This window comes from Achromobacter spanius (genome assembly GCF_003994415.1).
GTDB lineage: Bacteria > Pseudomonadota > Gammaproteobacteria > Burkholderiales > Burkholderiaceae_B > Achromobacter > Achromobacter spanius_C.
The window spans coordinates 3,861,451-3,976,793 of the sequence record NZ_CP034689.1; the positions used below are offsets into that span (position 1 = coordinate 3,861,451).

A 115,343-nucleotide genomic window follows, 5' to 3' on the forward strand; every position below is an offset into this window, starting at 1 on the left:
TTCTAAAGCAATCGCGAAACTGTCAGTCACTCCCAAGCGCCCTGGGCACCAAATCGACGGCAACGCCACTCGTCAGCCGACAATAGCCTCACCATTAATAGCCGGGTCAATTTTGATTGACCTCGGCGAGGAAGAGATTGAGTCCGCCACGCTGCACGTCAAATACTGGCCGAACGTCGAGGATACGAGCGTATATGGAGAAATTACGGCCATTGCATTCCGGTAGCTTCGTTTGATCGGGGTGCATATGAAATTTTTATCTTTTACGAGGCCAGCATTGATCCAAAAAAACAAATATTCGCCCAGCACCGAACCTCTCCTCGTGCCGCCACATCGTGGCTGGGTCCGAGACTTGGCTGAACCTGATAGCTGCGCTCCGACGCTCATCAGTATCGAAGAAGTGCCGGTCATTAATTCCATGAACGGTGTCTATCTAGAAGTAAATAGAAAGCCTCGAAAAATGCGAGGCCTATTACTTGCATTATCTATATTCGGCATAGCGTGGTTAATTTTCGCTATTCCATTACTAATTTCACCCGGAATGAAAATATTGAACTTGCTTGAGATCTCGGCAGTTGTCGCCGCAATGCTGTGGTGGACTATTTTCATGATACGGGTTGACACCGCGCCCCCTCGGGACGAGCCCATCCGCTTCAATCGTTTGCGCCGCAAGGCATTTGTTTATAGTTTCCGTTTCCTCTGGTGGAACCCGTTCGCTCGCTGGTACGTCACCACGAAATCCTACAACTGGGCGGACCTGCGCGCTGAAGTCTGGCGCCAACGCGGTGCTACCGCGCAAGGCGGCTTGATCATCACCTGGGGCGTATCCATAGCCGTCATCAAACCAGGCACAAACGAAGTCATCGACCGCTTTCCGCTGAGCGTGGGACAAGACGAAGGCAGCTCTTGGGACTATGTCTGCGCTTATATGCAGCACGGCCCCGAAGCCTTGCCGCCGGTCGAAAGATTCAACGATCCCAATGAAGTTCCTTCCTACAACCTTGCGCTACGCCTAGCTCCTAAAGTCCGCTGGCCAGAGCAAATGGATGCAGAGTCGCGCAGTGGGCCTGAAGACAGCCCAGTAGTTGTGCAAGCCGAGCACGAAGGACGGATCGAGAAATGAAACGCAGAAGTCCTTTGTTTGATAGGCCACATCCTGGATGGCAGGAAGATCAGCCCGGTGTCTGGCGACGACGAGGTGCTACGCCGAATGGCGGCCTGATCATCACTTGGGGCGTATCGATCGCCGTGATCAAGCCTGGCACAAACAAGGTCGTCGCGCGATGCCCCTTGAGCCGAGTCGCGTAGCGCCAGCATGGCCACCGACGTCTCCTTCAAGGCGGTCCCCTGCAACCCCCTGTGCCCTTCTTGACGTTCTCGCGCATGTCTTCGACGCTGGCGCGACGTTGCCCGCAAGGCCAACATCAAGCTGGACTAAGCCGATACCTCGCCGCCGCAATGCCGGCAAACCCGCGCGTCGCGCAAAATCCGCCCGGCGCAGTGCGGGCATTCCGTATGGGTCGGCAGCACCGGTTCACGCGCATGGGCTGACCGGTCGGCAATGGCAAACAAAAACGCGCCGGCCAAGGGCGGGCTGATCAGGCAGGCCAGTATCGTCCAGCCGATGCGCTTGCGGCCCCGGCCGGCGGCCAAGCCGCCCACCACCAGGGCCAGGACGATCCAAAGGAGAATAAGCAGAAACATATTGCGATGGTAAACCGCGATAGCCTGCCGCGACGCGCTATCCGTGGCTTTCAAGGTCAGCGATCAGACTTAGTCCCGCGCCCAAATTTTTCCCAAAACCCGCTTCTTAAGCCCGCACCAACGCCATCAACAAGAGTAATCTGCAAATTCGCCTGCAACCAAAAAGGAAGCGCATATGAATAAGATCTCTTCTACATGGCGTAGGACCACGGTGGCGGTGACGCTAGGCGTGGCGAGTGTGATGTTCGCGGGTTGCACAACAACCACCCCCGCCGACAAGGCCACGTCGGCCGAGAAGCGGCAAGAGCTGAACGCCGCCGCCAACGCCACGCTGACCAAGCTGTACGAGGGCTCGCCGCAATCCAGGCAGTTGGTGGAACGCGCGCGCGGCGTGCTGGTATTTCCGGACGTGCTTAGCGCCAGCTTCATCGTCGGCGCCCAACACGGCACCGGGGTGCTGCGGGTGAAAGGGCAAGACACGGGCTACTACAGCATCAGTGGCGGGTCGATCGGCTTTCAAGCCGGCGCCCAATCCAAAGCCATGGTGCTGTTGTTCATGACGGATGACGCCCTTGCCAAGTTCCGCGCCAGCAGCGGTTGGACCATCGGCGCCGACGCCTCCGTGGCCGTGGCCAATGTGGGTGCCAACGGCAGTATTGATTCCAATACCGCCCAGCAACCTATCGTGGGCTTTGTGCTGAACAACGGCGGCTTGATGGCCGGTGTGTCGGTGGACGGCAACAAGATATCGCCGACAACGCTGTAATCCTCTGCCCTTCGGGACCGGCTGGACGCTGCTTCACAGCATGGGCCGGTCCCCACATCCTGACCTCGGCGCGGCGCTGCCGCCCGCCTTCAGGACAACATAGGCGCCATCTCCGGGTCGCCTTTTTTCATGGCATGGCGATACGCATCGCGCGCGCCGATGCGCTGTAGGTACGTCAGAATGTTCTTATACGGCGACAAGTCGTAGGGATAGAACAGGCGCATCGTCGTCAGCGAAAACACAACAATGATGTCGGCGGCGGTCAAGACATTGCCGGCCAGGTAATCGGTCTTGCCCAACTGTTTGTCGACCATCGCCAAGGCCTGCTGGCGCCTCGCATCGGCGAATTGCACGGCGGGTTTGTCGGCGGGCACTTCGGCTCGGGCCAGCACCATGCAGCGCATCAGGCTGGGTTGCAGCGAGCCGTTGGCGAAGTGGAACCAATACAGGTAGTTGGCATAGTCCGGGCTGGTGGGCGGCACCGTCAGGCGGCCGTCGCCGTAGCGGGTCAACAGGTATTCCACGATGGCGGTGGACTCGGCCAACACCACGTCGCCGTCGGTAATGATGGGCGCCGTGCCCAGCGGGTGCAGCGCCTTGTATTCAGGCGGGGCCAGCCGTGTGACCGGATCGCGGTCATAGACCTTCAGGTTGTACGGGATGGCAAGTTCCTCGCACAGCCACACGATGCGTTCGGATTGCGATTTTCCCAGATGATGCACGGTCAGCATGAGCTTCCTTTATAGGTGCGCCGGCGTGGGTACGCCTGCGCGTCGACTTCGCCACTCTACGCCGCTTTGCCGCATCGGATAGCCCACGGTGTCCACTCGGACACCGCCCTTTACGGATAGATACATAACGCCGGTAATCAGCAATTACCAAATGCAATCCGCGTGCTAATTTAAGCGCCCGTGGCCGCCCTTGCCCGTGGCGGACGTTCTTAGCCAACCATTCATGACCATGCAAAACACGCCTGATCGCGACTTGAACACCGCTCCGCACCGCACGCAAAGCACGCGCACGCGGCTTTCCCGGATTCTTCCCCTGGCGTTCGGGCTGGCGTTGGCCGCGGCTTCGCCGATGCAGGCGGCGCAAGCTGAAACCATCCGCGCCCACGGCCCTGCGCAGCAAGCGGCCCAGCAGCAAGCAGCCCCACAACAGGCAACCCCGCAGGCGGGTTCAACGGGACTGGCCCCGGTCACCAAGACCGAAATCAAAAGCCAGACCGCCTACGAACGCCTGATGAACAACAGCGGCGTCAGCGTGCAGTGGCTGTGGTCGGCCGAACGTGGCCACCTGAATGCGAAGGACGTGAACGACGTCGTGCGCATCGATGGCACGCAGGCCAATTTTGAAGGCACGTTGAAAATCAACGGTGAAATCGTGTCGATCGACAAAGACCGCTTCACCTTTCGCGGCACGATCCTGATTCTTGACGCCCCCGACAAAGGCCGCCGTTGCGAACGCACGGGCGACTACGAGTTTCGGGCCACCGGCAAGCGCAAATACTGGCGCCTGCAGCAAATGGAAAGCTGCGACCGTCTGACGGATTACGTGGATATTTTTTATTGATTGGGGATGTGGGCCACACGTTAGGATGCTGCATTGAGATCCGCGCAGGCACCGCATCCCCCACTAGGAGACCCCCACATGATCAACGACCTAGACAAAAAACACCTTACCCGCTGCATCGAGCTGGCCAAGCGCGCGTTGGAGCTGGGCGATCAGCCCTTTGGCTCCGTGCTGGTGTCCGCCAATGGCGAGGTGCTGTTCGAAGACCATAACCACGTCTCGGGCGGCGACCACACCCAGCATCCGGAATTTGAAATTGCCCGTTGGGCGGCCAACCACGTGCCGGCAGCCGAGCGCGCGTCGTGCACCGTCTACACCTCGGGTGAGCACTGCGCGATGTGTTCGGCGGCGCATGGCTGGGTGGGGCTGGGGCGCATTGTGTATGCGGCGTCTTCGAAGCAGTATGCGCAGTGGATGCGGGAATGGGGCGTGGCGCCGTCTCGCGTAAAAACGTTGGCGATTCAAGACGTTATCGATGGGGTGACGGTTGATGGCCCCGTGCCGGAGTTTGCGGAGCAGATCAAGCTGCTGCATGAAGAGAACGTGCGGCGCCGGGCGTAGCTTCTGCCGTAGGTTTTATCCCGACACAGAATCGCTATCCGAACCACGACAGGATTTCCCGGCATGCCCTCGAACAGCATTAAATGGATTGTCAGCATCGTCTTCGGACTGATCATCGGCAGGGTCGGCTATGGCGTGCTGCTGCCGGTTTTCATGGCATTGAGCCCGGGCGAGCAAGGCGCCGCCTTGGCGGATTCCAACACGATGATCGTGGCCGGTCTGGTCGTCTGGCTTGTCGTCACCGTCATCGCCAGCGTCATGCTGGCGCGCATTCCCAACCTGCGCCGCTTGATCGGTTGGGGTTGCGTCGTGCTGGGCGTGGCCTTGGTGCTGACCATTCCCGCCACCTTGCTGACCATGGACGCCGGTACGCAGAACGCCTCCGCCGCGGATACGCGCGATGCCAATACTGCCCTCTTCTTCTGGGCGCTTATTTTCGGCCTGCCTTATGTTGGCGGCGGGCTGGCGCTGACGATTCTGGGCACGGTACTGGTGCGCAAGAACCCCGTCACCAAAGACCCGGTCCTTAACTAATCCCCGAATCTGCCGTTGTTAGAACATTGCGGCCCCCGCATGCGCCATGCGCAGCCGGCATGGGTTCGCCTTTCCTTGAACCCACCTGCGTAGCGCATGACCTCATCCCCCAACACCATCGACACCCATCTCGCGCGTCGCGCGGAAATTCGGCAACTGCTGCAAAGCGGCCAGTTTGATGAACTGGACGCCATCCTGGAACCCGCCGCCTTGCGGTGGCTGGACAGCAAGGGAGAGTCCTTCGGGTACCGGTGGTTGTTGGATGAAATCCGCGACCCGCAACTGTCTGCCGCCGACAACCTAGCCCGCCTGCGCGCATGGCGTGACGCGCGGCCCGCGTCGTATCACGCGCATCTTGCCTACGGCAACCAGTGGGAGATCATTGCCGGCACCATCCGCACCAGCAACACCGCCGACTACGTGGACGATGAGCAATGGGTGGGCGCGATGATGGCGCGCGACCATGCCGTGGCCGCATTCCTGCAAGCCATGGCCTTGCACGAGCGGCCGGCGGTGGCCGTGCAGCGGACCATGCGGGTCTGCGCGTACCTGGGTGAACCTGAATGGCTGGCGGGCTTGGCCACCGCCGCACCGGCCACGCCCCAGGCTTCGCTCCAACTTTCACCCCAGGCGTCGCACGACGCGCTACAGGCGCACTGGCCCGCCGAGGTCTGGGAACAAGGCCTGAACCTGCTGGCCGAACACAGCGGCATGGGCCTGGCCGACCTGCCCGCCTCATTGCCACCCGGCCTGCCCGCGCGCCAGGCCAGCGACAACGACGATCCCAAGACCTATTGGCTGCGCACCGCGCTTGCCCTGCGTCCGAATGATGTGGGCGCGCTGAGCGCGTACCTGTACTTCCTGTATCCGCGTTGGGGCGGCAGCCACGCCGCAATGGACGCCTTCATCAACGGCCCCGTATGCGCAGGCCTGACCGAGGCCGAGCGCGATGAGCTGCGGTTCCATAAGGAATTCGATTACCTGGGCTACACCGCCTTTCATCCGGAACCGGATGACGACGAGCAGATCGACGTGTTCCTCCAGGCGTTCGAGCAATGGCTGACCTTGCAGCTTTCCGCCGAGCAACGCGCCGTGGCCCTGTGCCACTACGCCAACTTCGAAACCATGCGTGCGCGCCACGTTGACGACGACGGCGAGGTGCATTGGGATGCCGCACTGCTGCAACACGCCTACGCATTGCTGACGCAGGCCTGCGCAACGGCGCCCGCCGATGTCGACCTGACGGACGAGGCTTATCCCGGCACGCTGTTCACGTTGCAGGCGTGCCTGTGGTTCAAGGGCATGCCCGACACGCAGGGCTTGTTCCGCCAGATTCTGCTGCGCGGTGCGCGCTGGGGGGATGATGTGGAAGCCGTGTTGCTGGCGGCCGTGGGCAGCCAGTTTGGCCTGTTCGGCTTGCAGGCGGGTGAGCTTGATACCCAGGCGCTGCTGGAACGCGGCTTTGCGCTGGACCGCGAGGCCCGCGAGTTCAACCTGCCGCAGTTGGGCCGCAACCTGTGGGGCGACGTATCGCCCGACGCCGCGTTGTTCCTGTGGCAGGAAGGCGCCGCGCGTGGGCGCTCGGATGCGCTGATGTCGCTAAGCGAACTGTATGCGGGCAAGATCGACGCCGACTACGACGGCATCGACAAGACCGCCGCACGCGATTGGCTGACGCGCGCCGCCGAAGCCGGCCATCTGGTGGCCCGCAACAACCTGGCCTATGCCGCCATCGACGAAGGCCGCGACATTCCAACGGGCGAATACCAGACGTACCGGCTCTGGCTGGAAAACAACTGGCACGTAGCCGATCGCGGCTCCCGCATGGAAGCGATGGCCGCCCGCAACCTGAGCTGGCTGATGCTGATGCACAGCGGGTCGGATGAAGACCAGCGCACCGCCCTGGACCGTGTATTGCCCTGGCTGTGGGACCAAAGCGATGACGGCGACCGCGAAACCGCCGCGCGCAGCTACGCCATCGCGTTCATGGAAGGCCGCGGCTGCGAGCCCAATGCCTATCTGGCCAAGGTGTGGATTGCGCGCGCCTGCGCGCTGTCGCCCGACAATGAATACTTGCAGCGCTTAAGCGGCGAAATCAATGACGCCAGTGGCTGGTTTGGTGGCTGGCGCTTGCGGCGGCGCATGGAACAGGCCCGCGCACGCGTGGACGCGCGGGGTCGCGAGCTGACGTTTGGACGGGGTGAAACGGACGCCTGAGCCTTAGTTTGTTCGCTTAGCTTGCCGGCGCGCACGCCGCGTCCCATTGCAGCATCAGTTGCGTAATCGCGGCGTCGAACACGGGGTACCGCACGCCGTCCCGGGCCGCGAGCGACACGCCCAACAGAAAGCTGTTGAACAAGGTACCCAGCACTTTGGCGTCCGTCGTCGCCACAAGCTCGCCGCTGGCAATGCCGCGTTCCACGCAGCGGATGAAGCCAGAATGCGTGCGCTGGCGCGATGCCGCCAAGGGCTTGGCGACGGCGGCATGTTCAGGGGTGGGCGCACTCATGACGCCCAGCGCCACCATGCAGCCTTTGGGGTGAGTGCGCTCGCACTGCATCTTCGCCGACCGGCGCAGCGCCAGTTCTATGGCGGTTCTGGGGGGAATATTGTCATCCCACAGGCTATCGTTCACGCGTGCGTAGGTGTCCAGATAGCGTTGAACGGCTTCCGCATACAGCGCCTCTTTCGACCCGAACGCCGCATAAAAACTGGGCGCTGAAATACCCCCGCCGATCCCGGCCTTCAACTGGCTGAGCGAAGTCGATTCGTAGCCCTGCTCCCAAAACAGATGCAACGCCTGGTCGATCGCCTGCTCGCGGTCAAACGCGCGCGGCCTGCCCATTTGCGCCATTACGGTCTCCCTATTGTCGAACGCGACATCAATACTAATCGATACAAAAGTCGTTGACAACGCGAAAGCGTCCGACCTACATTTGTACTGATCGGTATATAAAGCAGCCAATCTTTGCGCTCATCCACCGCGCATGGCTCGCCGCGTATATCGATCCGGCTACCTCTACCAAAGGACTTTTGCGTGAATCACTCAACAACTTCAACCGGGCAGCCCGCGTCTGACCGCCTGCCTGTCTCCGCGCTGCTGGCGCTGGCCATGACCGGCTTTCTTTGCATCGTTACCGAAACCCTGCCCGCCGGGCTGTTGCCGCAGATCAGCGCCGGCCTGGATGTCAGCCAGGCCTTGGCCGGGCAGACGGTGACGGCTTATGCGCTGGGTTCTTTGCTGGCGGCCATTCCGCTGACGATCGCCACCCGTGGCTGGCGCCGCCGCAACGTGTTGCTGATGACGATCATCGGCTTTCTTCTCTTCAATTCCGCCACGGCGCTATCAACAAACTACGGGCTGACCTTGGTGGTGCGCTTCTTCGCGGGCATGGCGGCGGGGCTGGCCTGGAGCTTGCTGGCAGGCTACGCGCGGCGCATGGTCGCCCCCTGGCAACAAGGGCGCGCGATGGCGTTGGCAATGGTGGGCACGCCGATCGCGCTGTCTCTTGGTGTGCCGCTGGGCACGTTGCTGGGGGCCACGGTGGGATGGCGCGTGGCGTTCTGGATCATGTCAGCGTTGACGCTGGGGCTGGTCGTCTGGGTGCTGGCCAAGGTGCCTGACTACCCGGGGCAGTCCGCCCATGAACGCATGCCGCTGCACCGCGTCTTCACAACGCCGGGGGTGCGGCCCGTGCTGGCGGTCGTGGTGGCGTGGATGCTGGCGCACAACATTCTGTACACCTACATTGCCCCCTTTGTGGCCCCCGCCGGCTTGTCCGAACGGGTGGACCTGGTGCTGCTGGTCTTTGGCATGGCAGCGCTTGCCGGCATCTGGATCACGGGCAAATTGGTCGACCACCATTTGCGCCTGACGGTGCTGGCTAGCCTGACCGCTTTCGCCGCCACGGCGTTGGTCTTCGCCCTGGCGCCAGCCAACCCCGCCGTGATCTACCTGGGCGTGGCGGTCTGGGGCATCAGCTTCGGCGGGGCCGCCACCTTGTTGCAAACGGCGTTGGCCGATGCGGCCGGTAGCGGCGCAGACGTCGCGCTGTCGATGAACGTGGTGGCGTGGAATGGCGCGATCGCCGGCGCCGGCGTGGCGGGTGGCATGCTGCTTGAGGCCTGGGGCGTAGGGGCGTTTCCGTGGGCGCTGCTTGTGCTGATCGCCCTGGCGTTCGCGATGGCGTGGTCGGCGCGCGCGCATGCGTTCCGGCCCGGATTACGGACCTCGGGCATGGCGGCCGTGGGGCATTGACCCGCGCAACGCGCACATAGTTGCGTAATGCCACGGGGCCCGTGAACCCTGGACCGCCAAGCCACTTGCAGTTTGAAACGTTTCATCACCGGGCCACCCGTCCCCGTCAGGCGACAACAGTACAATTCCCGCCACTTCCCGCTACCCGTACGCAACCCGTCCGCCTTCCCCATGTCCAGCCTCATCGTCCACGGTGGCACGCCCCTGCGCGGCCGCATCATTCCTTCGGCCAACAAGAATGCCGTGCTGCCCATACTGTGCGCCACGCTCTTGACCGACCAGCCCTTGACGCTGCACGGCGTGCCGGACATTACCGATGTGCGCAAGATTCTAGACATCTTCCGCACGCTGGGCAGTGACGTGAAACTGGACGAATCCACGCGCACGCTGAACCTGCATCACCGCAACACCACGTTCGACGCCACGCAGCACCGGCTGCCCGAAGAGATGCGCTCGTCGATCATGCTGGTGCCGCCGCTGTTGGCGCGCTTCGGGATCGCGCGGCTTGAAGACAACGTCAAGGGTTGCACGCTGGGCGTGCGCGAGATTGATCCGCACGTGGATATCTTCCGCTCGTTCGGCGGCGAAGTGGAACGCGCCAGCGGGTCTTTGCTGGTGCGCAGCAGCGGCACGCTGAAAGCCACGCATCACTGGCTGGATTACGCCTCGGTCACCACCACCGAGAACTTCGTGCTGTGCGCGGCGGCGGCCGAAGGGGAATCGTCATTGACCAATGCGGCGTCCGAGCCGCACGTGCAGGAATTTTGCCGCTTTATGGCGATGATGGGCGCCGACATTGATGGCATCGGCACATCGCGCCTGACGGTGCGCGGCGGTGCGCGGCTAGGTGGCGGCGAATTCACCTTTGAAGAAGACTTCCACGAGATCACGACCTTCCTCGCGCTGGGCGCGATCACGGGCGGTGATGTGGTGGTGCGCAACCGCACGCCGGGCAACTTCCCGCTGATCGACCGCACCTTCGCCAAGTTTGGCGTCACGATCGAGCACAAGGACGGTTGGTCGCGCGCGTTGCGTTCCGGTCCGCTGAAGGTGCAGACGCCCTTCACCAGCAACGTGCTGACCAAGGTGGAAGCCGCGCCCTGGCCGTACTTTCCGGTGGACCTGCTGCCGATCTTCATTGCGCTGGGCGTGTGCGCCGAGGGCAATGCGATGTTCTGGAACAAGGTCTACGACGGCGCGCTGGGCTGGACGGGCGAGCTGACGAAGTTCGGCGCGCACGTGTTCTCGTCGGACCCGCACCGCGTGGTGACCTTCGGCGGCATGCCGCTGACGCCGGCCGTGGTGGAAAGCCCCTACATCATCCGCGTGGCGATCGCGCTGTTCATGGTGGCCAGCAGCATCAAGGGCCGCTCGGAAATCCACAACGCGACGCCGATCCGCCGTGCGCATCCGCAGTTCGTGGAAAACCTGCGCAGCCTGGGCGTGCAGGTCGAATGGACTAGCGAAGAATAAGGAAGGGCGTACCGGCGGCGGGCGTACCCGCGGCCGGCGCACCGGCGATCAGCCGGATACCCCCGCCGCGCGGTTCAAGAATTCCAGCACCGCCAGATACGACCCCTCGTTGCCCGCCGCATTCGCGGCCGGCGTGCCGCCCGCGTCCAGCAGCAAGCCCGACATCGCATGCGGTTTGCTGATCAGCGTGGCGGGCAGATAGGGGTACTGCACGTGGTGCCCCGCCCCCATGCACACGTGGTGAAACGTGGGCAGGCCATGTGCCTGACGCTGGCGCATCACCATTTCGGAATACGCGGTGCTGGGCCAGAAGCCGTCGTCGGACGCGCTGATCAGCATGATCGGGCCGGGATAGTTTTCCACCGGAATGCGCGCGCGTTCAACGGCCGCGGCATCGCGCGTGGCACTCAGGAAAGCGTGGGTTTGCCGATACGGCGGCTCGGACGCATAGGCCGCTTCCCAGTCGGCGCTTGCGTTGTCTTGCCACAGATGCGGCAAGGGTTCGCCATTCTTGGTCCAGACCTGGGCGTTACGGCCGGTGCCGGGTGACCCCGCGCTGACCACGCCGTGCATGACGGGCGACGGCACGTAGGCGGCCACCGCGCTGACCAACTCGGGATACTGCGAGGCCACCAGCAAGGAGGTCTCGCCGCCCCGGCTGATGCCCGACAAGGCCACGAAACCATCGCGCGGCGCCAGCTCGGCGTGCGCCCAACGCAACGCGTGTTCGAAGTATTCCAGCGGCATGTCGTTCAGGTACTTGGGCCGGCCGTCGTAGTTGAAGATGGCAAGCGCCAGGCACTGGAAACCGCGCGCGGCGAACAGCGCGGCGCGTGGCGCGTTGACGCCGCCCGACGAGCCGTTCATGTAGATCACCAGCGGATGCGGGCCGGGTCCGGCGGGCGTATAGAGCTCGCCCGACACGGTCATGCCGCCGACCTGCTCACGCACCGCGCGATGCGTGACGCCCTCCTCCAAAAATTCCTGCACCAGCCGCGCCGACGCGCTGCGCACCCCGTCCGTGGCCTCGATCTGAATCACCAAGGGTTCGGTGCGGTCGGGCGGGAACACCACGCGGCTCATGTCCTCGCACACCATGGACCACACGATGCCCATGGCCGAAGGTTCGGCGTAGCTGCCTGACACGGGGCAGTCGCGGCCCAGGTCCAGGCTGCCGTCGTGCCCGGCCACGAACACGGCTTGCGAGCGCCACGGCGCACCGCACATCTGCATGCTGGCGGTGACGGTAATGAAGGCGTAGGCAGGAAAGCCGTCGATGCGAATGTCGCGAGCGACATCGATCAGGGCGAATTCCGGGGTGACGCTAATGCGGGCTAGGTCGGTCACGGGGTGTCCTCAGGCTTTCAGATCGGTCTTGGGCACGCCGTTGGCCTTGATGACCTGGGCCCACATGGCGGATTCGTCGGCGATGACTTTGTCCAGGTCCGCCGACGAGGTGAATTCCACGGCCACGCCCTGCTCGGCGAATTGCTGGATCAGGCCGGGGTCGCGCGTGCCTACGCGCACGGCGTTCTCCAGCACCTGCGCAACGTTCGCCGGCATGGCGGCTGGGCCGGAAATCATCATGCGCGTGTACAGCTCAAAGTCGTCGACACCGGCCTCTTTCATGGTGGGCACGTCGGGCAGGCTGGTCAGGCGCTTGTCGGCGGTGACGGCCAGCGCCACCAGCTTGCCCGACTTGATGTTGGGCAAGGCCGACGTGGGAAAGTCGAAGCTGCTTTGCACGGTGCCGGCCATCAGGTCCAGCAGCGCGGGGCCGCTGCCCTTGTAGGGCACGTCCTGGAATTGCGTGCCGGTCTTGGACTGGAAGTGCAGCAGCGCCAGATGGTTGATGATGCCGCGCCCCGCATGCGCGCAGGTGATGTCGCCGGGCTTTTTCTTGGCCAGCGCAATGAATTCCTGCACGTTTTTCACGCCCAGGTCGGGGTGCACGATCAACAGCATGGGCGACTTGCCCATGGAACCCAGTTGCTTGAAATCAGACGGTTGGTAAGGCAGGTTGTTGTACAGCAAGGGATTCAGAATCATTCCGTTGGTGCCGGCAAAGCCCAATGTGTAGCCGTCGGGTTCGGCCCGCGCCACTGCCACGGTAGCGATGATGGCTTGTCCGCCCGGCCGGTTTTCCACCACAACGTTGTGCTTGAGCGTCTTGCCCATGCGTTCGGCCAAGGCACGGGCGGCGATGTCGGTCAGGCCGCCCGGGGCAAAGCCCACCAGCAGGCGCACCGGCCGCGTCGGAAACGTGTTCTGCGCCCAGGCTGGGCGCGAGGTCAGCGCGGTCAGCGCAGTCACCGCACTAAGGGAAGTCAGGGACGCGGGCAGCGCGGCAAGCGCGGCCAAGGCATGGCGGCGGGACAATCTCATGGGGTTCTCCGGCAAGGCGCACAGGCCGCGCGCCGAACGGCGGCGGTCACCGTGCCGGTATTCTGTATTCAATCTTGTGCCGCCACCATTTAGGGAAATCCCGAAAGCACGCGAAAAAAATGCCGGCATCGCTGCCGGCATTTGCTTTCCTAGGTTTCTTGCGGGGTGCGCTACTTGAAGTCCGCCCCCGGATCACCACCGCCATAGGTGCTGGTGCCGTAGGACGTATCCACCTCGATCTTCACCTTGCTGGCGTCAACCTTGGCTTCGTCGCTCTTGTAGTGCATGACCAGGCCCGGGAACGCCAGCACCGCCGCCACCATGGTCAGCTGGATGATGATGAACGGGATGGAGCCGCGGTAGATCTGGCCCGTGGTAACGGGTTCGATCATCTTGCCCGTGACCTTGTCCTTGTATCGGTCCTTGGGCGCGACCGATCTTAAGTAGAACAGCGCAAACCCGAATGGCGGATGCATGAACGAAGTCTGCATGTTTACCGCCAGCAGCACGCCGAACCAGATCAGGTCGATGCCCAGCTTGTCGGCCACCGGACCCAGCAACGGCACGATGATGAAGGCCAGTTCAAAGAAGTCCAGGAAGAAGGCCAGCACGAAGGTCAGCACGCTGACGGCAATCAGGAAGCCCATTTCACCGCCGGGCAGGCTGACCAGCAGGTGTTCCACCCACAGGTCGCCGTTGACGCCACGGAAGGTCAGGCCGAACACCGTGGAGCCCACCAGGATGAACACCACGAAGGTGGACAGCTTGGTGGTGGTGTCCATGGCCTGCTTCATCAGCTTCAGCGTCAGCCGGCCGCGGATCATGGCCATGAGGATGGCGCCCACGGCACCCATGGCGCCGCCTTCGGTGGGCGTCGCCACGCCGATGAAGATCGTGCCCAGCACCAGGAAGATCAGGAACAGCGGCGGGATCATCACGAAGGTGACGCGTTCGGCCAGGGCCGACAGCATGCCGATCTTGAAGACCTTGTTGACGCCCGCAATGATGAAGGCGGTCAGGCCCCAGATCAGCAGCGACAGCACGATCTGCTCGTCCACCGGCGCCGTATCGGCTTCGATGTACTGCCCGACGAAGTACGCGGACAGCGCCGAGATCACCATCAGCACCAGCAGCGAACGCCCGCCGCGCGTGCCGTTGGCTTCTTGGAAAGAACGTGCCTCTTCCGGCAGCGCGGGTGCCGAGTCGGGCTTCAGGTACGACTTGATGATGACGAACGCCACATAGGTGCCCGCCAGCAGGAAGCCGGGCACGATGGCGCCACGGTACATGTCGCCGATGGAACGGCCCAACTGGTCGGCCAGGATGATCAGCACCAGCGACGGCGGGATGATCTGCGACAGCGTGCCGGACGCGGCGATGATGCCGCTGGCCAGCCTGCGGTCGTAGCCGTAGCGCAGCATGATGGGCAGGGAAATCAGGCCCATGGAAATCACCGAGGCCGACACCACGCCCGTGGTGGCCGCCAGCATGGCGCCCACGAAAACGACGGCAATCGCCAGGCCGCCGCGCACGGTGCCGAACAATTGGCCGATGGTTTCCAGCAGGTCCTCGGCCATGCCTGATCTTTCAAGCACCAGCCCCATCAAGGTAAAGAATGGCACCGCCAACAAGGTGTCGTTGGAGATGATGCCGAAGATGCGTTGCGGCAGCGCCTGGAACAGCGCGGCGTTCAAGAGGCCCAGTTCAATGCCGATCAGTGCGAAAAGTATGCCGTTGGCCGCCAGCGCGAAGGCCACGGGAAAGCCCATCAGCAGGAACACCACCAAGGTGGCGAACATGATGGGGGCCATGTTTGCAGTCAAGAATTCCATGGTCAGCGTCCGTCCTGTCCGTTCTGGCCGCGGGCGCCGTCTGGCTTGTTCCCGCCTTGCGCCGCCAGGGCGCGTTCTTCGCGCAGGCGCGCCTCTTCGGCGATTTCCAGCGCCAGGGCTTCTTCAGCGGAAATTTCGGAGGGTCGCGCGCCGGGGTCGGGGCACTTGCCCATCAGGAAACCCACGCACTTGATCAGGTGCGACAAGCCGGCCAGCACCAGCAAGGCGAAGCCGACCGGAATCAGCAGCTTGACGGGCCAGCGCACCAGGCCACCGGTATTGGACGACTGCTCGTTGGTCAGGAACGAATCCATGAACACGGGCCACGACAGGTAGGTGATGAGCAGGCAGGCGGGCATCAGGAAAAAGATGACGCCGAAAATGTCGATGTAGATCTGCTTGCGTCGCGACAGGCGGGACGACAGCACGTCCACACGCACGTGTTCGTTGCGCAGCAGCGTATAGCCGGCCGCCAAAAGGAAGATGGCGCCGAACAGGTACCACTGCAATTCCAGCCAGCCGTTGGAGCTGACCTCGAAGACCTTGCGCACAATGGCGTTGCCAGCGCTGACCACGACGACGACCAGCGTCAGCCACGTCACGCACCGGCCAACCACCGTGTTGATCGCATCGATCAAACGGGATAGGGCTAATAGGGCATTCATGTTGGATATCCGGACTGGCGCGGGGCTTGGCGCGCAGTCAATGTGCAACGAGAAGAGAGGAGAAAACCAGCAGGCGCGCGCGGATGCGGCACATCCACGCGCGCCGACACAATCAGGGTCGCTTACTTGCCGCGGTTGATCGTGCCCATGTAGCTGTCATAGCTGCCTTCAGCAACACGGAACCAGGGCAGTTCGTTGTCGCGGAAGTTCTTCATGCTTTCGTAGACCTTCTTGAACGCCGGGCTCTTGGCGCTCATTTCGTCGTACAGCTTGACCGATTCCGCAAAGCACGCGTCCATGACGGGCTTGGGGAACGATTGCAGCTTGGCGCCCTGGGCAATCAGGCGGCGCAGCGCGGCGGGGTTCTCGGCGTCGTACTTGGCGATCATGTCGTTGGTCGCCGCGGCCGATGCCTGCGCCAGGATGGCCTGGTAGTGCTTGGGCAGCTTGTTGTAGGCGTCCTGGTTGACGTAGAGCGACACTTGCAGCGTGCCTTCCCACCAGCCCGGGTAGTAGTAGTGCGGGGCCACCTTGTTGAAGCCCAGCTTTTCATCATCGTAGGGGCCGATCCATTCGGCCGCGTCGATGGTGCCCTTTTCCAGTGCCGGGTAGATGTCGCCGCCAGCGATCTGCTGCGGCACCACGCCCAGGCGCGACAACACGGCGCCCGCGAAGGCGCTGACGCGGAACTTCAGGCCCTTCAGGTCGTCCACCGTCTTGATTTCCTTGCGGAACCAGCCGCCCATCTGCGTGCCGGTATAGCCGCAGGGGAAATTGACGATGTTGTAGGCCTTGAAGACGTCGCGCAGCAGCGACAGGCCGTCGCCGTGGCGCATCCAGGAATTCATCTGGCGGGTGTTCAGGCCAAACGGCACGGCGGCGTCAAAGCTCAGGACCGGGTCCTTGCCGTAGTAGTAGTACGACGCGCTGTGGCCGCATTCGATCGTGCCGTTTTGCACGCCGTCCAGCACTTGCAGCGCCGGGACGATTTCGCCCGCCGGGAACACGCGGATGGAGAACTTGCCGCCAGTGGCTTCGGACACGTACTTGGCGACGCTTTCGCCGCCGGAATAGATGGCGTCGGCGCTACGGGGGAAGCTGGACGCCAGGCGCCAGTTCAGAGTGGGGGCCTCCTGGGCGATGACGGGCGCCGCCAGGGTGGCGCCGCCTGCTGCGGCCCCCAAGGTGGCTTTCTTCAAAAATGAACGGCGTTGCATGCAAGTCTCCCAACTTGGATAAAGTTTTTTTCCGGTCCCGGGGCGAATTGGTGGAGCCCCCAAGGCGCGATCCCGTGGGTAACAAATGGTCGCGCTTCATGAATTTGGCTGCGATGCTATCGGCAAATGATGCAAGGGGCGTAGCGGGAAAACCCTTGCCGTAAGCTTCGTGAAATCTTTCGCCTTCGTATAACTGGTATGACCAGCGGCGGCCTTGATGGCGCGCACCCTCTTTCTGTACTGGTATATGGGCCGGATCAGTCCTTTGACCCTTGCCGGGCGCTGAAATAAGCCGCCTCCGCTATATAACCAAAAAATATTTAGCGTGTGGCGCCGGCTGCATCTGGATACGTGCGCGGATCGGGTCCCTGCTCGGGCCATTGCTGAGGCACCTGGCGCAATTCCGCGGTGTCATAGCCCAGTTCGCGCACCTTATCCACCAGGCGGGCGTAGTCGGCCGGGGGCAAGCTGGGCGTGCGCGCCATGATCCAGACGTAGTCGCGCTTGCTGCGGCCGATGATGGTCTGCTGGTAGTCGTCGTCCAGATACGCGATGACGTATTCCGCCTGGATGGGCCAGATGAACTGCATGCCCCAGATGGCGTTGCCCGTGTCCGGCTCCACCGTGCCCACCGGGCGCATGGTTTTCAGCTTGGCGTCGAAGCCGCCGTGGCGATAACGGAAAGTGGTCTGGATGCGGCCATCGGGCAGCAAGGCGTAGGTTTCCACGGCGTTGTACGACTGGCGCTCTGGCCAGGTGGGAATGCCGGCAATCACATACCAGTCGCCCATGAAGCGCTTGATGTCGACGTTGTTGACGGGAGGCATCGGCGGCGGGCTGCTGCAACCGGCCAACGCGACAAGCGCGGCCAGCACCGCAAGTCCGGTCAATCCGGCAACAAGTTTGGTTTTCGGCATGGCGCCCTCCTCTGAGTCTGATTGCACTATTGAGTACGGTTGAGTACGGCCTTTGTCAGCGCTCAGTCCGGCCGCACGAAGCGGTAATGCGCCACCATCCACGCTTGCCCGTCCTGATAGCCGAACAGTTCGGCGCAGGCCATCCAGAACATGCGCCAGCGGTGGAACCACAAGCCGGCAAGCGGCGCGCCATAGGCTTGTTCCAACACCTGCATGATGTCTGCCCGCTTTTTGTCCTGGTTGGCCAGCCAGTGGTTGGCGGTGCGCTCGTAATGGCGGCCGTTGACCAGCCAGCGCGCCTGGATGCGCAGGTCGCGCTGGAACCACAGCAAGGTGTCCACCGACGGCATGATGCCGCCCGTGAAGAAATGCCGGCCCAGCCAATTGTCGGCGCCCTCGGTTTCGAACGGGTAAATCAGGCTGCGGTGCGCGAACAGGTGTACGAACAGCTTGCCGCCCGGCCGCAGCCACGACCCGATCCGCGCCAGCAGGTCCTGGTAGTTGCGCATGTGCTCGAACATTTCCACCGACACGCAGCGGTCGAATGCCGATGGTGGCAATTCCAGCGTGTTGACGTCGCAGGTGATGACTTCCACGTTCAGCAGCCCCCGCGCGCGGCATTGCGCCTGGATGTGCTGCCGCTGCGACGCGGAATTCGAAACCGCCGTAATGCGCGCCGAGGGATAGCGTTCGGCCATCCACAGCGTCAGGGATCCCCAGCCGCAGCCCAGTTCCAGAATGCGCTGGCCGTCCATCAGTTCGGCGCGCAGGCCAGTCAGTTCCAGCATGGCGGCTTCGGCCTGGTCCAGCGTTTCGCGGCCCGTGGGGTAGTAGCAGCCGGAATACTTCAGTTGCCGGCCCAGGCAGAGCTTGAAGAAGTCGGCTGGCAGCTCGTAGTGCTGCGCATTGGCGTCGTCGGTATGGATGGCGACGGGGCTGGTACGCAGCTCATCAATCAATAGCTGGTAGCGCCGCGCCTGTCCGGCGGGGCCGTCCGCTTGTTCCTCACGGAGGCGCTGGGCGCACAAGCGGCGGATGCCGTGGCGCATCAACGCGTCGGGCACCAGGCCGCGTTCGGCCAGGCCCAATAAGCCGGGCGCCGGCCGGTCGGCAGCCAGGCGGGTATCACTAAGCGTTGCGGTCGTCATCATTTGCCCTTTGCATTGACATGCGTTGAGCCCGTCGATTCCCGCTTGGGAAACCAGGGGAACAGCATCGGCGTGGTGCGCTGGTATTGGCGATAGTCGTCGCCCCGGGTGCGCAGCGCCTGCGCTTCGGTGTAGGGGATGCCGCTGATCCAGCGCAGGAATATGAACATGGCAATGGGACCCAGCCATGCCAACCAGGCCAGGTTGGAGCCCACGGCCAGCGCCACATAGCTGAACCAGTGCAGCCATTCGAAGAAATAATTGGGATGCCGCGAATAGCGCCACAGGCCTTGGCGGCAGGTGCGGCCACGGTTGGCCGGGTTGTCGCGGAAAGCGTCCAACTGCCGGTCGGCAATCGTTTCACCCGCCACGGCCACCACCCACACCAGCAGGCCCAGCCACACCCACGCCGTCATGCGCGGCACGGGGTTGGAAGCGACGGCGATGAAGGGCAGCGACATGAAGACGACCAGCCCCGCTTGGGCAAGGAAGAACAGCGCAAACTTGCCCTGGTGCCCATTCCAATGCGCCCGCAAGGCGCGGTAGCGGCCGTCTTCCTCGCCATGGCGCACGCGCCGCCAGATGTGCAGCGCCAGCCGGCCCGCCCACACGCCGCCCAGCACGGCCAGCAACACGCGCGGGATGGCGGCGCCCGGGCCGGTCAGGGCCAGCAGCACGGCGGCCAGCGCCATGCCCGACGCCCACATCGCGTCCACGATGCCCGCGTTGTGATGGCGCCCCTGCCAGCGCCAGCCCACGGTCATCAGCACCACGGCCACTGCCGCCACCATCAGGATTTGCATGCCGGGCGTCATGGCATGGTCCAGCGCGCGGTCGCCGGCTTGGCCCCGGGCCGCGCCAGCAGCAGATGCGACACGCCTATGGCGCGTTCCCGAAAGCCGCCTTCGCAATAGGCCAGATAGAACTCCCACAGGCGGATAAAGCGTTCGTCAAAACCTTGTGCGCGGACGGCGTCCAGTCGCGCCATGAACCGATGCCGCCACGCTTCCAGGGTGCGCGCGTAAGACAGGCCGAAGTCTTCCAGGTGCACCAGGCTTAGGTCGCTGACGCGCGTCTTGGCTTGCAGCATGGCCTGAATGGACGGCATGAAGCTGCCGGGGAAGATATGCCGCTTGATGAAGTCCACTGCCTTCAGCGCCTGCGCGTAGCGATGGTCTTCAATGGTGATGGCCTGGATCAGCGCCATGCCGTCCGGCTTGAGCAGTTCGCCCACCTTGGCGAAGTACGCCGGCAAGTAGGCGGCGCCGATGGCCTCGATCATTTCAATCGACACCAGCTTGTCGAACTGGCCGTGTAGGTCGCGATAGTCTTGCAGCAGCACGTCCACGCGGTATTGCAGGCCGGCGCGGCGAATGCGTTCGGTGGCCAGCGCGTGCTGTTCGCGCGAGATCGTGGTGGTGGTGACGCGGCAGCCGTAGTGGCGCGCGGCGTGCAGCGCAAAGCCGCCCCACCCCGTGCCAATCTCGACCACGTGCTGGCCGGGCCGCAGGTCCAGCTTGCGGCAGATAAGGTCCAGCTTGCGGGTGGAGGCCTGCTCCAGCGTGTCGTCCTCGCCCGCCCACAGCGCCGACGAATACATCATGTCGTCGGACAGGAACAGGCGGAAGAATTCATTGCCCAGGTCGTAGTGCGCGGCAATGTTGCGCCGGCTGCCCGCGCGCGTATTGCGGCGGCAGGCATGCAGCGCGCGCATCGCCATGCCGCCCAGCCGCGCCATGCCGCGTTCCATGCCGTCGAGCAGGTCGCGGTTGCGCACCAGCAGGCGGATCAGGCCGACAAGGTCATTGCAGTGCCAGTGGCCGTCGCCATAGGATTCGCCGCCGCCCACGCTGCCATGGCGGGCGATCGCGCCGTAGAACGCCGGGTCTTGCACCCGCAGCCGCAGAGGCCGGCCGGCTGTTGCGCCCTGCTCGCCCGGTTCGACGTTGCCTGGTTCGACGTTGCCCAGTTCGACGCTGCCCATTGCGTCGTCAATCAGCAGCCGCCCGCCCTGCAAATGCCCCAGTTGGTCCAGCAAGCGCCGACGCAGCAGGCGTTCGGTCAGAGACAGGGTCTGCGCGGCCTCGGGCACGCAGGCATCGTTGAGCGCCAGGCGTTCGGAGTCGGAGGGGGATCTCATCAGTCTTCTCCCGGTTAGGCGAATTGAGCGCGCGGGTTCCGATGGGCGTCAGAATTCCCGCATGCGCGCGTGGATGCCCTATATACGTACGCCCCGGCGAATTGGATTCACCAGGGAAAACCCGTAGTCGCACGCCCGATGCGGATGCGCGGGTCGATGGCGCGACGGGGCGGTGCTACGGGGTTGTGCTACGGGGTTGTGCTACGGGGTTGTGATACTTGAACGCGCTACTTGTCCGCGCGGAGCAGCCCGTCCGACGAATCCAAGACAAAACCCGCCAAGTCGTCCAGCACAGGCGCGCGCCACCGCAGCGGACGCGCCAGTGCGCCGGCCAGCAGCGCGTGCCCCAGGCCGTCGTAACGCACCAGCGTCACGGGCACCCGCGCGGCCTGCAAGGCGGCGGCCAGCCCTTCGGTGTTGCGATGGGGGTCAACGGTGGTGTCGGCCATGCCCGCCATCAGCAAGGCGGGCGGCGCGTTGGACGTGACGTGAGCAATGGGCTGGGAATCGGGCGGCGTGCCCGGGAAATGGAACACAGGTTTCAAGCTGCTGGCCACGATGGGCAGGAAGTCATAGGGGCCTGCCATGCCGATCCAGCCGCGCAGCATCGACGGCGACGCGCCGTGGCGTTCTAGCCAGCGCGGGTCCAGCGCGACCATGGCGGCGTTGTAACCGCCCGCGCTGTGGCCGGCCACGAAGACCCGGCCGGGGTCGCCGCCGTACTCGGCCACGTGTTGCAGCGTCCAGGCGACGGCGCGGGCGCAATCGTCCAGGAAGTCCGGGTACGCCACGTCGGGGTAGAGCCGGTAGTCGGCGATCACGGCCAGGATGCCGCGAGACGCCAGCGCGTCGCCCACGAACTTGTAGTCGGCGCGCGAGCCATTGCGCCAACTGCCGCCGTAGAAGAACACGACGACGGGCGGCTGTGCCACGCCGGGCGGCGCGTAGATGTCCAGGCGCTGGCGGGGGTCGGCGCCATAGGCCACGTCCGCCACCACGCGGTTGGCGTTGTCGGGCACCGCGCCGTTCAGCACGGCCAGCGGCGAACAGGCCGTAAGCGTCAGCAGAAGCAAGGCCGCCAGCGCGGCCACCATGGCGGCGCTACGCATGGCGCGCCACGGCAAAAAAAATTGCAGAGAAGGAAAAATCGGGCACCGCCGCCTCCTGTCGCATCGTGGGTGGATACCCCCCTATACGAAGCAGACGGCGAAATGGATGCCCTTGGTGAATGCTTAAGCGTGAATGTTCAAGCCTTGGTCATCAGCTTCTTCCAGCCTTCCAGGCCCAGCTTCTTCATCGTGTCGATGTTCTTCTCATAGATTTCCGAGGCGTCTGGAAACGACTCCACCGCGCGGTCGATGCTGTCTTCCCGCAGCAGGTGCAGGATGGGGTACGGCGCACGGTTGGTGTAGTTTTCGATATCGTCGGCCTGCGTGTCCGCAAACTGGAATTGCGGGTGGAACGTGGCCACCTGCAATTCGCCCACCAGCCGCATGCGTTTAAGCAGGCGGTCGGACAGGTCTTCGAAATCGTTGAAATCCAGAAAATCGTCCAGCGCGTCGGGAATGATCAACAAGGTGGTGTCGATCTTCTCGGGGTCGGTCTCGGCCAGCAGGGCAAGCTCGTCCTGCAGGTCGGTCAGCACCCCTTCGGCGTCGGTGGCGTCGCTGACGGCAAAGCGGATCTGGTCCTTGACCTGAACCGCCTTGGCGAACGGGCAAAGATTCAGGCCGATCACGGCCTGAGTCAGCCAGTGGCGGGTTTCAGCCACCACGTTGGCATAAGCGTCGGAAGTCGAAATCATGCCGGCATGGCCGCCATGGTTTGCGCAACCGCCGCCGTCAGCTTCTTGCCATACGGCACGTGCAGGAACTCATTGGGACCGTGCGCGTTGGACTTCGGACCCAACACGCCGCACACCATGAATTGCGCCTGCGGGAAGCCCTTTTGCAGGATGCTCATCAGCGGAATCGTGCCGCCCTGGCCGATGTAGCCGCAAGGCTGGCCGTAGTATTGCTGCGACGCCGCGTCCAGCGCCTGGGTCAGCCAGGGCACGGATGCCGGCGCGTTCCAGCCGGTGGCCGCGCCTTCGTTGGCCTTGAAGATGACCTTGGCGTTATAGGGCGCATCGGCTTCCAGCAGTTCCTTGATTTCCTGCGAGGCGGCCACGGCGTCAATCAGCGGCGGCAGGCGCAGCGACAGCTTGAATGCCGTGCGCGGGCGCAGCACGTTGCCGGCGCTGGACAACGGCGGCAGGCCTTCGGCGCCGGTCACCGACAAGGTCGGGCGCCACGTGCGGTTCAGCAGTGCCTCTTCGGGTTCGGTCGTCATCGGCAGCACGAAGCCGCCTTCGGCGCCGCAGCTCCAGGGGAAACGACGCCACACTTCGTCGCCCAGAATGCGCGCGGTGGCGGTCACTTGTTCGACGCGGTCGGCGGGAATTTCGCAATGCAGGCTTTGCGGCAGCAGACGGCCGGTGGCGCTGTCTTCCAGGCGGTCCAGCAGATGGCGCAAGATGCGGAACGACGACGGCACCACGCCGCTGGAATCGCCCGAGTGCACGCCTTCGTCCAGCACCTGCACTTCCAGCGTGCCGGCCACCATGCCGCGCAGCGAGGTCGTCATCCAGAGCTGGTCGTAATTGCCGGCGCCCGAATCCAGGCACACCACCAGGGCCACGTTGCCCAGGCGGTCGCGCAGCGCATCCACATACGGCAGCAGGTCGTAGCTGCCCGATTCTTCACAGGTTTCCACAATGCCCACGCAGCGCGGACGCGGGACGCCCTGCTTGTCCAGCGCCATGATGGCGGTCAGCGAGGCGTACACGGCGTAGCCGTCGTCCGCGCCGCCACGGCCGTAGAGCTTGCCGTCTTCGTACTTGGGGGTCCAGGGGCCAAGACCGGCGCGCCAGCCCGAAAATTCCGGCTGCTTGTCCAGGTGGCCGTACAGCAGCACGGTGTCGCCGTTGTCGCTGCGGGTGGCGGGCGCGTCAAAGAAGATGACGGGCGTGCGGCCCGGCAGGCGCACCACTTCCAGCTTCAGGCCCGAGACCTTCTGCGCTTCGACCCACGCGGCGGCATCGCGCACCACGCGCTCGATGAACGCGTTCTTTTCCCAGTCGGCGTCAAACGCGGGGCTCTTGGCGGGAATGGCGATGTAATCGGTCAGCGCGGGGATGATTTCGTTGTCCCACTTGTCGTCGACAAAGGCCTGGAGGGCGTCGGGATCAAGGGTGGGCGGCAGTGCGTCGTCGGGGATACGGGCGTTCATGGCGCGGAATCCTTTAGGGGTGCGTGGGGGTGCGGAATGGGGTAATCCGGTATTTTATGCCTGCCGCCGGCAGAGCGGGTGCGTAGCGGGCTGGCGGCTGCCCGACGACACCTGCGCGCTGACGGCAACCAGCTTGTCGGCCCCCGCAGGGCGCGTGAATAATTGACAATTCCAGCCCTATCATCACGGCCCGAAGATGGGTTTCGCGCGATCGGCATTTTTCTTCTTCTGCCCGCCCGCGCGCGCTGCACCCATCCTACGATTCAATCCAGCGCGTCATGGTCGTAGGATGGGTGAAGCGCGCGAAAGTGGACAGAAGAGCCCCACCGGAAATCGCGCGTAACCCATCAAGCAGCGGTGATGAATCAGCAATTCCGGCCATGCCTTCACAGCCGATGATGGGTTTCGCGCGATCGGGATTTTCTTTCAGCTGAACGCCCGCGCGCGCTGCACTCATCCTACATCACCCCCCAATCATCACCGGCTCTGCACCCCGCCCCAAACCCGGCGCCTCCGCATCAATCACCTGCCCGCCGGCCTGCAACTTGAACACCGCCACCGCCTCGCGCAACTGCTGCGCCTGCGCCTCCAACGATGCCGCCGACGCCGCGGCCTGTTCGACCAGCGCCGCATTCTGCTGCGTCACGCTGTCCATCTGCGACACCGCCTGATTCACCTGCTGGATCCCCTGCGACTGCTCTTCCGATGCGCTGGAAATCTCGTTGATGATGTCCGTCACGCGGCGCACCGACGTCACGATTTCCTGCATCGTGGCACCCGCGGCTTCCACCTGATCTGACCCGATCGACACCTTCTGCACCGACTCGTCGATCAGCCCCTTGATCTCTTTGGCCGCCTGCCCGCTGCGTTGCGCCAGGGCGCGCACTTCGCTGGCCACCACCGCAAAGCCCTTGCCTTGCTCGCCGGCCCGCGCCGCTTCCACCGCCGCGTTCAGCGCCAGGATGTTGGTCTGGAATGCAATCCCGTCGATCACGCCCACAATATCCGCGATGCGCTTGGAGCTATCCGCAATGCCGCGCATGGTGCCCACCACATCGCCCACGGCCTTGCCGCCGCGCGTGGCCACTTCGGACGCCGCCGTCGCCAACTGCGAGGCACTGCGCGAGCTATCGGCGTTGTTCTTCACCGTGGACGACAGCTCGTCCATGCTGGCGGCGGTTTCTTCCAACGATGCCGCCTGCTGCTCGGTGCGCGATGACAGGTCGATGTTACCCGCCGCGATTTCGCGCGAACCGGTGTGGATCTCTTCCACACCCAGACGCACGGCCGACACGGTGCGGGCCAGGCTGTCCTGCATGCGCTTGACGGCGGCGTACAGCACGCCGATTTCGTTGTCACCGCGCTGCTCGATGCGATTGCTGAGATCACCGCCGGCGATACGGTCGAACAAGCGGCCCGCCTCGTGCAGCGGACGGAACACCGACCGCGCAAAGATCGCGTACAAGCTCACCACCAACACCGCCACCACCACCAGCAGACAAATCAGCAGGATGATCGCGCTGTTGATGCTGGTGGATGCATCACGCGCCACGCGCTGGCCAACGTCATCGGCGTAGTCCACGTAACTCTTGATCGCCTGCGTAAACGCAATGCCCAGCGGCGTGACTTTTTCAAGGTTCAGGCGGCTGGCATCTTGCGGCTTGCCGGCGCGTATTGCCGCCACCATCGGCGTGATCGCATCGCGCTGATAGACGTCGTAAGCGGCCAAGGCGGCGTCGAACAGCGGCTTACCTTGTGCCGACGTCTCGGGCTGCTTGCGCGCGACCTCTATCAAATCAGATGCCTTCTTCGTGTAGCCATCCAGACGCTGCATGCTGGCCATGTTGTCGATGGACTTTCCTTCCAGCAGCGCGCTTTGCGCGGCCAACAACACCAGGCGGGCGCGCAGCAGTTCGGCGCCGGCGCCATCCACGGCATTCGCGCGAACCAGGTTGGTGTCGAGCAGCAATTCGATGGACGTGCGATTGGACGTCAGTTGCTGATGCACGGCCACGCCGGTCAGCAGGAAAAGCGCGAAGAAGACCCCCAAGGCGGTGGTCAGGATTGCGCGGATACTTAAATTCTTGAACATGAAAAGGCCACTCCAGGGGGTTGCAGTACGCTCCCCCCGGTTAACGGCATCTTGCAACGAAAGGTTAAATATCTCAGTGCGTTACAAAAGTTTGACAAGGCGCTTCACGGCGCGACGTCAATCGCCTCGCAAGGCCCGCCGTTGCTGGATGTGCGTGATCCGCAGCCCCTACTCCCCCCCACCCCTGCTTGCGGCCTTGAAAAGTATGAACTACGGTCGGTCGGCAATTCAGATGCGAGCAGCCGGGGACCTTTCAGCCAGATCGGCTGAGCAATTACGGGGAGGCATCAAGATGAAGTTGCAGCAAGTATTCGACTTTCTTGCCGTCACGCAACATGGCAGCGTGCACGCAGCAGCCCGGGCCACCGGGCAGACCCAACCGGCATTAACCAAGTCCTTGCGGCGGCTGGAACGAACGCTGGGATTGCCCTTGTTTGACCGGCACGCCAAAGGCATGCGGCCCAACGACTACGGCAAGCGGTTTCTGCCCCACGCCCAACACCTGGTTCACGAAACCAAGCGCGCCCGGGACACCATGGCGCAGATGCGCGGTGAACGCCTGGGCACCGTGCAGTACGGCATCTCGGCGGCAGCATCCGTATTGCTGTCCACGTCCGCCATTCAGCGCTTCCGACAGCGCTACCCCGAAGTGGAACTCAACTGCCGCAGCGGCCTGTACCACACCTTGACCCCTCTGCTGCGCGAGGGCCAACTGGATTTCGCCATTTGTTCGCTGAACGCGGACGAAACCGACCCGCAACTCAAGGCCCGTGTGCTGTTGACCAGCCCTTTGGTGGTGGCCGCACGCCGCGACCACCCATTGCGGCAGGCGTGCAGCCTGCATGACCTACGCGATACCGTCTTCGCGGTGGCAGGGCCGCCCGGGCAGCCGGGCGCGTCGGTCTACCCCGTGTTCAGCCATGCCGGCCTGGGTACGCCGTGTGTGGACATGCATACGGATGGCTTGATCGACACGGCCGCGCTGGTGGCGAACAGCGACCGCATGGCCTTGCTGCCCACCGCCTTGATCACCACCGATCTGTGGCGCGAGCAACTGGACATCGTGCCCATTGCCGAGCCCCTGCCCAGTTATGTGATCGGCCTGATTCAACGCACGGCGCAGCCGTTGACGCCAGCGGCGGAAGAACTGTCGACCCAGTTTGAACGCGAAGCCGCCGACCTGCACACGGCTTCGCCTTGACGGACTGACTTACCGCCCGCGTGTCTGGATGATTTACTTCAGCCAGACGCGCGCGTTGCGGAAGATGCGCATCCAGGGGCTGTACGCGCCGCCCTTGTCTGCGTTGCCCCATTTCTCGGGCGCCCAAGACATCATGACGTTGCGAGTCACGCGCTCGGGGTGCGGCATCAAGACCGTGAAGCGGCCATCAGCCGTGGTGACGGAAGTCAGGCCGCCGGGGCTGCCGTTCGGGTTGAACGGGTAGGCTTCGGTGGCTAGTCCACGGTTGTCGATATAGCGCGCGGCGGCCAGCACGCGGCTGGCGTCGCCCTGCTGCGAGAAGTCGGCATAGCCTTCGCCGTGGGCCACGGCCACCGGAATACGGGCGCCTTCCATGCCGGCAAAGAAGATGGACGGCGACTTGGCCACTTCCACCATCGACAGGCGCGCTTCGTACTTTTCAGACTGGTTGCGCGTGAAGCGCGGCCAGTGCTCGGCGCCCGGAATCATCGGGGCCAAGGCGGCCATCATCTGGCAGCCGTTGCACACGCCCAGCGCGAACGTATCCGGACGCGCGAAGTACGCGGCGAACTGATCCGACAACTGGCTGTTGAAGCGGATGGTGCGCGCCCAACCTTCGCCGGCGCCCAGCACGTCGCCGTAGCTGAAACCGCCCACGGCCACCAAGCCTTGCATCTGCGCCAGGTCCACGCGACCGGACAAGAGGTCGGTCATGTGAACGTCGATGGCTTCGAAGCCCGAGGTATCGAAGGCCCAGGCCATTTCCACTTGGCTGTTGCAACCCTGCTCGCGCAGGATGGCCACGCGCGGACGCTTGCCGGTGTTGATGAAGGGCGCGGCAATGTCTTCTTGCGGGTCGAAGGACACGTTCGGGCTCATGCCGGGGTCGGTCGTGTCGTTCCAGACGTCAAGCTCGGCTTGCGCGCACGCCGGGTTGTCGCGGCGGGCCATGATGCGGTAGGACACTTCGCTCCAGGCGCGGCCCAGTTCAGCGCGCGGCTGGCCCCAGACCTTCTTGCCGTCGCGATAGAACTCGACTTCGTCGGCGCCGTTCAGGCCACCAATGACGTGCGAGTGAGCCGACAGGCCCGCGCCACGCAGCACCTGCATGACGGCGTCGCGTTGCGAGGCGGGCACCTGAATGACGGCGCCGGCTTCTTCCGAGAACAGCGCCTTCAGCGTCAGCTCTTCGCGTTGCACCTTCACTTGATCCGGGCGGATCTTGTAGTCGCCCCAATCCGCCGATTGCGGATCGAAGGTCAGCATGTCCAGGTTCACGGACACGCCGGTGCGGCCGGCAAAGGCCATTTCGGTCAGCGTGGCGAACAGGCCGCCGTCGGAGCGGTCGTGGTAAGCCAGAATAGTGCCGGCTTCGGCCAGCGTGCGGATCGTGATGAAGAACGCGCGCAGGTCTTGCGGCGCGTCGATGTCCGGCACGGTTTCGCCAATCTGGTTGTACGTCTGCGCCAGGATGGAACCACCCATGCGGTGACGGCCACGGCCCAGGTCGATCAAAATCAGCACGCTGTCGCCCGCGTCGGTGCGCAGTTGCGGGGTCAGGCTGGCGCGCACGTCGGCAACGGGCGCAAACGCCGTCACCACCAGCGACACCGGCGCCACCACCTGACGCTGCTCGCCGTCCTGTTCCCAGGACGTCTTCATGGAGAGCGAATCCTTGCCCACTGGAATGGACAGGCCGGTGGCCTGGCACAGTTCGCTGACGGCGGACACGGTGTCATACAGCGCGGCGTCCTGGCCGTCGACGCCGCAAGCGGCCATCCAGTTGGCGGACAGCTTGATGTCTTCCAGGCGCGCCACGTCGGCGGCGGCCAGGTTGGTCAGCGCTTCGGCCACGGCCATGCGGCCGGATGCCGGGGCGTCGAGCATGGCGATGGGGGTGCGTTCGCCCATCGACATGGCTTCGCCACGGAAGCCTTCGTAGTCGGCCAGCGTCACGGCGCAGTCAGCCACCGGCACTTGCCACGGGCCGACCATCTGGTCACGGCTGGACAGCCCGCCCACGGTGCGGTCGCCGATGGTGATCAGGAAGGACTTGTTGGCAACGGTGGGGTGACGCAGCACGCGGTAAGCGGCTTCGGTCAGGTCGATGCCGGCCAGGTCCAGCGGCGCGGACACGCCAGGCAGGCGGCGCACGTCGCGCGTCATGCGCGGCGGCTTGCCCAGGATGACGTCGATCGGCACGTCCACGGGACGCACTTCGGCGTCGCCTTGCGGGCGAATCGTGTCCAGGCCCGGCAGGCCTTCGCCGTCCACCACGCGCAGTTGGCGTTCTTCGGTGGCCACGCCCACCACCGCGTACGGGCAGCGTTCGCGGCGGGCGATGGCGTCAAAGCGTTCCAGGTCTTTCGGCAGAATCGACAGAACATAGCGTTCCTGCGACTCATTGCTCCAGATTTCAGCGGGCGACAGGCCCGACTCTTCCAGCGGCACGCGCTTCAAGTCGAAGATGGCGCCACGGCCGGCGTCGTTGACCAATTCCGGGAAGGCATTGGACAAGCCGCCCGCGCCCACGTCGTGAATGGCGATGATGGGGTTGTTCTCGGCCTGCTGCCAGCAGCGGTCGATGACTTCTTGCGCGCGGCGTTCGATTTCCGGGTTGCCGCGCTGGACGGAATCAAAGTCCAGTTCGGCCGAGTTGCTGCCCATGCTGATGCTGGACGCGGCGCCGCCGCCCATGCCGATACGGAAGCCCGGGCCGCCCAGTTGGATCAGCAGCGCGCCGGGAGGAATCACGTCTTTGTGGGTCAGGCCCGCGTCAATGCTTCCCAGGCCGCCCGCGATCATGATGGGCTTGTGATAGCCCCAGCGCGTGCCGCCCGCGGTCTGCTCGAACGAACGGAAGTAGCCCAGCAGGTTGGGCCGGCCGAATTCGTTGTTGAACGCCGCGCCGCCGATGGGGCCGTCGATCATGATGGACAAGGGCGAGGCGATGCGCTCGGGCAGGCCGTGGTGGTCGGCTTCCCAGGGTTGCAGCGCGTCGTCGAAACGCAGGTGCGACACGGTGAAGCCGGTCAGACCGGCCTTGGGCTTGGAGCCACGGCCGGTAGCGCCTTCGTCGCGGATTTCGCCGCCCGCGCCGGTGGACGCGCCCGGGAACGGGGCGATGGCGGTCGGGTGGTTGTGGGTTTCCACCTTCATCAAGGTGTGCACGGTGGTGTCGCGGCGGATGTACTTGGCGCCGTCGGCGCCCTCGCCCGTCACGCCAGGCACGCCGGCCTGGAAGCGCTGCGCGGGGCCGCCGGCCATGATGGCGGCGTTGTCCGAGTAAGCCACGACGGTGCCTTCCGGCTGCGCCTTGTGCGTGGCGCGGATCATGCCGAACAGCGTGTTGGGCTGCGACTGGCCGTCGATGACCCATTCGGCGTTGAAGATCTTGTGGCGGCAGTGTTCGCTATTGGCCTGCGCGAACATCATCAGTTCCACGTCGGTGGGGTCGCGGCCCAGGTCGGTAAACGACTTGGCCAGGTATTCGATTTCGTCTTCCGACAGGGCCAGGCCCAGCGACACGTTGGCCTCGGCCAGCGCCTTGAAGCCTTCGGCCTGAACGCCGACGGTGCGCATGGGCTTGCCGGCCAGCGTCTGGAACAGCGCCTGGCCGTCGAAGCTGGCGTCGACCACGGTTTCGGTCATGCGGTCGTGCAGGCAGTCGGCCGCGCGCGCCAGCATGGCGTCGTCAAACGACTTGGTGCCGAGCAGACCGCGTTCGGGGGTGATCACATAGCGCACGCCGCGTTCAATGCGGTGTACCGACGACAAGCCACAGTTGTGGGCGATGTCGGTGGCCTTGCTGGCCCAGGGGGAAATGGTGCCCAGGCGCGGAATGACCAGCAGCGACAGGCTCTTGGCCGGCGCGTCGGCCGTGCTGGGCGTGCCGTAATCCAGCAGTTGGGTCAGGTGTTGCTGCTGTTCGGCCGTCAAGGCGGCGTCGGTGCTGACGAAGTGCTCGTAGCGAGCGGAGATGTCGGCCACCGGCAGGCCGGCTTCCTTTAGTTGCGCCAACAGGCGATCGCGACGAAAGGAGGACAGGACGGAGGAACCAGGCAGATGCTGAACTAGGGACACGATGCGGGCGCCGTATAAGGATGGGAGCAAAACGGGATTTTACCTGTTTAGGGGGTTTTCCCGGAGCCGTTATTCAAGAAGCTTGCAAAGCCCTTGTTTTCCCTGGTGTTACAAAAGAATTCTGATGCGAACGCGCCAGGATGGTGCATAGCAATATTTTGCTGAAGCCCTGTTGTCATCGCGGAATTTCCAGAGTCTTCCCAACGCTACGCCGCCCCGTCTGACGCAATGCAACATGTTGTTGTCGCCCCGCACCACGGGAAAACACGAACACCCGCGCCCTGAGGGCGACGGTAGGATGCAGCGACCCAATTCATAAAGCGGGCCCCAGCGCCCAAGCCGTCGTCGCACCCATGTCCCGCCCTGAAGCCTCCGTCGAGCCCGTCGAACCGATCATCCCCGTTGAACCCGATCCCGCCGTAAAGGTGCCGCTGGCCATCGAAGAATGGCTCGCCGTGATTCTGCTGGCCACGCTGGCGCTGATCACCTTCGCCAACGTGCTGGTGCGCTATTTCACGGACCAGTCGTTCGCCTGGACCGAAGAAATCTCGGTGTTCCTGCTGATCGTGCTGACCATGGCGGGCGGCAGCGTGGCCTTTGTGCGCAACCACCATATCCGCATTGAAATCCTGGCCGACTCGGGGTCAGCGCGCCGCCAGCGCATCATGGCCTTGATTGCCAACAGCTGCGTGCTGGCGTTCTTCGTGCTGCTGACCGTGCTGTCGGTGAAGCTGGTGGCGGACGAGTACATCTACGAAGAAACGTCTCCCGCGATCGGCGTGCCGACCTGGTGGTATTCGATCTGGTTGCCGGTGATGGCAGCGGCAATCTCGTTGCGCACCTTGGGCATCATCCGCCGCCTTCTGCAAAGCGCGGGCAAGCCATGATTGTGTCGCTGCTGTTCATTGTCTTTGTCGTCCTGATGTTGATCGGGGTACCGGTGGGCGTGGCGCTGGGCATCGGCGGCACCATCGCCATCGTGCTGTCCAATCTGCACACACCCTGGTATGGCTTGTTGGCCGTGCCGCAGAACTTTTATGCGGGGCTGGCCAAGTACCCGCTGCTGGCCATCCCCATGTTCGTGCTGGTCGGCTCCATCTTTGACCGGTCGGGCGTGGCCAAGCGGCTGGTGGATTTTGCGATTGCCATCGTGGGCCGCGGCCCGGGCATGCTGCCGCTGGTGTCGATTGCGGTGGCCATGTTCCTGGGCGGTATCTCGGGTTCCGGCCCGGCCTGCGCGGCGGCGGTGGGCGCGGTGATGATCACCGCCATGTCGCGCGCGGGCTATCCGGGGTCGTTCTCGGCGTCGGTGGTGGCGGCGGGCGCGGCCACCGACATCCTGATTCCGCCGTCGGTGGCGTTCATCATCTATTCGGTGCTGGTGCCCGGCGCGTCCGTGCCCGCGCTGTTTGCCGCCGGCATGATTCCGGGCCTGCTGGCGGGCTTTGCGCTGATCATTCCGGCCGTGTGGCTATCGCGCAAATACAAGATGGGCGCGCTGGAATCCCACCTGCCGCGCCCGCCCTTCTGGGCAAGCCTGCGCGATGCTTCATGGGGCTTGGCGGCGCCGGTGTTGATTCTGGGCGGCATGCGGCTGGGCTGGTTCACGCCCACCGAGGCGGCAGTGGTGGCCGTGTTCTACGGCTTGTTCGTGGGCGGTTTCATTCACCGCACCATCAAGCTGCGCGACCTTTTCACCATCTTGCGCGAAGCGGCCGAACTGTCCGCCGTGATCATGCTGGTGGTGACGTTGGCCGGCATCTTTGCGTGGGCGTTGTCCACGCTGAGCGTGATTGACCCGATCACCAACGCCATCGTCAATTCCGGCTTGGGCGAATGGGGCGTGCTGTCGTTATTGGTTCTGCTGTTGATGACGGTGGGCATGTTCCTGGACGGCATCTCGATCTTTTTGATTTTCGTGCCGCTGCTGATGCCGATTGCCAATGCCTACGGCTGGGATCCGGTGTGGTTCGGCGTGGTGCTGACCTTGAAGGTGGCGCTGGGCCAATTCACGCCGCCGCTGGCCGTGAACCTGATGGTGTCGTGCCGCATTGCGCGCGTGCCCATGGAGTCCACGGTGCGGTGGGTAGTGTGGCTGCTGGGCTCCATGTTTTTGGTGCTGGTGGCGGTGCTGCTGTTCCCGCAACTGGCGCTGTGGCTGCCGGGGAAATTGGGTTATTGAAGTTGGGCTATTGAAGCGAAAGCAAGTCCGTAGCGATCTTGATTACAACAACAGACACACTCGCAAAGAGAGGAGACATAACATGAACTTCCGCAACCTGATCGGCGCCGCGTTGTGCGCCGCCGCCGTGGTCGGCATGACGCCCGCGCACGCGCAGAACTACAAGTCCGAATACAAGCTGTCCATCGTGGTGGGCACGACGTTCCCGTGGGGCCAGGGCGCGGAAATCTGGTCCAAGCTGGTGCGCGAGCGCACCGATGGCCGCATCAACATCAAGGTGTACCCGGGCACGTCGCTGGTGCAAGGCGACCAGACGCGCGAATTCACCGCCATCCGCCAAGGCGTGATCGACATGGCCGTGGGGTCCACCATCAATTGGTCGCCGCAGGTCAAGCAGTTGAACCTGTTTTCGCTGCCCTTCCTGATGCCCGACTACGCCGCCATCGACGCGCTGGTGCAAGGCGACGTGGGCCGCGAAATGTTCAAGCTGATCGAAAAAGCCGGCGTGGTGCCGCTGGCCTGGGGTGAAAACGGCTATCGCCAACTTAGCAATTCCAAGCGCGAAGTGAAATCGCCCGCCGACATGAAGGGCATGAAGCTGCGCGTGGTGGGCTCGCCGCTGTACATCGACACGTTCACGGCTTTGGGCGCGAACCCCACGCAGATGAGCTGGGCGGATGCGCAACCGGCGCTGGCTAGCGGTGCGGTGGATGGGCAGGAAAATCCGCTGTCGATCTACACGGGTTCCAAGTTGTATACGGTGGGCCAGAAGTATTTGACGCTGTGGAACTACGTGGCCGATCCGCTGATCTTCGTGGTGAACCGCGAGGTGTGGAACTCCTGGTCGGAAAAGGACCGCGACATCGTGCGCCAGGCCGCGCTGGATGCCGGCAAGCAGCAGATCGTGATTGCACGCAAGGGCGTCACGCCCAGCGACCCGTCGCTGCTGAAGGAAATCGAAGGCCACGGCGTGACGGTCACGTCCTTGTCGAAAGCGGAACACGAGGCGTTCGTGAAGACCACGAAGCCGGTTTACGACAAGTGGAAGAAGCAGATCGGCGAAGACCTGGTCAACATGGCCGAAAAATCCATCGCTGCGCGCAAGCAGTGAAGCGAGTTGACGCCAACGTACTGATTTAGCAGCAAGCCCCAGGGGAACGACGGCGCAAGCCGCCAAACCGAGGCAGGGACGTCAGAGCCCTCCCAACCAAACAGGCGCCAGCCAAAAGCTGGCGCCTGTTTCCTTTGCGGACTCGTAGGATGGGTGAAGCGCGGGATGCATTCCAAAAGGAATCGGATGCGGATCGCGCGTAACCCATCGGGCGGAGGTGGCTTTATGGCTGCTGCCGTTAAAAACTCCACCGCTGCTTGATGGGTTGCGCGCGTTGTAGGGCTTTGTTCTTGTTTAAGGATTCTCGCGCTTCACCCATCCTACGGGTATCCCAAGGCGATCCTACGGGTATCGCACTTCCATGATGTCCAGCTCTTCTATTCCGCCGGGGGTTCGCAGCACTACCGTGTCGCCTTCTCTTGCTTTGATCAGCGCGCGGGCGACGGGGGAAATCCAGCTGATTTTTCCGGCCAGGGGCTCGGCTTCGTCGACGCCGACGATGGTGACGGTGTGGTCTTCGCCGGCCTTGTCGCTGTACAACACCGTGGCGCCGAAGAAGACCTGGTCGCGGTTGGGCTGCAAGGCGGGGTCGACCACTTCGGCGATGTCCAGGCGCTTGGTCAAAAAGCGCATGCGGCGGTCGATTTCGCGCAGGCGTTTCTTGCCGTAGAGATAGTCGCCGTTTTCGGAACGGTCGCCGTTGGAGGCTGCCCACGACACCACCTGCACTACCGACGGGCGCTCTACGTTCATCAGGTGCGTCAGTTCGGCGCGCAGGCGTTCGTAGCCTTCGGGGGTCATGTAGTTCTTGGTGCCCGCGGGCAAGGCTTGGGCTTGCGGCAGGTCGTCGTCGTCCTCGTTGTCGGACTCTTTAACAAAGGCTTTGTTCATAGCGGCTGCGCCGCAGTGGCGCGATCCCAATATCAATGGCTTGCAGGGTGGGCGGCGTTGATGGCCGCCCGCGTCAAACTTGCAGAGGCAGCGACGTTGGCCGCCCGCGTCAAACTTGCAGAGGCAGCGACGTTGGCCACCCGCGTCAAGCTTGCAGGGTGGCCAACGTCGCCCGCGTCAGAACCAGTCGTGCCAGACCGGCTTCAGGTCGGACGGCAGCGACGGTAGGCGGCCCAGGTCGATGCGGCTTTCCTTGGGGCTGTGGAAGTCAGACCCGCGCGACGCCAGGAAGCCATAGCGGCGCGCCACCTCGGCATACTGGCGGGCTTCTTCCACGGTGTGGCTGCCGGTGGTGACTTCGATGCCCTCGCCGCCCAACTGCAAAAATTCGTCGAACAGCGCGGCGAATTGCAGCGGCGTGTATTTATAGCGGCCCGGGTGCGCGATGACCGCGCGGCCGCCCGCGCCACGGATCCAGCCCACTGCTTCGGCCAGCGTGGCCCATTGCATGGGCACGTGGCCGGGGCGGTCGTCGCCCAAATGTTTGGTGAATACGGTTTGCACGTCGGGGCAATAACCCGCCTCGACAAGATAACGCGCAAAGTGGGTGCGGCTGATCAATTCAGGGTTGCCGGCAAAGGGCAGCGCGCCTTCGTAGGCGCCAGGCATGCCCATGTCCGCAAGACGATCACCGATGCGCTTGGCGCGTTCGGCGCGGCCCGATCGGGTCTTGCGCAAGCCCGCGACCAAGTCAGCGTTCCCCGGATCAAATTGCAGGCCCACGATGTGTACCGTCAGGCCCGCCCACGTGACCGAGATTTCAACGCCGGTGGAAAACCGCATGCCCAGGTCTTGCGCCGCGCTGGCAGCTTCGGCCAGGCCGCCCACTTCGTCGTGATCCGTCAATGCCCAGACGTCGACGCCGTTGGCGTGCGCGCGCTGCGCCACGTCGCGAGGCGCCAGCGCGCCGTCGGAGACGGTGGAATGGCAGTGCAGATCAATGTTCAGGGTGGGCGATTTCATCGGGCTATTGTAGAGAAGCCCCGGCACCCTGAATAGCGCCGGGGCGTCCCCCTAATCGCAGCGCGGACGCTCAGGCCAGAAGAAACGCCGCCACCGGCTCCACCTGGCTGTCCGCGATCAAGGTCGGCGCATGCCCCACTCCCGGGACTTCCAGCGCTTGGGCGCGCGGGTTGCGTTTCAGCATCTCGTCCACGGTGGCCGGCGTCAGCAGGTCGGACTTCTCACCGCGCACGATCAGGATGGGGCACGGCACGGCGTCGTAGGACCGCCACAGAATCTCTTCACCCGCCGCCAATTCTTCCGGCGTTTGCGCGGCCAGCGCCTGGGCCAGCGCCAAGTCGTAGTGCTTGACCCATTTGCCGCCGAATTCCGGGTACAGGTATTGGGCCAGATCTTTCCATTGCGCGTCGGTGTGCGGTCCGAAAGTCTCGGAATTCGCGCGCATGGTGGCCACCGCTTCCTCGAACGAGGCAAACTCGCCCGGCTGGCCCACGTATTGGCCGATGCGCGACAAGGCGCCGGTTTCCAGGCGCGGCCCCACATCGTTCAGCACCAGCTTGCTCAGCCGGATGCCATGGTCGGGGAGCAGCATGCCCGCATGCGGGCGCATGGCCTGCATGGCGGTGGCGAACACCGCGGCGCCGGACAGCGCCATGGCGATCAAGCCGCCCATCGACGTGCCCACCCAGGCCAGCGTGGCGGGCTGCAAGCGCGCAATCAGCGTCACCATGTCGGACACGTACTGCGGCACCGTGTAGAACGCGGGGTTGACCAGCCAGTCAGAGCGGCCTCGGCCCACCACGTCGGGGCACACCACGCGGTAGCGGCCGGCCAGCCGGCGCGCCAGCACGTCGAAATCGCGCCCGCTTCGGGTCAGCCCGTGTACGCACAGCAGCACTTGATCGTTGGCCGGGTCGCCCCATTCCCAGTAGGCCATGCGATGCAAGCCGGCCGGGCTGGCGCAGGTGACGAATTCCAAGCGGGGTTGCAGGCTGGCGTCCAAACTAATCACTCCACGTATCGGCGGGCGCCGCAACGGCGGCCCACCAGGGCGCACTAGTGTAATCGCGTCAGCCGGACATTCGCATGACGGCGACGGCGCGGCCGGGTGCAATTCAGACGCCGCGCCCCGTGCTGGACACTGCGCCCGCGCCTCGCTACGATCACCCCATTCTCATCGGCGCCCCCTTGTCGCGGCGGTACGGAATTGCCGTTAGCTATCAGGCCGATCCAATCATTAAATTGGAATCGGCCGCCGGTTGGGGCGAGAGTTATGAGCTTCAGGCATTGCCAGATCAGTCATCCCAAAATTGATATGGAGTCCGTATGCAGCAAAGCAGTCCTGTCTCTCCGCTAACCGCTGACCACTCGTCGCCCGACGTCAGCCCCCCTCCCCCCGAACCACCGAAAGTGCTGCAGGACGTGCTGTCCCGGGCCGACGTGCAGATCAACGGCACGCGCCCCTGGGACATCCAGGTACATGACAAGCACATGTACGAGCGCGTCTTCGCCAGTTGGTCGCTGGGCCTTGGCGAGTCCTATATGGACGGGGAATGGGACTGCGAACAACTGGACGAACTCTTCACCCGCCTGCTGCGCGCCGACATGGGCTCGGCCGCGTTGGGCGTGGCGCGCATCAAGCTGATTGCCGAGCACCTGCGCCACAAGCTGTTCAACCTGCAGTCCAAGCACCGCGCCTTTGAAGTGGGCGAACAGCATTACGACGCCGGCAATGACGTGTTCGAAGCCATGCTGGACAGCCGCATGATCTATTCCTGCGCGTACTGGGAAAACGCCCAGACGCTGGAAGACGCCCAACTGGCCAAGCTGGACATGATCTGCCGCAAGCTGCAGCTCAAGCCCGGCGAGACGCTGCTGGACATTGGCTGCGGCTGGGGTGGGCTGGCCAAGTTCGCCGCCGAGAACTACGGCGTGACGGTCACGGGCGTGACGGTGTCCAAGGAACAGTTGGCGCTGGCGCAGGAACGGGTCAAGGGCTTGCCGGTGCAACTGCTGCTGCAAGACTATCGCGACCTGCAAGGCAGCTTCGACAAGGTCGTATCGGTGGGCATGTTTGAACACGTCGGCCCCAAGAACTACGACACCTACTTCAACAACGTGCAACGCCTGATGGCGCCGGACGGCATCTTCCTCTTGCACACGATCGGCATCGCGGCCACCAGCCAAAGCACCGACCCGTGGATTGACCGCTACGTGTTCCCCAACGGCAAGCTGCCGTCCGCGCGCGAAATCGCCACGGCCGTGGAACACCGCTTCATCATCGAAGACTGGCACAACTTCGGCACCGACTACGACCGCACGCTGATGGCCTGGTGGGACCGCTTTGAGCGCGCCTGGCCGGCCTTGCAGTCACGCTACGGCACGCGCTTTTACCGCATGTGGAAATACTATCTGATGTGTTGCGCGGGCTTTTTCCGGTCACGCGAAGGCCAGCTCTGGCAAGTGATCCTGACGCACCCGCAGCGCCCGGACGTATACCGCTCGCTGCGCTGATCGCACGCATTCACACCCATTCAAATCACGCGGCGCGTCCAAGAGACATCAAGGACGCGCCCGGCGCGGGCTTTCCTACGCGTCTGCCCGCGATTCTGCTCGCGCGTCTTCCAGGATCATGTCTGCCGCGCGCTCCGCGATCATGATGGTGGGCGAATTGGTGTTGCCTGATGTGATCAGCGGCATCACCGAGGCGTCCGCAATGCGCAGCCCTTCCAGCCCGAACACCCTAAGCCTCGCGTCCACCACCGCGCCGCTGTCCGCGTTCTTGCCCATGGCGCAGGTGCCCACCGGATGGAAGATGGTGGTGCCGATCTTGCCGGCCGCCTCGCGCAATTGCTCATCCGTCTGATAATCCGGACCGGGCAACCATTCCTCGGGCTGATAACGCTGCAAGGCGGGCGCGGCGGCAATGCGCCGCACCAGCCGGATGGAATCCGCCGCCACCTGGATGTCGGCTTCCGTGCTCAGGTAATTGGCCGCGATGACGGGCGCCGCGCCATCGGGCGTGCCCGCCGCCCCTTGCGCATGCACGCTGCCGCGCGAGGTAGGCCGCAGGTTGCATACGCTAGCCGTGAAGGCGTCGAAGGCATGCAGCGGTTCGCCAAACGCCCCCAGCGATAAAGGCTGCACATGGAATTCCACATTGGCGCGCGTCTGGCCGGGGTCCGACTTGGCAAACGCGCCCAACTGCGACGGCGCCATGCTCATCGGCCCGCGTCGGCGCAGCAGGTATTCCAGCCCGATGCCGGCCTTACCCAGCCACGACCCGGCGATGCGATTCAGCGTCTTCACGCCATTGACCTTCAGGATGACGCGCAATTGCAGATGGTCTTGCAGGTTTTCGCCCACGCCAGGCAAGGCGTGGCGCAAACCAATGCCGCTTTCACGCAGGCGCGCGGGTTCGCCGACACCCGACAATTCAAGCAGATGCGGGGTGTTGACGGCGCCCGCCGCCATGACGACTTCACGGCGAGCGCGCACGGTAATCGTCCGCGGCGTGCCCCGCTCTTTGCCCTTGCCTTCCAGCCGCACTTGCACGCCCACGCAACGCTTGCCCTCGAACACCAGTTGCTCGGCCTGCGCACCCGTCATCACATGCAGATTGGGCCGCTTCATCACCGGCCGCAAGAATGCCTTGGCCGTGTTCCAGCGCCACCCGCTACGCTGGTTCACTTCAAAATAGCCGCTGCCGAAATTGTCGCCCCGGTTGAAGTCCTGAATCCGGGGGATGCCCTCCTGTTCGGCCGCGGCGGCAAAGGCTTCCAGGATGTCCCAGCGCAGCCGTTGCGCCTCGACCCGCCATTCCCCGCCCGCGCCATGGAATTCGTCGGCGCCACGGTGATAGTCTTCGCTGCGCTTGAAGACCGGCAGCACCTGGTCCCAGCCCCAGCCTGGGTCGCCGGACAGCGCGGCCCAGTCCTCGTAGTCTTCACGCTGGCCGCGCATGTAGATCATGCCGTTGATCGACGAGCATCCGCCCAGCACCCGGCCGCGCGGATAAATCAAGGAACGCCCGCCCAGCCCGGCTTCCTTGACCGTGCGGTACATCCAGTCGGTGCGGGGGTTGCCGATGCAATACAGGTAGCCCACGGGGATGTGGATCCAGTGGTAGTTGTCGCGGCCCCCGGCTTCCAGCAGCAGCACTTTGGTGTTGGGGTCCTGGCTGAGGCGGTTGGCCAGCACGCAGCCGGCCGAGCCCGCGCCCACGATGACGAAATCGTATGTCTCCATCAACCGTATGTCTCCATAAGCACTTGTTATCTGCTTTTTATTGGTTTGCGGGGCATGACTTGCTGTGCATCGCCAGCCGTGCCCCCGCGTCTGCCATGACTCTGGCGCAGCCGCCCCCAACTGTCCAATGAAAAGTTGAAATTCGGTTTATAAGCATCTTTAATAATGCTCACCCCCATTTCGGGACGGACAGCGCCATGGACTTGAAGCACATCCGCACCTTTGCCGCCGTGGCGCGGGAAGGCAACCTGACGCGCGCGGCGGAACACCTGCATGTGACCCAGCCCGCGCTAAGCCTGCAATTGAAAAACTTTCAGGAATCGCTGGACCTGACGCTCTTCGCGCGCACGGCGCAGGGGCTGGCGCCCAATGCGGATGGACGCGCGCTGCTGCCGTCCGCGCTGCGCATTCTGGACGCCATGGAAGATTTCCAACGCGCCATTGGCGCGCTGCGCGACACGGTGCAAGGCGAACTGCGCATCGGCACCATCCTGGACCCGGAGTTCCTGCGCCTGGGCGCCACGCTGCAATACCTGGTGGAGCACTATCCGAAAATCCGACCCACGCTGCGCCATGGCATGTCAGGGTCCGTCGGCCGGCAGGTGCGGGCGGGTGATTTGGACGTGGGTTTCTATTTGGGGCCGGCAGGCGCAACGGGCGGCGCCCCCTTGCTGGAAGTCTTGCCGCTGGCGTCGTTTACCTATTACGTGGTGGCGCCCAAGGGCTGGAGCGCACAGGTGGCCGGCCGAGGCTGGCAAGAGATTGCCGCCCTGCCCTGGATCTGGACCCCGCCGGATTCCGTGCACCACCGCTTGCTGGCGGCCAAGTTCGACGCGCTGGGCATCGCGCCCAACGCGGTGGCGGAAGTGGATCAGGAAGCGTCCATGCTGGACCTGGTGCGATCCGGCGTGGGGCTATCCTTGGTGCGCGATTCGATTGCGCTGCGTGAATCGCAGGCCAATGGCTTGTTGCTGCTGCCCGGCCTGGCCATCCCGGCCGAGCTGTCTTTCATTACCCAGGCCGCCCGCCAAGGCGACCCCTTGGTGGGGGCCGCCTTCGCCGCCGTCAGGGCGGCGTTCGGCTAAGGACGGTTACGCGATTACTGCGCCTTGATGCCCGCGCGCTTGGCGATCTCTGCAAAGCGCGGTGTTTCTTCCTCGATGACCCTGGCCACGCTTGCGGCGTCCATCGGCGTGGGGTCGAACCCACTGGCGCGCAACTGCTTTTGCGTCTCGGGGTCCTTCAAGGCCTTGGTCAGGGCGGCGTTCAGCGTGGCGACCACATCGGCCGGCACCCGCTTGGGCGCAAACACCGCAATCCAGGTGTCCATGCTGACGCTGGGGTAACCGGCTTCGGCCACCGTCGGCACGTCAGGCAGGAAGGCCGAGCGCTGCGGCGTGGTCACGGCAATGGCCTTGATCTTGCCCGACTTGATCTGCGGCATTGCCGACACCACCGTGTCGAACAGAATGGGAATCTGCCCGCCGATCAGGTCGGTCATGGCGGGGCCACTGCCCTTGTACGGGATGTGCGTCATGTGCGTGCCGGCCGCCGCCTGGAACATTTCGCCCGCAAAGTGCGACACCGTGCCGATGCCGAACGAGCCATAGGAAAACTTGTCGCCTTCCTTGCGCGCGGCGGCCACCAGCCCCTTCAAGTCTGAATACGGGGTTTGCTCGTTGGCCACGATGATCAGCGCCGCGCGGCCCACCATGCCCACGGGCTGGAAGTCTTGCGTCGGGCTATAGGGCAGCTTGGCGTACACGGCCGGGTTCACCGTGAAGGTGGTGCCCGAACTGAGCAGCAGCGTGTAGCCGTCGGGCGCCGCCTTGGCCACGGTCTGTGCGCCCAGGATGGTGCCCGCGCCGGCCTTGTTTTCGACGATGATGGATTGCTTGAGCTCTTCGCCCAGGCGCTTGGCGATGATGCGGCCCAGCACGTCGCCCGCGCCCCCTGGCGGATACGGCACGACCAATTGAATAGGCCGTTGCGGGTAGTCGGCAGCCTGTGCCGCCCCCGCGCCAGCCGCCAGGGTGATGGCGGCGCACGCCGCGACGAACTTCCTGCGTTGCATGAACATGGTTGTCCCCTTGTTGTTCGATGAGTCTTAGGCAGAAGTCACTACACACACATATCAATCAGCGCGTTTCAATTTGCGCAGGCCTATCTTTCAACGCAGCCTGGCGGGCGTCATCAAGGACGGCGCCACGCCCTGATCGATCAGTTCCAACGGCAGGGCTTGGCCAGTAACCAGCGCCGCCGCCAAGGTCGACACCCCGGCCGCCGACTGAATGCCATAACCGCCCTGCGCGGCCAGCCAGAAAAAGCCGGGCTGGGCATTGTCAAAACCCACCACCATGTCGCCGTCGGGCACAAAGGACCGCAGCCCGGCCCACACATGCGAGGGCCGCCGAATCGTCAGCGTGGTGGCTGTTTCGATGTGATAGATGCCCGTGGCCACGTCCAGTTCTTCCGCCACCACATCGTGCGGGGCCACCGGGTCCGCATTGGCGGGTGAACCCAGCAACTGGCCCGCGTCGGGCTTGAAATAGAAAGACTCGTCGATGCCGACCACGGCCGGCCAGGTGCTGCAATCAAGGCCTTCCGGCGCGGCAAACGTGAAGGCGCTGCGCCGGCAAGGCTGCAAGCCCACGGGCGCCACACCGCAACGTTCGGCCACGTCGTCGGCCCAAGCGCCCGCGGCGTTGACCACGACGCCCGCCTGCCATTGCGTGCCGTCTTTCAGCCGCAGCGTCCAGGGCCCGCCGGATTGTTCGTCCGACTGGTCACTGCCCAGCCGCTGGCCGGACTCCAGTTCGGCGTTGCAGCGCAGTACCGCGCCATGCCGGCGCGCACCGGCCAGAAAGCCTTGATGCAGCGCATGCACGTCCAGGTCGCGAGCGTCGGGTTCCAGCATGGCGCCGCCCGCCACCGCCTCGGGGCGGATGCACGGCACGCGCGACAGGGCTTGCGCCGCGTCCAGCAACTGCACATTGCCCGCCAGCGCCTGGGCGCCTTCGTAGCTTGCCATCAGCGCGTCGCGCTGGTCTGCCGTGGCGATATACATGCAGCCGCGCTCATGCAGCAGCGGGTGCTCGGTGAAGCCCTCGGGCGGCTGCTCATAAAAGGCGCGGCTGGCGCGAGTCAGCGCCTGGATCTGAGGCGTACCATAGGTTTCCATGAACATGGCGGCCGAGCGGCCGGTCGCGTGATAGCCGGGCTGCGCTTCGCGCTCCAGCAGCAGTACGCGCAGAGGCGGCTGTGTTTCAGCCGTCAAGCGATAAGCCAGAGAGGCCCCGGCAATGCCTGCCCCCACGATGACCACGTCAAACTGCTGCAAGCTCATGGCGATTCCATAATTCTCGGATTTGAGAATTCTCGAATATGACAGAATATCCGTCAACGAAAAAAAGGCAGGCGGCATGACGCCAGCCCTTGCCGCTAGGGGAAAGCACCGATATGCCCATCATCCGTCCGCCCTCGCCCGCCACCAACATCCTGGCCGACCGCACCAGTCTGGGCATTCGCTTGCGCGCGCTGCGCCGAGCCCGCTCCATGACGTTGAAAGAACTGTCGGCGCTGACCGGCGTGGCGCTGTCCACCTTGTCGAAGATGGAACTGGGCCAGGTGTCCATCAGCTATGCCAAGTTCGCCGCCGTGGCGCGCGCGCTGGAGGTGGACATCGCCAAACTGTTCGGGCCGGTGACGGCGCAGGATGACAGCGGCCCCGCCCCCACGGCCTTGCGCTGCACCCTGGCCGAATCGCCGGGCTACCTGACGGGCACCTACGACTACAAGCTCTTGGCTGGCCAGTATCCGCAGCGCAGCATGACGCCCATGTATGGCCGCATCCTGGCCCGCGAGGAGTCGGAGTTCGAAGACTATATGCGCCACGCCGGCCAGGAATTTTTGGTGGTACTGGAAGGCGAACTTGAAATCCGCTTTGAAAACGGTCAATCGCTGGTGCTGGCCAAGCACGAGACGGCTTACTTCGACAGCGGCGTGGGGCATATCTACCTGTCGCGCAGCGCCAAGCCGGCCGAAGTCATGGTGGTGATGACGGGCGGCCAATAGCAGCGGGCACGCGGCTTGCTGGCGGCGGGGCGTCACCGTACCCGATCAGCCTGCCATGACCGCATCCAAGCCCGATGTGCGCAAAGGCCAATACACCGGCCCGCTTGCGCGCGACACCTTCAGGCAGCGCTTCATGCGCCGCTTTTACGACCCCGCCTTCCAGGCGCAACAGGAAGCGCTGAACCGCCTGGAAGCCATCGCCTGGGACGCTTACCAAGGCGGGCGCAAAGCGCCCATCACCGTGAAGGCTGGCGCGGCGTATGCCGACCCGGATTACGACCTGTCGGTGGAATGGAAAGAAGCACACGACCGCCTGGCGCAAGCCGCCGAGACGCAGCGCCGCGCCGACACCCCCTCGCGCGTGCTGGTGGTGGCGGGCGCGTCGCGCAACGATGGCACCTGCCCGGGCGAGATATCCAAAACCTGGCGCCTGGCGCGGATTGTCCGCGAGGAACTGGAAAGCGCCCAGGTGCAAACCGACCTGCTGGACCTGAGCCGGCTGACGTCTGAATACCAATTCCAGATCCACCCCTGTAAAGGCTGCGTATCCACCGCCATGCCGCTGTGCCATTGGCCATGCAGTTGCTATCCCAACCATTCCCTGGGTCAGGACAACGACGCCATGAACGACATCTACGAACAATGGGTGGCGGCGCATGGGGTGATATTGCTGGCGCCCACCTATTGGTATCAATCGCCCAGCCCGTTAAAGCTGATGATCGACCGCCTGGTGTGCGCCGATGGCGGCAACCCCGATCCCACCACCACGTCCGGCAAGGACGCGGCCAAGGCCAAGCGTATTGAACTGGACGGCTGGCCCTATCCCAAGCATCTGGCGGGGCGGGCTTACGGCTTGGTCGTGCATGGCGACGTGGCCGGCATTGAAGGTCAGCGGCGCGCCTTGAGCGACTGGCTGGACTGGATGGGCCTGATCGACGCCGGGGCGATGTCGCGGCTGGACCGCTATATCGGCTATTACCAGCCCTACGCCACCAGCCACGCCGACCTGGATCAGGATCAGGCCGTGCAGGAAGAAGTGCGCAACGTGGCGCGCGCGATGGCGCAGTGCCTGCCGCGCCTGCGCGCAGGGGAACTGGCGGCCCCTGATAAAGGGCTGCGCGAGCCTCGGCCCAAGTAGGCGTCACGTTGCTTATCCGGCGAGGCGAAAGAGACGGCCAAAGACCCATCGCGCCCCCCAAAAGCTATTCCGAAACCTGGCAACTGGTGGTCAACACCGGCACCACCATCATCACGTTCCTGATGGCGTTCCTGATCCAGCAAAACCAGAACAAGGACAGCCGCGCGTCACTGAATCACCCCTGCCCCGCCATGTTGCGCTGCGCCAAATCAGTGCGGCGCGCACAACGGCTTGCACCGCTTTGAAGCACTCAGCGCCAGCCACCCGCATCGCCGGGCTGGCTTGATCAGCGCCTGGATTCCGCGCTTGCCCGCGCTTTCCCCTATGACGCCCCGCGCGTAACTCTGCCCCACGGCTCCCTTACGAAAACCTGGCATGGTCTTTGCTTAAGTTGTTCATGCAGGCCGCAAGGCCCGCAGCACAATTCAAGCAGTACCGGCAAAGGCGCCCCGACCGAAAGGTCCAGGGCGCTTTTTGTCTTTTGAAACCCAAACCACAAGCCTGGGGATATTCATGAAAGCAGCGGCCACTCCCGATTCCTTGCAGACCTTGGTCGTCATCGGCAACGGCATGGTGGGCCACCATTGCGTCGAACAACTGATCGCCCAAGGCGCGCTTGAGCGCTATCGCATCCACGTCTATGGCGAGGAAACGCGCCGCGCCTACGACCGCGTCCACCTGTCCGAATACCTGAATGGCCGCGACGCCGAATCCATGTCGATGAGCGATGCCGCCTTCTATGAACGCGACGGGCTCACGCTGCATCTGGGCGAGCCGGTGCTGGACATCGACCGCCACGCGCAAGCAGTCATTACCGCCAATGGCCGCGTCGGTTACGACAAGCTGGTGCTGGCCACCGGCTCCTACCCCTTCGTGCCGCCCATCGCTGGCGCCGAGGGCACGTCGCGCCTGGTGTATCGCAGCATCGACGACCTGGACCTGATCCGCGAAGCCGCCCAAGGCGCGCGCCGGGGCGTGGTGGTGGGCGGCGGCCTGCTGGGCCTGGAAGCCGCCAACGCCTTGAAGTCGCTGAACCTGGAAGCGCATGTGGTGGAGTTCGCGCCGCGCCTGATGCCGGTGCAGTTGGACGAGGAAGGCGGCGCGGCCTTGAAGGCGCGCATTGAAGCGCTGGGCGTGGGCGTGCATCTGTCGCGCGCCACGCAGGACATCAAGCCCGGCACACAGTATCGCTACCGCATGCGCTTTGCCGAAGGCGCGCCGCTGGAAACCGACCTGATTGTGTTTTCCGCCGGTATCCGCCCGCAAGTGGCGTTGGCGCGCAAGGCCGGGCTGACGCTGGCCGAACGCGGCGGCGTGGCCATTGACGACCACTGCCGCACCAGCGACGAACACATCTACGCCATCGGCGAATGCGCCGCCTGGAACGGCAGCGTGTTCGGCCTGGTGGCACCCGGCTACCAGATGGCGCGCATCGCCGCGGCCGAACTGTGCGGCGCATCGGAACACACGTTCACCGGCGCCGACATGTCCACCAAGCTCAAGCTGCTGGGCGTCGACGTGGGCTCGATTGGCGACGCGCATGGCACAACGCCCGGCGCGCGCAGCTACCGCTTTATCGACGAAGCCGGCGCCAGCTACCGCCGTCTGGTGGTGTCGGCCGACGGCAAGCGCGTGCTGGGTGCGGTGCTGGTGGGCGACAACCGCTACTACGACACGCTGCTGCAATACGCGCAGAACGGCATCGCGCCGCCCGCCGATCCGGCAAGCCTGATCCTGCCCGCCAGCAGCGCCGCGCCCGCGCTGGGCGTGGACGCGCTGCCCGCCACCGCCACCATCTGCTCCTGTCACAACGTCAGCAAGGGAGCCGTCAGCGCCGCCATCGACGGCGGTTGCACGGACCTGGCCGGCGTCAAAAGCTGCACCAAGGCGGCCTCGGGCTGCGGCGGTTGCGCCGCACTGCTCAAGCAGGTGGTGGAACACGAACTGTCCAGCCGAGGCGTGGCCGTGGACAAGAGCCTGTGCGAACACTTCGCCTATACGCGCCAGGAACTCTACGCCATCGTGCGCGTGGGCGGCATTGAAACGTTCGAGGAACTCTTGGCCAGCCATGGCAAGGGCCACGTCGGCTGCGACATCTGCAAGCCCGCCGTCGGTTCCATCCTGGCCTCGTGCTGGAACCGCCCCATCCAGGAACCGCGCCTGGTGCCGCTGCAAGACACCAACGACACCTTCATGGCCAACATGCAGAAGAACGGCACCTATTCGGTGGTGCCGCGCATTCCGGCCGGCGAAATCACGCCCGACGGCCTGATCGCCATCGGCGCCGTCGCCAAGAAATACAAGCTGTACACGAAGATCACGGGCGGCCAGCGCATCGACCTGTTCGGCGCGCAACTGCATGAACTGCCGGACATCTGGAGCGAGCTGATCGCCGCCGGCTTTGAAACCGGGCACGCCTACGGCAAGTCGACCCGCACCGTGAAGTCTTGCGTGGGCAGCACCTGGTGCCGCTATGGCGTGCAGGACAGCGTGCGCATGGCGCTGGACATCGAACACCGCTACAAGGGCCTGCGTTCGCCGCACAAGCTGAAGTTTGCCGTGTCGGGCTGCACCCGTGAATGCGCCGAGGCGCAAAGCAAGGACATCGGCGTCATCGCCACCGAGAACGGCTGGAACCTGTACGTGTGCGGCAACGGCGGCATGCGCCCGCGCCACGCCGAACTGTTCGCCACTGATCTGGACGACGCCACGCTGATCCGCATCATCGACCGCGTGCTGATGTTCTACATCCGCACCGCCGACAAGCTGCAACGCACCTCGGTGTGGCGCGAGTCGCTGGAAGGCGGGCTGGACTATCTGAAAGACGTGGTGCTGAACGACAGCCTGGGCCTGGCCGCCGAACTGGAAGCGCAGATGCAACTGGTGGTGGACCGCTATGAATGCGAATGGGCCAACACCGTCAGCAGCCCGGAAAAGCTCAAGCGCTTCCGCACCTTCGTCAACGAGCGCGGCGGCGACCCGGACATTCAATTCGTGGAAGAACGCGGCCAGCCCCGGCCCGCGCGAACCGCCGAGCTTGATCGCAAGCCCGCGCGCGTCATTCCCATTGCCGAGGAGATCGTCTGATGAATGCTTCAGCCCTTGCCGCCGCTTCCGCTACCCCCACGCCAGCCTGGCGCGCCGTCTGCACCCGCGACGACCTGGTGGCCGACTCCGGCGTGGTCGTCTTGCTGGACGGGCAGCAGATTGCCTTGTTCTACGTGCCCGCAGCCGATGGCAACCCGCTCTACGCCATTGAAAACCGCGACCCGAAATCCGGCGCCAACGTCATCGGGCGCGGCCTGGTCGGTCACCTGGGCGGCAGCCTGGTGGTGGCCTCGCCGCTCTACAAGCAGCACTTCCGTCTGGCGGATGGAAGTTGCGTGCAGTACCCCGAACAGCAGTTGCGCACCTGGCAGGCCCGGTTCAACGGCGACACCATTGAAATCGCCTGACCGCGCGTTTCCCTTTTCACAATCATCAACACGATAGGTAACTTATGTCCTACCTGGTCCCTTCCGAATTCGTCACCAAGATGGTGGACGCCGGCGAATCCAAAATCTACATGGCCACGCGCGACGTGCTGATCCGCGCCTTCATGGCGGGCGCCATTCTGGCGATCGCCGCCGTGTTCGCCGTGACGGTCACCGTGCAGACCGGCTCGCCCATCCTGGGCGCGGCGCTGTTCCCCGTGGGCTTTTGCATCCTGTACCTGATGGGCTTCGATCTGTTGACGGGCGTGTTCGTGCTGACGCCGCTGGCGCTGTTCGACAAGCGGCCCGGCGTAACCTTCAAGGGCATTCTCAAGCACTGGGGCTTTGTCTTTGTCGGCAATTTCCTGGGTGCGCTGACGGTGGCGGTGCTGATGTCGATTGTGTTCACCTACGGCTTTTCCGTACCGCCCAACAAGGTCGGCGAAGTCATTTCGCACATCGGTGAAAACCGCACGCTGGGCTACAAGGAATACGGCGCGGGCGGCATGCTCACCATCTTCATCCGAGGCGTGTTGTGCAACTGGATGGTGTCGCTGGGCGTGGTCGGCGCCATGATTTCCACGTCGGTCAGCGGCAAGGTGATTGCCATGTGGATGCCCGTGATGCTGTTCTTCGCAATGGGCTTCGAGCATTCCATCGTCAACATGTTCCTGTTCCCGTCGGCGATGATCATGGGCGGCAATTTTTCCATCATGGACTACATGATCTGGAACGAGATCCCCGTGGTGCTGGGCAACCTGATCGGTGGCCTCTCGCTGACCGGGCTGACCTTGTACACGACACACATGAAGACCGCGCCCAAGCGCCGCTTCAACTGATCACGCGCCAGGACGCCAACCGTGATGGACCGCCGCGAGCCCGAGCCCGGGTTTAAGCCCGGGTTTGAGCCCACCGCCGCCTCTTTGCAGGTGACGGTGGGCCAGCACACCGAAGCCGGCAGAAAGCCCGTCAACCAGGACTTCCACGGCCTGTGCGTGCCGGGCGAACCCTTGCTGGGCACCAAGGGCGTTGCCATCGCGCTGGCCGACGGCATCAGCAGCAGCCAGGTCAGCCACATTGCCAGCGAGACCGCCGTGGCGAGCTTCCTGGAAGACTATTACTGCACGCCCGAAACCTGGTCGGTGAAAAAGTCCGCGCACAAGGTGCTAAGCGCGGCCAATAGCTGGCTGCATGCGCAAACGCGCCAGCGCCATCACCCCGACCAACCGCGCGACGCCGACCGGGGCTACGTCTGCACCATGACCGTGATGGTGCTGAAGGCCACCACCGCGCACATCCTGCATATTGGCGACGCCCGCATCTACCGGCTACGCGCGGGCACGATGGAGCAATTGACCGACGACCATCGCGTCTGGATCTCGCAAGACAAAAGCTATCTGGGGCGCGCGCTGGGCCTGGCGCCCCACCTTGAAATCGACTATCACACGCAGCCGCTGGAAGCGGGCGACGTCTTTCTGCTGGCCACCGACGGCGTGTATGAACACATCAATACGGGCGATGTGGCAGCCGCCATCGCCGCGCATCCCAACACGCTGGACGCGGCGGCGCGCAGCCTGGCCCGGCTGGCGTTCGAACGCGGCAGCGACGACAACCTGACCGTGCAGATCGTCCGCGTGGATGCGCTGCCCGCGCGCCGCGCCGATGAAATCGCGCGCTACAGCCTGAACCTGCCCTGCCCGCCGTTGCTGGCGGCCGGCATGGAATTCGAAGGCTTTCGCATTCAGGACGAGTTGCAGGCCAGCCACCGCAGCCACGTCTACCTGGCAGAGGACATCGACAGCGGCGATAAGGTCGTCATCAAGATCCCGTCGCTGGACCTGCGCCACGACCCGGCCTATCTGGAACGGCTGCTGACCGAGGAATGGATTGCGCGCCGTATCGACAGCCGCCACGTGGTGCGCGCCTGGCCGATGCCGCGCACGCGGCGTTATCTCTATACGGTCAGCGAATACCTGCCGGGCCGCACACTGACGCGCTGGATGGCCGAGCATCCGCGCCCCACGCTGGACCAGGCGGTGACGCTGATTGAACAGATTGCACGCGGCCTACAAGCGTTTCACCGGCTGGAGATCGTGCATCAGGATCTGCGGCCCGACAACATCTTGATCGGCGACGATGGCGTGGCCCGCATCATCGACCTGGGTTCGACGCAAGCGGCCGGCTTGTGGGACGGCGCCAGCCAAGACGACGATGCGCCGGCCATGCTGGGCACCGCCCAATACGCCGCGCCCGAGTACTTCCTGGGCGAAGCCGGCACGCCGCGATCTGACCTGTATTCCCTGGCCGCGATGCTGTACCAGATGCTGTCCGGCCGCCTGCCCTACGGCGCGGACGTAGCGCGCGCCCGCAGCCGCGCCGCGCAGATGCGGCTGAACTATGTGTCGGTGCTGGACCGTGAGCGCGAACTGCCGGCATGGATCGACGGCGTGCTTAGCCGCGCCTTGCACCCCGACCCGGCCCAGCGCACGGCCGAATTATCGGAATTCACGCATGCGCTGCGCCATCCGCCCGAGGCCGCGCGCCGGGGCGAACGCCTGCCGCTGCTGGAACGCAACCCCTTGGCATTCTGGAAAGGCCTGAGCCTGATCCTGTTTGCCATCGTCATCTTTCTTTTGCTCGATCGCTGAATTCTGGAGCACACCATGTTCGGAAGCACCGCCCTGTCCCCCTCCGTCTGGCTGATTGGCGCCGGCCCCGGCGACCCCGAGTTGCTCACCCTGAAAGCCGTACGCGTGCTGGGCCAGGCCGACGTCGTGCTGGTGGACGACCTGGTCAACCCGCAGGTGCTGGACTACTGCCCGCAGGCGCGGCTGGTGTACGTGGGCAAGCGCGGCGGCTGCCGTTCTACCCCGCAGGAATTCATTCAGCGGCTGATGCTGCGCTACGCCCGCCAAGGCCTGCGGGTGGCGCGCTTGAAGGGCGGCGACCCCTGCATTTTCGGGCGCGGCGGCGAAGAAGCCCAATGGTTGAGCGACCACGGCGTGGCCTGTGAAATCATCAACGGCATCACCGCCGGGCTGGCTGCCGCCACCGCCTGCGGCATCCCCCTGACCCAACGCGGCATGGCCCAGGGCGTTACACTGATCACCGCCCATTCCCAGGACGGCGCCACGCCGGATTGGACGGGGCTGGCAAAGAGCGGCACGACGCTGGTGGTCTACATGGGGGTGGCCAAATTGCAGGACATGAGCAGCCAATTGCTGAACGCCGGCATGGCCCCCGACATGCCCGTGGCGATGATCGAACGCGCTTCGCTGGCGGATCAGCGCGAATGCCGCTCGACGCTTGCCAGCATGGCCCAGGACGCCGCCGCCTTCCAGTTGCGCAGCCCCGCCGTGCTGGTCATTGGCCAAGTGGCGGCGTGCCAGGTGCTGGAAGTGGCGGGCGCGGTTGGTTTGGCCTACCCTGCCTACCCCGCCGAGGCCGCCGACCTTGCCACCCCCACGGTCCCCTTCGTCCAGCCCCGCTTTCCCCTGCCGTCCGCCGAACCGCTGCTGCGCCGCAGCGCCTGATCACAACCCCACCTTATGGTCGAACGCCACATCCCGCCGCCCCTGCGCTTTCTGCTTGCCGCGCGGCGCAGCGAACTCCACGGCCTGGAAAGCCTGGCCGTCACCTGCGAACTGACCGTGCACATCAGCGCGCTGGTGCACGCCCTGCAAAAGGAACGCGGGTATTCGAATTTGACGCTGTGCAATGCTCCGGACAGCCAGCAGGAAACGCTGGCGGCGCTGGTGCAAGACGCCACCCGCGTGGAAACCGACGTACGCGGGTTCCTGGACGCCATTGCCGCCAAGACCCCGCACGGCAGCGACAAGGCGCGCTTGCTCAACTGCATTGCCTTTGCGCTATTCCGTCTGGACGAATTGCCGGGCCTGCGCCGCCAGGTGCGCGACCACGCCGTGCCCGCCGACGACGCCGACGCGCGCTTCACGCAAATCATCAGCAGCCTGCTGGCCGTGGTGTTCGAAGCCGCTGATTCCGCGCTGGACCCCGGCGTCACTCGCATCCTGGTCGCCCTGCTGAACTTCATGCAGGGTAAGGAACTCAGCGGCCAGGAACGCGCGGCGGGCGTCATCGGTTTTACGGCCGGCTTCTTCACCGACGCGCAAAAGGCGCGCATGCTGGGCCTGGCCGCCCACCAGGCCCGCAGCTTCGACATCTATGCGCAATACGCGCAAGACGCCGCGCTGCAATGTTGGGAACGCATCCAGCAACAAGGCCAGCCGGTTGAGCGCATGCGCGACATGGCGCAACGCACCTCTGCCGAGCAGCGCGTGGACGGCGCCCTGGCTGAGCTGTGGTTCGACCTGTACACGGCGCGCATCGACGCCATGCGCGAAGTGGAAAGCCTGTTGGCCCAGGCGCTGGCGCAGCAATGCGAACGCCGCATTGCCGAAACCCGCCAGGAACTCGACGACCGCCAACTGCTGTTGGCGCGCTATGCCGACCACGCCAGCGGCCGTGCGCCCAGCATGGTGTTCAGCGTGCAAAGCCGCATCGTGGACACGCCACCCGCGGACGGCGTGGGCAGCGTGCTGGAACGCTCGGTGCTGGAAATGATGCGCGAACAGACCTTGCGCATGCAGCGCACCGACGACGCCTTGAACACGGTGCGCGGCGCGCTGGAAGAAAGAAAGCGCATCGACCGCGCCAAGCGGCTGCTGATCAGCCAGTACGGGCTGACCGAGCAGGCCGCGCATGAACGCCTGCAACGCGCCGCCATGGACGGCGGCTTGTCGCTGGCGGACGTGGCAAGGCAGGTGATCGGGCAATTGGGCGGGAACTGAAAGCCAGGGCGACAAAATTCATGGCTGACGGGTCCAGCGCGACGGAATCCAGCGCTACCGAATCCAGCACTACCGAAACACCCGCTGCGTCCAGCTCACCAGCACCCCCATCACGGCCAACACGGCCAACGCACGGAAGTGGTCCAGGTTGGCCAGCAGCACCGATTGCTGATCTAGGATCTGCGCAATCCGCGCCATCGCCATCCGCTGCGCCTGGGCGGGATCGGCCACCGCCGCGTACACGTTGCTGAGCTGCGCCTTGGCCGCTTCAAAATTGGCATTGCCCTCGGCAATGCTCTCCTTCAACACGTTGTAGTGCTTGGTGGTCAGCCACTGCTGGCTGACCGTGGCTGCCATGATGCCCAGCGCCTGCCCCACCTGCGCCAGCATGTTCTTGACCTGCTGTGCGTGCGCGAACACCGCCGCGTCATGGGTCAGCCCCGAAAAGGTATTCATGGCCGTGGCCGGCATGATGATCATGATGAACACGCCATAGCAGGCCAGCGCGGGCAAGACGTCGGTCCAGGGGTCTGCCGTGGGCGTCAGCCCGGACATCAACACGCCGAACGTCGCCAGCGCCACAAAGCCCGCCACGAAGAACTTGCGCGGCGACGGCCAGCGCGCAATCAACTGCGCCATCACCACAAAGGTCAGCACCCCCGCCCCCAGGCCCATCGAGAAAAACATGCCGGTGTTGGACCACGACAGCCCCAGCGCGCGTTGCAGCATCTGGGGCACCAGATAGCCGTTGGCGCCCAGCATCACATAACTGAACATGAAGAGCGCCAGGCCGCTTAGATAACGCACTTCTTTCATGCCGCCCAGCTTGAGCAGCGGCGCGCCGGTGTGCGTTTCGGATCGAACGAAATAGGCCAGCGCGGCGACCCCTGCCACGGCGAACAGCACCAGTTGATGGCGGTCACTGAAGAAGTCGTAATAGGACCGCTGCAAGGCATGCAGCAGCAGGAAACTGCCCAGGCCCAATGCCGCGATGGGCGCCAGCCGCGCCTGCCCGGCAACGGTAGCCTGCCCTTGCCTGCCCGGCATGGAGAGCGCCACCGGCACCATGGCCAACACCGACAACCCCGCCACCAGCCAGAACATCAGCGGCCAGCCATCGTGATCCACCGCCGCCGAAGCCAGCAAGGGCCCCAGCGCCGTGCCGGTACACAGCCCCGTGGCCAAGGCCTTGATGCCATGAAAGCGCCCCGGGCCGGGCGGAATCAAGTTCACCGTCAGCCGCGACGACGTCAGCATCGCCGCGCAGCCAATCGCCATCAGCACCCGGCCCGCCAGGAAACCGCCCTGGCCCACGGACAACGCGCACACCACCGCCCCCATCGCCGCCGCGCCCAGGGAAGCCAGCAGATAGCGGCGCTGGCCCAGGTGATGCACCAGCCAAGCTTGCAAGGCAATCATCACCACCGCCACGCAGGCGTAGATGACGGCAATGGCGGTGTATTCCTCGGGGCTGGCGCCGATCTCGCCCATGATGGGCGTGGCGGCAAAGGTGACCATGCCGTTCTGCAGAAAGTCGATGAAGGTGAGCGCGCCGATGGTCGCCAGCAGAGCCGGCGGCGGGGATGTTGCAGGGGAAGCAGCAGCAGCTTGCATGGCTGTGATCCATATTTATGCCCAGGCTGTATATGCCTAGGCAGGTAAATGCTTATAAAAAAACGGCGCCGAAAAACGGCTCCGTCTGCTCAGTTCGTCTCAGTCGGTTTTCTGTCCGTGTTGCGCATTGACCAGCAAGCGCGACAACAACAGGTGCAAGGTCTGCGCATCGTCTTCCGAAAACCCCGCCAGCAGGCGGCGCATCACCACGTCCGTCGCCGCGAAGGCTTGCGGCAAGGCGGCGTGGCCCAATTCGGTGAGTTCAATCAAATGGCTGCGGCGGTCAGCTTCGTTTTCAACGCGTCGGATGAAGCCCTTTGCCACGATGCGGTCCAGCAGCCGGGTCATCGCGCCCGAGTCATACGCCAGCACCCGGCAGAAGTCGCTGGGCGTGCGGCCCCAGCCCCGGGCCAGGCAGTTCAACACCACGTACTGCGGCGTGGTCAGCTCGAACGGCGCCAGCTCGCGCTCCAGCGCATCGTGGATGCCGTTGCGCACGGACGTGACCATGAAGCCGAGTTCACCGGTGTAGAACTTGTCCAGCACGGAAGGGGTAGCAGCAGCCATGGTGTCTCGTTATGGGGTGGCGCGAGGATGGCGATGGCATCAGGCAACATGCCCTGTGGATCGCGGTTCGGTGATTTTATCTGCCTAGGCAGTTAAATAGCAAGCGCTGCATGTTGGACAAAGGCATCAAGGCAAATTCTCTCGGAAGATCACCTGGCTACGCGCCAGTTCCACCCCGTTCATCGCGCTGCGCTTGTCACGCAGATTGCTGAAAATGCGCACGCAGCTCATAAGCGCTTCCATCGGGCTTTGCGTGATGACGGCGTCCATGGTGCCGTCGATCAGCAGCGAGCGCGTGTCCGGCGTCAGCCCATGGCCGATGAACACCACGCGATGCTGCAAGCCGGCTTCCTTCAAGGCCCGCGCCACGCCGTCGGACGCCCCACCGATGTTGTAAATGCCCGCCAGGTTGGGATATTGCTCAAGCAATTGCCGCGTCTGCTCGTAGTTGCGCTGCGCATCGTCATAGCCTTCGCGCAAGTCCACCACCTGCATCGCCTGAAACTGCTCGGCGTACAACTGCAAGAAGCCGCTTTCGCGTTCCTCGTGTGCGCGGTAATGGCGCGAGCCGGCAATCAAGGCCACATGGGCCGCGCGCGGGCCGATAAAGCGCGCGATCAGGTAGCCCGCCGTGCGGCCGGCGGCGCGGTTGTCCAGCCCCACATAGGCCGTGCGCGCGCTGTTGGCCAGGTCTGAAATCAAGGTCACCGTGGGCACGCCCTGCTGCGCCAGCGTGTTGACTGCTTCGCGCACCACGGGGTGTTCCAGCGCCATGAACGCAATGCCGTCGGCACGCTTGCCGTGCTTGGCCAAGGCCTGGGCCAGCGCGTCGGGGTTGAAGCTTTCCACGTATTCAATCTGGCACTTGGCGTTCAGCGGCGCAAAGTGTTCGTGCGCATAGCTGACGGTATCGCCCAGCATGCGCAGATAGCGGTTGCTGCCGCGCGGCAGCAGGAACACCAGCCGCATCGGCTCGGCGGGGACGGCGGCGGCCAGCTCCTGTTCGGGCAGATAGTCCAGTTCAATGGCGGCCTTGAAGACCTTCTGCGCGGTGTTGGCGCGTACGCCGGGGCGGCGGTTCAACACGCGGTCGGCCGTGGCGGTGGACACGCCGGCGCGCGCCGCCACATCGGCCAATCTTGCAAGCTTGCGGTCGGGGGTGGCTTTATTCACATCAAAAACCATCATGAAACAAGTTTGACGATGATAGCGGCAATTCACTATTGTCCAGTCTGCCGCATGGGTTTGGCGCTGTTGTGGCACATCAAAAAACATCATAAAGACATTTTGGAGACAACCATGAAGCTGCTCACACGCCGTAGTGCCTTGCGTCGCCTTTGCGCGGTGCCCGCCGTTGCCCTGGCCGGCGGATTCCCGCTGATTGCCCGCGCGGCCGACTACACGCTCAAGTACGGCAACAACCTGCCGGTGACGCATCCGCTGAACATCCGCGCGCAAGAAGCCGCCGAACGCATCCTTAAGGAAAGCAACGGCCGCGTCGACATCAAGATTTTCCCGAACAACCAATTGGGCGGCGACACCGACATGCTGGCGCAAGTGCGCTCGGGCGGTATCGACTTCTTCACCCCGTCGGCACTGGTTATCGCCACGCTGGTGCCGGTGGCCGCCATCAATGCCGTCGGCTTCGCGTTCAAGGACTACAGCCAGGTCTGGGGCGCCATGGACGGTGCACTGGGCGCACACGTGCGCGCCGCCATCGCGCAGCGCAAGCTCTACGCCTTTGAAAAAATGTGGGACAACGGCTTTCGCCAAACCACCAGCAGCAAGGCGCCCGTGTCGACCGCCGCCGACATGGACGGCTTGAAGATTCGCGTGCCGGTCAGCTCGTTGCCCATCTCCATGTTCAAGGGCCTGGGCGCCGCGCCGGCCAGCTTGCAGTTCAGCGAGGTGTATTCGTCCTTGCAGACCAAGGTGGTGGACGCGCAGGAAAACCCGCTGCCCATCATTCAAGTCGCCAAGCTGTACGAAGTGCAGAAGTATTGCTCGCTGACCAACCACATCTGGGACGGCTACTGGTTCATCGCCAACGGCCGCATGTGGGAAGGCCTGCCGCAAGACCTGAAGACCATCGTGGCGCGCGGCATCAACGAAGCCGGCCTGGCCCAGCGCGAAGACATCAAGAAGTTGAACGCGTCGGTGCAATCGGACCTGGAATCCAAGGGCCTGCAATTCAACCAGCCGGCGCCGGACACCTTCCGCCAGGCACTGCGCACGGCGGGCTTCTACAAGGAATGGCAGGGCCGCTTCGGCAACGAAGCCTGGTCGCTGCTGGAACAAAGCGTCGGCAAGCTGGCCTGAGGTCGCGTCATGTCTTCCCTGTCCGCTTCCCACGCCGCCGCCCCGGTGCTGCCGGCCAACCCCTTGCGGCGCGCCGCCAACGCGCTGGACAGCGTGCTGGGCGGCGTGGTCGAACACGTTGCGGCCGCGATCGTACTGGTCGAGATCTGCGTGCTGTTCGCGGGGGTGGTCGCGCGTTACGTCTTCCATAGCCCGCTGGTCTGGTCCGACGAACTGGCCTCCATCCTGTTCCTGTGGCTGTCGATGCTGGGCGCCGTAGTCGCCTTGCGGCGTGGCGAGCACATGCGGATGACGGCCCTGGTCAACAACGTGAGCCCCGCGCGGCGCGCGCAGTTGGAAACGGCTGCGCTGGCCGCGTCGCTGGCGTTTCTGGTGCTGATCCTGGCGCCCGCCATCGAATACGCGCACGAAGAACACTTCATCACCACGCCCGCGCTGGAACTCAGCAATGCGTGGCGCGCCGCCGCCATTCCCGTGGGCATGGCGCTGATGGCGGTGGTGGCCTTGCTGCGCCTGTTGCGCACCACGCCGGTACGCCAGGTGTTGGTGGCCTTGGTGGGCGTGGCGGCGGTGGTCGCCCTGTTCTGGTTGGCCCAACCCCTGTTCCAGGGCCTGGGCAAGCTGAACCTGGTGATCTTCTTCGTGGGCATCGTGGCGGCCACCGTGTTTTCGGGCGTGCCGATTGCGTTTTCGTTCGCGCTGGCCACCTTTTCGTATCTGGCGCTGACCACCAACACGCCCATGGAAGTGATGGTGGGCCGCTTGGACGAAGGCATGTCGCACCTGATGCTGCTGGCCGTGCCGCTGTTCATCTTCCTGGGTTCCCTGATTGAGATGACCGGCATGGCGCGCGCCATGATCCAGTTTCTGGCCAGCCTTTTGGGCCACGTGCGCGGCGGCTTGTCGTACGTGCTGATCGGCGCCATGTATCTGGTGTCCGGCATCTCGGGTTCGAAGATCGCCGACATGGCCGCCATTGCGCCCGTGCTGTTCCCGGAAATGCGCAAGCGCGGCGCCAAGCCCGGCGATCTGGTGGCGCTGCTGTCGGCCACCGGCGCGCAGACGGAAACCATTCCGCCGTCCATCGTGCTGATCACCATCGGTTCGGTCACTGGCGTGTCGATCGCCGCGCTGTTCACGGGCGGCCTGCTGCCCGCCGTGGTGCTGGGCCTGGCCCTGTGCTCGGTGGTGTGGTGGCGCTATCGCAAGGAAGACCTGAGCCTGGTGCAACGCTTCAGCCTCAAAGAGATCGGCCGCTTCTTCGTGATTGCGCTGCCCGCCGTGGCCCTGCCCTTTGTGATCCGCGCCGCGGTGGTCGAAGGCGTGGCGACCGCTACCGAGGTGTCCACTATCGGCATCGTGTATTCGGCGGTGATCGGCATCCTGATCTATCGCCGCTTTGACTGGGCGCGCCTGCGCCCCATGCTGATCGAGACCGCATCGCTGTCCGGCGCCATCATGCTGATCGTGGGCTGCGCCACGGCCATGGCCTGGGCGCTGACGCAGTCCGGCTTCTCGGGCGACCTGGCGCAGTTGATGGCCGACATGCCCGGCGGCAGCTACGGTTTCCTGGCGGTGTCCATCGTGGCCTTCATCATCCTGGGCAGCGTGCTGGAGGGCATTCCCGCCATCGTGCTGTTCGGCCCGCTGCTGTTCCCGATCGCGGTGCAGGCCGGCGTGCACGAAGTGCATTACGCCATGGTCGTCATCTTCGCCATGGGCATCGGCCTGTTCGCGCCGCCCTTCGGCGTGGGCTACTACGGCGCCTGCGCCATCAGCCGCGTCGATCCCAACGAGGGCATCGGCCCCATCTGGGGTTATGTCGCGGCGCTGCTGATCGGGCTGATCGTCGTGGCCGCCTTCCCCTGGTTCTCCATCGGCTTCCTGTGACCTGACGCGGCCCGCGCGTGAATCCGCGCCGGGCCGCCTCCCCTTCCGTCTCCCTCTTTATAAAGATCCATCATGAGTCGTTTTCTGGGCGAAATCCGCCAACTCGGTTATGTGGTGCACGACATCGAAGCCGCCATGGAGTACTGGAGCACCACGCTGGGCGTGGGCCCCTGGTACTACAACCCGCGCGTGCCGATCGTCAACTACCAGTACGACGGTGAAAGCCACCAGCCGCACAACTCGGTTGCGCTGGCCAACTCCGGCTTCGTGCAAGTTGAACTGATCCAGACGCGCAACGACGTGCCGTCCATGTACCGCGACTTCCTGCAAGCCGGCCGCACCGGCCTGCAACACGTGGCCTACTGGACCGAAAGCTACGACGCCGACCTGGAACGCCTGCTGGCCCAGGGCTTCAAGCCCAAGATGAGCGGCGAAGTCGGCGAAAAAGGCCGCTTCATTTATTTCGACACCGAATACCACCCGGGCACCGTCATCGAACTGTCGGAAGTGGCCGGCCCCAAGGGCCGCCTGTTCGACCTGATTCGAGAAAGCGCCAACGGCTGGGACGGCAAGGATCCGGTCCGCCCGTTTCCGGACTTGTCCCGTCTTTGAAGCCTGCTGACGTCGGTTGAGGCTTGCGGAAGCCTGGTGATGCCTGCGGGTGCCAGTTGATGCCTCTGTCGCTTGCTTATCCCTGCTGACGCCTGCTGCCCCTTGCTGACCCAACCTTGCCGCCCGCCGCCCCCTTTGAATTCCCAAGCTTATGAATTCCCAGTCCTTTAGCGCGACCTATCTGATCGAAACCCCGATGGACCCCGCGCGGGTCGCCGAAGTGATGGCGGGCGAGCAGTCCTGCGGCACCTTCACCCGCGTGCAAGGCGAAACCGATGAGCTGCGCGCCCGTGCCCGTGCCCGCATCGAAGCCATCGACCTGCTGGACACCACCGACACACCCAGCCTGCCCAACGCCTGGCTGGCGCGCCAACCGGGCGGCATGCCGGGCAAATACCAGCGCGCCCGCGTGCGCATCGCCTTTCCCGTGGCCAACGTGGGCGCCAACCTGCCCACGCTGGCGGCTACCGTCGGCGGCAACCTGTACGACCTGGGCGAAGTCACCGGCCTGCGCCTGGAAAGCATGGAGCTGCCCGCCAACTACCGCGCGCAGTTCGACATGCCGCAAGTGGGCATCGCCGGTACGCGGCAACTGACGGGCGTGGCAACGGGCCCGCTGGTGGGCACCATCATCAAACCCAACGTGGGCCTGTCGCCCGAGCAGACCGCGCATCTGGTCGCCCAACTGTGCGCGGCGGGCGTGGACTTCATCAAGGACGACGAAGTCTGCGCCAACCCGGCGCACGCGCCCCTGGCGCAACGCGTCGCCGCCGTCATGGCGGTGGTGCGCGCCCACCGCGAACGTACCGGCCGCCAGGTGATGGTGGCCTTCAACATCAGCGACGAAACCGACGCCATGCGCCGCCACGCCGACCTGATCGAACGCGAAGGCGGCACCTGCGTCATGGCCAGCCTGAACTGGTGCGGTTTTTCAGCCATCCAGACCCTGCGCCGCAGCACGCCATTGGCCTTGCACGGGCACCGCAACGGCTTCGGCGCCTTGTCGCGCGCGCCTTTGCTGGGGATTGGTTTTCAGGCGTATCAAACCCTGTGGCGGCTGGCCGGCGTGGACCATATGCATGTGCATGGCCTGCAAGGCAAGTTCGCGCAGGAAGACAGCGAAGTCGTGGAATCCGCGCGCGACTGCCTGGCGTCGCTCACGCCCGGCATCGACGACCCGGTCATGCCCGCGTTCTCGTCCGGCCAATGGGCCGGCACCGTGCCCGCCACGTGGGCGGCGGTGCGTACCGACGATCTGATGTTCATGTCGGGTGGCGGCATTTTGGCGCATCCGGATGGGCCGGCTGCTGGTGTACAGAGCATTCGGCAAGCATGGCAGGCGGTGCGGGATGGGCAGGCGTTGGAGGACTTTGCGGGGAATGCGCCGGAGTTGCAGCGGGCGCTGGAGTTCTTTGGCGGGCGGGCATGACTGCGGGTGTCGGGAGCGCTGGCGGTGGGGTTGGCAGCGGCAAAGATATGGACGGCTCGGGCAGTGCCAATGATGCGAGCAGCGTAGACGCCGCAGGCAGCGCGGCTGAAGCGGGCAACGCGGGGCACGCAAGCAGCGCAGACTCCGCAGGCAAGATAGCCGCACCCCGCGTTTGCTGGTACGGCGACGATTTCACCGGCGCCACCGACACGCTGGCCGAAGTCGCGCGCGCCGGCTTGCGCGGCTTGCTGTTCCTGGGCGTGCCCACGCCCGAGCAACTGCGCCGCGCCGGCCCGCTTGACGCCATCGGCATCGCGGGCGCCGCGCGCGCCATGTCCCCCGCCGATATGGAAACGGAACTACGCGCCGTCGGTCATTTCATGGCCGGCACCGGCGCGCGCGTGCTGCACTACAAATGCTGCTCCACCTTCGACAGCGCCCCGCATGTCGGCAGCATCGGCGTCGCCATCCGCGAACTGCGCCGCTACATGCCTAACCCGCTGGTGCCGATTGTGGGCGGGCAACCCAGCATCGGACGCTATTGCAGCTTTGCGCAATTGTTCGCGCGAGCCGGGGCTGCCCCCGAGGTCTATCGCATTGATCGGCATCCGGTGATGAGCCGGCATCCGGTCACACCGATGCATGAAGCTGACCTGCGGCTGCATCTGGCGGTACAGGGGCTGGATGGGATTCGGTCGGTGCCGCATATTGCGTATCCGCGTATGAGGAGTGCCGACGATGCCGCTGAAGTGGATGGCTGGATCGACGGGATAATCAGCGCCAGTGACGGCCCGGTGCTGTTCGACCTGACCGACGATGACCAACTGGCCGTGATCGGCAGATTGATCTGGCGCGCGGCGGAGAGTTCGCCGTTGTTGGCGGTTGGCCCAAGCAGCGTGCAACAGGCGCTGGCGCGCGCGGCGGTGTTCGAGCGCGGGGGGGAGGTGGCGGGGCGTGATGGCAAGGGTGCCGGGCGTGATGCCGCTGTTTCCGCAAGCAGTAGCGCGACTCCCCTGCCCGCCGCCACCGGCCCCGTGCTGGTCATGGCCGGCAGCCTGTCGCCCGTCACCGCGCGGCAGATTGCCGCGAGCACGCGCTACACACATCAGCCGCTGCAAGTGCAAGCGCTGCTGGAATCCCCCGCCTACGTGGCCGATCAAGTCCAGCTGGCAGCCCACGTCTTGGCGCAAGGCCACAACGTGCTGGTACATACCGACCGCCCCGAACAAGCGGTGACCAGCGATCAGGCCGCCTCCACCGCCCGCGCCACCGCGCAACTTGCCGCCGCCATCATCACCGCCAGCGCGCAGGCGGGAGCCCGGCTTGCACGAGTCGGCATCGCGGGCGGCGACACATCAAGCCAGGCCACGCTGGCCCTTGGCTTGTGGGGCTTGGCGTTTCGATGTGTGTTGGCGCCCGGCGTGACTGTCAGCGTTGCTCGCAGCGACAACCCGGTGGTTGATGGCGTGGAATTGATGCTTAAGGGTGGGCAGATGGGCGGGGATGATTTGTTCGATCGATTGGTGGCGGGCGGGGGGTAGAACATGCGGTAATCCCCCCATTTATAGCGATTGTGGATTCAGACGGACTAATTTGGGGTTAGGGTCATGAGCCGGAAATCTCGGGACTGTCAGAAATTTTGTGTTCTAGGCGTTGTTCTGACGTTGCATCATTTACTCGCTGGCCCACTGGGCGTTGGTACGGATGCGGGTAAATCGCTCCTCGTAGAGGATGGCGAACTGGTGCATCGCGTCGGTCCAATGGTGTGTGGCCGTGCCCCATTTGACGGTAATGTTTCGCAGCGCCAACCAGAGCAGCTTAATCGCCGCGTCGTCGGTAGGGAAGTGGCCGCGCGTTTTGATGATCTTGCGTAGCTGCGCATTCACGCTCTCTATCGCGTTCGTCGTGTAGATCACACGTCGGATCGCGGGTGGAAACACGAAGAAGGGGATGACCTGTTCCCAGGCGTCTTTCCAGGCTTTGACGATCATTGGGTACTTCAAGCCCCAAGCGCCTTTGGCAAACTCATCAAGGGCCTGTTGCGCGGCCTGGGCGTTAACGGCAGCGTAGATCGGGCGCAGCGCCGTGGCGATCGCGCGGCGATCCTTCCAGCCGGCGTAGGCCAGGCTATTGCGGATCAGATGCACGATGCACGTTTGTAGCGTGGTGGCTGGGAACACGACCTCTAGCGCCTGGGGCATCCCTTTCAGACCATCGGTCACTGCGATCAGGATGTCCTGCACCCCTCGGGTCTTGAGGTCGTTGAACACCCGCATCCAGAACTTCGCGCCCTCGGTGGTCTCGACCCACAGGCCCAGAATCTCACGCGTGCCATCGGGCAGCACACCCAAGGCCAGATAAACCGCCTTGTTCTGCACCAAGCCTTCGTCGCGGATCTTGACCCGCAACGCGTCGAAGAACACCACGGGGAACATGGGTTCCAGAGGGCGGTTCTGCCACGCCTGCACTTCATCCATGACCTCATCGGTCACCGAGCTGATGAACTCCGGCGACACGTCAGTGCCATATTGCTCGTCCAGGAACGCTCGGATCTCGCGCACGCTCATGCCACGGGCGTACATCGCGATGATCTTGTCATCAAAACCGGTAAACCGACGTGCGTGCTTGGGAATCAGGATTGGGGCAAAACTGCCATCCCGATCCCGCGGGATATCCAGCTTGAGCGGGCCGTCGTCGGTCAGCACGGTCTTGCTGCTCTTGCCGTTGCGCTGGTTGGTGGTGTCTTCCGGGCGCTCGCCGCCTGCGGGATAGCCCAGGTGTCGGCCCAGTTCAGCGCCCAGAGCACGCTCGATCAGCGCCTTCTTCAGCAACATGAACGTGTCCTGGACCGCCTCGGCTGTCATCGGCCCCGTTACAAGTTCATCGAGCAACTGCTCGGCACTGGCCGGTAGCGCAGACGTGCTGGACTGCCTCGTGGACTTCGGGTTGCGTGCCATGGTCGGTCTCCTTGAAAACCATCATAGGCCTGCACACAAAAATCCTGACAGTCCCGAAATCTCTACTTCTGATCAGGACTAATTCGGGGTTAGGGTCAGCCCAGCCTGACGCGCTCAATTAATCAGTCGACCATCTCAAATTCAAAAAAACTCCTTTTAAATTAAGCAATTTGGCCAAAATTTTCCCTCTAACTTCTACGCCCCTCTGATGAACGAGTCGACACACAATACGCCCGGCTGTCTGCAGGATCCATCCAGTGCCTATTCGAGTCTCTCCGCGAAAAAAAACAGTGGGCAACCAATACCCTTCTAGCTCGTGCGGAAGAGAATTTCGAGAGAACTCACACTCCGCGACAACAAGTTCTGATTTATTTTTGACTAAAACATCAGTCAACAGGGTATCTCGATGGATGCGATCAACCCGCAACGAAACTGGGGTCGGCCCACACACAGAAAATGCAAAACGTGCCGGCTCTTCAGGTAGGATTTTCCCACCTACGTTCACCAACTCAACAACAACTCCAGAGTTGACACCTATGTACTCCCCTGGCCGAAAATCTTCGGCGCCACCAGGAATAGCTATTCCAGGAAGAATGGCCTCTCCTTTTACTTTTATGGGCCTACGATCCAGTTCCATCAATAAAAAAGCCATTATTTTCCTGTCAGACTGACCTGCTCGGATTTTTCACACCACCGGGATTTGGAATTTAGCTTCGGTTAGTAATCCTGATACAGCGACCTGGGCGGCCTGCTGCGGTGTCAAATAGCCCAGACTGGAATGCGGCCTGACAGTGTTGTAATGCTCGCGCCAGTCTTCGATCACGATGCGTGCCTCGGTCCGGTTCCGGAACCATTCCATATTCAAGCACGCGTCGCGCAGCTTACCGTTAAAACTCTCGGTCGTGCCGTTCTGCCAGGGCTTGCCCGGGTCGATCAGCGCCGTCTCAATGCCTTGATCTGCAATCCATTGCAGCAAAGCGGGCGAGACGAACTCCGGGCCATTGTCCGAACGCAGATATCGGGGAGCTCCGCGGTCACTGATGACGCGGGTCTATATCTCGATCACTCTGCGCGAGCGGATTGACCCGGCCACATCAATAGCCAGGCATTCCCGCGTGTACTCATCGACCAGCGTCAGGCATTTGATCTGCTGACCGTCGGCGCACGCGTCAAAGACAAAATCATAGCGTAAGCACCCCTGTCAAGTAGACATCGGTTGATAGACGATCGGAGCAAGGGTTAGCCGGGGCATGAATTGCACCGGCGGGAGGCCACCCAGCGATTCATGCGGGCGGTACTGGTTGTAATCGACCAGCCATTGATCGGTAATCGTCTGGACCTGCTCAAGGTTGGCGAACAGGTGCGCGTCGAGCACCTCGGTTCGATAAGTTCGATTGAAGCGCTCAATGAAAGCGTTCTGATTTGGCTTGCCCGGCTGGATATAGCGGATCGCGATGCCCTTTGCGCTAGCCCATTGGGTGAACGCCTCTGAGATCATCTCCGGACCGTTATCCAGGCGTATTGCGTCAGGCGGCCCATAGCAGTCGATCAAACGGCTCAATACCCGAATGAGGCGTGCAGACGGGATGGACACGCCTACCTCGATGGCCAAGCACTCCCGGTTCGCCTCGTCGATCACGTTCAGAGTGCGAAACCGCCGGCCGCAGTAGAGAGCGTCATGCATGAAGTCGAGCGCCCAACAACGATTAGGCTCTGTGGCCAGATCCAGCGGCTGTCGCGGTCGGTCGGGAAGCCGCTTTTTGCAGCGCCGAGGCAAATTCAGACCCATGTCGCAGTACACCCGATGAACGCGCTTTTTGTTCCAGCCGCGACCGTCGAGGCGCAGCCGGGTGAAACACTTCCAGAATCCCCAACGCCCATGCCGGGTCACAATGGCATTGAGAGCATCAATGACTGGGGAATCCCGCTCAGATGCCGGCATTGGCTTCTTGTAGTACGCCGCCCGCGATAGGCCGGCAATCTGACAAGCGCGCGTGATTGAGAGCTTGGCTTGCACCAGCTGTCCCACCACTTCGCGCCTGGCCGACGGCGTCAGGATTTTCGATTCAAGACATCCTTGATCGCTGCATTCTCCAGCGCCAAGTCGGCAAACATGCGTTTGAGCTTGGCGTTTTCAGCTTCCAGTTCGCGCAGCCTCTGCAACTCGGAAACTTGAACGCCGGAGAACTTGCTCTTCCAAAGGTAATACGTGGCGTTGCTGATGCCGTGTTTGCGGCACAGCTCGGCGACCGGCATGCCGGCTTCGCCTTCCTTCAGAACAGCAACGATCTGGCTCTCGGTAAATCTGCTTTTCTTCAAGGGAATCTCCAACTCAGGGAGGCTCCGAAATTCTACCGGGCGGTGTCTACCTGAAGGGGGAGCTTACGGTTCCTCCCGATACTCGGTAACTTGCTCGACAAAATCACCATAGAGTTCCCGGCAGCGGTTCGGGTCTGCCGCACACACTGCGATCATGGTTTCTTGGGTTTCGATGCTTAGCTTTCGGAACTTCTCCTGTACTTCATCGCAATTGCCAAACGCTTCGCAACTAGAGGCCTCTGCTCCAAATCGCTTCAGGTCGGACAAAGTGAGTGCGTTATTTGTCAACTCCGTCACAGCCGCGATGGTGCTAGTGGTGGTATCCACCGAAGTTGCTTCGGATATGCCGGCCACAATACTGGCGACCAAATTGCCTCGCGCTTCACGCTCCTCTGCAGATAGGTCATCCCCCGCGGCCATTCCTATCAGCTTGGCAAGGACGGAACTCGCTGCAGCCCCCAATGCACCGGCGGAGCAATTGCTGCCGCTCGCCGCCGCAGCAGCACATCCCACAATTCCATGCAGAAGGGCGCGCGCTGCCTCCGAATCGGCTCCATCACCCATGGAATCGGCGAGCTTTTTAACTTGCGATGCGCCTAGACCCTGGAAATAGTTCACTGCGGCTGCTTGCACGAAGGCACCAGCGCTGCCTGTCACATTGCCGGCCGCGCCCGCTGAAATCGCGCCCACAACGCGGCGGTAAGACCCAGACGGGCCCCACTCACTATCCAGCTTCTCCGCAGTTGCGGCGGCTTGTTCGCGCTCGGCTTGAGACAGCGTCTTGTCCTTTGCACGAGCTTTTAGAGCGTCAATTTCCTTCGCCCGATTCGTCAAAAACTGCCCCACCTGCCGCTGGGCCTCCGACGCAATCTCAAACCCCGCCTCGATCTTCTCCTTGTCAAAGATCGGCTTCAGCGCATTCAACGTATCGGTCGTGTCTCGGTTCAACGACGCGATCGTCTCCGCTGCCGTCTTGCCGGTCAGGGCCAACTGCCCCGCCTCGTCACGAATGACGATCGTGCCGCCGCTGATGCCGCTTTGTGTGGTCGAACTACTGTTGCCGCTGGCAGCCACCACCACGGGCGTGCCCATGCCGAAGCCGCTGCTGCCCGTCGATATCGACGAACCCGCGTCCTTCGATGCGCCGCCGGCTACCTGGCCGCCCTTGGTCGTGCCCAGCCCTGAGTCGCCCGCCTTGGCGCTTCCGCCGAACCCGAAGCTCCCACCAATCGACACCTGGCTACCGCTGTACTTGGCGGTGTTCTTCAGGTCCTGCGCGACCAGCGTCCCCGTCGTCAACTTGTTCAGGCCGTCAGCCACCGCGCGGTCGCTGCTGGCAATGACGCTGCCGAGCAAGGTGGTGTTGTTCTTGACGTCGATCAGGAAACCGCCGTCGCCCGCCCACAAGCCCGTCTGTTCAGTGACCGTCTTGAAGTCACTGTTCATCTTGCCGGCGCCGGCGTTGGCCCATGCGCTGCTTGAACCGTAGCAGTACGGCGGGATACACAGGCTCACGCCAAAGCCCGCGCTCTTGTTCTTGGAGTCGTACTTGCTGCTGTCTTGCAGGCTCTCAAGTAGCAGGTTGCCACCGACCGACGCGATGATCTGGTCGGCCTTGCCCGCCGCGCCCTTCAATGTCGTGTCCCCGCCCGACTGGATGGCGAGTACGTTGCCTGCCGTGATATTGCTGTTGGTCCGGCTTTCGTCGCGACCGTCCGCATTGCCGCGTCCGACCGAGGCACCCAGTTCAAGGGTGAATTCGAATCAACCTTCCCTCGACTTCCTCAATGACGTTGATATGCCCTGTCCTTGCATCCAAAAATCGACCGGCTCTGGGAATATTGGCGACTTCTGCAAAGCATTGGCATCAATGCTTCCCTTAATTACCATGCAGTCTGACTTTAAATTCTGGCTGTTGATCTTGGTGTGGCCGTAATTGCCGCTGACCGAGTTGGCGCCGTAGCACAGGGGCGGGATGCACAGGCTTACCTGCACGCCCACGCTGCGGTCGCGTGCGGCGTAGTGGCTGATGTCCTGCAGGCTTTCGCCAACAAGGTTGCCGCCCACCGTCGCCATAATCAGGTCGGCGCTGGCTTGCGCGCCGCGCAAGACCGTGTCGCCGCCGGAGTTCATGGTCAGGTTGCCGCCGGCCTGGACATGGGTGTTGTTCCACGTCGTATCCCGGCCATCGCTTTTGTTCTTGCTGCCGCCTGCCGCCTGCCGCCAAGTTGATGCTGACGCCGTTCTGGGTTCCACCGATCGAAAAGCCCACCCCGACACTGGCGTTGCTGCTCTTGCCGCCAGTCTTCTGGCTGGCGGTACTCTGCTGGGCGGCAAGCAGAATGTTGCGGCCCGCGGCCAGGGCGGAGCCGGCCACGACGATGCTGCATTGATCGGCCTTGTCCGCTGCGATGATCGTCAGGTCGCGGCCGGCCCGGCCCCTTGCAATTCTTGGTCGAGACTGCCCCCAAGCTGCCGAATCAACTGGGACTATTAATTTGAAAGTTCATTAAGAAAATCGACAATCGAGGTCATATCTGTCTTCCATTGAGATATTTCAAGACCGTCCTCATTGAACTCCGTCCTCCGAGATACGTAAGAACTTATTTTTTCAGGATCGAAAGGCTCGGACATTTCCTCAAGAAATAAGATCCTGTTCTGAATATAAGCCTGCTCACCCTCTATGAAAATTACCCAATAAAAAATGAAATTACTTGCCTCCGGGTCCCGCATAGATGTCACCAATACGGCATGATCACCTTCTCGCAAACCCCGCTTTAACGATTTCTTCCAACTACTTATATATTCATTTCTTGACCAATATTCTGTCGGCGCAAAGAAACTTTCAGTATATCCATCAATTTCTATTTCACCCTTCAACACCGGCTCATTGAATTCTGTCAACACCTCTTCGCCCAGAGCAATGCTAAAACTCATTTTTTTATCCTATTCAAGTCTCGATCGTACGTGCCGACTCTGTTTCCGCGACGATCAAATACCTTCCAACCATCTGACACATTATGACCGTCAACATCGGGCGTAATGTAGTTTTTCCCATTCCAGAATACGACTTGCCCATGCGAGTCAAACGGAGCCCTTTGCGGGGAAATTCTATTCGTATAGCCCAGTTCTTTGGCCCTTTGCTCCAACTCCTTGCTTCTGCTAAAGATCGGATCGACGACAATAGGACCATTGTTTGGAGTACTGATCGTACCTCCGCTGTCGACGTCCGCCTCCCCGCTGCCTGGCACCCCAATCGGCCCAACCGCATCACCCGGCCAAACCGGGATCTCCGAACCAAACGTCTCCTTCTCGGAAGGCAGTGGCGGCGGCGTATCCACCCTCACCACATCGCCAGGCTTACCCGGCAGCGCCGTCTCGCGCCCCACCGCGCTGCCCACGAATTCTGTCACCCAGTTTCCTACCGCGTCAGACGCAGCGGTAATACCCACCAGCGCAGCAGTTCCCACATAGATGGCGCCGTCCTTCATTTGCACGGCAACGTAGACGGTCTTGTCCAACACGTACGTGACTGCTCGCTGGCAACTCGGCGTCGTTGCACACTTAGCCGCCGCCGCGCCAACCGCAGGGATTGCGAGCTGCGCCCCGTTCTGCGATGTCTCCAGCGCTGCCGCAGTACCCGCCGTTGCCGCATCCGCTCCCGCAGCGCTCGCTATGCCAGCCACCAGACTTGTGACCAGATTGCGCCGCGCTTCGACTTGCTCGGGGGTTAGGCCCTCGGGCGAGCCCATCAGGCTGTTGAGGATGCTGCCCGCGCTCGCACCCAAGGCGCCCGAAGCGCAGGCTGCACCTTGGCCTGCGGCGCCCGCGCATCCCACGATGCCGTGCAACGCCGCGCGCGCAGCCTCCGATTGCGGATCCCTGCCTAGGCTATCGGCGATCTGCTTCACCTGGGCTGCCCCAAGACCTTGAAGGTAGTTCACCGCGGCCGACTGCACAAATGCGCTGGTCGATCCCGTCACGTTTGCGCCAGCCGCGCCCGACAACGCTAACAAGACCAAGCCGTACTTGCCACCAGCACTCCAATCCTGAGCGCGTTGCGCCTGATCCATGAGCGCGCTCATGCTTGCCGCGTCGTTGGCTCCGCCTGTCTCGATCGCGTCAGATAGCGCCTTCTCTGCCGCCTGCTTCTCCTTCGCCCGATTCGTCAAAAACTGCCCCACCTGCCGCTGGGCCTCCGACGCAATCTCAAACCCCGCCTCGATCTTCTCCTTGTCAAAAATCGGCTTCAGCGCATTCAACGTATCGGTCGTGTCCCGATTCAACGACGCGATCGTCTCCGCTGCCGTCTTGCCGGTCAGGGCCAACTGCCCCGCCTCGTCACGAATGACGATCGTGCCGCCGCTGATGCCGCTTTGTGTGGTCGAACTACTGTTGCCGCTGGCAGCCACCACCACGGGCGTGCCCATGCCGAAGCCGCTGCTGCCCGTCGATATCGACGAACCCGCGTCCTTCGATGCGCCGCCGGCTACCTGGCCGCCCTTGGTCGTGCCCAGCCCTGAGTCGCCCGCCTTGGCGCTTCCGCCGAACCCGAAGCTCCCACCAATCGACACCTGGCTACCGCTGTACTTGGCGGTGTTCTTCAGGTCCTGCGCGACCAGCGTCCCCGTCGTCAACTTGTTCAGGCCGTCAGCCACCGCGCGGTCGCTGCTGGCAATGACGCTGCCGAGCAAGGTGGTGTTGTTCTTGACGTCGATCAGGAAACCGCCGTCGCCCGCCCACAAGCCCGTCTGTTCAGTGACCGTCTTGAAGTCGCTGTTCATCTTGCCGGCGCCGGCGTTGGCCCATGCGCTGCTTGAACCGTAGCAGTACGGCGGGATACACAGGCTCACGCCAAAGCCCGCGCTCTTGTTCTTGGAGTCGTACTTGCTACTGTCTTGCAGGCTCTCAAGTAGCAGGTTGCCACCGACCGACGCGATGATCTGGTCGGCCTTGCCCGCCGCGCCCTTCAAGGTCGTGTCCCCGCCCGACTGGATGGCGAGTACGTTGCCTGCCGTGATATTGCTGTTGGTCCAGCTTTCGTCGCGACCGTTGGCCTTTCCGCGTCCAACCGAGGCGCCCAGTTCGAGGGTGAATCCGTTTTGCTGACCGCCTGTGGAATAACCGATGCCGATGCTGGCGCTACTGCTCTTGCTGTCCGTCTTCTGCTCGAACACGTTGCGCGCCGCTTGCAGCACGATGTCGCCTTCAGCCTTGAGCACCGCGTTATTACCCGCCGACAGGTTCGAGCCCGTGACGGTGATGTCCGAGTCCTTGCCGGCTCCTTGGGCGACGATGGTCAGGTCTTTGCCGGCCGCGACCGTCGAACCGAAGGCGCTGGACGAACTACGGCCGACCTACGACTCCAACCATCGGAAATATAGGCCGACCATATCGTTGCTTACGTTAGGTGCGATGATCTATGCCGAAAGAGCCTTGGCCATTATCAAAATCTCTACGCTTGAGATTCTGCAACCACCGTGGGAGGCGGCCAAAATCAACCCAACGTTCACGATGAGTAAAAGCTGAAACAGCACTGGTGCGGGGTCGCTGCTGGCCAACTCAAACTAAAGGTTCGTTATTAATTAAAAAAAAACCCTCTGGAAATAAATTCCGAAGCTCAGCACGGCTTTTAGAAAACGACGAAAACTCGTTTGCAACGTCGCTGATATTTTCTGTAACCCTCACCAAGTAACCGCCCCCTAGTTCCTCAATACGAAAACCTGCCGCGGCGACTTTAACGACGTTGACCTCTCGGGCAAATTCGTCTCCGTAGAACATACCCCACCCCACATTCGGAATGCCTGGTTTTAATGCAGCATTGAATGAACCGATTTGGAAGCTGCCATTCTTATCAGCAGGAGCCAACTCGGGACTAGTAAATAAATGCACCATACCGAGCTGAGGAGAGAAAATTTCACACCACACTTTGAAGAGTGAATACCAATCAACCTTATCGCTATAGTCAGCCTTTAAGGAAATGGTCCCAGGAACGACTTGCCCTCGATTATTTCGAGATGTGTGAACAACACTGCCAGACGATTTTATAGCCTTCTTTCTTCGCCACGCAAAGTCTTGGTAAAAATCGGACAAAACTCCATTAAGGCGCAATGAAGCTTTAGAAGCCCAAATATTTTCACACGAACTCTTTCCCAAAAAAAGCTCCGTGAACTTATCCGCATTGTGTGATACCTGTTCAGGATGCAGCCACCCTCCGCTCACGTTTAACGAATCAATGAGCTTTTCGCCAGCACCCCAATCAATGGTCTCAGATTTTGTTCGAATCGCTATTTGTATATATGATTTCATAAGCCATCAAAACTTCGTCAAGTCACCGGTAGTAGGGTTATATCTGAATACATCACCACCAGTACCTCTAACTTGGCGCAAAAGTTCTCTAGAAATATTATTTGTCCTAGGACTCACAACAAGATTCAATGGCTGACCTATTGCAGTTGCAGCTTGAATCTGTGCCCGCAACTGGTTAGACATTGAAAGGTTCTGGACATTTTTAACCTCCAAAAGCCCCCCGACGTTTGTCCCCCACAGATCAGGAATTGTTGTTACCTGCGCGCCGTTAGGTAGCTGAACAGTTACCGGATTAGTATTCTTCACCCCACCAACATGCCCTAATGCCTCTGTCACTTGGCGTTCAAATGCAACGCCACTTTGACGATTAAGGGTGATCTGAGGCACTCCGCCTACAACATCTGTCGCTTTTACACCCTTAATCGACCCAGCTACCGCGCTCGCAGCCGCCACAAGCCTTATGGCCGTCTCGGAACTTACGCCATATCTCTTCTGAAGATCAGCGGCGATTTCAGTATGGAGAACCATACTGACCGCCTCAGCGTTGTGCAAGAAGTATATGGCAACATCATTCCTAAGGCCCGCAGGAAGGTCCATGCCACTTAACTTATCCAGTTCCTCCCGATACTCGGTAACTTGCTCGACAAAATCACCATAGAGTTCCCGGCAGCGGTTCGGGTCTGCCGCACACACTGCGATCATGGTTTCTTGGGTTTCGATGCTTAGCTTTCGGAACTTCTCCTGTACTTCATCGCAATTGCCAAACGCTTCGCAACTAGAGGCTTCTGCTCCAAATCGCTTCAGGTCGGACAAAGTGAGTGCGTTATTTGTCAACTCCGTCACAGCCGCGATGGTGCTAGTGGTGGTATCCACCGAAGTTGCTTCGGATATGCTGGCCACAATACTGGCGATCAAATTGCCACGCGCTTCACGTTCTTCCGCGGACAGTTCATCGCCCGCAGCCATACCGATGAGCTTTGCAAGCACCGAGCTCGCTGCAGCCCCCAATGCACCGGAGGAACAATTTCCGCTGCTAGCCGCGGCTCCTGCACATCCCACAATTCCATGCAGAAGGGCGCGCGCTGCCTCCGAATCTGCTCCATCACCCATGGAATCGGCGAGCTTTTTAACTTGCGATGCGCCTAGACCCTGGAAATAGTTCACTGCGGCAGCTTGCACGAAGGCACCAGCGCTGCCTGTCACATTGCCGGCCGCGCCCGCTGAAATCGCGCCCACAACGCGGCGGTAAGACCCAGACGGCCCCCACTCACTATCCAGCTTCTCCGCAGCTGCGGCGGCTTGTTCGCGCTCGGCTTGAGACAGCGTCTGGTCCTTTGCACGAGCTTTTAGAGCGTCAATTTCCTTCGCCCGATTCGTCAAAAACTGCCCCATCTGCCGACTGGCTTCTGACGCAATCTCAAACCCCGCCTCGATCTTCTCCTTGTCAAAGATCGGCTTCAGCGCATTCAACGTATCGGACGTATCCCGGTTCAACGCCGCGATCGTCTCCGCCGCAGTCTTGCCGGTCAGGGCAAGTTGGCCAGCCCCATCACGAATGACTACGCTGCCGCCGCTGATCGCACTGTATGTCGTCGAATCGGCATTCCCAGACGCCGCAACGACCACGGGCATACCGGCGGACATTCCATTGCTGTTCGTCGGTAAGCTCGTGCCAGGCACCTTATCCGCACCGCCCGCCGCTTGCCCTTTCGAGTTCGTACCGACATCACCCTGCTTAGCTTCCCCTCCCCCGCTGCCTCCCCAGCTATATCCGCCGCTGAGCGCGACCTGATCAGCCTTGTAGCGCGCGGTATTCTGCAAGTCTTTGACGATAAGCGTGCCGGTGGACAGCTGATTCAGGCCGTCTGCCACAGCCTGCTCACTGCTCGATATGACGCCACCAATCAGCGTGGTGTTCTGGCCTACGCTCACCAGAAAACCGCCGTCACCCGCTTTCAGCCCCGCCTGCTGTGTAGCGGTCTGGAAATTGCTGTCCATCCTGCCTTGCGAGACATTTCCGGAGACGGAGCTTTTGCAGTAGCCGTAAATGCAAATGCTGGCTTGAATGCCGGCGCTCTGCTGCTTGGCATCGTAGGTGCTGGTGTCTTGCAGCGTCTCGATTCGAAGATTCTTGCCGACCGAGGCGATGATCTGATCTGCGCTGGCTGTCGCACCAATCAGCGAGGTGTCGCCGCCCGATTGCAATGCCAACACGTTGCCGGCAACCACATCGGTGTACGTCCAATTGATGTCTTTGCCATCTGCGCGCCCTCTGCCACCACCTGCACCGATGTTCAGCATCACGCCTATGCCTTTTTCACTGCTCGCTGAGACCCCAATGCCGACGCTACCGTTGTAGCTCTTGTTTTTCGTGTGCTGCTCAAAGGTGTTTTGCGCAGCTTGCAGCAGAATGTCGCCATCTGCTTTGATGATGGCGTTGTTCCCCGCTGACAGGCGTGAACCTGTGACGGTGACGTCAGACGCGGAGCCGGCCCCCTTAGCGACGATGGTCAGGTCTTTGCCCGCCGCCACGGTAGATCCCAAAACGGAAGACGACGCGCGATCTGTCGTGCTTTGGCTCTTGCTTACTCCAAAGTTGATACTGACACTCACGCCGCCAGCGCTCTTGGGATCGGCCGCGACAGCGTCATAGGCGTTGACCGCGGCAAGACCGGTAGTCGCCAAAGCCAGTCCTTGCATGACCTTGTTATCGGTCTTCCCTGCTGCATCCCCCATTTTTCCCGCGGTCTGCATCGCGTCGACCAAAGGCGTGTTGGCATTAATGCTCAACCCCGTCTGCTTGATCTCATGAAATTCCTTCTCTTGCGTGGTGTCCAGCGCCGCGCCGATGTTGACTTCCTTGCCGATCAGCGTGATGTCGCCTTGCCGTGCAATGACGTTGCTGCCCGTGATGTTGAGGGCGTTGCCGGCGTTGATCAGCACGTCGCCTTCGACGCTGCCCACGGTGCTCGCGCTGTGGAACACCTTCTTGCTGTCGAGCGAATCCGTCTGCTTGCTGGAGCCATAGCTGAAACCACCCATGGCCCCAAAGCCCGACTTCTTGACCATCTTGTAGTCGTAGCTGTCCTCGGCGTTCTGGCCGGCCAGGATGTTGACGTCGCGATCGGCCGACATCACCAGATCCTTCTGCGCGCCAACGTTCGAGCCCGCCACGGTCAAGTCGCGTCCAGCCATCAGCACGGCGGTGTCGCCGGTGAAGGTAGTGGACAGGGCCTGTTCCCAGTCAAGGGCCGTCTTGGTATGCGTAGTCTTCGACGACAGGAAGCCTTTGGTCTTGTAATGCGTTTCGTCGTAGGCCGAGCCGCTTTGCACTCCGGCGATCAAGTTGATGTCGCGGCCTGCGCCAACGGCCAATTGCTCGCCGGCCGTGACGTCAGCCGCGCGCGCGTTGACGTCCTGCCCCGCGATCAGCGTGACGTTGCCATCAGCGGCAATGCTTGAACCGATTTCCTTGCTGGTACTCAGGTCATGCCGATTCTTCTTGTTGCGCACGAGCGACTCGCCGTGGCTCTCCTCCCGCGTGGCCAGATTGATATCCCGGCCCGCTTGCAGACGCACGTCGTCCTTGGCGGTGACTTGCGCCGCCGTCATGGTCAGGTCGCGACCCGCCTGCATGCTGAGGTTGCCGGCATCCACGCGCGACACGCCCGAGATGTACGAACCCCAGGTCGCGCCGTTGTTTTCCGATGCCGATGTGGATGTCAGCGCGATGTCGCGGCCCGCCGACAGCGCGACGTTGTCGCCCTTGATCAGCGACACCAGGTTGGTCAGGTCCTCGCGTGCAGCCAGGTTGACGACGGCGCCCTGGATCAGGCCGCCGGCTTGGTTGACGATGTTGGCGGCCGTCATGACGGTGGCGTCGCGCGCGCCGATGGTGCCGCTGTTGTTGATGTCGCCGTCGGCCGCAAGCTTGACGTCGCGGCCAGCCATCAGGGTGCCGTCGCCCTTCAGGTCGCCTTCGCGCACCAGCAGGTACACCTGCGGCACCAGCACGGTCTCGGTGGTGCCGTCGGGCAGCGTGATGGTCTGTTCGACCAACCAGACCAGGTCGGTGGTCAGTTGGCGTTGCTGCGCTTCGGTCAGCGCCGCGCCAAGCTTGACGCCGTTGTCCAAGGCGAATTGCGCGCCGTTGGCAAGCAACTGCTTGTACTGGCTGTCGTTGTCGCCAAAGCCTTCCAGGAAGCGCTGGCCGGTGGTGGCCAGGATCTGATCGGCGACGAGCTTCTGTTCATAGAAGCCGTCGCCCAGGCGGCGGGGCTGGCCGGACGGGGTCAGGAATTTTGCGCCGGCGGGAATCAGGGCGTTCAGGCCGCCGGGGCGGCTGCCCAGGCCGGCGTTGACGGAGCCGGACGCGCCAGCGTTGCCGACGGGTGCGCCGGGCTGTTGCAGCAGGTCGAACAGATAGTCGCTGGAAACTGTTGGGCGGTTGCCGACAAAGCGCGGGTCGGTAGCGACGACGTAGGGCGCGTCGGGTGTGCCGCCCACGGCGAAAAGTTGGCTGTCCGGGATGGTGGCCGGGTTGGATACGCTGCGCACGACGCTGCCGCCAGGCAGGCCAAGGCTGGCGATCAGGACGGGGCCGGGCGCGGTGGCGCCGCTGGCGCCGGGGGCCGCGCCGCTCAGCGAGACAGAGACGTTGCCGCCGGAAGTGCCGACCGGCAGTTCAATGGCCTGCGCAGCCAGGGTTTGCTGGTAGGCGCTGGAATATTCCTTGCGGTCGCGGTCACGGGCCTGGGTGACGGTGGCCGTCCCTGTCCTTGTGACGATTCGCTGCCCGCCGGCGCCGATGTTGTTGATGGCGGGACCAGAGACGGTCAGGGCGCCGCCCGCGGCGATCTGGCTCTTGTCGTTGGTGACGGTGCCGCTCAGCGTCATGGCGCCACCCGACAGGATCTTGCCGGGGTCGGACGAGACGGTGCGGGTTTCTGTGACGGTTTCTTCGACCTGGTAGTAGGTGAAGGTGGCGACCAGGCGGTTGTTGAAGTCGGCGTTGAATTCGCGAATGCGCCGGTCCAGCTCAACATGCGGAGCTTTATACGCGGCGTAGGCATCTTCGTAGGCCTGGCGGCGGGCCGCTTCAGCAGCGCATGCCTCCTTGCCGCGGCACTCCTGCTGCGGCGGCACCCAGACCGGCATCGACCCAGAAGGCGGCGTGACGCCGAAGACGGCCCATACACGAGCATCTGAGCTGTAGACGAATGATTCGGGAATGGTCCAGCAATCGCCACCGTTATCCCCGCCAGAACACGTTACGGATTCGGGGATATGGGTAATTGGTATTGGCGCGGTCTCGCCGGCGCGGCCCTTTTTGCTCTGCACGTAATCAAACGGCGGCCCGTATCGCGATGCCGGATACTTGCTCGAAGGCAGCAGGAAACGGCGCTCGGGATCGTCATCCAGCCATTCCGGAACCTTGCCGCACATCGGTGTGACCTGGTCGCAGAACCAGTTGGTCTCCATGTCGTACACGTCGGTCGTGCCCGCCGGTGTCACGTACAGCTTGGGGACCGTCATCACAGGCACTACCTGGCTGACGTAGTTCGTGTTGACGTTCTGCAACGACGCAGCCGAAATCGCCGCGTTCCCTGCCGCCTCGATCGTGGCCGATGCGTTCAGCAACGACGCGGCCTGGCCTATGGCTTTGCGGTTGGCATCCAGCGCGCCGCCGATGCGCAAGTCCGCGCCGGAATAGATCAGCGCATGGCTGCGGTTCACCAGCGATCCCACGCCCAGGTCCAAATCGCCGCGTGAGGCGATGACGGCGCCGCCGCCGGCGCCCGCGCCGTTGACGAGTTCACCCGCGCGAATGGCGATGGTGTCGCCATAGATGCGGCCGAAGTTGTCCAGGCGGCCGGCGGTGATGTTGGTGGAGCCGCCATCGATCAGGCCGGAATTGGTCAGGCCATTGGCGACGTTGATGGTGTTGGTGCGCCCGGCCAGCAGTTCGCCACTGGCCTGGTTGTTGAGCGAGGCGGCCGTGATGCTCAGGTCACGGCCGGCACTGACGGTGGCGCTGTTGTCCATGGCGCCGCCGACGGACATGCTCAGGTCGCGGCCGGCGGCAATGGTACCGGTCTGGTTGAGCGAGCCCGTGTAGGTAAAGGACAAATCTTGCGCGGATTGCAGGGTACCCAGACCTTGCAGGTTCTGGATCATGACGGCAAGACGCTCGCCCGCCATGACCTTGCCCTGGTGGTTCTTCAGGACGGCGGCCTCGACCGTGGCGTAGCGCTGCGCGGCGACTTCGCCGCCGGCGTTGTCCAGTTCGTCGGTGGTGACGGTCAGGTCCTGGCCCGCGCTGATGGAGCCGCCCTGATTGTTGACGCGGTCGGCAACGATGGCGGCCACCTTGGCAAGCACCCCTTTGGGCGGCGCGGCGGCGGCGGTCAGCGTGGCGCTGTTGTCCAGGCTGGCGGCGCTCAACGTCAGGGTGCCGTCGGCTTGGATCAGCCCCCCCCGGTTGTCAACGGCCCCGGCCGTGGTCAGGGTGAGATCCCCGCCCGCCAGCGTGCCGCCGGCATTGCCGACGCGCGCCGCTTCAATTTGCACGTTGCTGGCGGCGGCGATCAGTCCCGCGGTGTTGTCCAATTCGCCGCCCAGCTTCAACGTGGCGTCGCCAGCAGACGTCAGCTTGCCGCCCTGGTTGCGCAGGTTGGCGGCGGTGATGTCAAGGCTGCCGCCATGCAGGACGGCGTTGCGCGTGGCAAGGTCGCCGGGCGAATTCAGCGCCAGCTTGCCGATGGCGGAAAGGTTGCCGCCGGACAGGTCCATGCCGTCCGCGACAAGTGTCATGTCCTTGCCAGCCGCGCTGATGCCCGGATGGGTGATGAAGGCGGCGGTCAGGTTGACGCTGCCCGGCAGGCTAAGCGTGCCGTCTGCGCCTACGCCCGCGATAAAGCGGCCGGTGTTGCCCAGCGCACCGCTGGTGACGGCGTTGACATCGCCGCCCGCCAGCACCGAGCCGGCGTTATCAAGCGTGGTTCCCGCGCGCAGGCTGGCCGCGCCCGCCGCCGACAGGATGCCGGCGTTCTGCAGCGCGCCGCCTGCTTGCAGATTGATCGCGTCAGCGGCCTGGATGCGGCCATCGGCGGTGGTAGTGAGATTGCCGTTCGCGTTGATGGTCACGTCGCCCCCCTGCGTGGCGGCGATGCCGCCCAGCGTGGCGTCCGTGCCCGCGCGCAGCGTCATGCCTTGGCCGGCGGCGGTCGATCCCAAGGCGGTCAGCGCGCCGCCCGATGTGGCGGTCAGTGTTGCGCCCGCCTGCAGACTCGACGCGGCGCCCATGACCAGGTCGCCGCGCTGCGTGTCCAGCGTCAGGTCGCCCTGCAAGGCCGCGACGGTGCCATCCACGGTCATGCCGTCGCCCGCGCTGAGCGTTTGCGTGATGCCCGCCAGCATGCTGCCCGCGGCAAGCAGCGTGCCCTGTGCGGTAGTGGTGAGTGTGCCTGCGGCTTGCGCCAGACCCGCCACGCCAACCGCGATGTTGCGGCCCGCCATCGTCAGGTTTGCGTCGCTGGCCGCCGTGCCGTCCACGCGCGCATCGCGCGCGGCGGCCAGAATCATGTTCTGTACCGAGGCCAGTGCGCCGGTGGCGACCAGGTCGCGCTGGGCTTGTGCCGTCAGCGTGCCCGCGGCCTGCACCTACCCGCCCTGCTTGACGATCACATCGCGCCCGCCCACCAGCAGATTGCCGGCCATGGCGTCGCCCAGCGCGGCAGCCGTGCCGCCCAGGCGCGCATCGCCCGTCGCCATCAGCGTAAGGCCGCCGCCCGCGACGATGACGCCGTCAGAGTCCAGGTCACCGCCTGATTGGGCGCTCAGGTTCTGCGCCGCCTGCATGCGGCCGTTTGCGCCCACGCGCAACTGTCCGCCAGCGTCAGCCGTCAGGGTGCCCGCCAGCGCCGCCACCGTACCGTCGACGCCAAGGTCGCGCGTGGCGGACAGGCTGGCGGGCGTGCCCGCCGTGACGGTGCCGGTCACGAACAGGTCACGCGCCGCTTGGGCTTGCAGGAAGCCACCCGCGCCCGGCACGGCTTCGGCGGTGCCGGCCGTACCGGCGATGCGCAGGTCTTGGCCGGCGCCCAGGATCAGCGTGTTGCTGCCTTGCGCCAGCCCGCCTTGGGCTACCGTAAGGTCCGCGCCGGCCTCTGCGCGCAGCGTGCCGTTGGCAACCGTCTTGCCGTTCAGTTCGGCGTTTGTACCGGCGGACAGAAGGACGTCTTGTTCACCGGAAATCGTGCCGTCCGCGATCAGCTTGCCGCTGGCCTGGGCGTTCAGTTGCTGGCCCGCCTGAAGGACGCTGGTGCTGCCCAGCGCCATGTCGCCGCCGCTTGCGATCTTGAGCGTGCCTGCGTCGGCAAGCATCGTGCCGTCCACGCGCAAATCGCCTTGCGTGCTGACTTGCGCGGACTGGCCCGCGATGAACAAACCTGCCAGCGATGCGCTGGCTGCATCCGCCACGATCGAGCCATCGGCCTGCACCCGCGACGCGGCCGATGCCGTCATGGCCTGCCCCGCCTGTAGCCGCACGTCGCCGGAAGCCAACGCCTGCCCGTCCAGCGTGAGGTCGCGCGCGGCTTGCAGCGTCACGTCCTTGAGGGACGTGATCTTGCCAGCGTTTTGAAGGCTTTCGTCCGCGGCAAGGCCCACGCTTTCAGCTGCGGCGATCTGGCCTAGGGCACCGACCTCGATATCGGCACCGGCCGCGGCATTGACGCCGCCAGCGGCCGCTGCAAGCGTGCCGTCGACGGAAAGCTTGCCCCCCGCCGACAGGTCCAGGTCGCCGTTGGCGCGCAACGTGCCGGCCAGCGCCATGGCGCCGCCGGCCTTGGCCGCCGCGCCGCCTTCCGCTTCCCATTGCGCGGGCGCATCCATGCGCAGGTCGCGCGCTGCATCGATGGCGACGCGGCCGGTGGACGCGCCCTTGCCCGACACGCGCGCGTCGCGCCCCGCCATCAACGAAACGTCGCCGCGCGCACCGACCATGCCGTCCAGGTTGAGGTCGGCGGCGGCACGCAACTTGGCCGATTCGCCTGATTGCAGTTGGGCGCTGGCGCCCGTGGTCAAGTCGCCCCCCGCCTGCGCGTGCAGCGCACCGACGGCAGTCACCTGGCCGGGCAGCACCATGTCGCGTCCGGCCGTCAATGCGACCGCGCCGCGGGCGGTGACCAAGCCGCTGGCATTGGTGCCCGCCTGCGCCGCGCCGGTGGTGGTGTTTGATGCGGTGCCGCCCGTGCCGGAAGCACCGCCGCCGCCCGCGTTCGATCCGCCGCCTTCCGTACCGCTTGCGCCACCGACCGGTGGCGTCACGCCCGACGTGGGCAAGGCGCCGCCTATCCGCAGGTTACGCGCGGACTCGATGCCCACGTCCTGGCCGCCCATCAGCAGCGAACCTTCCAGCGACAGGTCCTGTCCCGCAGCGACACGCAGTGCGCCCTGCGTCTGCAACGCACCCTGCGCGGCAATCCTGACGTCGCCCGCGGCGCTCACATCGACTGAGCCGCCCGCGCCAACGGCGCCCTTTATCCCGGCATTGCGGCCAGCGGCCAGCGCCACACCACCCGCCGCCTGCGCCACGCCATCAACGGCCAGATCGCGTCCGGCCGCCAAGCTCAGATTGCGCGCCGCCTGCACGGCAGCACTGGGTGCGATGCGCACGTCGCCCGCCGCGCTGACCTCCAGGTCTCCCGTCAGGGCCACCAGGTTTCCGCCCACGTTGACGCCAACGCCGGCCTCGGTGCCGATCAGCCGGATGCTGTTGGCATACATGCCGCCCAGCGCAGCGGTATCCAGCGCCACCGCCGGCGCCGGGCCTTCGCCCGCCCGAGCCGAGACCGCGCCCGACGCATAGTCCACACGCGCCGCGCCCGCCGTCACGTTGAGCCGGTCGGCCCATACGCCAGCGTTGATCTCCAGCGACCGGGCGATCAGGTCCACCTGGCTGGCGTTGGTGCCGTTCAAGCCGTCGCCTTCAACACGGATCTTGCCTGCCGCCACGTCGAGCGCGATGCTGCCATCGGAGCCAACCTGGGGCCGTCCGGTGGTCAGGGTGGCCCGATTCGCGTTCAAGAAGCCGCAGCCGTTGCAAGTGATGCCCGCCGGGTTCGCGACGATGACATTGGCCCGATTGCCCGCGACCTCCAGCGTGCCCATCAGTTGCGAGGGGTTGGGCGCGGTGACCTGGTTCAGGATGGTGGTGGCGCGCTGGTTGCCCAGCATGACGTTGCCCGCCACCTGCCCGGCAAGCTGGGTCTGGCTGGCGCCGCCGCTGTTGTTCAGCACCACGCCCGACGGTCCCACGTTGAACTGCGTGTAGCGGTTGTTGGAAACCCCACCGGCGGACGGCGGCGCGATGTTGACGACGGGCACGCCATTGTTGACGCCCACTGATGGCTTCTGGCCGGCCACGTTCTTGTCCACCGAGATCGGCAAGGTCTGCGCCAGCACCGGCGTCCACACCTGCGTAAAAACGATGGACCAGACAATCAACGAGCGAAGCTTGGACATCATGTGCACCAGGGAAACAACAACGGATTCAGAACTCGAACATCAACGCCATCGCGAAGACGGTGGATGCGGTTTTTAGCGATTCGGGTTTCTTTAGCGGCCAGCCGGCCGACAAGTCGTAGCTGGCATTGACCACACTCGCGACACCGGGCAAAGAGAGCCGGCCACGCACCCCCGCGACCGCGCCAACCAAGGTGCGGCCGGACAGATACGCGGCGGATGGACCGCCGACGCGCCCCACGTCCACGCCGGTGTACAACTGCTGCCCCGACAGGCCAGTCAGGCCTTCCAGGTTCAGCGACAGATCGTTGCGCAGCGTCCAGCCATCCTCGGCAGCCAAGGTCATCTGCCCATCAAAGCCGCGCACGGCATAGCGGTTGCCGATGGTGAAGTAGTCGGCGGGCACGATTGCCGTCTTGGCATGCTGGATCTGCCAATTGGCCTGATACGCAAAGGGCTGGTCGGCCACCTTGAAGGGCAAATACAGGCCGGCGTTGGCGGTGTAGATGGTGCTGCGGCCGTTCCAGTCCGGGTCGCCATAGACGTAGCCGGGCTGGTCGGAGAACTGCGGCAAGGTGCCGCGCACGCCGCCGCCGATGTCCAGCACGGCCTGGCCCACATAGTGGCGGTGCCCGTAGTTGATCTCGTAGCCGGTGACGTCGCGGCGCTGCACGTCGATGGGCACGTCGTTCAGTGTGCTGTCGGTGCGTTTGCGCAGCAGCATGACTGACAGGTTGCCCTTGTAGGCCGTGCCGCGGTACGGCACCACCGACACGCCCGCCTGCAACTGCTTGGTGGTGCCGCCGTAGATGATGGGCTCTTCGAAGCCGGCCACGGTCTGGCGATAGGTGGACTTGCTGGCGCCGGCAAAGACGCTCCAGTAGCCAAACGGCACGCTGTAGTTCACGGACGCGGCGCGCGTGTTGGAGTTCGCGTCGCGCCAACGCGCGTTGCTGTTCCAGGACACCGATAGCTGGTCGTACAGGAACAAGGGGGAATCCAGCGTCAGCCCGGCGTTGACCTGGTACTTGCCCACGGAATCCATGCCGCCGTTGTCGCCGCCCACGTAGCCGTGCCAGCGCTTGCCTGTGCCGGGCTTGATCAGGATGTCGGAGTCGCCCAGCTCGGGACCGGGCGCGATGTCGATGGCCGCGTCCGCCTGACTGCCCAGGCGCCGGATGTTTTCAAGCGCCTGGTCCAGGTCGCGCTGGTTCAGTTCGCCGCCTGGCCCCGTAGGCAAGGCGGTACGCCACCAGCCGATAGCGCCCTCGCCCTTGACCGCCGAGATGCGGCCGGGCAGATAGCGCAACTTCAGGGTGCCCGCCGCCAGCGATTGCTCGGGCACGACGACACGCGCGGTGACCTGGCCGTTGTCGATCAGCAGGTTGATCAGGTATTCCTGCAGGGCGCGCAAACCCTTGCCGCCCACGCATTGGCCGACCACGACCGCGGCGGCGCGGGCGAGCGACTCGGACGGTTCCGCGCCATCCCAAACCACTTCACGCAGCAGGAAGCAAGGCGTTTCAGGCGGAAGGACCAAGCCGCGCGCGGCGTCCTGCGCGGGCGCCGACAGCACATCGGGCCGTTCCGTCGCGCGGGCGCGCTGGGCATCGACCTCTTGTTCCTGTCGACGTTCGATTTCTGTGGCGCGACGCACGGCGTCTGGCACGGGTTGCGCCACCGCTGCCGCATTGCCCGCCGCTATCGCCACCAACACTGCCAACCGCAACTGCCGGAATCCCCTCATACGATTGGACGCAAACGGATATCCGCCAACGCGCCGCCTCCTGTAGACCTGTTTGGCGCCGCATTTTGCTATCAGAAACCGTATATTGCAATATATATCTGCTGTGTCTATGCCGTTACACAGAGAAATTAGCAGATGATGGCAGACATAATGGTTTGCTTGGCCGATTTTGGCGATATTTCCTCGTGTGAAATTAACGACTCTGTAATAAATGGCGATTAATTCGGGCTGCTCGCTTACCGGGAAACGGCGCCTTCAAGCCTGTCATCGCCCATGCCAATATCTTCTTTCGTCCTCCCGCTGCGACCACACCTTTAATCCTTCCGCGCGGGATTCCGCCATCACCGCGCCATCCCGATCACTGCGCCAGAACGTCGCCCCCGCGCGTAGCCAGCGCCGTTGCACCGCAGCAGAGGGGTGACGAAAGCGGTTCAGATGGCCCGCCTGGGCTATCGCATGTGTCGCCTGCACCGCCAGCACCCAATCGCGTCCGGATGACGAGGCCGAACCATGGTGCGGGGCCAGCACCACGTCGGTGTTGGGCACGCCACGCGCCACCAGTTCCCGCTCCTGCGCCACACCGATATCCCCGGTCAGCAGCAGCGAATGCCTGACGCCCTGCACTCGCAATACGCAACTGTCGGCATTCTTGTCTGCCGGCGCGCGGCCGCCGCCCTTGGCCGGGTGCAGAAAGGTGAACCGCACACCGTCCGCCTCCCATGTGTCGTCACGGCGGCAACGCAGCATGCGGGCAGGCAGCGTGGCGGGTCCGCCAGACAACGCTTGACCCCACGCGGCCTCTTGCACGGGCCGCTGCCCCGGTCCAGTCGCCGGCCACACACTGGCATCGCGCCGCACAAACGCCGCCACATCAAACGACGCATAACTCAGACGCACCGGCACCGCCGCCAGCACCGCGCGCGCTCCGCCCACGTGGTCCTGGTCGGCATGCGACAGCACCAGCACATCCAAAGCCGTAATGCCACGCGCCTGCAGAAACGGCGCCAGCACGCGCTCGCCCGCATCGCTGCCGCCGTAGTGGCGCGGCCCCGCATCAAACAACAAGGTCTGGCTGGCGGTCTCGACCAGGATGGCGCTGCCCTGCCCCACGTCCAGCGCGCTCATGCGCCAATAGCCTGGCTCAGGCTTGTCCGGCCGCCAACACAGCAGCGGCAACATGCACACCCAACCCAATTGGCGCGCCGGCCATCCTCGTGTCTGCAAAGCCCAGACCATGCCCGCCACGGCCAACAAGAGCCACGGCCACGGCGCGGCCGCGACCGCAAAGCTTGCCCAGTCCGCATTGCCCACCCATGCCACGGGAACCATCGTCGCGTCAAAAGCGGCCAGCCCGCCTTGAGCCGCCCAAGTCGCTGCCGCTTGCGCGCCAGGCAAGACCGACAGCGCCGCGCACAACAAGGCCAAGGGCGTCACGATGAAGGTCACCGACGGAATCGCCACCGCATTGGCCAAGGGCGAACCCACCGACACCTGATACACCAGAAACGCCAGCAAGGGCGTCAGCCCCAAGGTGACCAGCAACTGCAAACGCGTCGCCTGCGCCAACCGGCTTGCCCAACGCTGGCGCCACCCGGCCTCGGCATCAAAGGGCAGGTCGGCAATGCGCAGCAGTATCGCCACCGCCCCGAACGACAACCAGAACCCCGCCGACAGTGGCGCCCACGGATCCAACGCCGCCACGCCCGCCCCCGCGCACGCCAACACCCTGCCCGCCGTCAACGGCAGCCGTGACATCGCCGCCGCCAACACCACCGACAACATGAAGAACGTGCGCCGCGCCGGCACGCCCCACCCCGCCAACAGGCAGTACAGCAAAGCCACCACGGCCGCCGCCGCGCCGCCCGCCACGCGCGACGGCATAAGCTCCGCCAAGCCCACGCCCCGCCATCGTGTGCGCCGCCAAGCCGCCGCCACCAGCACGCCCGCGATGCCCGCAATGGACGTCACGTGCATGCCGCTGATCGACACCAGATGCGTAATGCCGCTGCGGTTGAAAATGCGCCAATCATCGCGCGCCACCCCGGCCTGATCCCCAATCGCCAAGGCAATCAGCACCGGCGCATAGCGATGATTCCCCAAGGCCTCGCGCATGCCCACACGCACATGGTGCCGCGCCCGTTCGATGGCCACGCCCGCCGACGCCCAAGGCTGATCGTCCAACAACCGCGGTCGCCCGCGCACCGTGCCCACCGCCCGCAAGCCACGCGCGAACATGCGCGCTTCCGCATCCGGCCCCGCCGGGTTCAGCACGCCGTGCGGACGACGCAAGACAAGCGCCATCCGCCAGATCTGGCCGGGCAGCAACGCAGGCATGGGGGTGGAGGCGCCGGGCGGCGCTTGCCAGGTGACCTGGATGCGAGACGGAATGCCCGGGCGCGCGGGCTCGGCCAGTTCGGCGATGAAGCGATGGTGCCTGTCGTCGCCATCGGGTAATTCGGCTACGCGCAGAATCAGGCGCGAGACTTGGTCTTGGTGCAGGTCCGCCAACGAATCGTCCAGGCGGTGCTGTGCTTGCAGGCAGGCGTTAAGCGTGCCCGCGCAAAGGCCCAGCACCAGGGCGGAAGCAACGCGAGCAACATTGCTATGGCATCGCAGGCATAAAACCCCCGCGACTACGCCGGCAATGGCTACCAACGCCAGAACGAACGCGCCCGGCAACACCGCAAAGCACTGCACCCACGCCGCGCCGCCCACGAACGCCAGGCAAAAAGAACGACCGGTGATGTCCCTCTCCTAAAACCAGGAGCGTAGGACGCGCGGGCAATACCGCCATCACCGAATGAACGGTTTCGTCCACCTCGGCATGCCGCAACACCCGTCTTGCCGATCGGGCGCGCAGACTTTACTATCGCGGATCGCAATATAAATGCGTTTTATTATCATTAATAAATTTCAAGAACGACTCCGCCCGGCCCTTACCGTGCATTGCATTGCGCCTCACGGCCATCTTCGCGCCCCTCTTCCAGCAGCCTTCCCCTCTTTTGATGTCGCACCTTCACGCCCCTGCCCTGTTCACCGCCCTATCCGCCGGCCTGGCTTTGCTTGCCCCCGGCGCCCTGCACGCACAGTCCCCAGACGTCGTCCAACTGCCCTCCGTCCGCGTCACCGCCGAACCTGAAGCCGACGGCAGTTTCAATCCCGTTCAGCCGCCCTCTGTCAACAAATCCTCCGTGCCGCTGTCGCAGACCCCGCAGTCGATCACCGTGGTCCCACGGGCTGTACTCGACAGCCAACAAGCACAGACCCTGGCCGACGCCTTGCACAACGTGCCGGGCGTGGTGGCCAACCAGTTTGGGCGACGGGGGTGGGATGACCTGATCATTCGTGGGCAAGTCGCTTCCGATTCCTTGTTCCTGGACGGCCTGCGTACGGCGGCGTCCAACCGGGTTGCCGAGCAATTGTTCGGGCTTGAACAAGTGGAAGTGCTGAAGGGCCCGGCCTCGCTGCTCTACGGATTGGTGCTGCCAGGCGGCCTGGTCAACATGGTCAGCAAACGCCCCCAGCCCGAGGCTTTCGCGAACGTTGAGACCACGGTCGGCAGCCACGATTTCTATCAGGGAACCCTGGATATGGGCACGCCGCTGTCAGAAAACGGCAAGGCCGCTTTCCGCTTGAACGCGCTGGCGATGAACTCGCATGACGCCACCGACTACGTGTGGTTCAAGAATCGGTGGATTGCGCCGTCGCTGTCGCTGGATCTGGGAACGCGAACGGACTTCACCATCCTTACCAGCTATCAGGAACGCCGTTATGTGCGGCAGCAAGGCTTGCCGGTCATCGGGTCCGTGCTTGAAAACCCGAATGGCAGCATCCCTCGCGATCGCTTTATCGGCGAACCGGATCAGGACCCGTATCGCGGATTCCAGAGCCGGGTGGGCTATGCCCTGACGCATCGCTTTGACAACGGCTGGACGGTCAACCAGAACCTGCGCTGGCAGGAATTCACGCTTGACGGCCAACTCGTGGCGGCCGGCACGCTTGCCGCAGGGGGCCGCAGCCTGCGGCGTACCGCCACCGACCAGCATTGGGATGGCGATACGTTTTCGATGGACACGAATGCGCAGCGCCGCTTCGATACCGCGTGGGGCAAGCACGAGATCACGGTCGGGGTCGACTATCTGCGCACGCGCGAGAATGCGCTGCAAACTAGTTGCTCCGTCGGTCCGTTGAACATGTACGACCCGGTTTATGGAAGCCCGATCACCTGCCCCGCGAATCCTCGCACCAACAGCCAAAGCACTGTGCGTTCCCTGGGCTTTTACTTTCGTGACCAGATCCAGCTTGGCGAGCGTTGGCGCCTGACTGCCGGCCTGCGACGTGATGATGCCGCCAGCTATTCCACGGACAGGCTGACCGGCAACCGCCAGGACAACCCGGCACAGAAGACCACCGGTTCGGGCGCCGTCATGTATGAAATTGCCCCAGGCGTACGCCCCTACATCAGCTACGCCACCTCGTTCTATCCCAACGTAGGCACCGACGCCAACGGCCAGGGCTTTGCACCCGAGACCGGCCGCCAATGGGAAGCCGGCGTCAAATTTGACCTGGATGACGGCAATACCAGCCTGACGGTGGCGGCCTTTGACCTGCGGCGGCGCCAGGTGCTTCAGTCCGACCCGATCAACGACGGCTACAGCATTGCCGTTGGCGAGCAACGTACCCGGGGCGCGGAGCTTGGCTTCGTGTCAGACCTGGGCAATGGATTGAGCCTGATGGGCGGCTACGCCTACATTGCGGCCGTCATCACCGACGACGGCGGGCAGGCGGCCTCCACCGAAGGTGGCTGGCTGGACAACGTGCCGCGCCACAGCTTCAACCTGACGGCGCGCTACCGCTTGCGCGGCCCTGCGCAAGGCTGGGAACTGAACGGCGGCATGCGTGGTGAGAGCCCGCGCCACGCTTATGGATACGTCATCCCGGGTTATGCCGTGGCCGACGCGGGCATCGCCTACAACGCGGAACGTTGGCGCGCGGCGCTGACCGTGCGCAACCTGTTCGACAAGGATTACTTTGCCGGCGGCCTGCGCAATGCCGTCGCGCTGGGTGACGGGCGCACGACGATGCTTACGCTGGGATATCGGTATTGACAGTCGGGGGCAGTATCTTCTGGCCTGCCCCCTACCGCCTCGCTACAAACTCGATCCCCCATCCACCACCATCAAACACCCCGTAACGTAAGCCGCTTCGTCAGACGCCAGGAACAGCGCCGCATTGGCAATATCCCAAGGGCTGCCCTGGCGCCCCATCGGGCACCTTGCGTCCCGCGTCTTATGCCCGGCTTCCGCCGCCTCTGCGTTTGCATACAGCGCATCCGCATGCGGCGTGCGGATCATGCCTGGGATGATGCAATTGCACCGCACCTGGTCCGGGGCATATTGCCGCGCGATGACCCGCGTCATGTGATTGACGGCCGCTTTGGCGGTGCTGTACGACAGGAATTGCATCGGGCTCCATTTCAGGCTGGCCGTTGACGATACGTTGATGATGGACCCGCCACCGCGCGCCTTCATCTGCGGCAGGAAGGCACGCGCCATCGCCATGGAACCGCGCACGTTGACCGTCATGACGCGGTCCCACTCGTCGTCCTGCACGGCAAGCAGGTCTCCCTGGATTTCGATGCCTACATTGTTGTGCAGGATATCGACGCCGCCGAAACGCCGAGCCACGTCTTGCGAGGCCCGCTCGATCTGTGCTGAGTCGGTGACGTCCAATTCAAGCGCTTCCGCAACACCCCCCTCCGCGCGAATCATCTCCACGGTCTCTTGCGCGGCCGCCAGGGACCGGTCGGTGCAGAGGACGGTCGCGCCTTCACGCGCGAACCGGATCGCACAGGCTGCGCCGTTGCCCACTTGATCGGCGGCGGAAAACGAATTTCTTAACGTGCCGGCGCCTGCTACCAGGGCCACTTTTGATGCCAAGCGCATAACTTGAAACCTCCCCGGTCAATCGCGCGTGAATTCGGCGCCGCCCTTGGGGCGGATATAGCGCGGTATCGGCAGGCCGGCCTTCTTGGCCGCGTCAAGAATCGAATCTTCGATGGCGCCCGCGTCGCGGATATTGGCGAACTGGCCGTCGATGAAGTTGATGTTGGCGCCGAATACAACCATGAAGCCTTCGGCCGGTTCCGTGGCGTCCTCGGGCACCGAAAACGTATGGACCGAGCCGCCGGGCTCATACAGATAGCTGCCGGCCTTCTGCACGTCATCCGGGTACTCAAGGTAGTTCCATTGCCCCTTGGTGGTGTAGAAGTGGACGACGCCGGTATGAAAATGCGTGGGCAGGCGGGTGCCCGGGGCGAACTTGCCGTACAGCACCCACACACCGTTCTCCCGGTCCAGAAACAAGGGGATGATCGATGAGCCCGGGGCGGCGCCTGGCACTTCTACGCCGTCTTCAATGTTGACGGTCAGCAGGCGATCTTGATGGGTGATGGTGTACGGAAGTGTCATGAGCGTTCCTGAAGTGGATGAAGAGTCAAGACGGCGCCGCGGGCGCGCACGATTCGCGCAATATCAGCTGCGTCTTGATAACGATGCGATCGCCTTGGGCAGACGCCGTCTGGCGATCCAGTTGCTTTAAAACCAGTTGAGCCGCGCACGTGCCCACAGCCTCCAGGTCCCAACTGAGCGAGGTGATGGCGGGGCTGAATAGCTGCGACAGATCGGTGTCACCGATGCTGATCACGCTGATGTCGTTGGGAACCGAGTCTCCGGTATGGCGCAGGGCTTGCAGCACGCCGGACAGGATTCTGGTTCCCAGGCAGACAAATGCCGTGGGGCGGTTCGCGTGCGACAACAGTGACATTGCCTCGGTGAACGCGAACTGCATCGCGGACCGTTCCGCCCGGATCAGCGCCGGGTCGGGAACGATGCCGCGCGCGTCGAATGCCTGGCGAAAGCCCGCGATACGTTCTTTACCGGTGCGCAGGTCCGTGCCCGGCGTCAGCAGCGCGATGCGCGTGTGGCCCAGGTTCAGCAGATATTGCGTTGCCTGGAACGCGCCCGCCGCATGGTCGACGTGGATACCGACTGACGAGTCTCCGAACTCTCGGTCCAGCGCCACCACGGGCAGCTCTTGCGACAGCTTGTCGATGAGCTCGGCGGATTCCTTTTCGCAGGGGCCCAGAATCAAGGCGTCCACGCGCCGGCCGCGAAAGATGTCGACCAAGGACGCTTCACGGCGCCTTTCGTTGTGGGTGCTTGCCACCAGCAGTGAATAGCCTTCGGCCTGTAGCGCGGTCTCGGTGGCGGTGATGATGCGTGCGTACAGCGGGTTGGCAAGGTCGGACACCAGCAGCCCGATCACGCCGGAAGATTTGGTGCGCAGGCTTCTAGCCACGGCGTCCGGCCGATAGTCCAGGCTGCGCACCGCCTGTTCTACCGCCGCGATGGCGGCTTCGCTGACGCGTCCGGTGCGGTTCAACGCGCGCGATGCCGTGCCCAGGGAAACCCCGGCTTTCTTGGCGACGTCGCGTATCGTGATTCGGGTGTTTCGGTCTTTCATGATTGTGGTTCTGTCTGTGCCGGAAGTGGCTAACATACACCGTCTTCGGCACTCGGCCGGCTAGACGCGCGGGCGTATCGGCGCGGATCCATCCCACGATGCGCAAGCCGCTCTGATCTCGTCGAAGTACTCGCCTTTGCCGCCTTTCATTTCCGACACTTCGATCATGCCGCTGGGCAGGTCAGGATGAACGAAGTAGGCAAAGCGGCCGCGCAAGCCCATTCTTCCGCCGTGCCCTTCCTCGTAGCCATTACGCAGCAGTCGGCCACAAAACTCGTCGAAGTGGTCCAGCGTCCAGAACGCCACGTGCTGCGCGCACTCGCCGCTGTTGCGCAAGGAATCCAGATAGAGCGACGGCGCGTCATCGCGCTGTTGGATCAGTTCGATTTGCAGATCGCCTGAGTTCGCCAAGGCAATGGACAGGCGCGGCGGTTGCGATACCTGGCCGCGATATCGAAATTCCGTGGTGCCAACCTCTTCCTTGTAGAACCAAGGGCCAACGCCAAGCACGTCGGACCAGTGCTTCATGGCTTTTTCTATGTCGCGGACCACGTAGCCCACTTGCCGAACGCCACCAAAAATTCTGCTCATGAATGTTCCTTAGTTCATGTGGGCGCCGCCGTTGATATCCAACGTCGTGCCGGTGATGTAGCTGGAAAGGTCGCTGGCCAGGAACAGGCAGCCGCCGGCCACTTCATGCGGGCGTCCGGCCCGGCGCAGCGGCCAGCCTTGGGCGGCGTCGTCCTTGCTTTCATCCGAGCGCCCGGTGCGCGAGAAATCGGTGGTGATCAGACCCGGGGCAATCGCATTGACCCGGATCTTGTGCTCGCCGAATTCCTTGGCCATGGCGCGGGTCATGCCTTGCACGCCCGCTTTGGCCGCGCAATAGTGCGCGCCGCCAAAGATGCCGCCGCCGTTCTGCGCCGACAGCGACGAAATGGAAATGATGCTTCCCGCCGCGCGCTGAATCATCAACGGGATGACGGCTTGGCTCAGGTTGAAGACGCCGGTCAGGTTCACTCGCAGGATGCGTTCAAAATCCGCTGGGGTGATGTCGCGAAACGTAGCCTTCTGCGTGATCGCCGCATTGTTCACCAGCACGTCGACCCCGCCGCCCGACCAGGCCGCGATCTGGTCAACGGCGGCGCGGCATTGCAGGTCACTACCAACGTCACAGGCCAGCGCCAGCAGTTGCGTGGGCGCCGCGCCCAGGTCCGCCGCGCTTTCCTGTATTCGGGCTTCATCCAGGTCAAGCATGGCCACGCGCGCGCCATGTTCCAGAAAGAGTCTTGCGGTGGCTTTGCCTATACCTTTGGGATGCGCCGCCCCCGAAATGACGGCAACGCGGTCTTGTAGCAGTTTCATCAAGGTCTCGTGTCTGAAGGCTTGGCTGCGAGATCACTCGCCGCCAAGCGGGTGGCCTGCCTACTGCGGCTTGATGCCGGCATCTTGCGCAACCGCGCGCCAGGCTTCGATGTCGGCGAGGTTCGCCTTTTCATGAGCGGGTCCGGGCACGTAGTTGGCCGAGATGCCCAACCCAAGCAGTTTGGCAATCACTTCCTGCTCTTTCAGCACCTTTTCCAGGGTGCTGGACAAGCGTTCAACGATGGGCTTGGGCGTGCCGGCGGGTACGTACATGGCCCAGTTCAGGTCGCGATCGAAGTCGATGCCCTGTTCCTTATAGCTGCGCACGTCCGGCACGCTGGGGGAACGCTTGGTACAGACGGCCAGGCCTTTCACCTTATGCTGCGTCACCATCGGGGTGGCGGTCGCCATGTCGACAAAGCCAATATCAATATGACCGCCCATGACGTCGGTCATGATCTGCGTGGTGCCCTTGTAGGGCACATGCTGCATCTTCAGCTTGCCCTTCTGCACCAGGATCTCGCCGCAAAAATGGCCGGTGGAGCCCACGCCCCAGCTTGCGTACTGCACTGGGTTTTTACGAGATTCCGCCAGCTTCCTGAGCCCCTCGATGTCATTCGCGGGAAAGTTGTTGTTGGCAACCACCATGATGGCGGAATTGCCGATGGCGCCCAGCGACGTGAAACTCTTGATGGGGTCGTACGGCAGTTCCTTGTAGACCAGGGGCGAAAGAATGTGCGTGGTCATGCCGCCGATCGTGATTGTGTAGCCATCAGGCGCCGCGCGAGCAACCGTTGCGATGCCGATCGTGCCTCCCGCGCCAGGCTTGTTCTCGACGATGACGGGTTGCTTCAGTTCTGCCGAAAAGCGCTCGGCCAAGATACGGCCCAAGGTGTCGCCACCCCCGCCGGCAGAGAACGGCAACAGCATGCGGATGGGGCGGTTCGGGTAGTCATCGGCGTGCGCGACACCCATGCCGAACACGGCAAGCAGCGCGGCTGCAACGGACAGCTTTTTCATTGTTGTCTCCTGGTATTTATCTAATAGGTATTTTTATGGCTACCCGCCTCCTGAACGGGATAGCCGGGTACCGCTACAGCAACCCGAGCGAACGCAGCTTGGCGTTCTGACAGGTGTACGGACGCTCGCAAATAATCTTGGCTGAATTGGGCGCGAACTCGAATGTCGCCGCCATGCGGACGCGAAACTTGCGCCCCGTCGGCTCGTAGGTCTTGCCGTCGACGGTGAACGGCCCGGCATGCGTGCCGGACAGCCAGAACTCCACCAGGACGATGTCCGTCCCGTCGGCCGCGCCCACCGCGATGATCTCGTTTTTCAGATCGGGGAACGACGCGCGTGACGAATGGAAGTACCCCATCACTTCGCGCTCACCATCGAAAACGGCGCCGCTTGAGTGCATTTCATAGCGGGGGTGTTCAAAGGTATCGATGACCTTGTCCCATTCCTGGACGCACTCCAAGGCCATATGGTCTACGACGGTTTTTACCCGCTCAGCCTGCAACTCGGTACTCATGGAAATCCTTTTTGTGGAAACGTTTCCGCAAATTATGGAGGCAAGTATTACCTAGAAAAAGCTAGGGATTACGATAATTAGTGGAAACGATAACGCATCCAGGATCAAGGCAGGCACGCTTGGCGCCTGGCAGGTAATCACCGCCGCAATGCCACCCCCACGACCCCCAACGTCGCCACCGCTATCGCCACGCCGCACGCAAAGCCGCCTCCATAGCCCAACTGCGCGGCAAGCCCGGTCATCATCGACGACGTCAAAATCTCGCCCAGGTCACGCGCGCTTTGCACCGCCGTCATGTCCGTGCCCGATTGCACGCCCTGCCGCGCGAAGCGCATGGCCAGGGTCATCAGCGCGACCGACGCCGCGCCCGCCCCGAATGAACCCAGGCTTTGCGCCGCGTAGGCCATGCCCGATACCGGCGACGCCCATCCTTGGGCTTGTGCCAGCCAGCACAACGCCGCGGTGCCGGAGGCGGCCAGCCCCAGCGCCAGCACGGTGCGCGCGCCCAGCCTTCCGATCAGCCACGCACCGCCGCCGCAACCCAGCAACACCGTGACCACACCGCCCGCCATGCCAATTTTCCCCACGGCCTCGAGCGTCCAGCCCGCGTCCACCAAAAACAGTTTGGACAAGCCATAGCCCGCCACCGCGGTCATGGCAGACAGGAAAGCGGCCAGTGCAAGCTGCCATGCGCCACGGCGGCGCGCGAAGCCCGCCAAGGATGCACGCTGGCGCGGCGCGCAAGGCGCTTTGCCCTCAAGCGCCATCTCGCGCCATGAGGCGGCCAGCAACAGACTGAACGCCACCACCGCCGCCAGCACGGCCAGCGCGCCGCCCTGCCCGATATAGCCCGCCATGATCAACGCGCCAGGGCCGCCAAAAAAGAAGCCGACCATCGTGCCGCCCACCTGCACGGCATTGGCCCGCGCCAGGGCCTGGCCTTCAAAGCGTTCGGCGGTCAGGCCATCGGTGGCGATGTCTTGCGTAGCGCTGGCCAAGGACGCCACCGCCATCAGGCCGACGACCCAGGCGGCGCTGGCGGATGAAATACCCAGTAGCGCCACGCCCACCATGCAGACCAGCACCAAGGTCTGCATCGGTACGATCCAACTTCGGCGGCGGCCCATCCGGGGCCGCCAATGGTTGTCGACCTGCGGCGCCCACAGAAATTTCAACACCCAGGGCAGGCCCACCAGCGGCAACCAGGCCAGCGTACCGAGCTCGGCCCCGTCGCGCCGCAGGAGTGTCGGCAAGGCCTCCATCGCCACGCCCAGCGGAATGCCTTGCGAAAAATACAGGGCGGCGATCATGATGAACAAGCGCCTGTTTGCGAATCGATTCACGGTCAATATTTCCTAGGTTGGGGATGCCGACGCGCGGCGGTGTTCGCTACGGTGTTCGCTGCGGTGTTCGCTACCATGGGCCGGCGTGACGAACATGATTTTTCCGGGGCTTGCCACATGCAGCCGATGCCACACGCCGCGCGGCACGACCGTGCCATGACAGGCTTCCAGCAGCACTTCGGTTTGCGCGCCGCTGTCTGTCATCAGGGTCAACACCACGCGGCCTTCCAGCACGCACAGCATTTCGTCGCCGGCGCCATGGCGTTCCCAGACATCACCGTGCACGTCGGCATCGTTGGCTACCGCCTTGATGCCGACCACCCAGCCTTCACGCGGCGACAGGCGGCTAGGCTTGCCGACTTGGCGCAAGCTGCCGCCCTGCCCTAGCGCCATGAAGTGATCCAGCCATTCGAAAACGGCAGGCGGCACCGAGGCATTCTCGATGTTCATTGTTGAAACTCCGAAATATTCAAATGGGCGGCATGCGTGGCACGCGCGCCGCCCGAACTCACTGCGATCAGTACTGCGCGCGCAGCGTCAGCATCGCGTTGCGGGGTTCGCCGTAGCGGTTGTTCCACGATGTGCCCGACAGGCTTTGGTAGTAGCCACGGTCAAAGACGTTGTTCAGGTTCAAGGCCACCGTCAGGTGCTTGTCCACGCGATACGCCGCGCGCAGGTCCACCAGCGTGACGCCGCCTTGGCGCAAGGTGACCGGGCCTGACACCGTCGTGTAGCCCGACTGCATCTGCACGCCGCCGCCCACGCTTAGCCGTCTATCCAGCACCGGCAGCGCATAGTTCGTCCAGACGCGGAAGATGTGTTTGGGCGTGAAGCTGGCGTAGGCTTGGCCGTTGGACACCGCGTCCTTTACGTACTTGCTGGTGTTGTAGGTGTAGCCGCCTGCCACCGACCAGTGCGGTGTAATCTGCCCGCTGGCCTCGGCTTCGATACCCCGGCTGCGCACTTCGCCGCCCGAGATGTAGTAGCAGTTATTACCCACGCACGGCCACGCGGGATCTTGCTGGGCGCGGTTCTTTTGCTGGATCTGAAATACCGCCAAGGACACGTTCAACGCGCCATCCGCCAGTTCGCCCTTGACGCCCGCTTCGTAGTTGGTGCCGGTGACGGGGTCCAGCGGCTTGCCTTCGCGGGTCAGTTGGCTTTGGGGTTGAAACACCTGCGCATAGCTGCCATAGAGCGACCACTGCGAATTCAGGTCCACGATCAAGCCGCCGTAGGGCGTGAACTCGGGGTCGATCTGTTGGCGCGCGCCGGGCGCGGTCTGGTTCCACCAGCTCATGCGCCCGCCCCACACCAGGGTGACCGGATCCGCCAGCGAAAAACGGCCCATGCCATACACGCCCTGCTGCTTCAGGCGCGTTTCACCGGGCGATGTGTAGGGGCCAACGCCGGGTTCCGGCACGCTGTGCGGGTCCCAGTCGAATACGTTCACCGGCACGTTCAAGGCCGGCGTCAACATGCCGGTGTACTGCTCGGACGTGGTTCGTTGCGCATTGCCGCCCAGCAGCAATTCATGGCGGCGCCCAAACAACTGGACCGGACCGCTGACGTAGGCGTCCACGCTGGCCTGGGTGTTGTCGAATTTATACGCGCCGCCCATCAGGCGCGCGCCCAAACCGGTTTGCCGGTCGATGGCGCCATAGGCCCCGGCGTACTTCAAGTTGCTGTCGGCGGTCAGATAGTTTGCGCTGATCTTCGCCGTCCAGCCTTCGCCAAAGCGGTGTTCCAAATCGGCGAACACGCGGGTCGTGTCCCAGTTGAAGCGGTCCCAGGCGGCATCCAGATACGTGGACCGGGGCAAGCCGATATCGCCGCCGTCCTTGTAGCGTGGCACGCCGGCCATATTGGTGGTGGAATGGATGCGCTGCGTTTGCACGCCGGCCGACAGCACGGTACGCGGCCCCAGGTCCACTTCGCCAATTGCGTAGAGCAAGGCCGATTGCTGATCGGCCACGTCGTAGAAATAGCCCCGATCTTCCACCGCGCTGACAATGCGCCCGCGCACGCTGCCGCTGTCGTTCAAGGGGCCGCCCAGATCGGCCTCGGCGCGATAGCGGTCCCAGCTTCCGGCGCTGACCATGCCGTTAAAGGCGAACTCGCGCTGCGGCCGCTTGCGCACCAGGTTCACGGTGGCGGCCGGGTTGCCCGCGCCATGCATCAATCCATTGGCGCCCCGCAGAATTTCCACCCGCTCGTACACCGCCATGTCTTGCGGCGACGCGGCCATATTGCCCATCAGCACGGGCACGCCGTCCTGCTCGAACGAATCCACCTTGAAGCCGCGCGCGTAGTACGCCGTGGTCAGCAACTGATAGGGCTGCACCGTGATGCCGGTGGCGTGCTGCATCACGTCGTCCAGGCTTTGCAGGTTCTGCTCGCGCATCTGCTCCAGCCCGATCACCGTGACCGATTGCGGAATTTCCCGCACGGTCAGCGGCAGCTTGGCCAGGGTGGGCGCTTCTTGCCCCACGCCGTCTCCGCTGACCGTCACCGCCGGCAGTGACGGCGCCTCTTCCGCCCAAACGGCGCTTGCCGCCATCGCCATCCAAAGCGGCCAAAGCCTGCTGCGCGCCACGACACCGCGCGATCCAACCGCCCCTGTTTTCACCTGTATACGCACCGCCGTTCCTCTATTTTCATTATTGAGAGTGATTCTCAAATAATTCTAGAGACGCGCCGATGCGGCCGCTGGCGATTGCGGAAGTTTCAGTAGCGATTGCGGAAGTATTCGGCCCGAATGCGCGGCCGGCGCGCGTTCAGTGGCGGGGCGCCAGACTGCTGGGCAGCACGCCGTAGCGCCGTTGGAACGCCTTGGTGAAGTGGGAATCGGTATAGCCGCAGGCATAGGCGGCCTCGGATACCGTCAGCGCACCGGCGGCCAGCAACGCATGCGCCTGCGCCATGCGGTGTTCCCGCACGAAGGCGTAAACGCTTAGGCCGAACAGCTTGCGAAACCCCGTGGTCAGCTTGTTGACGTTGATGCCCGCGCGGCGCGCCAGCTCGGGCAGCGACGGCGGGTCCTGCAAGTCCGCCAGCAGCAAGTCCCGCGCGTGATGCAAGCGTTCGGCGTCGGCGCGCGACAGGCGGTGGTCGGCGGCGATTGCCCGCGCGGGCAGCAAGGCGTTGAACGCCAGCGCCGCCAGCTCCAGGGCTTTGCCTGACAGGTACATGCGCTTGATCGCCCCTTGCATCGGGCAGGCCAGCATCTGGTGGCCCAGGGCCAGCAGCGCAGGGTCTGCATGCAGGTTCGCGTCGGCATAGGGCTTGCCGCGCGGCGCCCGCAACAGCGTAGCGAAGTCGGTGGGCTCCATCGCGAAGGCGCCGCACAACTGATCCAGCCGGGTGCGCAGCGATACGAAGCGCAGTACCCGATTGGCACCGAACTCGTGCTCCATGCCCATCGAGTCGTGGCACAGGCTCATGTGCAGCGATGGTCCGCTGACATGGACGGCCGGCGCGCCGTCCACGCGGTAGTGCAAACCGCCCTCCACCACCAACACCAACTTCACGCCCGGCTCCAGGTCTTCATGCACCCGTTCGGGCTGGCCAAAGCGCAGCGTGCCTCCCGCAAGCGCCATGGCGGGCGTAGCGGCGGAGACGGTCCAGTCGATATCGGGGCGGTTCGGGGACACGAGTACGAAAGCGCCCGCGGATGGCGGGCGGGTGGCGGGCGGGCTGTTTGATGAGATTGAATATTATTACTATTTGCGCCCACCGCATAGCCGCGGTTCGCGATGCAGCATCACCACATGCGGCGAATCCTGCCACGCCGGATACCGCTCCAGCACCGCCGGGTCATGCCCCGGCACCACATGCTGCTCGGACTGCGCCGCGCCATACAGCTTCGCATATCCCGACAGCATCTGCGCCGTGTTGTAGACGATCGGAAACGGCCTGCCCTGCCCCATATTCTCGTAGTAGTGGCTGGCGTCCGACGCCAGCACCACCCAGCCACGTTCGGTATGCACCCGCACCGCCTGCAAGCCTTTCGTGTGGCCGCCGATATGCAGCAATTCGATGCCGGGCAGCAACTGCCCGTCGCCAGCATGGAACTCCACCCGGCCGTCGTAGACGCGCCTGACCAGCGTGACCACGTCTTCCACGGCATAGGCATGGCGCAGCGGAGCAAAGCACATGCAGCGGCCGGTGGCATAGTCCATTTCATCGTCCTGCACATGAAAGCGCGCCTGCGGCAGCCGATCCAGATTGCCCGCATGGTCGTAGTGCAGATGGGTCAGCAACACGTGCTGCACGTCTTCGGGCTGCACGCCAAGCTGCGCCAGTGCGGCAATGGGACATTGGATCAGCTCGCGCTGGCGCGTGCGCGCCATGTCGGCGTTGAAGCCCGTGTCGACCAGCACGACACGGCCCGCACCGCGTATCAGCCACACAAAGAAATCCATGGGCATGTCGCCGTCGTGCGGGTCGCCGCCCAGGAAGTTGTCGCGCCGCTGGCGCGGCATGCGGGCGTAGCGAATGGCGTATACCTCGTACTCGGGAAGCGTGTTTTGCATCGTCAAGCTCGCGTCAAATGCCCAGATAGGCTTTCTGCACGAAGGGGTCGGCCAACAGGTCGGCGCCCTTGCCGCTGCGCACCACCTCGCCGTGCTCGAACGCATAGGCCTGATGCGCCAGGCGCAGCGCCAGCCGCGCGTTCTGCTCCACCAGCACGATGGCGATGCCGCTGTCGCGGTTGATGCGCTGGATGGCATCCGCGATCTCGGCCACGACCTTGGGCGCGATGCCCAGTGATGGCTCGTCCAGCATCAGCAAGCGGGGCTGCGCCATCAGCGCGCGCCCGATGGCCACCATCTGCTGTTCGCCGCCAGACAAGGAACCCGCCAACTGCGCGCGCCGCTCCTGCACGCGCGGAAACAGCGTGTAGATCTCGTCCAGCCGCGAACGGACGCGAGCACGAGACCGGACGCCATGCGCGCCCGCCATCAGGTTGTCCAGCACGGTCATGCGGCCGAACAGGCGCCGACCTTCCGGCGACAAGGCCAAGCCGGCCGAGACGCGCGCCGCCGACCCCAGACGCGCGATGTCGCGCCCCTCGAACAGGATGCGGCCGCCCGCCGCCGGGGCCAGGCCAATCAAGGCCTTCAGCGTGGAGCTCTTGCCCGCGCCATTGGAGCCGACCAGCGCCACGATCTGGTCCTGTTCAACCGTGAAGCTGATGCCGCGCACCGCTTCCAACGGCCCGTAGCGGACCTTCAGGTCCTGGACTTCAAGCATGGGCATAGTCGGGGGCTCCCAGATAGGCTTCGATCACGGCGGGGTTGTCGCGGATGGCTTGCGGCGTGCCTTCGGCGATTTTTTCGCCTTGCACCAGCACCACGATGCGATGGCTTAACTCCATGACCAGCGCCATGTGATGTTCCACCAGCAGCATCGTCAGCCCTTCTTCGGATTGCAGGCGGCGCAGCAGGCGCCCCAGCTCATTGCATTCTTCGTGGTTCAGGCCGGCCGCGGGCTCATCCAGCAGCAACATGCGCGGGCGGCAGGCCAGCGCGACGGCGATGCCCAGCTTTTTCTGCAAGCCATAAGCCAGTGACCCCGCCTCCGCGTCGCGCCAGGGTTGCAGGTCCAGCAGTGTCAGCAAGCGGTCCACTTCCTGCGTGACTTCGGCCGCTGACAGTAGATCTTGCTTACGTCCCGCCAGGCGGCGCAGCCACGAGTGCCGCACGCGCGACAACATGCCGCGCCGGATGTTCTCGGCGACGCTGACTTCGGGATACGTCGAGGTGGACTGGAAGGTGCGCGCCAACCCCAGCACCACCACCCGGCTGGGCGGGCAGCCGGAAATATCGCGGCCGTCGAAATGGACCGTGCCCGCGGATGGCGGCATGGTGCCGCTGATGACGTTGAACGCCGTCGTCTTGCCCGCGCCGTTGGGGCCGATCAGGCCAACGATTTCACCCGGGGCGACGGCAAAGCTCACGTCGCGCAAGGCCGCCAGGCCACCAAAGCTGCGCGACAGGCCTTGTACCTGCAATAAAGGCTGGCTCATTGGGACTCCTTGTGCCGACGCGCCTGCCACGGCCCCGGCAAGCCGGCAAGACCCGCCGGCAGAAAACGCAGGATGAGGATCAGCGCCGCGCCATAGAAAATGTGCTGCGTTTGCACCGCACCGCGAAACAGCTCCGGCAGCGGCGTCAGCACCATCGCGCCGATCAGGCCGCCCCATACCGAACGGCGCCCGCCGATGACCAGCATGATGATGAAGCCGATGGAGATGCTGACGTTGAACGACTCGGGCGACACGTAGCCCACATAGCGTGCCTGCAATGCCCCACCCACCGACGCCAGCGCGCAGCCGGCCACAAAGGCGCAAAGCTGGATGCGGCGTACGCTTAAGCCCGTGGATTCCGCCAGCGCCGGGTTCTCCGCGACCGCATCGATGGCATGGCCGAAGGGCCGCTTGGCCACCGCGTTCAAGAGCGCCACGGAGGCCAGCGCCACGCACAGCGCCAAACCATAGAAGCTGGCGCGCGTATCGAATACGAATCCCGCCAGCGCGGCTGGCAGAATGCCGGCAATGCCATTGGCGCCGCCCGACCAGGACGAGCCATCCAGAAGGATCAAGCGCACCAGTTCGCCGAAGGCAAAGGTGACCAGCACGAAGTACACGCCCTTCAAGCGCAGGATGATTGCGCCCAACGCCAACGCCACCAGCGCAGTCAGCACCACCCCGGCCAGCGTGGACGGCAGGAAGCTCCAGCCCAGCAGGCGCGTGGCCAATACCGAGCCGTAGGCGCCCAGCGCAACGAAAGCGGCGTGCCCTAGCGACAACTGCCCGCAGCGCGCGATCAGCGCCAGCCCGTTGACGATCAACACATTCAGGCAAGTCAGGACTGCCAGGTGCTGCACGAATGGCCCCGCGAACCAGGGCGCGACCGCGGCCACGGCCAGGGCCGCCCACAACAGCCAGCGCCAGGGCGCGGGCCGCGCCACGTCGGCTTGTAGAGAAAGTTCCGTCATGGCTTATGCCTCCCCTCGGCCAAGCAGCCCTTTGGGCCGCACCACCAGCATCACGATTACGACCGCGAAGATCAGCATGTCCGCCGTGCTGCTTTGAAACAGCAGGCTGCCGTAGCTTTCGGCCAGGCCCAGCGCCAGGCCCGCGACCGCCGCGCCAGGTATGCTGCCCAACCCGCCCAGAATGACCACGATGAACGCTTTCAGCAGCGGCGTGGCGCCCACGAAGGGCGACACCGAGAACAGCGGCGCCATCAGCGCGCCCGCCACCGCCGCCAGTCCCACGCCCAGCCCAAAGCCCAAGGGGTAATAGATGCGCGAACGGATGCCCTGGATGCCGGCAATCTCAAAGTCCTCCACCACCGCGCGCAAGGCGCGTCCCGGGCGCGAATGGCGCAGAAAGCCATACAGCAAGGCCAGCGCCAGCAAGGCGAACACCACCACATACACACGCGACAGCGGGATGACCAGCTTGCCCATGCGCGCCGTGCCCTGGGCGACGGCGGGCATGGACAAGGGGTCGGGGCCGAAAAACATCAAGGCCAGGTTCTGCAAGATCATCGCCAGGCCGATGGTGGCGATCATGCCGTTCAGCTCATCCCGCCGAAACGGTTTGAGCACGCCCCATTCCAACACCGCGCCGCCCGCCACCGCCAAGGCGAAGGTCAGCGCCACGGCGGGCAGGAAGGTGAAGCCCGCCTGCGTCGTCAGGTAATAAGCGCCAAACGCGCCCAGCATGTAGAACTCGCCGTGGGCGAAGTTCACCATCCGCATGACGCCGAACACCAGCGTGAAGCCCACGGCCATCAGCAGGTACAGCAGCCCCACGATCAAGCCGTTGATCGTGGCCTGCGTTAACAAAATGCTCCAATCCACGTGGCATCCCCCGCCGCGCTAGCGGCATCCCTCGACGGTGCAGCGCGCGCGGATCACCTCGCGGCCATCCTTGACCTCGGCCACATAGAACGGCGCGTTCAACTGGTGGTTGATGCCGTACATGGCCTTGCCGGTCCAACTGAGCTTGCCCAGCGATCCATCAAAGCCATCCAGCTTTTCCAGTTCGGCGCGCACGCGGTCCGTGTCTTCCACGGTGCCGGCGCGGCGCATGGCCTCGAACAGCATGTTGGTGCCGTCATAAAAAGCCGGGCTGAAGCCGTTCATCGAATGCTTGTACTTGGCGGCGTAGCGCTCGGCGTAGGCCTTGGTGGCGGGCAGTTCCGGATCCATCGGCGTGTGCACCAGCATGCCTTCGGTCGCGGCTTTGCCGGCCACGTTCACGATCTCTTGCGTGGCGGGGCCGCCGGTGCGCACGATGCGCCCCTCGAAGCCCAGTTCGCGCGCCTGCTTGACGATCAAGCCCGCCGTGGTGGGCGAATTGCCGTCCAGTTCGATGGCGTCAATGCCGCGCGCCATCATGCGTGTCAGCACGGGCACGAAGTCGACGCGGTCGCGTTCAAAGAATTCTTTCACGGACAAGGCCGCGCCCGCCTTCTTGTACGCGGCTTCCAGGTCCAACGCGATTTGCTGGCCCGTCTCGTCGTTGGGAAACAGTGCGCCGACCTTGCGCAGGCCCTGCGACTTGACCACCCAGTCGATCTGCGGCTGCGACACCTCGGCGGTGGTGACGTTGGGGCGGAACGTAAACGGCTTGTCGGCGGCCAAGGCCTTGGCGGTAAAGCCCAGTGTCATCACAATGACCTTGTTCTTTTCGGTCATGGGCTGAATGGCCAGCACGGGCGCCGACCCCACCGGGCCGATCACGTAGCGCACCTTGTCTTCAAACACCAGGCGGTTGGCCACGGTCACGGCTTCGTTGGCCTGATATTTGTCGTCGTAGGCCACGACCTCAACGCGGTACTTCTTGCCGCCTACTTCCAGCCCGCCGGCCTCGTTCACCTGATCCGCCGCAATCTCGGCGGCGTTCTTCATGCCCTGCCCCCAGGCCGCGCCCGCACCGGAAAGCGTAACCAAGGCGCCCAGTTTCAGCGTGTCTTGCGCCTGGACGGCGGGAACTGCGGCCAAGGCGAACATGCCGGCCAGAATGATCGGATAACGCATGATGTCTCCTGAGGGGTCGCGGGCATGGTTGCCCGTCGGTTATGCCTGCGCTATAGGCGGGCGATGGCGTCCAGCACCGGCAGGACATAGCCGCGAAACTGCTGGGGGTTTTCGCTCATGGGGAAATGCCCCAACTCGCGCATGACGGTGACCTGCGCGCCGGGAATGCTGGCGGCGGTGCGCAGGGTGTCTTCCGGCGTGCAAGAGAAGTCGTATTCCCCCGTCAGCAGAAAGAGCGGGCAGCGATCGGTGCGGATGCCATCCAGCCGGCCCCGCAGATCACCATCCACGCGATAGAAATACAGGTCGCCGCGAAACACACCGGGGCCACCTTGCATGTACTGCCACAGGGTTTCTTGGCGATGGACCTCGGGGGACTGCGGCGCGACCAAGCCGGACACCAGCGCGGCACAAACCTCGCCGCCATGGATGTCGCCACGATGCAACCACGATGTGTCGTACCAGGGTTGTTGGAAGTCCGCCGCTTCCACTCCGATCAGCGCGCGAAAGTGATCAGCATGCTGATGCGCAAGCTGCAACACGATGCGCCCGCCGATCGAGCAGCCGATCAAAGCCGGGCGGTCCAGTGCCAAGGCTTGGCAAAACGCCATCACGGTTTCTACATAAAGCTCGGTGGACAGGCGGTATTCCTCGTCCTGCCAGCCGGGCGGCGGGTAAGACTTGCCGTGCCAGGGCATGTCGAAAGCGATCACGCGATAACGCGAGGTGATGTCGGGGTCGCACATCATGTGGCGGTACTGGCGACTGTCGGCGCCGGCGGTATGCAGGCAGACCAGCGGAATGCCCTCGCCCGCTTCTTCGAAATAAACGCGGTAGGGCCGACCCGCGATTTCAACCGACACATAGCGGCCAACAATGGGTTCCAGCGCGGCGCTCATGCTTGCGCCTCGCGGCCGGTCGCCAGCAGGTCCTTGATGAATTGCAGATGCGCCATCAGCGGTTGCAGGTTGCCTTCGACGATCAGCTCGCCGCGCTTGCTGAGCGCAAAGATGTCATGCCAGCCCGCGTCGGGCACGGCCTGCCAGAAGCGTGACCAGGCGCTGGCGGATGCACGCAAGGACACATCGCACGACGGCAGCGGCGCCGTGGGTGCGTCAGCGGCGGTGACATGGCCATCGCGGATCCGGACAAGCAGCGGGGCATCGCCGAAGCGCAGCAGCAGGTCCATATTGACCTGGCGTGGCCGCGAGAACGACAGCGCACGGCTGCGGAATCGATGTGCAAGCTGCGCGTCCAGGGCGGCTTGCGCTGGCATAGCGTTGGTTTCCATTGTCTCTTCCCGATGCATCGTTCTTATGTACAGAACGTTTATTCTTTCTATAAGAACATTCTAAGGATCGAAATATCCCCGTGTCAACACGGGGAAAGTACGAGCCGAACCTTATTGCGGCGCCAACACCCGGCAGTCGTCAGCGAGCGTCAGCGGGCAGTCCGTCAGGGCTTGCAAGGTGTCGAAGCGCAGCCCCGCCACCATTGCAATCACCCGCATGGCATCCGGCAGCACGTCGATGATGGCCAGGTCCGAATAGATGCGGTCCACCACGCCCGCGCCGGTCAGCGGGTAGGTGCATTCGCGCACGATCTTGGGCTGGCCGTCCTTGGTGACGTGCTCCATCGTGATGTACACCTGGCGCGCACCGGCCACCAGGTCCATCGCACCGCCAACCGCCGGTATCGTGCCCGGCGCGCCGGTGTCCCAGTTGGCCAGATCGCCACGCGCCGACACCTGGAATGCGCCCAGCACCGTCAGGTCCAGATGGCCGCCGCGCATCATGGCAAACGACACTACGTGGTCCGTGATGGACGCGCCCGGCAACAAGGTCACTGCTTCCTTGCTGGCATTGATCAGGTCCAGGTCCAGCGGCGCGTCGGGGTCGCCCGGCCCCATGCCGACTATGCCGTTTTCGGTATGCAGGATCACATCGCGGTCGGCCGGCAGAAAGGCCGACACCAAGGTCGGAATGCCGATGCCCAGATTGACGTAGGCGCCGTCCGGAATGTCGGCCGCGACCAGCCGCGCGATCTGCCGCCGGTTGAGCTTTTCATATTCCATGCTTGTCTCCCACCTGCACCACTCGCTTGACGAATATGCCCGGTGTCATGACGTGTTCGGGCGGGATGCCGCCCAGTTCCACGATGCTGTCCACTTGCGCCACCGTGGTGGTGGCGGCCATGCACATGACGGGCGCGAAGTTGCGGCCGGCGTAGCGGTACACCAGGTTGCCCCAGCGGTCCGCCGTGCGCGCCTTGACGAACGCGAAGTCACCCTTCAGCGGCGACTCCAGCACGTAACCCACGCCGTCGATCACGCGGGTTTCCTTGCCGTGGGCAAGCGGTGTGCCGTAGGCGGTGGGTGTGAAGAACGGCCCCAGGCCCGCGCCGGCCGCGCGCATGCGCTCGGCCATCGTGCCCTGCGGCACGCATTCCAGTTCGATCTTGCCGGCGCGATAGGCCTCGGCGAAGGCGGCGGCGTTGGGGTTCTTGCGGTCGGACGAGCGCGCAAACGAGCAGATCATCTTGCGCACCCGGCCGGCCTGCACCAACTGGCTAAGGCCACGCTCGCCGTTGCCGGCGTTGTTGTTGACGATGGTGAGATCGCGCGCGCCTTGCTGCAGCAGCGCGCACACCAGTTCGGTGGGCACGCCCGACGCGCCAAAGCCGCCGATCAGGATGACCGCGCCGTCCTGCACGTCCGCCACCGCGGCGGCCAGCGTATCGAATGTTTTATCCAGCATGGAATTCCTTTTTTCTGGATGGGAAAGCGGCCCGCTCAGCGCGTGGACGGGCCGCCCAGAATGGCGGTGGACTGGCTGGACAAGGTGCCGCCGTTGCCATGCACCAGCGCAATGTCGGCGCCCGGCACCTGGCGTTCTCCCGCCTGCGCGCGCAGTTGGCGCACGGCCTCGATCACCAGAAAGATGCCGTACATGCCGGGATGCACGCAGGACAAACCGCCGCCATTGGTGTTCACCGGCAGCCGGCCTCCCGGCGCGATGCCGCCGCCATGCACATAGGCCCCGCCCTCGCCTTTCTTGCAGAATCCCAGGTCTTCCAGAAACAGCAGCGTGTTGATGGTGAAGGCGTCGTAGAGCTCCGCCACGTCCACGTCCGCCACGCTCAGGCCGGCCATGGCCAGCGCGCGCTTGCCCGATTCGGCCGCCGCCGTCACGGTCAGGTCTTCCATGGACGAGATCTGTCGATTCCACACCGCCGTGGCGCTGCCCAGCACGTAGACAGGCGGCTGCCGTAGTTGGCGGGCGCGGTCGGCACGCACCATCACGTAGGCGCCACCACCGTCGCTGACCAGGCAGCAGTCGCGCACCGTCAGTGGGTCCGACACGGGCCGCGAGCGCAGTACGTCGTCAATCGACAGGGGTTCGCGCATTGCGGCTTCGGGGTTCAGGGCCGCCCAGGCGCGCGCGGCCACGGCCACTTCGGCCAGTTGCTCGCGCGTGGTGCCGTACTGGTGCATGTGGCGGGCGGCCGCCAAAGCGTAAGACGTGACCGGCTGCAAGGGCGTATACGGATGTTCGAATGGCTGCGGGTCCAGCAAAGTGCGTGCCTTGACGCCTTCCTTGCGGCCGAAGGTGGCTGTCTTCTGCGTGCTGCCATAGCAGACCAGCACCGCATTGCATTGCCCGGACACCAGCGCCATCACTGATGGCAACAGGTGCGAGACGAAGCTAGAACCGCCCAGCATGCTGGCTTCGATGTAGCGTGGGCGCAGGCCCAGGTATTCGGCAACCGGCATGCTCCACATCGTGGCGGACGAACTACATGTGGCCAGGCCGTCGATATCCCGCATGGTCAAGCCGGCGTCGGCAACCGCGCGCGACGCGGCCTGCGCCAACACTTCCATCTCGGTATAGCCGTGCGCTTCGCCCAGGCCCGCATGCCCGACCCCAGCAATGGCGACCTGCCCGCGCATTGATTCCAGCGACATCATGCGGCCTCCACGGCGTCGAACACCACCAGTGCCTGGACCGCGTCGCGCAGCACCCGCGCCTTGACCGGCATGCCGATCCGCAGCCGATCCAACGCCACGCCGTCCACCCGACTCATCATTCGCACGCCTTCGTCCAGGTCGATCAGCGCCACGTTGTAGTCGCCGCCCGCCTCGGGCTTGCGCCGCACGATGCTGAAGGAATAGACCGTGCCGGTGCCGGCCGGGTCCGCCCACGTCAGATCCGTCGCGCCGCAGTGCATGCATAGCGTGCGCGGATAGAACTGATGCCGGCCGCAAGCCGGGCAGTGTTGAATCTGGAAGCGGCCCTCGGCCAGGGCGGCAAAGTACTGTTCCTGCGGCCCCCGCGCCGTGGCGCCGGCCTGTTCCGTATGCATTGCTGTCTCCTCGATTTTTATCAGGACGCCGCGCCCGATGCGCGGCCCCTCTGCTTTACAGGTCCGCGAAGCGCTTGCCTTCGGCCACCAGCCGTTCCAGCAGCGGCGCGGGTTGCCAGAGTTCGCCGTGTGCTTCATGAAAACGCCGGATGGTGGCCAGCACGGCCGGCAAGCCTTGCTCATCCGCGTAGAACAAGGGCCCGCCCCGATACGCCGGAAACCCGTAGCCGTTGACATAGATCACGTCGATGTCGGACGCGCGGCGGGCAATACCCTCTTCCAGAATGCGCGCGCCCTCGTTGACCAGCGCATACATCGTGCGCTGCACGATTTCATCGTCGCTGATCTCGCGGCGGGCAATGCCGTCCTGGCGGGCGCATTGCTCAATCAACGCCAGCACCTGCGGGTCTTCCAGCGGTTCGCGGCTACCCGCTACGTAGCGGTAAAAGCCGCTGCCCGTCTTCTGGCCAAAGCGCCCTTGTTCGCACAGGCTGTCGGCCACGCGCGAATAGCGCAGGTGCGCGGGCCGCGTGGGCGCCATGCGCTTGCGAAACGCCCAACTGATATCCAGGCCCGCCATGTCCGCCATGCGCAAGGGGCCCATGGCCAGACCGAAACGTTGCAGCGCGCCATCCACCTGCGACGGCGACGCGCCTTCCTCCAACAAAAAGTGCGCTTCGCGCGTGTAGGGGCTGACCATGCGGTTGCCCACGAAGCCATCGCATACGCCCACCAGCACCGGCAGCTTGCCCATTGCGCGCGCCAACCGGAACACGGCGGCGATGACGTTGCCGTCCGTGTCGCGGCCTTGCACCACTTCCAGCAAGCGCATGACGTTTGCCGGGCTGAAGAAATGCATGCCCAGCACCTGCGCCGGCCGGCGGGTGAAGCCGGCAATCTGGTCGATGTCCAGGCGCGACGTGTTCGACGCCAGGATGGCCTGGGGTTTGCAGATGGCGTCCAGCGCGGTGAAGATCTGGCGCTTGACGTCCATGTCCTCGAAGGCGGCCTCGATCACCAGATCGGCGTCGCGCAGATCATTCATGTCCAGGCTCGTGCGGATGCACGCCTGACGGGCTTCCACTTGCGCCGCCGTCAGCTTGCCCTTGGCCGCTGTCGCCGCGTAGTTCTTGCGGATGGCTGCCCAGCCGCGCTCCAGGGCTTGCGCGTTGCGTTCAACCAGCACCACGGCAAGGCCGGCATTGGCCAGGCTCATCGCAATGCCGCCGCCCATCGTGCCCGCGCCCACCACGCCTACCGTGGCGATTGGGCTTCGAGCCTTCCATCCCTCGGGCAGTTTGACGGCGGCGCGTTCGGCAAAGAACAGGTGACGCTGGGCCTTGGACTGGCTGCCGTTGACCAATTCCAGGAAGCGTTCGCGCTCAACCGCCAAGCCGTCTTGCAGCGTGGTCTTGGCGGCGGCTTCCACGCAGTCCACGCAGGCCAGCGGCGCCACGCAACCGCGATAACGGCGGGCAGCCTCTTTGCGGGCGCGGTCGTACACACTCGCGTCCGCCGGCGCCGCCACCTTGCGCGCACCGACGTTGCGGCCAGCCAGCGGCGCATCGGCATGCGCCAGCGCATAGGCGGCGGCGCGTTGCGGCAGATCGTCGGCAAACACCTCGTCAAGCAGGCCCCAGTCCAAGGCGGTGGCCGTGTCAATGGCATCGCCTTGTGCAATCATCGTCAGCGCGCGCTCGACACCTATGATCCGGGGCAGGCGCTGCGTGCCGCCCGCGCCTGGCAGCACGCCCAGCTTCACTTCGGGCAGGCCCAACGACGCGCCGCCCAGCGCCACGCGGTAGTGGCACCCCAGCGCCAGCTCCAGCCCGCCACCCAGGGCCGCGCCGTGTATCGCCGCAGTCACCGGCTTGGATGCCCCCTCGATCAGCGCGATCACTGAACGCAGCGTCGGTTCACGCGTGGACATAGGCGTATTGAATTCGCGGATCTCCGCGCCGCAGCAGAAGAAGGCCCCATCACCCACCAGCACCAGCGCCTGCACGCTTTCATCCGCAAGCGCCGCTTGAATCGCCGCGTGCAGTTCAGCGCGCAGGGCCGCGCTCAAGCTGTTGACCGGGGGGTTGCGCAAACGCAGCAGCGCCACGCGGCCCGACTCTGTCCGTTCTGTGTGGATCAGCATGGCGGCCTCACTCCAGCTCAACCACAATCTGGCCTTCGTCCACTTCGTCGCCCTCGCCCACCAGCACGCGCGCCACGATGCCGCCGCGTTCGGCCTCGACGGGAATTTCCATCTTCATCGACTCCACCTTGATCACGCTATCGCCTGCTTCGACACGCTGGCCGTTGCGCACGCTGACGGCCACCACACGGCCCACCACGGGCGTTTCCACTTTGAACATCGTCTTCTCCTTGGATGCCGGGGCTTGAACCCCTGATGCTTAGCTTGCTTGGGTTTCTTGGCTTGATCAGGCCGCCTGCGCCGCTGCGCGCGGCGTTTCCAGAATGCGGCTCACCATGCCAGTGCAGACCTCGCCCGCGCGAAACGCCGGGTCGTCCAGCACCTGCAGCATGAATGGAATGTTGGTCTTGACGCCTTCGATGCGGAACTGCGCCAGGGCGTGTTTCAACAGCGCCACGGCCTCGTCCCGAGTGGCCGCATGCGCGATCACTTTGGCCAGCATGGGGTCGTAGTGGCTGGACACGCGGCAACCTTCGGCGTAGCCCGTTTCCACGCGCACGCCGCGCAGGTCGGGCGGGGAAAACGCCCGCAGTACGCCCGGTGACGGCAGAAAACGCACGGGGTCTTCCGCATACACACGCGCTTCCAGCGCATGCCCCCGCAAGGGCGGCACCTGTGGCAGCACGCTTTCCATATGCTCGCCCGCCGCCAACCGCAACTGCGCGGCCACGATGTCGACGCCGGTCACCGCTTCCGTCACGGCATGCTCGACCTGCAAGCGGGTATTGATTTCCAGGAAGGAAAAGCCAGACTCCGGCGTGTACAGCATTTCAACGGTGCCGATCACGTCATAGCCCAGGCCGGCCAACATACCTTCCAGCCGGGTCGCCATGTCTTGCACGGCGGCACGATCCAGCCCTGGCGCGGGCGCTTCTTCCAGCACTTTTTGATGACGG

At 64.0% G+C, this 115,343-nt stretch carries 95 protein-coding genes and 3 pseudogenes (2 of these 98 only partly in view); 31 read left to right on the forward strand and 67 right to left on the reverse strand.

All coding sequences use genetic code 11. The features are described 5' to 3' along the window. Both ELS24_RS17615 and ELS24_RS31335 read left to right on the forward strand, forming a co-directional pair. Nucleotides 1-226: the 3' end of a T6SS effector BTH_I2691 family protein gene (locus ELS24_RS17615; RefSeq protein WP_127184880.1), read on the forward strand. It extends 2,939 nt beyond the left edge of the window; the window shows 226 of its 3,165 coding nt (coding positions 2,940-3,165); its start codon lies beyond the left edge, outside the window; the stop codon is at nt 224-226. Nucleotides 227-247: 21 nt separating this feature from the next. Beyond that, a complete protein-coding gene (locus ELS24_RS31335; protein ID WP_240669329.1) occupies nt 248-1,123 on the forward strand; it encodes a DUF6708 domain-containing protein in 876 nt (291 codons plus the stop codon). A gap of 311 nt (nt 1,124-1,434) precedes the next feature. Here the strand turns inward: ELS24_RS31335 and ELS24_RS17625 are convergent, their stop codons facing one another. Then, nucleotides 1,435-1,704 (reverse strand): hypothetical protein, encoded by a 270-nt coding sequence (locus ELS24_RS17625; RefSeq protein ID WP_050449531.1) that lies wholly within the window; start codon nt 1,702-1,704, stop codon nt 1,435-1,437. 175 nt (nt 1,705-1,879) lie between these two features. Here ELS24_RS17625 and ELS24_RS17630 point away from each other — a divergent pair, with 175 nt between their 5' ends. Beyond that, nucleotides 1,880-2,470 carry a BPSL1445 family SYLF domain-containing lipoprotein gene (locus tag ELS24_RS17630; protein ID WP_050449529.1) on the forward strand — a complete coding sequence of 197 codons (591 nt, stop codon included), beginning with the start codon at nt 1,880-1,882 and terminating at the stop codon, nt 2,468-2,470. An 89-nt stretch (nt 2,471-2,559) separates the two neighbouring features. Here ELS24_RS17630 and ELS24_RS17635 read toward each other — a convergent pair whose 3' ends face one another. Then, nucleotides 2,560-3,201, reverse strand: a complete 642-nt coding sequence (locus ELS24_RS17635; RefSeq protein WP_050449528.1) for a glutathione S-transferase family protein — start codon at nt 3,199-3,201, stop codon at nt 2,560-2,562. Between the two features lie 223 nt (nt 3,202-3,424). Here ELS24_RS17635 and ELS24_RS17640 point away from each other — a divergent pair, with 223 nt between their 5' ends. The 4 genes from ELS24_RS17640 to ELS24_RS17655 all read left to right on the forward strand — a co-directional run bounded on the left by ELS24_RS17640 (nt 3,425) and on the right by ELS24_RS17655 (nt 7,354). Then, nucleotides 3,425-4,042, forward strand: a complete 618-nt coding sequence (locus ELS24_RS17640) for a hypothetical protein (RefSeq protein ID WP_230696054.1) — start codon at nt 3,425-3,427, stop codon at nt 4,040-4,042. 78 nt (nt 4,043-4,120) lie between these two features. After that, complete coding sequence (locus ELS24_RS17645) at nt 4,121-4,603, forward strand: nucleoside deaminase (protein ID WP_127184881.1); 483 nt, start codon at nt 4,121-4,123, stop codon at nt 4,601-4,603. Nucleotides 4,604-4,666: 63 nt separating this feature from the next. Then, nucleotides 4,667-5,137: a hypothetical protein gene (locus tag ELS24_RS17650; protein ID WP_127184882.1), complete on the forward strand. Its 471-nt coding sequence runs from the start codon at nt 4,667-4,669 to the stop codon at nt 5,135-5,137. A 96-nt stretch (nt 5,138-5,233) separates the two neighbouring features. After that, complete coding sequence (locus tag ELS24_RS17655) at nt 5,234-7,354, forward strand: DUF4034 domain-containing protein (RefSeq protein WP_127184883.1); 2,121 nt, start codon at nt 5,234-5,236, stop codon at nt 7,352-7,354. A gap of 16 nt (nt 7,355-7,370) precedes the next feature. On the opposite strand, the gene ELS24_RS17660 is transcribed toward ELS24_RS17655, so the two are convergent. Next, complete coding sequence (locus ELS24_RS17660) at nt 7,371-7,991, reverse strand: TetR/AcrR family transcriptional regulator (protein WP_050449524.1); 621 nt, start codon at nt 7,989-7,991, stop codon at nt 7,371-7,373. Nucleotides 7,992-8,249: 258 nt separating this feature from the next. On the opposite strand from ELS24_RS17660, the gene ELS24_RS17665 reads away from it, so the two are divergent. Then, on the forward strand, nt 8,250-9,395 hold the full coding sequence (locus tag ELS24_RS17665) for an MFS transporter (RefSeq protein ID WP_127186380.1): 1,146 nt from the start codon (nt 8,250-8,252) through the stop codon (nt 9,393-9,395). A gap of 171 nt (nt 9,396-9,566) precedes the next feature. Continuing rightward, nucleotides 9,567-10,868 (forward strand): UDP-N-acetylglucosamine 1-carboxyvinyltransferase, encoded by a 1,302-nt coding sequence (locus ELS24_RS17670; RefSeq protein ID WP_127184884.1) that lies wholly within the window; start codon nt 9,567-9,569, stop codon nt 10,866-10,868. 48 nt (nt 10,869-10,916) lie between these two features. On the opposite strand, the gene ELS24_RS17675 is transcribed toward ELS24_RS17670, so the two are convergent. The 14 genes from ELS24_RS17675 to ELS24_RS17740 all read right to left on the reverse strand — a co-directional run bounded on the left by ELS24_RS17675 (nt 10,917) and on the right by ELS24_RS17740 (nt 26,534). Next, nucleotides 10,917-12,215 (reverse strand): acyl-CoA thioester hydrolase/BAAT C-terminal domain-containing protein, encoded by a 1,299-nt coding sequence (locus ELS24_RS17675; protein ID WP_127184885.1) that lies wholly within the window; start codon nt 12,213-12,215, stop codon nt 10,917-10,919. A 9-nt stretch (nt 12,216-12,224) separates the two neighbouring features. After that, nucleotides 12,225-13,253, reverse strand: a complete 1,029-nt coding sequence (locus ELS24_RS17680) for a Bug family tripartite tricarboxylate transporter substrate binding protein (RefSeq protein WP_050449520.1) — start codon at nt 13,251-13,253, stop codon at nt 12,225-12,227. A 170-nt stretch (nt 13,254-13,423) separates the two neighbouring features. Next, nucleotides 13,424-15,085 carry a TRAP transporter large permease gene (locus tag ELS24_RS17685; RefSeq protein WP_050449518.1) on the reverse strand — a complete coding sequence of 554 codons (1,662 nt, stop codon included), beginning with the start codon at nt 15,083-15,085 and terminating at the stop codon, nt 13,424-13,426. 2 nt (nt 15,086-15,087) lie between these two features. Next, entirely contained in the window at nt 15,088-15,750 is a 663-nt protein-coding gene (locus ELS24_RS17690) for a TRAP transporter small permease subunit (RefSeq protein ID WP_050449517.1), read from the reverse strand. A gap of 122 nt (nt 15,751-15,872) precedes the next feature. Continuing rightward, nucleotides 15,873-16,967, reverse strand: a complete 1,095-nt coding sequence (locus ELS24_RS17695) for a TRAP transporter substrate-binding protein (protein WP_050449516.1) — start codon at nt 16,965-16,967, stop codon at nt 15,873-15,875. Nucleotides 16,968-17,287: 320 nt separating this feature from the next. Beyond that, on the reverse strand, nt 17,288-17,884 hold the full coding sequence (locus tag ELS24_RS17700; protein ID WP_127184886.1) for a lipocalin family protein: 597 nt from the start codon (nt 17,882-17,884) through the stop codon (nt 17,288-17,290). Nucleotides 17,885-17,946: 62 nt separating this feature from the next. Next, a complete protein-coding gene (locus ELS24_RS17705; protein WP_127186381.1) occupies nt 17,947-19,032 on the reverse strand; it encodes an SAM-dependent methyltransferase in 1,086 nt (361 codons plus the stop codon). Next, nucleotides 19,032-19,847, reverse strand: coding sequence for a DUF1295 domain-containing protein (locus tag ELS24_RS17710; protein WP_127184887.1), 816 nt, complete (start codon nt 19,845-19,847; stop codon nt 19,032-19,034). The genes ELS24_RS17705 and ELS24_RS17710 overlap by 1 nt, the downstream gene beginning before the upstream one ends. Beyond that, on the reverse strand, nt 19,844-21,172 hold the full coding sequence (locus ELS24_RS17715) for an SAM-dependent methyltransferase (protein ID WP_127184888.1): 1,329 nt from the start codon (nt 21,170-21,172) through the stop codon (nt 19,844-19,846). Before ELS24_RS17715 ends, ELS24_RS17710 begins: the two co-directional genes overlap by 4 nt. Nucleotides 21,173-21,399: 227 nt before the next feature. Beyond that, nucleotides 21,400-22,281: an alpha/beta hydrolase gene (locus ELS24_RS17720; protein ID WP_127184889.1), complete on the reverse strand. Its 882-nt coding sequence runs from the start codon at nt 22,279-22,281 to the stop codon at nt 21,400-21,402. Nucleotides 22,282-22,418: 137 nt separating this feature from the next. Next, the gene (locus ELS24_RS17725) at nt 22,419-22,976 is read right to left on the reverse strand and encodes a DUF1415 domain-containing protein (RefSeq protein WP_127184890.1); all 558 of its coding nucleotides are present in this window, start codon (nt 22,974-22,976) and stop codon (nt 22,419-22,421) included. Then, nucleotides 22,973-24,442: a M20 family metallopeptidase gene (locus ELS24_RS17730; protein ID WP_127184891.1), complete on the reverse strand. Its 1,470-nt coding sequence runs from the start codon at nt 24,440-24,442 to the stop codon at nt 22,973-22,975. Before ELS24_RS17730 ends, ELS24_RS17725 begins: the two co-directional genes overlap by 4 nt. Before the next feature lie 256 nt (nt 24,443-24,698). Continuing rightward, nucleotides 24,699-24,899 (reverse strand): hypothetical protein, encoded by a 201-nt coding sequence (locus tag ELS24_RS17735; protein WP_127184892.1) that lies wholly within the window; start codon nt 24,897-24,899, stop codon nt 24,699-24,701. Between the two features lie 6 nt (nt 24,900-24,905). Continuing rightward, the gene (locus ELS24_RS17740; protein WP_050449508.1) at nt 24,906-26,534 is read right to left on the reverse strand and encodes a methyl-accepting chemotaxis protein; all 1,629 of its coding nucleotides are present in this window, start codon (nt 26,532-26,534) and stop codon (nt 24,906-24,908) included. A gap of 292 nt (nt 26,535-26,826) precedes the next feature. On the opposite strand from ELS24_RS17740, the gene ELS24_RS17745 reads away from it, so the two are divergent. Then, nucleotides 26,827-27,735, forward strand: coding sequence for a LysR substrate-binding domain-containing protein (locus ELS24_RS17745; protein WP_164741263.1), 909 nt, complete (start codon nt 26,827-26,829; stop codon nt 27,733-27,735). A gap of 33 nt (nt 27,736-27,768) precedes the next feature. Here ELS24_RS17745 and purL read toward each other — a convergent pair whose 3' ends face one another. Next, complete coding sequence (purL, locus tag ELS24_RS17750) at nt 27,769-31,818, reverse strand: phosphoribosylformylglycinamidine synthase (protein WP_127184894.1); 4,050 nt, start codon at nt 31,816-31,818, stop codon at nt 27,769-27,771. A 353-nt stretch (nt 31,819-32,171) separates the two neighbouring features. Here purL and ELS24_RS17755 point away from each other — a divergent pair, with 353 nt between their 5' ends. The 3 genes from ELS24_RS17755 (at nt 32,172) to ELS24_RS17765 (ending at nt 35,111) form a co-directional block, all read left to right on the forward strand. Next, nucleotides 32,172-32,705: a TRAP transporter small permease gene (locus ELS24_RS17755; RefSeq protein WP_127184895.1), complete on the forward strand. Its 534-nt coding sequence runs from the start codon at nt 32,172-32,174 to the stop codon at nt 32,703-32,705. Then, the gene (locus ELS24_RS17760; RefSeq protein WP_127184896.1) at nt 32,702-34,000 is read left to right on the forward strand and encodes a TRAP transporter large permease; all 1,299 of its coding nucleotides are present in this window, start codon (nt 32,702-32,704) and stop codon (nt 33,998-34,000) included. The genes ELS24_RS17755 and ELS24_RS17760 overlap by 4 nt, the downstream gene beginning before the upstream one ends. Nucleotides 34,001-34,082: 82 nt before the next feature. Then, nucleotides 34,083-35,111: a DctP family TRAP transporter solute-binding subunit gene (locus ELS24_RS17765; protein ID WP_127184897.1), complete on the forward strand. Its 1,029-nt coding sequence runs from the start codon at nt 34,083-34,085 to the stop codon at nt 35,109-35,111. A 342-nt stretch (nt 35,112-35,453) separates the two neighbouring features. On the opposite strand, the gene greB is transcribed toward ELS24_RS17765, so the two are convergent. The 3 genes from greB to ELS24_RS17780 form a co-directional block, all read right to left on the reverse strand. Beyond that, the gene (gene greB, locus ELS24_RS17770; protein WP_127184898.1) at nt 35,454-36,002 is read right to left on the reverse strand and encodes a transcription elongation factor GreB; all 549 of its coding nucleotides are present in this window, start codon (nt 36,000-36,002) and stop codon (nt 35,454-35,456) included. A 177-nt stretch (nt 36,003-36,179) separates the two neighbouring features. Continuing rightward, nucleotides 36,180-37,025 (reverse strand): 3',5'-nucleoside bisphosphate phosphatase, encoded by an 846-nt coding sequence (locus ELS24_RS17775; protein ID WP_127184899.1) that lies wholly within the window; start codon nt 37,023-37,025, stop codon nt 36,180-36,182. 70 nt (nt 37,026-37,095) lie between these two features. Then, a complete protein-coding gene (locus ELS24_RS17780) occupies nt 37,096-38,028 on the reverse strand; it encodes an alpha/beta fold hydrolase (protein WP_428839704.1) in 933 nt (310 codons plus the stop codon). 323 nt (nt 38,029-38,351) lie between these two features. On the opposite strand from ELS24_RS17780, the gene cfa reads away from it, so the two are divergent. Beyond that, complete coding sequence (cfa, locus tag ELS24_RS17785; protein WP_127184901.1) at nt 38,352-39,539, forward strand: cyclopropane fatty acyl phospholipid synthase; 1,188 nt, start codon at nt 38,352-38,354, stop codon at nt 39,537-39,539. A gap of 75 nt (nt 39,540-39,614) precedes the next feature. Here cfa and ELS24_RS17790 read toward each other — a convergent pair whose 3' ends face one another. Continuing rightward, nucleotides 39,615-41,273 (reverse strand): GMC family oxidoreductase, encoded by a 1,659-nt coding sequence (locus ELS24_RS17790; RefSeq protein WP_127184902.1) that lies wholly within the window; start codon nt 41,271-41,273, stop codon nt 39,615-39,617. Nucleotides 41,274-41,470: 197 nt separating this feature from the next. Between ELS24_RS17790 and ELS24_RS17795 the strand changes: the two genes are divergently transcribed. Continuing rightward, entirely contained in the window at nt 41,471-42,358 is an 888-nt protein-coding gene (locus ELS24_RS17795) for a LysR family transcriptional regulator (RefSeq protein ID WP_127184903.1), read from the forward strand. A 14-nt stretch (nt 42,359-42,372) separates the two neighbouring features. On the opposite strand, the gene ELS24_RS17800 is transcribed toward ELS24_RS17795, so the two are convergent. Together ELS24_RS17800 and ELS24_RS17805 are read right to left on the reverse strand one after the other, a co-directional pair. Further along, complete coding sequence (locus ELS24_RS17800) at nt 42,373-43,353, reverse strand: Bug family tripartite tricarboxylate transporter substrate binding protein (protein ID WP_127184904.1); 981 nt, start codon at nt 43,351-43,353, stop codon at nt 42,373-42,375. A 90-nt stretch (nt 43,354-43,443) separates the two neighbouring features. Then, nucleotides 43,444-44,619: an NAD(P)/FAD-dependent oxidoreductase gene (locus ELS24_RS17805; protein ID WP_127184905.1), complete on the reverse strand. Its 1,176-nt coding sequence runs from the start codon at nt 44,617-44,619 to the stop codon at nt 43,444-43,446. Between the two features lie 113 nt (nt 44,620-44,732). On the opposite strand from ELS24_RS17805, the gene ELS24_RS17810 reads away from it, so the two are divergent. The 9 genes and pseudogenes from ELS24_RS17810 to ELS24_RS17850 all read left to right on the forward strand — a co-directional run bounded on the left by ELS24_RS17810 (nt 44,733) and on the right by ELS24_RS17850 (nt 54,769). Continuing rightward, entirely contained in the window at nt 44,733-45,347 is a 615-nt protein-coding gene (locus tag ELS24_RS17810) for a helix-turn-helix domain-containing protein (protein WP_127184906.1), read from the forward strand. A 55-nt stretch (nt 45,348-45,402) separates the two neighbouring features. Further along, a complete protein-coding gene (locus ELS24_RS17815; RefSeq protein WP_127184907.1) occupies nt 45,403-46,485 on the forward strand; it encodes a flavodoxin family protein in 1,083 nt (360 codons plus the stop codon). Between the two features lie 53 nt (nt 46,486-46,538). Further along, nucleotides 46,539-46,652 (forward strand): annotated as a pseudogene (locus tag ELS24_RS17820) (low affinity iron permease family protein); the annotation flags it as partial. 346 nt (nt 46,653-46,998) lie between these two features. Further along, nucleotides 46,999-49,572 carry a nitrite reductase large subunit NirB gene (gene nirB / locus ELS24_RS17825; RefSeq protein ID WP_127184908.1) on the forward strand — a complete coding sequence of 858 codons (2,574 nt, stop codon included), beginning with the start codon at nt 46,999-47,001 and terminating at the stop codon, nt 49,570-49,572. Then, entirely contained in the window at nt 49,572-49,940 is a 369-nt protein-coding gene (nirD, locus tag ELS24_RS17830) for a nitrite reductase small subunit NirD (protein WP_050450015.1), read from the forward strand. The genes nirB and nirD overlap by 1 nt, the downstream gene beginning before the upstream one ends. A 44-nt stretch (nt 49,941-49,984) precedes the next feature. Beyond that, entirely contained in the window at nt 49,985-50,797 is an 813-nt protein-coding gene (locus ELS24_RS17835) for a formate/nitrite transporter family protein (protein WP_050450013.1), read from the forward strand. Between the two features lie 24 nt (nt 50,798-50,821). Further along, the gene (locus ELS24_RS17840) at nt 50,822-52,606 is read left to right on the forward strand and encodes a bifunctional protein-serine/threonine kinase/phosphatase (protein WP_127186382.1); all 1,785 of its coding nucleotides are present in this window, start codon (nt 50,822-50,824) and stop codon (nt 52,604-52,606) included. 15 nt (nt 52,607-52,621) lie between these two features. Then, the gene (cobA, locus tag ELS24_RS17845) at nt 52,622-53,491 is read left to right on the forward strand and encodes a uroporphyrinogen-III C-methyltransferase (RefSeq protein WP_240669330.1); all 870 of its coding nucleotides are present in this window, start codon (nt 52,622-52,624) and stop codon (nt 53,489-53,491) included. A 15-nt stretch (nt 53,492-53,506) separates the two neighbouring features. Continuing rightward, nucleotides 53,507-54,769: a nitrate- and nitrite sensing domain-containing protein gene (locus tag ELS24_RS17850; protein WP_127184909.1), complete on the forward strand. Its 1,263-nt coding sequence runs from the start codon at nt 53,507-53,509 to the stop codon at nt 54,767-54,769. Nucleotides 54,770-54,838: 69 nt separating this feature from the next. Here ELS24_RS17850 and ELS24_RS17855 read toward each other — a convergent pair whose 3' ends face one another. The 3 genes from ELS24_RS17855 to ELS24_RS17865 all read right to left on the reverse strand — a co-directional run bounded on the left by ELS24_RS17855 (nt 54,839) and on the right by ELS24_RS17865 (nt 58,138). Then, nucleotides 54,839-56,383, reverse strand: a complete 1,545-nt coding sequence (locus tag ELS24_RS17855) for an MFS transporter (RefSeq protein WP_127184910.1) — start codon at nt 56,381-56,383, stop codon at nt 54,839-54,841. Nucleotides 56,384-56,482: 99 nt separating this feature from the next. Next, the gene (locus ELS24_RS17860; RefSeq protein WP_050450009.1) at nt 56,483-56,950 is read right to left on the reverse strand and encodes a MarR family winged helix-turn-helix transcriptional regulator; all 468 of its coding nucleotides are present in this window, start codon (nt 56,948-56,950) and stop codon (nt 56,483-56,485) included. 126 nt (nt 56,951-57,076) lie between these two features. Next, nucleotides 57,077-58,138 (reverse strand): LacI family DNA-binding transcriptional regulator, encoded by a 1,062-nt coding sequence (locus ELS24_RS17865; RefSeq protein ID WP_050450008.1) that lies wholly within the window; start codon nt 58,136-58,138, stop codon nt 57,077-57,079. Nucleotides 58,139-58,249: 111 nt separating this feature from the next. Here ELS24_RS17865 and ELS24_RS17870 point away from each other — a divergent pair, with 111 nt between their 5' ends. The 5 genes from ELS24_RS17870 (at nt 58,250) to ELS24_RS17890 (ending at nt 64,741) form a co-directional block, all read left to right on the forward strand. Continuing rightward, nucleotides 58,250-59,269: a TRAP transporter substrate-binding protein gene (locus tag ELS24_RS17870; protein WP_127184911.1), complete on the forward strand. Its 1,020-nt coding sequence runs from the start codon at nt 58,250-58,252 to the stop codon at nt 59,267-59,269. A gap of 9 nt (nt 59,270-59,278) precedes the next feature. After that, a complete protein-coding gene (locus tag ELS24_RS17875) occupies nt 59,279-61,159 on the forward strand; it encodes a TRAP transporter large permease subunit (RefSeq protein ID WP_127184912.1) in 1,881 nt (626 codons plus the stop codon). Between the two features lie 72 nt (nt 61,160-61,231). Further along, nucleotides 61,232-61,771, forward strand: a complete 540-nt coding sequence (locus ELS24_RS17880) for a VOC family protein (RefSeq protein WP_046807840.1) — start codon at nt 61,232-61,234, stop codon at nt 61,769-61,771. A 151-nt stretch (nt 61,772-61,922) separates the two neighbouring features. Next, entirely contained in the window at nt 61,923-63,200 is a 1,278-nt protein-coding gene (locus tag ELS24_RS17885) for a ribulose-bisphosphate carboxylase large subunit family protein (protein ID WP_127184913.1), read from the forward strand. After that, nucleotides 63,197-64,741: a four-carbon acid sugar kinase family protein gene (locus ELS24_RS17890; RefSeq protein ID WP_240669331.1), complete on the forward strand. Its 1,545-nt coding sequence runs from the start codon at nt 63,197-63,199 to the stop codon at nt 64,739-64,741. The genes ELS24_RS17885 and ELS24_RS17890 overlap by 4 nt, the downstream gene beginning before the upstream one ends. 132 nt (nt 64,742-64,873) lie before the next feature. Here ELS24_RS17890 and ELS24_RS17895 read toward each other — a convergent pair whose 3' ends face one another. From ELS24_RS17895 to ELS24_RS17930, 9 genes and pseudogenes are all read right to left on the reverse strand, one after another. Further along, nucleotides 64,874-66,157: an IS256 family transposase gene (locus ELS24_RS17895; protein WP_050448696.1), complete on the reverse strand. Its 1,284-nt coding sequence runs from the start codon at nt 66,155-66,157 to the stop codon at nt 64,874-64,876. 118 nt (nt 66,158-66,275) lie between these two features. Then, a complete protein-coding gene (locus ELS24_RS17900; protein ID WP_127184914.1) occupies nt 66,276-66,809 on the reverse strand; it encodes a hypothetical protein in 534 nt (177 codons plus the stop codon). Between the two features lie 33 nt (nt 66,810-66,842). Then, nucleotides 66,843-67,343: pseudogene (locus ELS24_RS17905) on the reverse strand (integrase core domain-containing protein); the annotation flags it as partial. Between the two features lie 15 nt (nt 67,344-67,358). Next, nucleotides 67,359-68,476, reverse strand: a protein-coding gene (locus ELS24_RS17910) for an IS3 family transposase (protein WP_428839646.1) whose coding sequence is annotated in 2 segments (ribosomal slippage) — nt 67,359-68,212 and nt 68,212-68,476 — 1,119 coding nt in all. Because the reading frame shifts where the segments join, the coding sequence is not laid out codon by codon here. Nucleotides 68,477-68,539: 63 nt separating this feature from the next. Then, nucleotides 68,540-70,222 (reverse strand): hemagglutinin repeat-containing protein, encoded by a 1,683-nt coding sequence (locus ELS24_RS17915; protein WP_127184916.1) that lies wholly within the window; start codon nt 70,220-70,222, stop codon nt 68,540-68,542. 18 nt (nt 70,223-70,240) lie between these two features. Beyond that, entirely contained in the window at nt 70,241-70,609 is a 369-nt protein-coding gene (locus ELS24_RS17920) for a hemagglutinin repeat-containing protein (RefSeq protein WP_050445361.1), read from the reverse strand. A gap of 121 nt (nt 70,610-70,730) precedes the next feature. Further along, nucleotides 70,731-70,853, reverse strand: a pseudogene (locus ELS24_RS31740) (hypothetical protein); the annotation flags it as partial. Nucleotides 70,854-70,969: 116 nt separating this feature from the next. Beyond that, the gene (locus tag ELS24_RS17925) at nt 70,970-71,413 is read right to left on the reverse strand and encodes a hypothetical protein (protein WP_050445360.1); all 444 of its coding nucleotides are present in this window, start codon (nt 71,411-71,413) and stop codon (nt 70,970-70,972) included. Next, a complete protein-coding gene (locus ELS24_RS17930; protein ID WP_342672813.1) occupies nt 71,410-73,779 on the reverse strand; it encodes a hemagglutinin repeat-containing protein in 2,370 nt (789 codons plus the stop codon). Before ELS24_RS17930 ends, ELS24_RS17925 begins: the two co-directional genes overlap by 4 nt. Between ELS24_RS17930 and ELS24_RS17935 the strand changes: the two genes are divergently transcribed. Continuing rightward, on the forward strand, nt 73,691-74,005 hold the full coding sequence (locus tag ELS24_RS17935; RefSeq protein ID WP_083447230.1) for a hypothetical protein: 315 nt from the start codon (nt 73,691-73,693) through the stop codon (nt 74,003-74,005). The two genes, ELS24_RS17930 and ELS24_RS17935, sit on opposite strands and share 89 nt — an antisense overlap. Before the next feature lie 33 nt (nt 74,006-74,038). Here ELS24_RS17935 and ELS24_RS17940 read toward each other — a convergent pair whose 3' ends face one another. The 5 genes from ELS24_RS17940 to ELS24_RS17960 form a co-directional block, all read right to left on the reverse strand. Next, entirely contained in the window at nt 74,039-74,785 is a 747-nt protein-coding gene (locus ELS24_RS17940) for a hypothetical protein (RefSeq protein ID WP_083447229.1), read from the reverse strand. 6 nt (nt 74,786-74,791) lie between these two features. After that, nucleotides 74,792-82,303 carry a hemagglutinin repeat-containing protein gene (locus ELS24_RS17945; protein ID WP_164741265.1) on the reverse strand — a complete coding sequence of 2,504 codons (7,512 nt, stop codon included), beginning with the start codon at nt 82,301-82,303 and terminating at the stop codon, nt 74,792-74,794. A 144-nt stretch (nt 82,304-82,447) separates the two neighbouring features. After that, entirely contained in the window at nt 82,448-85,315 is a 2,868-nt protein-coding gene (locus tag ELS24_RS17950) for a filamentous hemagglutinin N-terminal domain-containing protein (RefSeq protein ID WP_127184920.1), read from the reverse strand. Between the two features lie 25 nt (nt 85,316-85,340). Continuing rightward, nucleotides 85,341-87,059 (reverse strand): ShlB/FhaC/HecB family hemolysin secretion/activation protein, encoded by a 1,719-nt coding sequence (locus ELS24_RS17955; RefSeq protein ID WP_127184921.1) that lies wholly within the window; start codon nt 87,057-87,059, stop codon nt 85,341-85,343. A 264-nt stretch (nt 87,060-87,323) separates the two neighbouring features. After that, nucleotides 87,324-89,756, reverse strand: coding sequence for a DNA internalization-related competence protein ComEC/Rec2 (locus tag ELS24_RS17960; RefSeq protein WP_240669332.1), 2,433 nt, complete (start codon nt 89,754-89,756; stop codon nt 87,324-87,326). A gap of 308 nt (nt 89,757-90,064) precedes the next feature. On the opposite strand from ELS24_RS17960, the gene ELS24_RS17965 reads away from it, so the two are divergent. Then, a complete protein-coding gene (locus ELS24_RS17965; RefSeq protein WP_127184923.1) occupies nt 90,065-92,167 on the forward strand; it encodes a TonB-dependent siderophore receptor in 2,103 nt (700 codons plus the stop codon). Between the two features lie 42 nt (nt 92,168-92,209). On the opposite strand, the gene ELS24_RS17970 is transcribed toward ELS24_RS17965, so the two are convergent. The 26 genes from ELS24_RS17970 to ELS24_RS18095 form a co-directional block, all read right to left on the reverse strand. After that, nucleotides 92,210-92,986: an SDR family NAD(P)-dependent oxidoreductase gene (locus tag ELS24_RS17970; protein WP_164741266.1), complete on the reverse strand. Its 777-nt coding sequence runs from the start codon at nt 92,984-92,986 to the stop codon at nt 92,210-92,212. A 36-nt stretch (nt 92,987-93,022) separates the two neighbouring features. Further along, nucleotides 93,023-93,529, reverse strand: a complete 507-nt coding sequence (locus ELS24_RS17975; RefSeq protein WP_050445352.1) for a 2,4'-dihydroxyacetophenone dioxygenase family protein — start codon at nt 93,527-93,529, stop codon at nt 93,023-93,025. A 25-nt stretch (nt 93,530-93,554) separates the two neighbouring features. Beyond that, entirely contained in the window at nt 93,555-94,583 is a 1,029-nt protein-coding gene (locus ELS24_RS17980; RefSeq protein WP_232311931.1) for a LacI family DNA-binding transcriptional regulator, read from the reverse strand. Between the two features lie 60 nt (nt 94,584-94,643). Further along, the gene (locus ELS24_RS17985; protein WP_127184926.1) at nt 94,644-95,174 is read right to left on the reverse strand and encodes a VOC family protein; all 531 of its coding nucleotides are present in this window, start codon (nt 95,172-95,174) and stop codon (nt 94,644-94,646) included. Nucleotides 95,175-95,183: 9 nt separating this feature from the next. After that, complete coding sequence (locus ELS24_RS17990) at nt 95,184-95,948, reverse strand: SDR family NAD(P)-dependent oxidoreductase (RefSeq protein ID WP_127184927.1); 765 nt, start codon at nt 95,946-95,948, stop codon at nt 95,184-95,186. Between the two features lie 60 nt (nt 95,949-96,008). Continuing rightward, the gene (locus tag ELS24_RS17995; RefSeq protein WP_127184928.1) at nt 96,009-96,968 is read right to left on the reverse strand and encodes a Bug family tripartite tricarboxylate transporter substrate binding protein; all 960 of its coding nucleotides are present in this window, start codon (nt 96,966-96,968) and stop codon (nt 96,009-96,011) included. Between the two features lie 73 nt (nt 96,969-97,041). Next, nucleotides 97,042-97,482 (reverse strand): nuclear transport factor 2 family protein, encoded by a 441-nt coding sequence (locus ELS24_RS18000; RefSeq protein WP_127184929.1) that lies wholly within the window; start codon nt 97,480-97,482, stop codon nt 97,042-97,044. A gap of 137 nt (nt 97,483-97,619) precedes the next feature. Continuing rightward, on the reverse strand, nt 97,620-98,792 hold the full coding sequence (locus ELS24_RS18005; RefSeq protein ID WP_164741362.1) for a RhtX/FptX family siderophore transporter: 1,173 nt from the start codon (nt 98,790-98,792) through the stop codon (nt 97,620-97,622). Between the two features lie 45 nt (nt 98,793-98,837). Continuing rightward, nucleotides 98,838-99,275 (reverse strand): cupin, encoded by a 438-nt coding sequence (locus tag ELS24_RS18010; RefSeq protein ID WP_127184931.1) that lies wholly within the window; start codon nt 99,273-99,275, stop codon nt 98,838-98,840. Nucleotides 99,276-99,342: 67 nt separating this feature from the next. Further along, nucleotides 99,343-101,385, reverse strand: a complete 2,043-nt coding sequence (locus tag ELS24_RS18015) for a TonB-dependent siderophore receptor (RefSeq protein WP_428839648.1) — start codon at nt 101,383-101,385, stop codon at nt 99,343-99,345. A 217-nt stretch (nt 101,386-101,602) separates the two neighbouring features. After that, nucleotides 101,603-102,478: a helix-turn-helix transcriptional regulator gene (locus tag ELS24_RS18020; protein ID WP_240669333.1), complete on the reverse strand. Its 876-nt coding sequence runs from the start codon at nt 102,476-102,478 to the stop codon at nt 101,603-101,605. A 69-nt stretch (nt 102,479-102,547) separates the two neighbouring features. Next, nucleotides 102,548-103,360, reverse strand: coding sequence for an N-acyl homoserine lactonase family protein (locus ELS24_RS18025; protein WP_127184933.1), 813 nt, complete (start codon nt 103,358-103,360; stop codon nt 102,548-102,550). Nucleotides 103,361-103,373: 13 nt separating this feature from the next. Continuing rightward, nucleotides 103,374-104,087 (reverse strand): ABC transporter ATP-binding protein, encoded by a 714-nt coding sequence (locus tag ELS24_RS18030; RefSeq protein WP_050445342.1) that lies wholly within the window; start codon nt 104,085-104,087, stop codon nt 103,374-103,376. After that, a complete protein-coding gene (locus ELS24_RS18035; protein WP_127184934.1) occupies nt 104,074-104,856 on the reverse strand; it encodes an ABC transporter ATP-binding protein in 783 nt (260 codons plus the stop codon). Before ELS24_RS18035 ends, ELS24_RS18030 begins: the two co-directional genes overlap by 14 nt. Continuing rightward, nucleotides 104,853-105,827: a branched-chain amino acid ABC transporter permease gene (locus ELS24_RS18040; protein ID WP_050445340.1), complete on the reverse strand. Its 975-nt coding sequence runs from the start codon at nt 105,825-105,827 to the stop codon at nt 104,853-104,855. The genes ELS24_RS18035 and ELS24_RS18040 overlap by 4 nt, the downstream gene beginning before the upstream one ends. Before the next feature lie 3 nt (nt 105,828-105,830). After that, nucleotides 105,831-106,700 carry a branched-chain amino acid ABC transporter permease gene (locus ELS24_RS18045; protein WP_050445339.1) on the reverse strand — a complete coding sequence of 290 codons (870 nt, stop codon included), beginning with the start codon at nt 106,698-106,700 and terminating at the stop codon, nt 105,831-105,833. Nucleotides 106,701-106,718: 18 nt separating this feature from the next. Then, nucleotides 106,719-107,882: an ABC transporter substrate-binding protein gene (locus tag ELS24_RS18050; RefSeq protein WP_127184935.1), complete on the reverse strand. Its 1,164-nt coding sequence runs from the start codon at nt 107,880-107,882 to the stop codon at nt 106,719-106,721. Nucleotides 107,883-107,932: 50 nt separating this feature from the next. Then, the gene (locus ELS24_RS18055; protein WP_127184936.1) at nt 107,933-108,781 is read right to left on the reverse strand and encodes an alpha/beta fold hydrolase; all 849 of its coding nucleotides are present in this window, start codon (nt 108,779-108,781) and stop codon (nt 107,933-107,935) included. Beyond that, nucleotides 108,778-109,173, reverse strand: a complete 396-nt coding sequence (locus ELS24_RS18060; RefSeq protein ID WP_127184937.1) for a hypothetical protein — start codon at nt 109,171-109,173, stop codon at nt 108,778-108,780. Before ELS24_RS18060 ends, ELS24_RS18055 begins: the two co-directional genes overlap by 4 nt. Before the next feature lie 111 nt (nt 109,174-109,284). After that, complete coding sequence (locus ELS24_RS18065; protein ID WP_050445336.1) at nt 109,285-109,956, reverse strand: 3-oxoacid CoA-transferase subunit B; 672 nt, start codon at nt 109,954-109,956, stop codon at nt 109,285-109,287. Beyond that, nucleotides 109,946-110,638: a 3-oxoacid CoA-transferase subunit A gene (locus ELS24_RS18070; RefSeq protein WP_050445335.1), complete on the reverse strand. Its 693-nt coding sequence runs from the start codon at nt 110,636-110,638 to the stop codon at nt 109,946-109,948. The genes ELS24_RS18065 and ELS24_RS18070 overlap by 11 nt, the downstream gene beginning before the upstream one ends. Before the next feature lie 35 nt (nt 110,639-110,673). Then, nucleotides 110,674-111,846, reverse strand: coding sequence for a thiolase (locus ELS24_RS18075; RefSeq protein WP_127186385.1), 1,173 nt, complete (start codon nt 111,844-111,846; stop codon nt 110,674-110,676). Next, nucleotides 111,846-112,244 (reverse strand): Zn-ribbon domain-containing OB-fold protein, encoded by a 399-nt coding sequence (locus ELS24_RS18080; protein WP_127184938.1) that lies wholly within the window; start codon nt 112,242-112,244, stop codon nt 111,846-111,848. The genes ELS24_RS18075 and ELS24_RS18080 overlap by 1 nt, the downstream gene beginning before the upstream one ends. A 55-nt stretch (nt 112,245-112,299) precedes the next feature. Beyond that, a complete protein-coding gene (locus ELS24_RS18085) occupies nt 112,300-114,387 on the reverse strand; it encodes a 3-hydroxyacyl-CoA dehydrogenase NAD-binding domain-containing protein (RefSeq protein ID WP_127184939.1) in 2,088 nt (695 codons plus the stop codon). 7 nt (nt 114,388-114,394) lie between these two features. Further along, nucleotides 114,395-114,607 carry an acetyl-CoA carboxylase biotin carboxyl carrier protein subunit gene (locus ELS24_RS18090; RefSeq protein ID WP_127184940.1) on the reverse strand — a complete coding sequence of 71 codons (213 nt, stop codon included), beginning with the start codon at nt 114,605-114,607 and terminating at the stop codon, nt 114,395-114,397. A gap of 66 nt (nt 114,608-114,673) precedes the next feature. After that, nucleotides 114,674-115,343, reverse strand: partial view of an acetyl-CoA carboxylase biotin carboxylase subunit gene (locus tag ELS24_RS18095; protein ID WP_127184941.1) — the final stretch only. It continues 695 nt past the right edge of the window; only the last 670 of its 1,365 coding nucleotides appear in the window; the start codon falls outside the window, past its right edge — the gene reads right to left on this strand; its stop codon occupies nt 114,674-114,676.

What these genes read in the sequence shown, in the direction of transcription:
- ELS24_RS31335 (WP_240669329.1), top strand. Translation starts at nt 248, where the DNA reads ATGAAATTTTTATCTTTTACGAGGCCAGCATTGATCCAAAAAAACAAA.
- ELS24_RS17625 (WP_050449531.1), bottom strand. Translation starts at nt 1,704, where the DNA reads ATGTTTCTGCTTATTCTCCTTTGGATCGTCCTGGCCCTGGTGGTGGGC.
- ELS24_RS17630 (WP_050449529.1), top strand. Translation starts at nt 1,880, where the DNA reads ATGAATAAGATCTCTTCTACATGGCGTAGGACCACGGTGGCGGTGACG.
- ELS24_RS17635 (WP_050449528.1), bottom strand. Translation starts at nt 3,201, where the DNA reads ATGCTGACCGTGCATCATCTGGGAAAATCGCAATCCGAACGCATCGTG.
- ELS24_RS17640 (WP_230696054.1), top strand. Translation starts at nt 3,425, where the DNA reads ATGACCATGCAAAACACGCCTGATCGCGACTTGAACACCGCTCCGCAC.
- ELS24_RS17645 (WP_127184881.1), top strand. Translation starts at nt 4,121, where the DNA reads ATGATCAACGACCTAGACAAAAAACACCTTACCCGCTGCATCGAGCTG.
- ELS24_RS17650 (WP_127184882.1), top strand. Translation starts at nt 4,667, where the DNA reads ATGCCCTCGAACAGCATTAAATGGATTGTCAGCATCGTCTTCGGACTG.
- ELS24_RS17655 (WP_127184883.1), top strand. Translation starts at nt 5,234, where the DNA reads ATGACCTCATCCCCCAACACCATCGACACCCATCTCGCGCGTCGCGCG.
- ELS24_RS17660 (WP_050449524.1), bottom strand. Translation starts at nt 7,991, where the DNA reads ATGGCGCAAATGGGCAGGCCGCGCGCGTTTGACCGCGAGCAGGCGATC.
- ELS24_RS17665 (WP_127186380.1), top strand. Translation starts at nt 8,250, where the DNA reads ATGACCGGCTTTCTTTGCATCGTTACCGAAACCCTGCCCGCCGGGCTG.
- ELS24_RS17670 (WP_127184884.1), top strand. Translation starts at nt 9,567, where the DNA reads ATGTCCAGCCTCATCGTCCACGGTGGCACGCCCCTGCGCGGCCGCATC.
- ELS24_RS17680 (WP_050449520.1), bottom strand. Translation starts at nt 13,253, where the DNA reads ATGAGATTGTCCCGCCGCCATGCCTTGGCCGCGCTTGCCGCGCTGCCC.
- ELS24_RS17685 (WP_050449518.1), bottom strand. Translation starts at nt 15,085, where the DNA reads ATGGAATTCTTGACTGCAAACATGGCCCCCATCATGTTCGCCACCTTG.
- ELS24_RS17690 (WP_050449517.1), bottom strand. Translation starts at nt 15,750, where the DNA reads ATGAATGCCCTATTAGCCCTATCCCGTTTGATCGATGCGATCAACACG.
- ELS24_RS17695 (WP_050449516.1), bottom strand. Translation starts at nt 16,967, where the DNA reads ATGCAACGCCGTTCATTTTTGAAGAAAGCCACCTTGGGGGCCGCAGCA.
- ELS24_RS17700 (WP_127184886.1), bottom strand. Translation starts at nt 17,884, where the DNA reads ATGCCGAAAACCAAACTTGTTGCCGGATTGACCGGACTTGCGGTGCTG.
- ELS24_RS17705 (WP_127186381.1), bottom strand. Translation starts at nt 19,032, where the DNA reads ATGACGACCGCAACGCTTAGTGATACCCGCCTGGCTGCCGACCGGCCG.
- ELS24_RS17710 (WP_127184887.1), bottom strand. Translation starts at nt 19,847, where the DNA reads ATGACGCCCGGCATGCAAATCCTGATGGTGGCGGCAGTGGCCGTGGTG.
- ELS24_RS17715 (WP_127184888.1), bottom strand. Translation starts at nt 21,172, where the DNA reads ATGAGATCCCCCTCCGACTCCGAACGCCTGGCGCTCAACGATGCCTGC.
- ELS24_RS17720 (WP_127184889.1), bottom strand. Translation starts at nt 22,281, where the DNA reads ATGCGTAGCGCCGCCATGGTGGCCGCGCTGGCGGCCTTGCTTCTGCTG.
- ELS24_RS17725 (WP_127184890.1), bottom strand. Translation starts at nt 22,976, where the DNA reads ATGATTTCGACTTCCGACGCTTATGCCAACGTGGTGGCTGAAACCCGC.
- ELS24_RS17730 (WP_127184891.1), bottom strand. Translation starts at nt 24,442, where the DNA reads ATGAACGCCCGTATCCCCGACGACGCACTGCCGCCCACCCTTGATCCC.
- ELS24_RS17735 (WP_127184892.1), bottom strand. Translation starts at nt 24,899, where the DNA reads ATGAGTGCAGCGCGCGCGGGCGTTCAGCTGAAAGAAAATCCCGATCGC.
- ELS24_RS17740 (WP_050449508.1), bottom strand. Translation starts at nt 26,534, where the DNA reads ATGTTCAAGAATTTAAGTATCCGCGCAATCCTGACCACCGCCTTGGGG.
- ELS24_RS17745 (WP_164741263.1), top strand. Translation starts at nt 26,827, where the DNA reads ATGAAGTTGCAGCAAGTATTCGACTTTCTTGCCGTCACGCAACATGGC.
- ELS24_RS17755 (WP_127184895.1), top strand. Translation starts at nt 32,172, where the DNA reads ATGTCCCGCCCTGAAGCCTCCGTCGAGCCCGTCGAACCGATCATCCCC.
- ELS24_RS17760 (WP_127184896.1), top strand. Translation starts at nt 32,702, where the DNA reads ATGATTGTGTCGCTGCTGTTCATTGTCTTTGTCGTCCTGATGTTGATC.
- ELS24_RS17765 (WP_127184897.1), top strand. Translation starts at nt 34,083, where the DNA reads ATGAACTTCCGCAACCTGATCGGCGCCGCGTTGTGCGCCGCCGCCGTG.
- greB (WP_127184898.1), bottom strand. Translation starts at nt 36,002, where the DNA reads ATGAACAAAGCCTTTGTTAAAGAGTCCGACAACGAGGACGACGACGAC.
- ELS24_RS17775 (WP_127184899.1), bottom strand. Translation starts at nt 37,025, where the DNA reads ATGAAATCGCCCACCCTGAACATTGATCTGCACTGCCATTCCACCGTC.
- cfa (WP_127184901.1), top strand. Translation starts at nt 38,352, where the DNA reads ATGCAGCAAAGCAGTCCTGTCTCTCCGCTAACCGCTGACCACTCGTCG.
- ELS24_RS17790 (WP_127184902.1), bottom strand. Translation starts at nt 41,273, where the DNA reads ATGGAGACATACGATTTCGTCATCGTGGGCGCGGGCTCGGCCGGCTGC.
- ELS24_RS17795 (WP_127184903.1), top strand. Translation starts at nt 41,471, where the DNA reads ATGGACTTGAAGCACATCCGCACCTTTGCCGCCGTGGCGCGGGAAGGC.
- ELS24_RS17800 (WP_127184904.1), bottom strand. Translation starts at nt 43,353, where the DNA reads ATGTTCATGCAACGCAGGAAGTTCGTCGCGGCGTGCGCCGCCATCACC.
- ELS24_RS17805 (WP_127184905.1), bottom strand. Translation starts at nt 44,619, where the DNA reads ATGAGCTTGCAGCAGTTTGACGTGGTCATCGTGGGGGCAGGCATTGCC.
- ELS24_RS17810 (WP_127184906.1), top strand. Translation starts at nt 44,733, where the DNA reads ATGCCCATCATCCGTCCGCCCTCGCCCGCCACCAACATCCTGGCCGAC.
- ELS24_RS17815 (WP_127184907.1), top strand. Translation starts at nt 45,403, where the DNA reads ATGACCGCATCCAAGCCCGATGTGCGCAAAGGCCAATACACCGGCCCG.
- nirB (WP_127184908.1), top strand. Translation starts at nt 46,999, where the DNA reads ATGAAAGCAGCGGCCACTCCCGATTCCTTGCAGACCTTGGTCGTCATC.
- nirD (WP_050450015.1), top strand. Translation starts at nt 49,572, where the DNA reads ATGAATGCTTCAGCCCTTGCCGCCGCTTCCGCTACCCCCACGCCAGCC.
- ELS24_RS17835 (WP_050450013.1), top strand. Translation starts at nt 49,985, where the DNA reads ATGTCCTACCTGGTCCCTTCCGAATTCGTCACCAAGATGGTGGACGCC.
- ELS24_RS17840 (WP_127186382.1), top strand. Translation starts at nt 50,822, where the DNA reads ATGGACCGCCGCGAGCCCGAGCCCGGGTTTAAGCCCGGGTTTGAGCCC.
- cobA (WP_240669330.1), top strand. Translation starts at nt 52,622, where the DNA reads ATGTTCGGAAGCACCGCCCTGTCCCCCTCCGTCTGGCTGATTGGCGCC.
- ELS24_RS17850 (WP_127184909.1), top strand. Translation starts at nt 53,507, where the DNA reads ATGGTCGAACGCCACATCCCGCCGCCCCTGCGCTTTCTGCTTGCCGCG.
- ELS24_RS17855 (WP_127184910.1), bottom strand. Translation starts at nt 56,383, where the DNA reads ATGCAAGCTGCTGCTGCTTCCCCTGCAACATCCCCGCCGCCGGCTCTG.
- ELS24_RS17860 (WP_050450009.1), bottom strand. Translation starts at nt 56,950, where the DNA reads ATGGCTGCTGCTACCCCTTCCGTGCTGGACAAGTTCTACACCGGTGAA.
- ELS24_RS17865 (WP_050450008.1), bottom strand. Translation starts at nt 58,138, where the DNA reads ATGATGGTTTTTGATGTGAATAAAGCCACCCCCGACCGCAAGCTTGCA.
- ELS24_RS17870 (WP_127184911.1), top strand. Translation starts at nt 58,250, where the DNA reads ATGAAGCTGCTCACACGCCGTAGTGCCTTGCGTCGCCTTTGCGCGGTG.
- ELS24_RS17875 (WP_127184912.1), top strand. Translation starts at nt 59,279, where the DNA reads ATGTCTTCCCTGTCCGCTTCCCACGCCGCCGCCCCGGTGCTGCCGGCC.
- ELS24_RS17880 (WP_046807840.1), top strand. Translation starts at nt 61,232, where the DNA reads ATGAGTCGTTTTCTGGGCGAAATCCGCCAACTCGGTTATGTGGTGCAC.
- ELS24_RS17885 (WP_127184913.1), top strand. Translation starts at nt 61,923, where the DNA reads ATGAATTCCCAGTCCTTTAGCGCGACCTATCTGATCGAAACCCCGATG.
- ELS24_RS17890 (WP_240669331.1), top strand. Translation starts at nt 63,197, where the DNA reads ATGACTGCGGGTGTCGGGAGCGCTGGCGGTGGGGTTGGCAGCGGCAAA.
- ELS24_RS17895 (WP_050448696.1), bottom strand. Translation starts at nt 66,157, where the DNA reads ATGGCACGCAACCCGAAGTCCACGAGGCAGTCCAGCACGTCTGCGCTA.
- ELS24_RS17900 (WP_127184914.1), bottom strand. Translation starts at nt 66,809, where the DNA reads ATGGCTTTTTTATTGATGGAACTGGATCGTAGGCCCATAAAAGTAAAA.
- ELS24_RS17920 (WP_050445361.1), bottom strand. Translation starts at nt 70,609, where the DNA reads ATGAACTCCGGCGGCGACACGGTCTTGCGCGGCGCGCAAGCCAGCGCC.
- ELS24_RS17925 (WP_050445360.1), bottom strand. Translation starts at nt 71,413, where the DNA reads ATGAGTTTTAGCATTGCTCTGGGCGAAGAGGTGTTGACAGAATTCAAT.
- ELS24_RS17940 (WP_083447229.1), bottom strand. Translation starts at nt 74,785, where the DNA reads ATGAAATCATATATACAAATAGCGATTCGAACAAAATCTGAGACCATT.
- ELS24_RS17945 (WP_164741265.1), bottom strand. Translation starts at nt 82,303, where the DNA reads ATGGCGGGCCGCAACATCGCGGTTGGCGTGGCGGGTCTGGCGCAAGCC.
- ELS24_RS17950 (WP_127184920.1), bottom strand. Translation starts at nt 85,315, where the DNA reads ATGATGTCCAAGCTTCGCTCGTTGATTGTCTGGTCCATCGTTTTTACG.
- ELS24_RS17955 (WP_127184921.1), bottom strand. Translation starts at nt 87,059, where the DNA reads ATGAGGGGATTCCGGCAGTTGCGGTTGGCAGTGTTGGTGGCGATAGCG.
- ELS24_RS17965 (WP_127184923.1), top strand. Translation starts at nt 90,065, where the DNA reads ATGTCGCACCTTCACGCCCCTGCCCTGTTCACCGCCCTATCCGCCGGC.
- ELS24_RS17975 (WP_050445352.1), bottom strand. Translation starts at nt 93,529, where the DNA reads ATGACACTTCCGTACACCATCACCCATCAAGATCGCCTGCTGACCGTC.
- ELS24_RS17980 (WP_232311931.1), bottom strand. Translation starts at nt 94,583, where the DNA reads ATGAAAGACCGAAACACCCGAATCACGATACGCGACGTCGCCAAGAAA.
- ELS24_RS17985 (WP_127184926.1), bottom strand. Translation starts at nt 95,174, where the DNA reads ATGAGCAGAATTTTTGGTGGCGTTCGGCAAGTGGGCTACGTGGTCCGC.
- ELS24_RS17990 (WP_127184927.1), bottom strand. Translation starts at nt 95,948, where the DNA reads ATGAAACTGCTACAAGACCGCGTTGCCGTCATTTCGGGGGCGGCGCAT.
- ELS24_RS17995 (WP_127184928.1), bottom strand. Translation starts at nt 96,968, where the DNA reads ATGAAAAAGCTGTCCGTTGCAGCCGCGCTGCTTGCCGTGTTCGGCATG.
- ELS24_RS18000 (WP_127184929.1), bottom strand. Translation starts at nt 97,482, where the DNA reads ATGAGTACCGAGTTGCAGGCTGAGCGGGTAAAAACCGTCGTAGACCAT.
- ELS24_RS18005 (WP_164741362.1), bottom strand. Translation starts at nt 98,792, where the DNA reads ATGATCGCCGCCCTGTATTTTTCGCAAGGCATTCCGCTGGGCGTGGCG.
- ELS24_RS18010 (WP_127184931.1), bottom strand. Translation starts at nt 99,275, where the DNA reads ATGAACATCGAGAATGCCTCGGTGCCGCCTGCCGTTTTCGAATGGCTG.
- ELS24_RS18015 (WP_428839648.1), bottom strand. Translation starts at nt 101,385, where the DNA reads ATGGCGGCAAGCGCCGTTTGGGCGGAAGAGGCGCCGTCACTGCCGGCG.
- ELS24_RS18025 (WP_127184933.1), bottom strand. Translation starts at nt 103,360, where the DNA reads ATGCAAAACACGCTTCCCGAGTACGAGGTATACGCCATTCGCTACGCC.
- ELS24_RS18030 (WP_050445342.1), bottom strand. Translation starts at nt 104,087, where the DNA reads ATGCCCATGCTTGAAGTCCAGGACCTGAAGGTCCGCTACGGGCCGTTG.
- ELS24_RS18035 (WP_127184934.1), bottom strand. Translation starts at nt 104,856, where the DNA reads ATGAGCCAGCCTTTATTGCAGGTACAAGGCCTGTCGCGCAGCTTTGGT.
- ELS24_RS18040 (WP_050445340.1), bottom strand. Translation starts at nt 105,827, where the DNA reads ATGACGGAACTTTCTCTACAAGCCGACGTGGCGCGGCCCGCGCCCTGG.
- ELS24_RS18050 (WP_127184935.1), bottom strand. Translation starts at nt 107,882, where the DNA reads ATGCGTTATCCGATCATTCTGGCCGGCATGTTCGCCTTGGCCGCAGTT.
- ELS24_RS18055 (WP_127184936.1), bottom strand. Translation starts at nt 108,781, where the DNA reads ATGAGCGCCGCGCTGGAACCCATTGTTGGCCGCTATGTGTCGGTTGAA.
- ELS24_RS18060 (WP_127184937.1), bottom strand. Translation starts at nt 109,173, where the DNA reads ATGGAAACCAACGCTATGCCAGCGCAAGCCGCCCTGGACGCGCAGCTT.
- ELS24_RS18065 (WP_050445336.1), bottom strand. Translation starts at nt 109,956, where the DNA reads ATGGAATATGAAAAGCTCAACCGGCGGCAGATCGCGCGGCTGGTCGCG.
- ELS24_RS18070 (WP_050445335.1), bottom strand. Translation starts at nt 110,638, where the DNA reads ATGCTGGATAAAACATTCGATACGCTGGCCGCCGCGGTGGCGGACGTG.
- ELS24_RS18075 (WP_127186385.1), bottom strand. Translation starts at nt 111,846, where the DNA reads ATGTCGCTGGAATCAATGCGCGGGCAGGTCGCCATTGCTGGGGTCGGG.
- ELS24_RS18080 (WP_127184938.1), bottom strand. Translation starts at nt 112,244, where the DNA reads ATGCATACGGAACAGGCCGGCGCCACGGCGCGGGGGCCGCAGGAACAG.
- ELS24_RS18085 (WP_127184939.1), bottom strand. Translation starts at nt 114,387, where the DNA reads ATGCTGATCCACACAGAACGGACAGAGTCGGGCCGCGTGGCGCTGCTG.
- ELS24_RS18090 (WP_127184940.1), bottom strand. Translation starts at nt 114,607, where the DNA reads ATGTTCAAAGTGGAAACGCCCGTGGTGGGCCGTGTGGTGGCCGTCAGC.